Raw genomic sequence first — 115,343 nt, 5'->3', positions numbered from 1 at the left:
CAGCACAATGGTTGGCATAATGATCGACAGCCAGTTCTGCGGGTTGAAGGTGGCGGGAAGCCACTGTAATTTGATCGAAAAGTTCAGAATGAAAATAAGTCCTTGCCAGAAATTCGGGATCGATAATCCAATCAGAGCGATGAACATAAACGTATAATCGAACCATGAATTAGGCTTAATCGCTGAGATGATACCGATGGGCAATGCGATGACGAGTGCTAGCAGCAGGGAGATGACCGCCAGCGTCAATGTAATTGGAAACTTTCTTGCAATCGTTGCTGTTACGTCTTCATTTCCTGCAAAAGACTTGCCAAGATCGAAGAGAGCAACTCCCTTAATATTGTTCCAGAGCTGTGTAAGATAAGGCTGATCCAAGCCATACACCTGATTGAATGCTGCGATCTGTTCCTGCGTTGCTGTCTCTCCGAGAATGTTAGCTGCCGGGTTGAACGGAGACATATACAAAATCGTAAATACGAGTGTGGCTACGCCCAGAATGACAAATACCGTCATCAGTATTCTTTCAAATATGTACTTTAGATAAGGATTTCCATACAAAAAGAGGATGCCATACATCAGACAGCCAGGAATAATGGATATCGCGAAAAACCACGGTTTGTCGATAAGGGTGTGGAATGTATTGGCCATCGTAAGACGTTGACTTCCCTGTTCCTGAAGTATGCGAGAAGTCCGCTCCTTCAACTCTTTCTGAACCGTTTCTTCCAACCATTCCTCGGTCTGACGTCTGAATTCTTCCTCACTGACCTGCTGCTGGAAAAAACGATGTTTGCGTCGCAGCTGTTCTTCGACTTCCAACTTCAGCTTGTTCCGATAGGAAGAAGCGAGCAGTTCTTGCTCAGCCTTCTGCCTGGCAGCTACCCAGCCGTCATTTTTTCGATTCGAACGCCATATTAGAAACACGACCAGATTGATCGGTAATCCAAGAATGAACAGAACATATCGGTAGGAAGGATGAAGTAGCATTTTGCCATAAATAAAACTTAAATTGTGCACCAACCGCGTGAGTCTGCTGCCTTCTGCAAGATTCAAACCAAGCGTGCCTCCTTTCATTCAGGTTTAAATTGCATTATTCCGATTGATATAGTATATATTATTTAGGGTCTAAACAATTGTCAAGGAATTAAATGGTATACATATGAGATAAGTGAATGTGAAATACGGATGAGAGCTGGTGATAACATGGAACCTTTATTGAAAGTTAATGATCTATCGGTCTCTTTTCATTCTGGAGAGAGTGAGTTTCATGCAGTACGAGAGGTAAGTTTTGAAGTGCGCAAAGGAGAGACACTAGGCATTGTAGGCGAATCGGGTAGTGGCAAGAGTGTAACCGCACGTTCCATTATGAGGCTTCTTGCATCGCCGCCTTCACAGATGAAAAATGGAGAGATTCTGTTCAAAGGGGTCGATCTGGCGAATAAAACGCAGAAAGAGATGGAGAGCATTCGTGGGCGTGATATTGGCATGATCTTTCAGGACCCGATGAGTTCTCTTAATCCGACTATTAAAGTGGGTAAACAGATCTCCGAAAGTCTAATCAAACATCAGAAGGTGTCCAAAAGGGAAGCCAAGAAACAGGCGATTGCCATGATGGAGCGGGTGGGGATAACTCGTAGTGAAATACGCTACAACCAATATCCACACGAATTCTCCGGAGGCATGCGCCAGCGGGTCATGATCGGTATTGCACTTGCTTGTCGTCCTGAATTACTCATTGCCGATGAGCCGACAACCGCACTTGACGTTACGATTCAGGCACAAATTCTTAATTTGATGAAAGATATGCAGGACCAACTGGGCACATCGATTATCCTGATCACGCATGATTTGGGCGTAGTAGCAGGCATGTGTGATCGGGTTGTTGTTATGAAAGAAGGACAGATTGTGGAAACCGGGACAACAACAGAGATTTTTGCTAATCCCAAACACCCGTATACGATCAGACTTCTGAATGCATTACCACGTCTGGATCAGAAGAAAAAGCCCAAACCGGTATCGTTGGTCCAGAGAGATCTCGAGGATGATCAGCCGTTGCTTGAGGTGAAATCACTCAGACAACATTTTAATCTGGGGAAAGGCAATACCTTAAAGGCCGTGAATGATATTAGCTTCCATATTCGTCAAGGAGAGACACTCGGCGTTGTAGGGGAATCTGGCAGTGGTAAATCAACCACGGGGCGTGCCATTCTGCGATTGCATGAGCCAACAGGTGGAGATGTACTGTTTAAAGGAGTTCCGCTCAATCGCTTGTCAGCTTCGGAGATGAAAACGATGCGTAGACATATGCAGATTATTTTCCAGGACCCTTATGCATCTCTGAATCCCAAAATGAGGATTATGGATATCATTGGAGAAGCCCTTGATATTCATCAACTTGCAGGTACAGCATCTCAGCGGGAGAAGCGGGTAGAGGAACTACTGGAGATGGTGGGTCTTGATCCTACCCATGCGCAGCGTTATCCACATGAATTCTCTGGTGGACAGAGACAGCGGATCGGTATTGCACGAGCTCTGGCTGTGGAACCTGAATTCATCGTATGTGATGAGCCGTTGTCTGCACTGGATGTGTCGATACAGGCTCAGATCGTACAATTGCTTGAAGAGTTGCAGCAGCGACTCGGATTGACGTATCTCTTCATCGCGCATGACTTGTCCATGGTTAAACATATCAGTGACCGAGTGGCTGTGATGTATAATGGGAAAATTGTGGAGCTTGCAGAGAGTGAAGAACTCTATTCCAACCCGCAACATGCCTACACCAAGGCTTTGCTATCTGCTATTCCCGTGCCTGATCCGGCGGTAGAAGCGAAGAAAAAGAGACATGTTGTGAAAGAAACAACAAGAGAGAATGTTGAAGTAGAGGACCGTTATAATCTCGAACATTCCAAGTGGGTAGAAGTCACGGAAGGGCACTGGGTAGCCATATCTAGTTAGATAGTGCAATATATAGTCTTTTTAACTACAAAAGAACCCCGACGATGATCTTCACAGATCGTTATCGGGGTTAAGTTATATGTTCTTCGTATAATGGCAGTAATCAAAAGCGATTATTTGAATTGAACCGATTTCTTGATGGTATCAATCTCGGCTTTGGTCTTATCATCCACGTAAGTGAATATGAAGTTGAAAGCATATCCTTCAATAATTGTACTATAGTAATCTTGAGTAACGGTTGAACCGTCACCTGGATCCATCGTGATTTGCATCAGATCCATCTCTTTACCACCGATGGTTTCCGTTGTCATTTCCTTATAATCGTAAGGGAACTGGCTATCCACCATGAATTTTTTGGTTGCTTCCAGGTAGTCTTTACCTGTACGAATGCCTTGCAACAAGCTTACTTTCTCAGCAACCGCAATTGCGGAAGGACCAACTTGGCCTGCATCTAATGGATACTTTGAAGCCATAAGCAGATTCAATGTTTTGGTCTGAGACAGTTCAATTTGTTTTTTCTTTGTTTCATCATCACCAGCAATCGCTTCGGATGAAGCACTTGTCAGCTCATTCATGCCTGCAGCATCCTGGAACTCCCAAGCTTCCGGAAATTTCAGAGATACGCCAAAATAGTCATTGGTGTAAGAACCTTTTTCCGTAGTCCCCAGCTCAACGTCTTGGGAATTATCAGTTTCCTTGGACTCTTCGCTTGCTGGTTCTGTGTTCTCTGTTTCTTCTGTAGTCGCTGTATCAGAATCAGTACCTGTCGTTGTTTCTGTCGGGGTAGGCTCTTCTGTTGCGGCTGTGTTATCTGCTTTGTCACCGCAAGCGGCTGCAACCAGCATAATCATAATGAGCATGGCGAATAAAGAAGCTTTTTTTGGAATTGTCATATTACCCTCCTGAAATGTGTGTGTTTGTTTCTCTCTCTACATGTTGCCTGCTTCCTAAATTGTAGCACAAACGTTCTCATATACTACCTATAGGAATCTATAGGGGTCTTCTATACATAAGACATTCGGCTGGCAATTGAAACAGCTTCTGTGCTGGATTGCACACCTAATTTGTTAAAAATCACTTTTTTGTGATGATTCACGGTGCATTCCTTGATCTTTAATTTCAAAGCAATGGCTTTTACCGTGAGGCCTCCGGCTATCATCTCCAGAATGGTTAACTGACGCTCGGTGAACTCCACCGCCGGTTTGTCGCACACTTCAGCAGTCTGTTGACTCTGGCAACAGTTCTGCATGTACGCTGGAATTAACTTGGCAATGGCAATCAGTTCACCTTGCATATCTGCATTAATGGTGGACACATCCAGATAACCTACATGTTGCGATCCCATGAACAGAGGTGCGGCGTAACAATGCCAGCTTTGAAAATAAGGACTTTCATGCTGCTCGGGCAGCAGCACTACAGGCTCGTTGCTGTCCATCGTTACAGATATGGCGTTAACTCCACAGCTCTGTGCAGTGAAGAACATGCCCGGACGAATGGGGGAATCTTCTACTACAGCTTTAAGATCTGAACTGTAATTCATCGAGAGGAGCACACCGTTGCTATCTGTGAGTAAAAAAAGATAAGTGCCCGTTAAATTCTCTTGTATAACCGAGATACTGTTCTGGAATGCATGAATCAGGAAATGATTGATTTTACGAAGCCTGTCCAGACTGGGTTTTGGTAAATAGTCAAACGGTGCCGTTCCTGCTGAATGTGAGCAAGTCGGAGACTCTTCGTGGCGTGAGGTAAATGTAATGGCAGGCATGTTGTTTCCTCCTTGCTGCACAGTTCTCATCCAATCGTTTGAATGACGTGTCCTTCCTGGTTCTTAATCTCTGTTCTAACAATCTGAACGATAATATGATCCAATGAAGTTATCTCAAATGTTCCTTCAAACGGGCGAAGGTTCTCTGCCAGCTCATCAACAATTTGTTTGTTCACCGTCAGGGTAACTTGTCTGTCCGATTCCAATACAGCTGGATGTTCTCCTGCTTCGAACAGAATATTAGTATCCGGTCCGATCAAGGATAGAGAGGCACCTTTCGAAATTCGGCTACGAAGGATGGTGCCAACTAATACGGCTTGTTTGGCTCCAAGCTGGAGTTTGGCCGGAACCGATTTTTGCAGCAATTTTTTGCGAGGAGATTCCCAAGCCAGTTGTTGTATGAATAAAAATGCTGTGCTGGACCCGTCCTGTTCCATTCCATCCTCAACCGCTTGTATAACCGAAGGAATATCTGCGTACGAATTTCTCATCAGATCCGTCACATATTTGGGCATGAACATGGAGGAGGCAGACAGGAAGCCACGAGCATTCCAACTTTGAATCATTTCCAGTTCCCGGCCTGTAATGCCAACCATCTGAATAAATTGCACTGAACCATTAGGCGTTGAGACCGCGGGTAGGTCCGGATCTTCAATAAACGAGAGAGCAGTCAGCAAAGTATCGGATTCCAGACAGATGGGGCCATTGGCGTCCATGTAATCTCCTGGCTGAAAGATATTTCCGCTGTTGAACACGTAACGTCCTACATTCTGTAGCAGATTCAGCGCCCAGGCTGGCGGATCAGTCTCTACTTCACTGCGTGTAAGACGAAAGGTGATTTCAAATCCATACCCGCTTTTGGATGCATCATGCATCTCTTTTTCATATAATTCTGAGAAACCGTAGGTAACAAAATGCCAGTGAGGCATAGGGTCATCGACAGCATAAACGCTAATGCCATCGAGTGGATCGGGACCTCCAAGAATATACGGAAGGGCAGTGCCGTAGTGTTTTGGCTCTTGTTCCCCATACAATTCACGCATGGATTGATCAATCGCATCCCAACCGGATGTGTTTTCTTCCTGAGTCATTATTGAATCCTCCTTGACTGTTCTTTCCCCCGAAAAACATTTAAAATTAAGTCTACCTGTTACAGAAACGGATTCAAGCGGCTTAAGGATGAATTGTGTCAGATAGGACTTCGGTGTTATTAATTGCAATTCAGGGAGTGAAATTACATGAGTATGAAAGGTATCTATTTAAAGTGGGGGAGTACGCTTTTGAATGGATGGCGAAAGATATCCCGGCTTTAGGGGACCAAAGTCCCGCTGTTTACCTGGAAACGGAGAAAGGAGCGCAGGCATTAAGGGCAGCGATTATGCGTATGCCGCGTTAATTTTTTCGATGGTGAGAGTGTGCGAACGATCATATGATCCAGTGAAGTTGATTTTGCAAAATAGATATGTTACGCTTACATTACAAGAGCAAACACAACAGAATATGCAATAACATCTTTTGATGGATTGTAACTGTGAAGACAGGCAAAACCTAAACTGATGGTGAAATGAAAGCTCCTTTTTTTTGGTGCTATTTTACCTTGAGTTTAGGTTTTTCTTGTTTTCTGCTCTAAATCACACCATTTTTTACCTGGAAAAACCAAAATAAATTTCGAAAAGAGGTTGTTGTTCATGACCACGGCAAAAAAAGGATTCCCCGAAAACTTCCTATGGGGCGGCGCTACAGCTGCCAATCAATTGGAGGGTGCATTCGATAAGGACGGCAAAGGCCTCTCCACAGCGGACATGATCGCTCATGTTCCCAAAGAGAAGCGTACAGGCGGACATGCTATGGAAATTTCCTCTTCCCGAATCGAAGAGATCCTCTCCGGCAAATTTGAAGAACGTTTCCCGAAACGTTTTGGTATCGATTTCTACCATCACTTTAGAGAAGATATTGCATTGTTCGCTGAAATGGGCTTCAAAGTATTCCGTTTGTCCATTCACTGGGCACGTATTTTCCCGAACGGTTATGATCAAGAGCCAAATGAAGCAGGTTTGAAATTCTATGATGAAGTATTCGACGAATTGTTGAAATATGGCATCGAGCCGCTCGTTACATTGTCTCACTATGAGACACCGCTTGGCTTGACGCAAAAATATAACGGCTGGGCTGGCCGTGAAGTAATCCAGCACTATGTTCGGTATGCAGAAACGGTGTTCAACCGTTATAAAAATAAAGTGAAATACTGGCTGACGTTTAATGAAATTAACGTCATGCTGTTCAGCCCATACACTGGCGGCGGCATTCTGATCGATAAAGTGGACAACAAACTGCAAACCACTTATCAAGCGCTGCATCACCAATTTGTAGCAAGTGCATTGGTAACGAAGCTTGCTCACGAGATTATGCCTGGTTCCCAAGTGGGTTGTATGCTTGCTCGTATGGAAACTTATGCAGCAACATGTAATCCGGTAGATGTTCGTCTGGCTCAACACGAGAATCAGATTAACCTCTTCTTCACGGACATGCATGCTCGTGGTAAATACCCGAACTACATGGCTCGTTATTTTGAAGAAAACGACATCGTGATCCAAAAAGAAGCAGGCGATGACGAGATCTTGCTGAACAATACCGTTGATTTCATCTCCTTCAGCTACTACATGTCCGTAACCAAATCTGCATCTGCAGACAAGGAAGAAACATCGGGTAACCTGACTGGCGGCGTGAAAAACCCTTATCTGGAAGCATCCGACTGGGGCTGGGAGATCGATCCGATCGGTCTGCGCGTAACCTTGAACAACTTCTGGGATCGTTACCAGAAACCATTGTTCATCGTAGAAAATGGTCTGGGTGCATATGACCGTGTTGAAGAAGACGGTTCGATCCATGACTCCTATCGTGTGGATTACCTGAAAAAACACATCGAACAAATGAAAGAAGCCATCAAAGATGGCGTCGATCTGATTGGATTTACAGCATGGGGCCCGATTGACCTTGTGAGCATGTCCACTTCCGAAATGTCCAAACGTTATGGTTTCATCTACGTGGATCTGGATGACGAAGGTAACGGAACACTCAAACGTTCCAAAAAGGATTCATTCGACTGGTACAAAAACGTAATCTCCAGTAATGGTGAGCAACTGTAATTCTCACGTTTTCTGAGCGGGCAAACCTGATATAACAGTTAGTGTTTAATGGAATTTAATGTTCCTGAGGGCCTGCTGATTAGCGTTTGTCCGCTTTTTTATGTGCTGCAAACATTACATATGGAGGGATATCTTTTGAAAAGATGGAGTATGAACACAAAAAGTATGGGATGGATGCTTGCCCTGACACTAAGTCTGAGTGTGATCTGGCCAGCAACCGTTGGTGCGGAAAGCACCCAGGTTACTCGAATCCAGGCCAATACCTATGTTGGTGATCCTGGAGAGATGGTAGAGTCCTTTGACATTACTGTAGCGAATCCGGAGAAATATCAGAATCTGAAAGCTTCAGACTTCGAACTTACTGGCAATTATGATGGCTATCCTTTAAATGAAGCGGAAGAGATCATACAGAATGAGTATGAAGATGACGGAATAAAATTGACAATTACGGATCATACCATCCATATGGCGGTAAAGCCTTTTAAATATCCAGGTGGATTTAAGTCAGCATTTGCAGTCACAAGCAAGGCGTATCCTGAACTTTCTTTTGACGATAAAAATGTAAATGTAGTCAAAACGCGTACGGTCGATGAGTTTGAAAAAGGACAATTTACAGGCAGTAATGGTGCGAACTTGTTCTATCAACTGAAACGAAGCACGTCCGAAGAACCGAAGCCGCTCATGGTATGGCTCCATGGTGGTGGCGAAGTTGGTACGGACGGGCGCAGCCATCTTACTGCAAATCGTGGAGCTGTAGTCTGGACGGAATCGGGGTATGATACTTCCGTACTGGCCGTACAGTATCCTGAGAATTACAGCTTCAAAATCTATGATAACCCGGAGCAACTGGCCCAGATGCAGGCGTACTTCGTGGCGCAGTATGAGTTGATTCAGAAGCTGGTTGCTGAAGGTGAAGTTGATCCGAATCGGATCTATCTGTCTGGTGTTTCCAGTGGCGGTGGTGGTGCCTTCCGTTTCTTGACACAATATCCCGATCTGTTTGCTGGAGCGATTATTGTAGCGGCCAAGGATACGGTAGCGGATTACACCGGATCTGTAGAAGCATTCAAAAAAGAACTGAAAGATATTGTGGATGTCCCAGTATGGATTATGCATGCCAAAAATGATCCAACCACTGACAGCCGGACAAGCTCTTTGGCTTATCAGGCTTTGACTGAGCTTGGAGCCAAGCATGTCAATATGACGCTGTATGACGATGCATACATGGATAGCCAAAGACTGTACGGTGGCATGAAGCATTGGTCATGGGTACCGGCTTTTGACAACAAAGAAGTACTTGCCGACCTGTTCCAACTAAGCAAAGGGACTTCAGGGGAACAGGATGGAGGTAACATAGAGCATGGAACAAAACCAACTGAGCCTGTGACAAGAGCGCAGATCGCCCTCGTGCTTGCCGACAAGTTAAATCTTCCTGAAGTATCCGAATCTGCTTACCCGTACACAGATTCTGCTCCTGAATGGGCTCGTCAGGCCATCGCAACAGTGACCAAGGCAGGATTGATGAAAGGTGTCAGCAATCAGATATTTGCCTCGGGAGAGGAAGTAACACGTGCACAGATGGCAGTGATCGTAGACCATATTTTGACGAGTCGCGGCTGGAATGATGCAGACGAGTCAACTGTAGTATTGTTCAAGGATTTGAATGATAAGCATTGGGCTTATGAAGCCGTTCAAAATAGTGCCAAAGCCGGTATTATGTCCGGTATGTCCAAAGATCAATTTGATTCATCGAAGTCGGTTACAGGTGCTCAGCTGGAGCTGATTCTGCAACGATTGGAACAATTGCCAACAAACTAAGTTCAATAACCAACTTAATAATGATAAATAATGAGAGGAATGATTGATATGACTACACCATTTCCGAAAGACTTCCTATGGGGCGGCGCTGTAGCAGCCAACCAACTTGAAGGAGCTTATAATACAGATGGCAAAGGTCTGTCTGTTCAAGATGTAATGCCACACGGGATTACAACGCCTAGAACGGAAGCACCTACAGAAGATAACCTGAAACTGATCGGTATCGATTTCTACAACCGCTACAAAGAGGATGTTAAACTGTTTGCTGAAATGGGCTTCAAAGTGTTCCGTACATCAATCGCTTGGTCCCGTATCTTCCCTAAAGGTGATGAATTGGAGCCAAATGAGAAGGGTCTGCAATTCTACGATGACCTGTTCGATGAGTGTCACAAATACGGGATTGAACCACTCGTAACGATCTCTCACTATGAGACACCGCTGCATTTGTCCAAAACATATGATGGCTGGGTTAACCGTAAAATGATCGATTTCTACGAGCGTTATGTAACAGTTCTTTTCAACCGTTTCAAAGGCAAAGTTAAATACTGGCTGACATTCAATGAAATCAACTCCATTCTGGAAGAGCCATTCATGAGTGGCGGCATCTATACGCCAAAAGCAGAACTGTCCAAACAGGATCTGTACCAAGCGATCCATCATGAATTGGTAGCCAGTGCGTTAGCTGTAAAACTGGGACATGAAATTATGCCTGAAGCCAAAATCGGCTGTATGGTACTGAGTATGCCTACGTATCCGTTGACTCCGAATCCGGATGATGTGGTTGCAGCGATGCATGCGGAACAACGCAATGATATCTTTGCTGATATCCATGCACGTGGTTATTATCCGAAATACATTAATCGTTATTTCAAAGCGAATAATATCAATATTAAGTTTGAAGATGGCGATGCTGAAATTCTGAAGCATACCGTAGACTTTATCTCGTTCAGTTATTATGTAAGTATCTGTGAGACTGGTGATCCCGAGAAACGTATCGAAGGCAAAGGAAACCTGTTCGCAGGTGTGCAAAACCCTTATCTGAAAGCGAGTGAGTGGGGCTGGCAGATCGATCCGCAAGGACTGCGCGTAACCTTGAACAAATACTGGGACCGTTATCAAAAACCATTGTTTATTGTCGAAAATGGTCTGGGCGCAGTCGATGAGCTGATTACGGACGAAAATGGAAATAAAACGGTGAACGATGATTACCGTATTCAATACTTGAATGACCATCTGGTACAGGTTGGCGAAGCTCTTGAGGATGGCGTAGAAGTGATGGGTTATACGTCATGGGGCTGTATTGACCTGGTAAGTGCTTCAACAGCAGAGATGAAGAAACGTTATGGTTTCATCTATGTAGACCGCAACAATGACGGTTCAGGAACATTGGATCGTTACAAGAAAAAATCATTCCATTGGTACAAGGAAGTTATTAGTACAAATGGCACAAGTCTTAAGAACAACAACGAGTAAATACTAGTTCTATAAGCATAGTTGTGCAAGCACCTTTTGATGTCACATTAACGCACATTAACCGCTTTCACAAAAACATTGTCATATGGATAATTATATGGTAAGATTGGCCTAAGGCTAATGAATACTGGATTGTTACTGTTCAATCAGGCAAAACCAGAGGCGGGGCATATTTCGTGACCTGCTTTGGTTTTGCCTTTTACTACTTTGACGGTGCAAGGTGATGTGGAGAAATGAAAATTGAGAAGGTGCTGAACAACAACGTAGTTACCGTAATTGATCCGGGAGGAAACGAACTGGTCGTTATGGGACGTGGAATTGCCTTCAAAAAGCATACTGGTGAATCGATTGACGAGAGTCTCGTCGAAAAAATATTCTCGCTTGAAAGTAAGGAAGTATCACAGAAACTCAAAACGCTTCTGTCTGATATCCCGGTTGAATATGTCGAGTGCTCGGATGAGATTATCCGTTATGCCGAGACGGTGTTAGGTGAGAAGCTGCATGAGAGCATCTACATTTCACTGACGGATCATATTCATTTTGCCATTGATCGACATCGTCAAGGATTGCAGATCCGTAACGCATTGTTCTGGGAGATCAAGCGCATGTACCGGAAGGAATATGCCATTGGACTCAAGGCGCTACAGATTATTGAGGAAACGTTAGGTGTCCTGCTACCCGAAGACGAATGCGCATTCATTGCAATGCATCTGGTTAACGCCCAGATGAACGGTGAGATGAGGGAAACGATTAGTATTACGAACATCGTTAAGGACATACTTAACATCGTAAGACGTAGCTTTGTGATTGAACTTGATGAAGATTCATTGAGTTATTATCGATTTTTAACTCATCTGAAGTTCTTTGCTCAACGTGTGTTGCAAGGAACGGCGATTGAAGATAAAGAAGTAGATAATCCGCTTCATGACTTAGTGAGCAAGCAGTATCCGGAAGCACATGCATGTGCTGTAAGGATCAGTGACTATACGCGTAAGATCTATAATCGGGTATTGTCCAAGGAAGAAATACTGTATCTGACCATTCATATTGAACGGATTGTCAGAAATGAACAAACAATTGAATAAAGTTGGGATTGTTACTGCTAAAAAGGCAAAACCTAAACGTTGAATAATGATAAGCTTTTCTGCTTTGTCATTATTCAGTGTTTAGGTTTTTTTTTAACCTTCATTACACATAAAAGGAGCAAAACACAATGGATAAACAACAATTGTCCAAGGACATTTTGAAGCTTGTTGGTGGGGAAGAGAATATCGATCAAGTCACTCACTGTATGACAAGACTCAGATTTAACCTGAATGACAACCAAAAAGCGGACAAAGCGACGCTGAAAAATACACCAGGCGTTATGGGCGTGATGGAGAATGGTGGACAGTTCCAGGTTATCATCGGTAACGATGTGCCTATCGTGTATAACGCACTCGTTGGCAACATGTCCAAATCACCAAACGCAGATAATGCAACCTCAAGCGCTTCAACTGGGGAGAAGAAAAAGAGAAATCCAATAAGTGCGCTGTTCGACTTCATCTCAGGTATGTTTACACCAATCCTGCCTGCAATTACGGGTGCAGGTATGATCAAAGGGATCGTGGCTATCCTTGTCGCACTTGGATGGTTGTCCGATACTAGTTCAACCTATATCATTTTGTCGGCAATTGGTGACGGTGCCTTCTACTTCCTGCCAATCATTCTGGCGATCAGTGCTGCACGTAAGCTGGGTAGTAATATGTATATTGCCGCGGCGCTTGCTGCGGGCATTATGCACCCGACCATTACAGCATTGCTGGCCGATGGTCACAATTCATCCTTTATGGGGATTACAGTCATAGCGGCAACGTATTCTTCTACAGTTATTCCGATTGTTCTGGCCGTTTGGATTGCTTCATATGTAGAGAAAGCCGTTGATCGTGTTATACATGCTTCACTTAAGTTACTCATTGTTCCAACAGTTACCTTGTTAATTATGGTTCCACTGACGTTGATGACAGTAGGTCCATTGGGTACGGTTCTTGGTAATGGTTTGTCCGGTGGTATTTCATGGTTGTTCGACAACATGTCCATCTTCGCAAGTATCCTGATTGGTGGTACGATGTCACTGCTGATCATTACAGGTATGCACTATGCGTTGCTGCCAATCGTTGTTGGTTCAATGACAACACTGGGTTACGACTTTATTATTCCACTGATGTTTGCAGCTAACTTGGCACAAGGTGGTGCAGCATTTGGTGTAGGTCTCAGATCGAGAAATAGCAAAACCAAATCCCTGGCCTATTCCACAGGTCTTACGGCTATTATGGGGATCACGGAACCAGCGATGTATGGTATCAACATGAAGTTCAAAAAACCATTTATCGCAGCTCTCAGCGGGGGTGCTATTGCTGGTGCATTCATGGGAATCTTCAATGTTAAATCGTATGTTATTACAGGACTTGCAGGTCTGCCGAGTATTGCGGCATTTGTCAGTCCAGCAATTAGCACATTGATTTATGCTTTGGTTGGTGGTTTGATTGCCATCGTAGCGGCAGCAATCATTACGTATATCTTGGGCTTCCAAGAAGAAAATGCATCGGAGCCAGTAGCTGCACCAGCAGCAGAGCCGGCAACACCAGCAGCAACAACTTCTGCTGCTGTAACTGAAGAAGCAAAAGCACAAGATGAGCAAGTATTCAGCCCGATCACAGGTGAAGTTAAACCGCTGAGCGAAGTGCCAGACCCTGCGTTCTCTGAAGAGATTATGGGTAAAGGATTCGCGATTCAACCATCTGAAGGTCGCGTCGTATCTCCGATCAACGGAACCGTGTTCTCGTTATCGAAGAGTGGACATGCCATTGGTCTGGTAAGTGATACAGGCGCAGAGATGTTGATTCATATCGGGATTGATACCGTGAAGCTGAAAGGTCAATTCTTCTCTCCTAAAGTTCAAGCAGGTGCGAAGGTTGCTGTAGGTGATGTACTGATGGAGTTTGACCGGGAACAGATCGAAAAAGCCGGTTACACAACGATTACACCAGTCATTATTACAAATATGCATCAGTATGAGTCGATTGAGTCTGCTGGTCGCACTACGATCAAAGAAAAAGACTTGTTGTTCACAGCTAAAGCTTAACCATAAAAATGAAACAGCAGCTTCACTGGAATGTAATCCGGTAAAGCTGCTGTTTTTTTGCTTATAGCCTTTTACACGGGAAGCATCCCCTGAACCAATTGCACAAAATGTTGTGCAGGCTTGGACAGATAGCGGTTCTGCAGCCAGACCAGCGCCGAGCCAACCGTGGAATGCTGGTCCTGAATGCGATATACGTGAAATGGGTGCTCGTGATATAGCTGTAGTACCGTGTGAGGCACGATGGAACTGGCAAAGCCGAGTCGGACCAGCTCGAGCAACATATTAATGTCTGAGCACTCACCCATGATGGAGGGGGTAACCTGATGCTCCCGAAACTTGTCCAAAATTAGCTCGAACATACCGAGTCCTTCTGTGCTTGGAAGCAGTAGAGGGATACCTGTAAGCTGCTCAAAATAAGTCCCCATCTCCACTCCTGGTCCCATCTCTGTCGGACTATCAAGCGGTGTTGAAGAAATGTAGAAAAGGGGTTCCTGTGGCAGATGCAGAACCTCATAACGTTCAGTCTGGACAGGCATGCGTACACAGGCAAGTTCAACTTTGCCATCTTCCAGCAATCGGCATAATTGCGCAGATTCATTTTGTTGAATTTTATAGGTAACCTGTGGGTGGGTGGTGCGAAACTGTTGCAGTGCTTGCGGGATCAGGCGATCCGATATGGTATTGATGCCGATGGCGAGTTTGCCCCGTATGCCGTGACGGAAACTTTGCATCTCCATTACAGCTTCCTCCATATATTTGGTCAAGGTAACCGCATAATCATAGAAGCTGCGACCCGCCTGCGTTAGTTCCATCATACGTCCTTTGCGTTCAAACAAAATTACGCCAAGCTCTTCCTCCATTAACTTTAGTTGCTGACTTAAGGGTGGCTGAGCCATGTGCAGTCTTCGAGCTGCGGCTGTAATCTGTTTCTCCTCAGCAATGGCAATGAAATAGCGACATTGTTTGATATCCAAGTGGTTGTTCTCCTTCGCCTGCAATGTATATGTAATTCATATGGAAAGGCAACAAAACATGTATTTTTAATATACTACGATCTTATGTTACCATACATTAGATTTGCATACCTGACTAACAGGGTTTGGTTTCTATATGAATATTACTGCATGAGAAAGACCTTGAATTGGAGGATAAAACAACGTGGTTAGAACAATACATGATGCTGCTCAAGCGGGCCATACCGATGAGGTCATTCGATTTATCACACAACAGGGTAGCCGGTTGAATGAACGGGATGCATTGGGGCGAACATCTCTGCTGGCTGCGGTGCACGGTAACAAGATAGACACGGCAAGGATGTTAGTGGACGCCGGAGCCGACATTAATCTTCGGGATGCACGATTGGACAACCTGCTGTTATACGCGAGTGCTGAGGGTATGTATGACATGGTCGAATTGGCGATCACAGCAGGTGCAGATACGAGGTTAACGAATCGTTTTGGCGGCACAGCCCTTATCCCAGCAGCGGATCGGGGCCACGTGGACATTGTGGAGCTTCTGCTGACACGCAGTGATGTGGATGTGAACCATATCAACAACCTGGGGTGGACAGCCTTGCTGGAAGCGGTCATTTTGGGAGATGGTGGGCCGCGTCACCAGCAGATTGTTGCCTTGCTTTTACAATATGGTGCAGATCCAAAGATTGCGGATCGGGACGGGATTACACCGCTTGCACATGCGAACCGGCATCGGTATACCGAGATGGAACGACTATTAACCCAAGTCTGAAAAGGCTATACATTTATGATACAGAACAGTGAAAGGATATTCCAAACGAATGAACAGACATCAAGAGCATTTTTTACAAAAGAATATGAAGGACGTATCTTCACTGATTTTGGCAGGTATACAGTGGTTTTTCTTCCTGTTTACCAATACCGTTGTTGTTCCGCTATCCATTGGACATAATTTTCATCTGTCTCCGGATGCCATCGCTGCCTCCATGCAGCACGCATTTATCCTTACCGGAGCAGTGTGTATACTTCAAACCGTATTTGGTCATCGATATGCGATTATGGATGGTCCGTCAGGGTTATGGTGGGGATTGACGCTAAGTTTGACGGTATCTGCTTCATCGGCCGGTATGAGTCTGGAGCGTATCGGCGGTGGGCTGGCTGCAGGTTTTCTATTAGCGGGATTAACGATGGTGATTCTGGGCTGGCTGGGAGCGGCGCAAGTGCTGCAAAAGCTGTTTACACCCATGGTGAAGAGTGCCATGTTGTTTCTAATGACGATTCAATTAACCATGAATTTTTTCAAAGGTATGATTGGATATACGGAGTTTGGCCGCTTTAATCTGCCTGTTGCCGCATTGTCCGTTGTCATTGCATTTTTGGTGGCATGGATTCAATTAAAGGGTAGGGGGAAACTGGGGAACTACGCGATCCTGATTGGGATTGTGGCAGGCTGGATCGCTTATAGTCTATTGTTTCCTGGACAGCATAGCGGACAGCCTAATCAGGCCCCGGCTGGTCTCGAACTGTTTCCGTGGGGAACACCCAGATGGGAACCGGGTATTGTCATTACTGCATTTTTCGTGGGACTGGTAAATATGACGAATTCGATCACCACATTAAGCACAGTTGAGAAACTATACCGGACAGAAACAACAAGTCGTCAGTATAGGCATTCCTATGCACTAACGGGTCTGTTCACGATGGTGTCAGCCTGTGTAGGTGTGCTGCCCTTTGGTTTATTTGCATCATCGATCGGATTCCTGGAGAGTACTCGCATTCTGCGTCGTGCTGCCTTGATAATTGGAGCGGGCATGTTGTGTGTGATAGGTCTTACACCTTCAGTGACAGCATTTTTTGCACAAATACCACCAAGCGTCGGCAGTGCGGTTTTGTTCGTGGCTTATCTTCAGATGTTCGGCACGGCACTTAGAACGCTTGAAGGTACGACGTTTAATTCTAAAACGATCTATCGTGTAGCGTTGCCGGTCCTCACGGGAGTTGCGGTCATGAATATTCCTGCTGAGGCCTTTCAAACTTTGCCCATGTACCTCATTCCGATCATAAGTAATGGTCTCGTCATAGGGGTATTGGTTTCACTGGTTCTTGAAAAAACCGTGAACTGGTCCAAAATGGAACAACCAGCGACAGTTAGTAAAGCGGCATAAAGAGTTTCATCTTGCGACAGTCCAATTTGATTGGGCTGTTTTTTTGTTTTTTTTTGTTATCAGGCTATAAGGCTATTTAACTATTTCACGATAATTTTGCCTTGTCCTGCAAGCATTCGCATCTCTCTAGAGAGACGGTCCTGGTTCCCATCCTGCATTTCGAGTTGAACACCATAATGCCATGAGGTATTTTTTTCTTGACCCCAGCGGAGAGTGCCTTCCATATATAGAGGGTCTTCAAAGAGCAGCATATTCATTCCAATCCGAATATCGTTGTTCTCTACAGGAAGGGATAGCGGAAATGACAGCTGACAGCCGGATCGACTGATATCGCAGAGTTCGGCCTGAATGGGTTTGGCTGGTGCGTTAACCCCGTTGATGCTGAGAATATAGATCTCAAAGTGGATCGGTTCCTTCAATGTGTATCGAAAGGGTTCTTTTCTATTGTTAATTGACATGGCTTGGCTTCCTCCATCAGGTTCAAAAAAAGTCAGTTATGCTTATATCGACCATTTGGAGCGAGAAATGAAGAGTTGTGAAAGCAGAGATGGTCCATGGGTTCCTTTTACACGTGGATCAGGCTTGATATAATGATGGAATATATTTCTGAGGACAGACCTGAATCAGACAGAAGGGACGGAGGAATATGAGAGGAACATTTCAAATGGTTACAGATACGGCAACATTGTGCCTATATGATCTAGCAGCGTTAAAGCATCGTACCCAGGATACTTCGGATTGGTGGTCCATTCCAGAAGATGAGCTGACTGAGGTGAACGCAGGCCATTGTCTGTTCCTGAATCTGGGTGCGGATGGAGTGTATGAGGTGGAATGGAGCCTGGAAGATGCAGAGGTGAAATCAGATTCAGATCACGCAGCGGAACGGGAAAAGGTGTATCATTTGCAAGTTCCGTCTGGGCACGTCTATCTGGGAGCGGCGGATGATGTTACTGGCGGTGAACTGGAGCCGGATGAGACGTGTGAAGGGGTCCTGCTTCAGTTAAAGCCCGGAAACTATGCGTGTATCTTCTCCAGAGAAGCCAGTCGGATCACAATTGTCATGACACCAAGTATTCAGGGAACTAACACGCTGGATGAATTAATCCGGATTTAGTGCACATCTACGATATACGAACAGGAGGGATTCATATGCAGGTTTGGAATGACACAATCATGATGAATGCAGATGCCCTGCGTAAACGGTTGAGAATACTCGCCGCACTGGACATCATCTTTTCGGAGGAAGAATGGCTACGCGTTCATCATTATGAAAATGAACTTCAGCCAGGTGTGGCATGGGGAAGCATCAATAACGGTGCAGGTGATCATCTGCATGTCTTGTTTACGAACTCAGGCACGTTGATCAAGGGATTTGATCATGAGTCACCTTTAAGTCCACATGCTCGTGAGGATGGTGAGATCTACCCGGGTATGTACGATGAAGTGCCAGAGGCGTTAATGGCTGTTCTGCGAAGTCATGAGGAAACATTGGATATGGAGGATGTGACCTTTTGCCTGTGGCAGGAAGGGAACGACTTGCAGTGGAAGGTTGGTAACTGGATTCAGCTGGCGATGACCGAGGAAGACAAAGCGGACGCCAGAGGTGGTGCAGAATTTTTACTTGGATATATAGAGAAGAACTCGGAAGATTACGTTGATTGGGCAAAAGGGTACTACGACTTGCTGGATCTGTCGTTGAAAGCCGTAGCTGAGATATATGATGAAAAACCGGTGACAGCGAGCCTGATTAAGCAGTTGTGTCCTGAGCGAGATGTGGCGGCCGCATTGAATGAGTTGCAGCAGCGTGGGTACGCGGTGGAACAAACATAATAGAGTAGCAAAGGAGGAGCGGTAGATGACGTACACTGCACAACTGGAGCGAATACGTGAAAAGTTGATCACTCTTCGAAGCCTGGACCCGGATCTGGAGCTGTTTGGCGCAGAGAACCACGAATATGAAATGGCACCTGTATGGACGCAGGAGGATATTACGCAATTTGAACAGAAATGGCGAATTGAGTTGCCGGAGGACTATAAGGTATGGCTTCTTCATATGGGAACGGGTGGTGCAGGGCCTTATTATGGTCTGGAAAACCCGGATGACGGCGTATACGCTGTGCTTGGTTATGACGATGAGCTGAACGCGGTCTCGGACCCTTTCCAATTCACGGAAGCATGGAACTGGAACTATGACTGGTTCGATGACAGCAAGGAAGAAGAGGAATGGGAAGCGCTGGAACATAAATATTTTGATCCAAAATGGTCGGCAGGCATGCTGCGCATCAGTGATTTTGGCTGTGGCATATCCATGAATCTGGTTGTTAAGGGGGCCTCCTACGGAGAGATCTGGGTTGATGACCGGGCTAACCGCAATGGAATCTATCCTGATCAGTATTGGGGCAATACGAATCGATTACATTTTCTGGACTGGTACGAGTTGTGGTTGAATCGTTCGATCCATCAAATCCATGAACAAAAGCAACAATCTGGAGCGAACGAAGTCTGAAGGAGGTTGTACATATGGGCTGGGAATATGGAATTAGAACAACGGAGCCTGCGATTTTACCTGAAGTTGTGAAGCGTTTGGCAAGTGCATTAACGTTTACTGATATGTACATCCTGGAACGTTTTTCCAACGGCTTTGTATTGAATTGTGAAGATCCTTCCTGGCCTAGAGCCCTTGAAGTGTGGATGGAAGAGGCTTCCGGGTTAGAAGAGATTGTCGATGGGGATTCGTATATCTACTGTTTGTTTCATATCTGGGGTGAAGAGGCGCGGAGCTGGATGCATCAGATGGAGCAAGAAACCAGGCAGTTTGATGGTGGTTTAATCTGGTTTGAACTCTGATCGGTAAGAGATTTGCCTGAAACAGGGGGAGCATATGGCTAAAAAATCAAAGAGAACAATTCCTGCGCTCATGTATCAGTATCAAGGTCCACAGCGGAATGTGGGTTTTGTTTTATCCCCTTTATACATAGAAGAATCGGTTGAAGTAGAGATGGAAGACATGCTGTTCATATATAATGAAGACTTTGACTACATTCGTCCTGCATTGGATCGCGCATTTCCCTTAATTGACCCGCGAACTGGAGAAGAGATGAAGGTACTTGATCCCTGCTGGGAGAATCCGATTACGAAGGAAGTGTGGGTGGGGATTTTATCAGAGCTGGATCAACAGGTGGTTGCAGAGCCAGAATTACGGATTTTTTTGAATCGGTTCACCACTTGGGTGAGAAATCATCTGCAATTGGCCGACGGGATCGAAGTCACCGGCAATTTGTAAGTTAGTTGATCTTGAATTGTTCATGCGTGTACGTAATTCAGTATATCGGCAGACGAAGTCCTATGTAATCAAGCTCCTTCATGATGATGGCGGAGCTTTTTTTGATGAATAAAAACCGTTTGCTTCACTCACCCGTCTTATACCACAGAAAGAGAGAGAAGGAGGGATGCGGGGTGGAAACAAAAGCAGAGATGAACCAGAGGATCTATGTACAGACCGAAGACGAGACGGAATTTGTGCAATCTATTATGGAACATCAAGATACGCTCATTTCCATTGCCTACAGTTATCTGCGTAACCAGCAAGATGCGCTGGAAGCGGTACAGGAGATGACGTGCCGAGCTTGGATCAAACGTCGTACGCTGAACAATGAGAAGGCGTTCAAGTCTTGGATCATTCGGATTCTGATCTATGTCTGCATCGATGAACAGAGGCGCCGCAAGCGGGCAACACCTCTGGCGAAGGAGGATATGGAGGGCAGTATTCCGGCATCATGGATGATTAGCGTTGACGATAATCGAATCGCTATGAAATCTCTTTTGCAAAAGGTGAAACCGAAATATCGCCATGTATTATTGCTGAAATATTATAACGACATGACACTGACGGATATTGCCTCCATCCTCGGCAAACCGGAAGGGACGATCAAGACCTGGCAGCACAAGGGGCTCCAGCAGTTGCGCAAGTTGATGAGGAATAGGAGGGATTGGCATGACCACTAACCCGGAGGAGAAAGCACTTCTTGCAGATGCATATCAGGTGAAAAGAGAGAAACAGCAATGGAATCCGGCGGATACGACTGTTGCAATTCAACGTGGTCTCGCGATGGTTAGAACAAAAAGATCAGGTAGGACCTTTCGTGTCAAATGGATCACGGCAGTGCTGGTCACGGTTCTGGCTGCGGGTTGGTTTCTCTTAGGTCCGCTTGGGAGTTATGGTCAAGAGCAGGCAACATATACTGAGCCTGTGACCCATTGGGGAGTACTTGAACCCTTTCGTGAGTTGGCAACCGATGTGGAAAAAACCACGATAACATCAGCAATTAATAATGGGTATGTGCAACTTGTAGATCAGACGGTTACATCGGGCATATATGCGTTTACTGTGAATGCAGTTATGGCAGATGAGAATAGAATAACGGTATTGTATACTGCCAAAACGGATGCTTCGCAGGAGATGTATTCGACTGTCAATATGAAGATGACGGATGCATTGACAGGCGATTTGCTTGACAACGGAAGCTCAGGCGGTGTGTATTTTTCGAAGGATAAGCATATAGTGTATGGTCGAAGTACAATTGATCGAAATCGAAATAAACCATTGCCTGATCAAGTGAATCTACAATTCCAGCTGTCTTCAGTTGTGCCAGATGTGGGGGATTATACAGACAAGGGGGAGAAAGAACGAAAATATCAATTTTCCAAAAAAATGAATGTTTCTTTCCCTCTGGATCCCAAGTTTTCTATCCCCAAAACGGAAGTCATTAACGTTAATCGGACTTTTACTCTTGGAGGGTATGAGGTCTTTTTGTCGGAGGTGGAGGTGTCTCCGTTGGTAACTCGGGTCAAATTTGTCCATGCACCTGATCAAGAAATTGATTACAAAACGAAGTTGTCGCTCAACGAGATTGTTCGGCCTATCGAGATCATTTCGACCTCCCGTAATGGGAAGCAGACCAAGTTATCCATGGTAGGTGGAAGCGGATCGGAAGATGGAATGATGTATTCTTTCAGTAGCAATCTGTTGGACCATCCAGAGTCCATGGTATTAAAACTTAGTGGTAAACCAGATAAGGTCTATGATGATTTGCAGGAAGCCAAGAATGATGAACTGGAAATCAAAATCAAATAAGATGAACTAACTGGCAATACTCTTATTCAGATTAGGTGAATGTTAGTGAAAGCAGAGAAGGGATGTCCCTCAAGGTCGTAAGCCTTGTGAGACATCCCTTTTTAAATATGAAAACGGTTGATCTTATACAGTTAAAATATCTACTCCCAGAGTTGGAAGGGTCAACTTCTGATCGAACCTCTCGCTGGTCAACAAGCTGCGATAAGGAACGTCCAGCGTAATCTCTCGTTGCTCATTCGTCAAATTGATCAGAAACAGGAAGTTTTGCTCCCCCTTCGTTCGAATCGACAGCTCGACACCTTCCGGCAACTGGATTTTGGCCGCCAAATCCCTTTCCTTCAATATACCTTCAAACAACTGATAGAAATACGATGGCTCCGGCCAAGTGCCGACATAATACACTTCACCTTCACCAAACTTATTGATAGTAACCGCCGGTACACCCTCGTAAAAGTCGTTGTCATACCAGGCGATCGGCTCTGCACCTCGCAGTTCCAGTAGATCACACCATTGCTTCGCAGCGAAAGTCTTGCCCTCCGCGTTCCGTATCCGATGCTCACTGTTGCCGATGGCATCATATTCACTTACGACAACACCCGCCGCTTCACCCAGTAGCCCCGGCAGAGGCAGCATCTCACATACATTCCTCATGTTCTTCACGCCAGTCCGATTGGTAAGGACAACCGTACCACCCTTGGCTGCGAATCGCTCCAGCCGCTGTGCTACTTCTTCACTTAACAGGAAGAGGGAAGGGACAATGACCAGCTTGTACCCATCGAGCTCCTCAGTCCAGTTGATAACGTCTGTACCGACGCCCATTTTCAGAAATGCATTATGCATAGAGGACAAGTTGTCTAAGTAGTGCATTCCCCCTTCCGCCTGCGGCTGAAGGGAAAGCGCTGTGTGCTGATCATGCGAATGCAGAATCGCAACCTGGGTAACAATGGTTGAGTCGGCCAAAAGTTCTCCTAACTGGTTCACCTCGCGAGTAAGCTCCGCGAACTCCCTGAACCTGCGTCCAGGAACATTACTGTGGTCGATCAGCCCATGCCAGAACTGTTCCGCTCCGACGGTAGCACTCCGCCAGCGGAAATGGACAACCATATCCGCACCGCGAGCGATTGTCTGCCAGGAGCGAGCTCGGATCAGTCCAGGATAGGGCGTGCGCTGAATCGGCATCCAGGCGCCCTGTGCCCCGCTGAGTTGTTCCATTACCCAGAAATTCCGGCGTTTGATGCCGCGAACCAAGTCCAGCGTAAGCGCTCCGTTCCTCGGAAACCGATCGCCATAATCGCGATACAGCTCATTCGGATAATAATCAACAGAGACGAAGTCCAATTCGTTGTGCATATCATAATAGTCCAAGCTATTCGGATATTGCCACATGTTATGCGTCGCAAATTGGCCTGGACAGTTACGGCGTAAAATCTCAAGCTGCCATCCCAGCAGATAGCCTACGCTGTCAGAACAAAATCGCTTGTACTCCAGAAGATAGGAAGGATTCATCGGTTTGCTGGCACCGAGTGGCGTTGTTACCTCAGCCCAGCTGCTGTACTCACCACTCCAGACGACCGTACCCCACTCCCGGTTCAACTCCTCCAGATTGGAATAACGCTTTTGCAGCCAAGCGACAAACGAACGATTACATGTATCACAATGGCATTCCTGGTAGTGCATCTCGTTATCGATTTGCCAGCCAATAACGGCGGGATGCTTACCGTAGCGCTGTGATATCGCTTCCACAAATTTGGAGCCCAGCATTCTCAAGGAAGGGCTGTTGTTGCAACGATGTCCACGCACACCTGGCCGAATGATGTGGCGTTGTTCATCCATGGGCAGCACATCCGGATAACGGGTTGTCATCCAGTTTGGCGGGGTATTGGTGGGGGTGCATAACACAATTTCCATACCACGTGAAGCGAATACTTCTATGGCCGCATCCAGCCATTCAAACTGATAATTACCCTCAGTCGGTTCCATTCGGCTCCAGGCGAACTCCGCCATTCGCACAACTGCAACCCCTGTCTGTTGCATAAGTATGGCATCTTTCTCCCATAACTCCGGGGTCCATTGCTCTGGATAATAATCAATTCCGATCTTAATTGTCATCCTGTGATCTCCTTTATTTATCAATATATTGCGATTATATGTTATATTAATTCGAGTGAATATCTTAAATAATTAATATGATATAACAATATTAAGATCAGGAGAGTTAGTCGTATGCCTCATCCCAATCGTAATTTTCCGGTGTTATCTGCCCGAGACAAGTTGCTCCCTTTTTATTTACTTGGCATCGGCCTGCATCATGAACAGGAGCATATCCGCCGAGACCAAGGCATTGAGGATTATCAGTGGATACAATGCCGCAGCGGTGTGGGTAAGCTCAAGCTCAGTGAAACGGAACATATTGTCAAGCCAGGTATGGGCATGCTGTTATTCCCTGGACAGAAGCACGAATACTATGCGCTATCCGGCAGTTGGGAAGTCGACTGGATCATTTTCGATGGCAACGGGACAGCAAGCTTGTTTGAAACCGTTGGCATTGTCCACACATGCGTATACACGCTTGCACAGCCTGAATACCTTCTATCCCGAATGCGGGAGCTGCTACAAGCTGCCTTAACACCACAAGAGCAGACATTAAGCAATTACGCCTGCTCCGCTGTCCTCTATACCTTATTGACAGAGATTATTCAACGCGTATCTGTTGAGGGCAGCGATACCGTCGGACAGCAGTATGAGCGAATAAAGCCGGTTCTGGACTATATTGAACAACATTATGCTGAAGAGATTACTTTGCCAACGCTTGCCGGATTGATCTGTGTCACACCAGAATATTTCTGTCATTTGTTTAAGAAAACGACAGGTATTCGTCCCATCAGCTATGTTAATCAGGTAAGAGTCAACAAGAGCAAGGAACTGCTGCTCGATAATGTGCAACGCGGGATGGAGGATATCGCTCGTCAAGTCGGTTTCGAATCGACCAGCTATTATGGAGCCATCTTCAAGAAGCTGGAACGAATCACACCTGGCGCCTTCCGCCGCAGCTATCAGAAGTCGTGACATATTATTATCCGCAAGCAAATGGTTTTTCGTCAGAGGCTTTAGGAACTGATCCAAGGGTGGATCAGTTCCAAGTTGGATCACATAGTACTCGTTAATAGAGCCGCTAATTAGCGGCTCTATTTTGTGTGAACGAATGGCCTGGTTTTATGTTTTTTCACTATATCTGATCTGCTGTTGCATAAAAATGATAATTGTTGTCTTTTTGCAATTTTTGTATTGTCACAGCCAAAGTTACACGATATAATCGAGTTGTCTTTGAGGATAATATTATAAAGGATGGTGAAATTTTGAAGAAATTTTCGATGCTTTTACTCGCTGTAACTCTATTGTTGTTAACTGTCTCCACAGCCCCGTCTACATATGGTGCGGCCAGTTATCCGAACACAGGTACGAACGGGTTGACTGGTTTTGCAGGCAGTGCCAAGAATGAAAATGGTGTATCCAAGTCAGCTACGACAGGTGGCAAGAACGGTCAGGTGGTTTATGTTAGTAATCTCAATGACTTGAGAACACATATGGCGGGCTCTACAGCCAAGATTGTCGTTGTTGAACAGAATATTTCTTCCTCTACGCTGCAAAAGGTTGAATTTGGAGCGAACAAGACACTTGTAGGTTCCTTTGGCAAACATACATTAACGAATATTCATTTCAGATCCACAAGCAGTTCAAGCAATGTGATTTTTCAGAATCTGACTTTTGAACACGCTTCCAATATTAATGCCAATGATGATATCCAGATGTATATCACTTCAGGCTCCAATTACTGGATTGATCATGTGACGTTTGCTGGTCACAGCTACAGCTCTGGCGGTAATGATCTGGACAAACTTCTGTATATTGGCGATCGCGCCGACTATATTACGATTAGCAATTCCAAATTTGCGAACCATAAGTATGGCGTCATCCTCGGTCATCCGAATGATGGTAACAGCAGTTACAATGGAGTACCTCATGTGACGATGTCCAACAATTATTTTGAAAATTTATATGTACGTGGTCCTGGACTTTTAAGATATGGTTACTTCCATCTCAAAAACAACTATGCAAACAACTTTAATCAGGCCATCACAATTGGTGAAAAAGCACGAATTTATTCCGAAAACAACTACTTTGGTGCCGGCGCTGAAAAGGGAGGCATCCTGGATGACAAAGGAAAAGGTGAGTTTACGGATACGGGCAGTACACCAGCGCTTAATAGTCCGACTTCTCCTAAAACGAACTGGAGACCAAGCTCCAATTACAGTTATCAGGTAGAAAGTGCCAGCTACGCGCGTGAGTTCGTCACCAAGTATGCAGGCTCCTCCAATACAACACTTGTATTTGGAAAGTAAGAGCTGTTGCACATCCTTTCACGACCCAAAAGGCCTGTCTTGTGCGCCATAACGCATGAGACAGACCTTTTTTTGTTTGTAAAATGATATGCTTACATATCATTTTACATTTCATATTCATTTTAAATGTTGAATACCGATATACATAAAGTAGCGCTGGTTTCATACTTATGAAGTTAATATGTACTATGCTAAGGCGCTGCGTATTTGCGATTTGCACATAAGCAGGACCAAAGACTACTAGATGTAGTACAGAAAGGCCCTACAACTTACATTTAACCTACATAAAAGGACGGGGTATGCATGGATCGTATGGACGAAATTATTTGGAAAAGGAACAAATTAATCGGTATCATTTTGTGGATTATTATTGCCATTGGTATGGGGCTGGCCTTTACGATGCCGAAGTTACTTGTGTCCAATGGAGTAGCTCTGATCTTTGTAGTTTGGATTACATACGCTAATGCGAAAAAGAAACATATTCATCTCATTCCATGGCTGATTACTGTATTACTTACAATATGTGGAGTCTATGTCGGTTGGGGAACGGTCAATTTTGCGTTAAGTTTGGTCATAACCGCAGTTCTACTGTTATTTCCTAACAAGAAATTTTTTGTGGTTGGATTTTCGGTATTACTAGTCAACAGTGTTCTTCAATTATTTGTTATGAATACCGTTGACTCTGTTGAGCTAATAGGTAATATCGTAAATGTGGGACTATTCGCTCTCACGGGGGCCATTCTGATGCTGGTCTCCCAGCTGAATCAAAGGCTCTTCCATGAAAGTGAAGTACGCCAGAATGAGGTGGAGCATTCTAAGCAAAGAGTGGAAACCATGCTGGAGCGTGTGAAGGAATCGGTCGAAGGTCTATCACGTTATACAGATCAATTGAAGCAAAAAGTAAATGCGACTGGTTCTATCACCAATGAGGTGACGCTTGGGTTCAGTGAGGTTGCAAAAGGTGTTGAGTTCCAGGCGACCAGTGTGGCCGAGATCTCGGAATCCTTATCTGTATCGGATCAGCATATCAAGGACGTTGCTTCGTATTCGCAGCAGATGAAAGAGTTGTCCGCAAGTATGGCAACGAGCACGCAAACTGGAAGCACACAGATGGACCAGCTAAACATCCAGATGCAAGATCTATATGAAACGATCAATACAACTGCAAATGACATGCGAAAGTTCAACGAGGAAAGTGAATCCATGACGCTTATGCTGAACAGCATAGCGGATATTGCGAGTCAGACCAACCTGCTCGCGCTTAATGCAGCCATTGAAGCCGCTCGTGCGGGTGAGCATGGACGTGGGTTTGCTGTTGTATCAGAGGAAGTTCGCAAGTTGGCAGAGAACTCAGGTCAGTCCGCAAGTGATATCGGAACCATCCTGTCTCGATTAAAAGGACAGACGCAGGCACTGACAGATCGATTCGAACGTATTCGTCTATCTTTACAACAAGGAAGAGATAGCGTCCATACAGCAGAGGAAGTATTCCGTACGATCAACAGCAACTCTCAGCATGTGTTGAATCAAGCGACAGATATCGAGACTAGTTCGGCTACAATGAAGGAATCTTCCACCAGAGTTGTGAATGAAGTTTCCGAAATTTCGAGTGTAACGGAGCAATCCAGTGCAGCGACAGAAGAGATTCTGGCGAGCATGGAAGAACAACGTAACCTGACACAGAAGATGGTAGAGAGCTTTGGAGAATTGGAGCAACTGATTGTAGACCTGAATGAGTTAGTCTCGGATCATCAGGCTTCTTCCGTTGAGAATAAACTTTAATATTAATAGTTGAGGGCCTGTCGGTACGTATTTAGCGTACTATACGGGCTTTTTTCATCTGGAATACAGCTTGATGCCGACATTTTTTTCCTATACAGTGATGTGTAGAGTATGAAGAGCGTAGAACTGAAACTGTAAATGGTAGTTAAAAGAAGATGTAACCTCATGGGGGAGTAGAAGGTTGAAGGATAAAGGAATGAAAGATAGATTGGACTGTGATGACAGTACATATGAGGTTAGGAATGATAATAGGGCTGCACGCGTACGTTTTTATGATCAGCAATCGTTCAATGACATGGACTGGCCCGATACGGAGGATGGCAGATATGCCAGAGTCTATCTGGAACCTATGATGCTAGACGGGACCCAAAGCTTTATGTCCAACGTGGAAACGACATTGTTGCTCGCCCGAATTGATGATCTCGTTATTCCGCTGACGGTGAATGATACAGAGTATGATAATGCTTACGTTTGTTCGCCATATACGCATTATGTGAGTTACGCCAAGCAAGAATTGACCATGTTGCAGAAGCCTGTGTTGGAAAAAGGTCTTTCTGTGCTGCTCAGTCTAATAGGTTGGGGAATGAAGCAATCGCAAATCAACAAAGTTGTGCATGTGAACAACTGGTTGTTGTCCACCAATCTGTATCCAGCCATGTCCGGTGAACAAGCAGAATGTTTGCTTACAGCGGTACAAGAGCGATACCCTGAACATGTCATTGTGTTTCGCTCTTTGTGCCCTGGACTTCATCCCGATCTGACGGTGAGGCTAACGGAAGTGGGGTGTCGACTAATTCCGAGCCGACAAATCTACCTGTACCATGCGCATGATCCGAATTTTGGCAACTCGAAGTCACGTTGGCTGTTGAAGCGGGATTACGAATTATTGGGCAAGCATGGATACGAATTCGTTTCCGAATTAGATATGACGGATGCAGATATTCCGCGAATTGTGGAATTGTACAAGCTGTTATACCTTGAAAAGTACTCCTATCACAATCCGCAATTCACTGAGCGGTTCATTGCTGCTGCGTTGGCATCAGGAACACTCAGACTCTATGGACTGCGGAAGGAAGGGTGCCTGGACGCGGTGATGGGTTATTTCTGCCGAAATGGAATCATGACAACGCCGTTGTTTGGTTACGACACAGCGGTGCCCCAATCCGTCGGACTATACCGCATGTTATCAGCTTGTCTGATCGGACAGGCTCGCGAAAACGGGCATCTGTTACATGAGAGCGCCGGGGCTGCGCAGTTCAAACGCAATCGCGGTGCTGTGGCGGATTTTGAATATTCCGCTGTGTATGAGCGCCACCTTTCGTGGGGCAGACGCTGGTGTTGGCTGCTGCTTGATCGGTTGTTGAATCGCATAGGTGTGCCGCTGATGCGCCGCATGAAGCTGTAAACAGACACAAAAACGTGCTTACGCTGCCCGATGCAGGTATGAGCTTGCATCTGGTTTGACTGCAAACACGCACTAACAACTGGTTATTGTGATACGCACATTTGTGCGCAATCGCCTAATTAGACATGCTCTGCGAGTTGCACCTCAAAGCCATCTGGATCTGTAATGTAAATAAACCGCAGATGCGGATTGGGCTGGATGGGGCCACGCACAATCGGAATATTCAGTTCTGCCAGTCGTTCCATGGCTTCATCCAGCGAGTTCACCTCATAACCGATCGACACGCCAGCCTCTGGTTTAAGAATGGATTCACTGCCCTCAATCAGTTCCAGCTTGGCTTCATTCTCCATGCCGAGCATTGCAATCTGCCGTCCACGGCTTTCGAATCTGCGCTGAATTGGAAGTCCAAGCATGTCGTGGTAGAACCCGAGTGAAGCTTCCAAATTACTGACCCTCAGCGTGATCCAGTTTAATTTGATCAACATAGGTGAATCTCTCCTTTTGTTTTGCATGATATGTATTTTTGTTACGTTCATTATACGATAGGCTTAAAGTTGAATGAACATAGACCACGTTAATATGGAGAAGGGTTCGTTTGGACTATTTATTTCTAAATTTTTTTTCTCTTAATAGGAAAAAATAGGTATAATGAACTTGGTAATTATGATAATCTTGGTTTGCAAGAAAAATATTGAAGTATAACAAGCATACTTTGAGTTGGGTATTTAAATTTAGTATCAAGTGAAGACCGTAATTTAGTTAACTACTATATATCTTTAGGAGGAGCTATGGCAACATTTTTTACATCTACAGAATTCGCATGGGGTTACATAGGTTTAATGGTCTCGATTTTCGTACTATGTTTGTTTTTTGTCCTCATACCTTACTGGAACAGCAAAAAAGCTGAATCTGACATCAAGGCTAAGCTTGATGAATTATCTAATATTACTGAAATGACAGCAAAGTTTCATAGCTTCAATGATTGGATGGAAAATCAGGATAATAAGTACATCAAGGGACATTTACTCCCCGCATGGAAGAGTTTCTATGTTAAGTATATGAGTTATCAACAGAAAGGCATACTCTACACACCAGATGTATATGACTTCTTTTTTGAAGAGCCTCTAGTACATAAATTTGGAAAAAGAAAGTTTGCAGAAGTTGTTGCGGGTATTTTTCTCTCCATGGGAATTGTAGGAACTTTCGTTGGGATTGCATTTGGTGTATCTCAAGTGCATGTCAATGGCGACTCAAGCACGATGCAAGACGGAATTAGCTCATTGCTTACGGGGATGAAAGTTAAATTTGCATCATCGATTGCGGGAGTTCTGCTGTCTCTCATTTGGCAGTTAATCGACAAAGGAATTTTCTATCCAAGGCTCACTAATGCATTTGGCAGTATTCGTCAACAGCTTGACGAGTCATTTCCAACTCAAGATCAAAGCACGTTATTGTTCAGCATGGACCAACGGCAAGAGAAGCAGATGCAGGATTTTCAGTCTTTTTTGTCAGATGTACTTATCCCTAATATGGTTAACGGTGTGGCAGATTCCATTCAGAAATCACTCGCACCTCAGATGGAACGAACTGAGAAAATGATGACAGATTTAATGCAGACATCGACAGTGAACCAATCCGAGGGTATGCAACAGATGGTTAATCAATTCGTTACTCAATTGAATGAACTAACTGGAGATCATATGAAGAATCTCGGAGAAGCATTGAACAATACCGTGGAATGGCAGAAAAAAGTGCATGAGGAAATGGGTGCGCTTGTGCAATCCATGCAGGATTCGGCTGCGGGACAGTCAGCGATGGTGGACAAGACCACCGTTCTTACGGAACATATTCATAATTATACAGAACGGATTACGGATTATCAGACAGTGTTGGAGAAAACCGTATCGGAATTGAACGAAACAACGGAGAAAAACAGCGAGCTTCAGAAGGTTACAGCAGATCTATTGGACAAAATGACGGAAGAACGCAATACGTTTAATGGTTATTTTGAAAACCATATGAACACGCTTAGAGAAAATGTAGATTCGATTGTGACCCAAACAGGATTACAAGTTACTTTCCAGCAACGTTTAGAAGAGAATTTACAACGGATATCCAGCATTACACAGAGTCAACAATCATTGGCTGTCACATTATCTCAGCAAGCTGAACTTAGTCAAAGGTCGAATCAGGAACTGGAACTTATCTTTGATAAATTCACAAATAATAATACAGAGTTTGTTCATATCCAAGAAGATATGCAATCCTTGATGAGAGAAATCCAACATGAACGTGAAGCAGTGGGAAATATATCAACTAGGGTGCAAGACCAATTAGCTGAACAACTGGAAAGCATGGATCAGCGAGTGGAACATTTGCAGCAAGTGTGGACTTCAGCAAGCGAATCGATGTCCAAGACGAATAAGCATCTGGAAGTTTCCATGAATCAGTTTACAGATGATATGCATCGTGGTCTTCAAAACACGTTTAATCAATTTGACCAAGAACTAACCAAGTCAGTTCAGCATTTGGCGAGTGGCGTTGATGCGATTCAGGAAGGTTTGATCGATTTGCCTGATGCCATGCAGACATTGAAGCAAACGGTGTTGGAGATTAATCGTCAATCCAAACGGATCATGAATCCGGTAACTTCAGAGTAAGGTGATGATGCATTTTGGCTAGAGGATTTCGCAATGAGCGGCATATGTCACGAGCGCATGAAGGTGAAAAGGAGAGTTTTTGGGTATCTTATACCGATCTAATGTCGGCGTTGCTTGTCATTTTTGCCCTCGTACTCATGATTACCATATATAATACGCAATCGGCGTATGAAGAGAAAGAAGCAGCAATCAATGAAAAAAATCAGATGATTGAGGAAGTCATCGGTGTCAAATCGGAAATTATTCAGGAATTAATCAAAGCATTTAAAGATTCGGACCTAGCTCTGGAAGTCGATCCCCAGACAGGAGCAATCCGCTTCTCTGGCGGGGTGTTCTTCGATTCGAATAGCAGTCAAGTTTCGGCTAAAGGAAGAACGTATTTGGAACAGTTCATTCCGCAGTATATCAATATTCTATTGTCCGACCGTTTTCGCGATGAAATATCGCAAATTATCGTAGAAGGCCATACGGATACCGCAGGCGGATACCTATACAATCTAAAACTTTCCCAAGACCGCGCACTTTCTGTTGTTGAGCAAGTATTCCAGCCTAATTTCCCGGATTTTAAATATAAAGAAGAGCTAAAATCAGTCATTACGGCTAATGGTCGTTCCTTTAGTATACCGATCTTGAAGAAAGATGGGAAAATTGATGCAAATAAGTCCAGACGGGTGGAATTCAAATTCCGTTTGAAAGACGATCAACTATTGGATCAACTTCAAGGGTTGGGTGAGAAAGATGGAAATTAACCAATACTTTTATCAATTCTCGTTTAAACCACAACTGCTTACCGAAGAAAGAATTAAAATGGAACGGAAATACAAAAACAAACAGGCGGATATTATCCGGCAGCGCAGTAGAATGTTGCTTCCGAAATTGCTAGAGATCATTCGCGCTACCCCCATGGAAAATGTTGAGGAATTGGCGCACTCACTGAAGAAAATGGAAGTGCTGATGCTGATCTATAGCGAATATCCATTTCCTAATGAAAATAAGGATACGAGGCAGAAAATTAATCGTATTTTAACAGCGCGTTACTCTGTGGAAGTAGGAAAGACCGCATGGGTAATTTTCCAGCATCAATATGAAGAACCTTACTTGCTGGATCTTTTGCGCTCAATCTATCAAGTCGATCAATTTGGGTTCCTGTTGCTAGACGATAAGATACAGCACCATATGGAAAATGCGATGTACCACGAGTCCGGTATGGTGCAGGGAATTACTTCTGCTCTCCTACTAACGGGAATCAAAATGACAGATACATTTCATGCACTGAAAATCGAAGAAGAATCCAAGCTTGAATCGACTTTGATGCGAAAAATATTGGAGCAAGGACTCTCGCAAGATCATATGATTAATCGGGATGGAACCGATTTTATTGTTCGACTGCTAGAGAATTATTCAATGCACGAATACAAACAGCTCATTAAAAACTATTTAGAGCCACGTAAATACACTCAATTTCATGTCGCAATTGTTCAGCAGGCCGTAGCCAGGTTGAGAGATCCCAGGGAACGCGTCACGGATTGGCAATTTCTAAGTTCCGGTGCTCTTGAAGAAGTCAAACGCTGGCTTATCCAGAAGAAACTGCAGATTCTATTCGAAAACGACCAAGATAACCAACGATTGAACTATTGGAAAAGATTCATTGATTATATGCAGGACGTAGAGCTTGTCCAGGATCCCATGATCGCTTTTATACACTTCGATAACTTCGTTGTGGTTGAATACGGTAAGATGGGGGCGGCCTATTTCTATCATCGTGAAGGATTTGAGAAAATCATTCGTCCGATAAGCACATCACCGACTTTTAGAAACAGCAGGAGCCGCAGCAATAAAGAAAGCATGCTTAAAGTACCTGAATCCAGTCGAGCAGGTGTCCAGCTATTTATAGAGAAATTGGGTCATCATGGTCGAAGCTGGGACGATAAGTTCGATAGCTATATGAGACAGTATTTAAACGGAAGATTTTAGAGAATAGGAAGGCGAAGGCAGATGGCAGGTCTCTTTGGTTTCTTGAGCAAGCGTCGAAAGTCGACAGATTCTATAGTTTCGGACATACAGGTTGAGAAGGAAATGGTTCCGAACGGGCTATTGTATTCCATTGTCAGAGAAGAAAAGGCACTACAATTTCCACTTGGTCTAAGAATCTCCGAACTTCGACAGATCAGTAACGCTGAGCTGTTAGAGACTCTGGAAGACATGTGGTTCGAGGGATATTTGGATAAACAAGATAGCAATTATGTATTAAATACAGATAAATTTGACGATGTACCACCAGAACTGCGGGAGAGATTGGGCATTCCTGCATCGAAGAAGCTTGACCTGAAGTTAGGCCACGAGAGCGCAGTGGGAACGGCTCATTTTAAATTCGTGCTGGAAAAGGCTTGTGGTTCGTGGAGTCATTTGGAGCGAACTGCAAAAAGGATTGGGCCATGGCTGGTGTTACCCGATCAGCAGGTATTGCTTATGGATTCGGAGCAATATCAATTTCAACAGCTGATTGATAAGGCTCCTAATCCATTGGATCAGGAACGTATCTTCAGCTATATTGCGGAAGTTCGTCATTGGGCAATACATCATGAATATCCTATGGATGACTATTTGCTGCATCAGGAATATCTGTTTGTTGATAAAGTGGATCTTGGATTGGAATACAATTCGGAAGGTGTTTCGTTTCATCCGGAGTACCACTCATCAGATCCAATTAGCCCCGATTTGTTAAATGAAATGGGTTCTTCCGCTAGTCGTTATGCCGTGGATCGTCAGCGGAGAAAAGTATTTGTGAAGCCCTCAGTTGTAGATCATGCCGATCGTATTCGAGAATTACCAAAGATTCAAGGAGCGGATATCCCGAAATTTGCTGAAAATCCTGAAGCATATGTACCTGAAATGGAAGGTATTGATTTGTCCCTGTTTGGTGAACGGGTAAAGTCACTAGGTATTCGAGTCTATAAAGCCCAGCCATTTGTGCATGCTACTGAACAAGAGCGAGGATGGTTCGAACTGGATTTTGGCTTTTCCGCGCAAGACGAGACTGGGGAAGTACAGCAAACGTGGGAAGCTTCTGACATGTTGGATTTGATCTCAAAGGCCAAGGAGCAAGGCGAGGACTACATAGAATGGAATGGCAGCTGGCTTAAATTGCCGCAAGATGCTGAGGCCTTTGTAGAAACTACGGATACGGCAAAACGAGAAATGTTTAGTGAAGGTAACTTGGTAGATATAACGAAGCTGCCGTATGTGTTGGAGATTTACGAGAACATCAGTCAATTGGAGTTTAATCAGCCGATTCTGCAAGCGCAGCAAGAGATGCAGGATCTGGGAGTGTTCTCAAACCAGCCGCCTGAAGCATTTATTGCTTCCCTGAAACCATTCCAGGCAGATGGATTCGTATGGATGAAATCACTCCATTATCGCAAATTGGGAGGTCTATTGGCTGATGATATGGGGCTTGGGAAAACGATACAAGTGATTTCTTTCCTGTCTTATCTCCAGGAAATCGGAAGACTTACGCCAACATTAGTTGTGGTGCCCAAGACACTCATGGACAACTGGGAGAAGGAAGTGCGCAAATTTGCTCCTTACTTGCTGAAGTCGCTGTACCTTCATAGGGGAACGGAGCGGTTGAAGGATGCGGTGGAACTGAGGCACATTGGCATCACAGTAACAACGTATCATACCTTAGTGAAGGACCAACTGTCGTTTGGACAAGTGAACTGGCAGGTGGTGATCTGTGATGAAGCACAGGCCATCAAAAATCCCTCAACGGCTGCCTCCAAGGTGCTGAAAGCGATGAAGTCCAAATTCCGTCTCGCCATGACAGGAACCCCTGTGGAGAACGGATTGAGTGAGTTGTGGTCTATCATGGATTATGTGCAGCCAGGATTATTAGGCAGTCTCAGTCAGTTCAAGGAAGAATTTGTGAACAAGCTTACTACAGACTCAAGAGACACTGATGTCGAGCAGCAGCTTCTGGCTCGAATTGCGATGGTGTACAAGCGCCGCACGAAATCAGAAGAACTCGGGGATCAATTGCCGACCAAGCAGGCTGTCATTACCAATGTGCCTTTGGGAACGGAACAGGAACGTTTGTATAGCGAAGTAATCACCTTGGTCAAAAATAAAACGATGGACGGTTTGCAGGCTATTCAAAAACTAAAAGCGTTGAGCTCTCATCCGGGATTGATTGCTGACCAATACATGAATATACCGTACCAGCAAGTACCCAAGCTTAGAGAAACGGTGGAACTGATTCGTCAAGTCAAAGCAAAAGGGGAAAAAGTCCTTATCTTCACCGAATATATCAAGATGCAGGACATTTTACGAACAACGGTACGTGACTGCTTTGAGATCACGCCAATGATCATTAACGGCATGACCGATCGCAGACAAGAGCAAGTGGATCGCTTTAACAGTAACGTTGGATTCGATGTGATGATTTTGTCTCCGAAAGCTGCAGGAACAGGACTGACCATTACTTCAGCCAATCATGTGATCCATTACACGCGCTGGTGGAATCCGGCAGTTGAAAATCAGGCTACAGACCGCGTATACCGAATTGGGCAGGACAAGCCTGTAACGGTATATTACCCTATTGTTGCGGACACACAAGGCATGACCAAACAAGGTTCAGTTGAAGAGATCGTGCATCGGATTTTAAGTGAAAAACAGGAGATGGCTTCATCTGTCATCGTATCCAGTAAGAAATTAAGTGTTGAAGATGAAGTGTTGAAGGGGATATAAACTGAGTTATTCTATTTTTATGGGCTTATTTTAACTGCATATTGTAGGTGGAATTTTATTTGGAAAGGATGTATCAGAATATATGATTAATACTCTCAATTTAACGGGGGATTTCTTTACATATTTACAAAAAAAGAATAGTTATTCCTCTGAGTTAATCGAATGTATGGAGCGGACAGTCAAAAATTTACTCGATATAAAAACAACGGTAGACCGGCCAGGGATGCTCCTTGGGAAAATTCAATCAGGAAAAACCAGGACTTTCCTCGGAGTGATGTCACTAGCCTATGATAATGGGTATGATATTGTTATTGTACTGACAAAAGGTACAAAGGCTCTTACACAACAAACTTTGGAAAGGTTAAAGTCGGAGTTTAAGGATTTAAATGATCAAGATTATATGCAAATTTATGACATTATGGTAATGCCAACATTGACAAGATATGAGCGTAATCAGAAGCTTGTCTTTGTAGTGAAAAAGGAAACAAAGAATATGGATAGGTTACATCAAGCGTTCTTTGAAATTTATCCTGATCTTGTAAATAAAAAGATACTCATAATTGACGATGAAGCCGATTTTGCTAGTATTGGTTTTTCTAAAAAGAAAGATGAAGAGCCGGAGATTAAGAAAATAGCAGGGAAAATTAATGAATTCAGAAAATTAGTAAAGGATTGTAGCTTTCTACAAGTAACGGCTACTCCTTATTCGCTATATTTGCAACCTGAGGATATTGTTGTTGACTCGGAGGTTTTTAAACCGATTAAACCTGTTTTTACAGAACTTGTACCTATTCATGACAAATATATTGGTGGAGAATATTACTTTAAAGAAAGTGAAGAAGAGGGCACTATTGCTTATCATCTATTTGAGAAGGTTCCTCAGGAAGAATTATCTGTCTTGAAAAAAGAAGATAGGCGTGTTTTCAAAACTGAAGAATGTTTATACAGTAACAAAATTAAATCGCTTCGAGATGCTATTGTCAATTTTATAATAGGGGGCTGTATACGTCGCATACAAGATAGACAAAACCAAAAAGTTATAAAAAAATTTAGCTTTATAATACACACAGAGCTGGGGAAATCTGCACATGAATGGCAAGAGAGCATTGTAGATTCTATTGTTTCTAAACTAGCAGATGAATCTAAAGAAAGTTCGCCTCTTTTTGATCGACTTGTAAAAGAGGCATATGAAAATTTAAAAGACTCAATTAAACTTTCTAATTTACTAATGCCAGATATTTTGCAAGTTAATACTGAAGCAAAACAAGCTTTAGATGAAGGTCACATTATGATAACCAAAGTGAATTCCGAGAAGGATGTAAGTGAGTTGCTTGATGCATCTGGACAATTAAAGCTGAGAACACCTCTTAATATTTTTATTGGAGGACAAATACTAGATCGTGGAATTACTATAGGAAACTTGATTGGTTTCTATTACGGGAGACGACCAAAGACATTCCAGCAGGATACGGTCTTACAGCATTCACGTATGTATGGGGCAAGACCTATCGAGGACCTAACAGTGACACGGTTCTACACAACAGAAGGTATTTATTCCGTGATGCAACGTATTCATGAATTTGATTCAGCTCTTCGTGAAGCTTTTGAGAAGGGGAGCCATGAAAACGGTGTTGTATTTATACAAAAGGATTTATGGAGTCAAATTGTTCCTTGTTCACCTAATAAAATATTACTATCTAACACTACTACATTAAGACCAAAGGCCCGGCTCTTACCGGTTGGATTTAAGGTCAGAGCTAAAACACATGTTTTAAAACCAGTTGAGGCAATCAACACAATCATTGAGAGATACTGCAAAGATGTAAGTGATTCTCCAGAACCTTTTCTTATGGGGGTGGAGGATGTATTAAAAATAATAGATTATGTTGGACAAACATTTGAAGAGGGACATTCTTGGAATCAAAATGCGTTCATGGCAAGTATTCAATACTTAACTTCTATACCGAAAAATGAAGAGGATAAAGGGAAGGTCTGGATCATATTAAGAAAAGATAGAGATATATCGAGAGAGAAGAAAGATGGGCGATTAGAAAACTCTCCAGATTCTTATCAAGAGAAAGGTCTTGCAAAAGAAATAGCGGTAAATATTCCCGCAATTATACTTCTTAAACAGAATGGTACAGCCGAGGGATGGAGAGGTCATCCTTTTTATTGGCCAGTCCTTGTGGCCCCTCAAAAAATGAAAACAGTTGTATTTGCTAATCATTTGTACACAGATTGAGAAACGTATCACTTTAACTTTAAAAGATGGTCATTACAGTTTAAGATGGTTTGAGATAAAGCGGAACCTAAAATTCTTCATAAGAATCTAGTAATAAAACTAAAGCCTTAAACGTAAAAACTGCCGAGATTTTACCTCGGCAGTTTTTAAAGAGGATTCTTCATAGGTCAGGCATGCTCTTTTTTTTATTGAATCAGATCAACGGCCGTCTGTGGAACAAATGCCTCTACACCGTTATAAACAATGACACCCTCCAAAGTTGTCTTTTTGCCGTTTAACAGTGCAATATTTTTGTAAATTTGCAGTTCCAGTTTGGTGTTACCTTTTGAAACGAGGATCTTCGGATTTTTGGCGTCCGTCAGGTCCAGTTTGTATGTCGCGCCTTTGGCTGTAAATGCCTGTTTGGCAGGTACAAACAATTGTTTGCTCACGCTGTCGAGATCCAGATCCAGTACACGTGCCATATATTTGGCGACATCCGTGTTATCAATCACACCGAATGGACGGTCATTGTTCGGAGCATACGTGTACAGCACAACATCTCCACCTGTATGACCACCGGTTGTCCAGCCAATCCCTGCACGTTTGCTAATCATTGGACCGATTGCATAGTTAAGACTGCCCGGCTCGGCCGCTTTAATGGTGGCAATCTCCTCGGAAGTAAGATCAGTAATGCCATAATATTGTTTCATCACTGCTTTGATGTTTGTACGCTTGGCATTCAGCTTCGCTTCAACGCCCTCGCCTGTCAGCTTGGCCTTTTTCAAAGGTCCGATAAATGTGGACAACGGCTCTTTGTCATAAGTGCCGGAAGTAGCGTTGTTACCAATGGTGAGTCCACCATTACCATGGTCCGTAACAGCCACAACGGCAGTCTCTCCATCCGCTTTAGCAAAATCCATGGCTACTTTTACGGCATCGTCAAAAGCCAGTACGTCACTGATAATACCAACCGGATCATTGGCGTGAGCTGCCCAGTCCACTTTACTGCCTTCGACCATGAGGAAGAAGCCGTCTTTGTCTTTGGACAAAACTTCAATGGCTTTGGATGTCATCTCGGCAAGGCTTGGCTGCTTCGCAGGATCACGGTCCATATTATAAGCCATGCCTGCGGGTGCAAACATACCCCACAGCTTGTTCGAATCGGATGCTTTCATTGCAGCTGGTGTAGTGACGTAATCGTAACCCAGTGCCTTGATGGACGAAATCAGATTCTCGCCGTCTTTACGTCCGGCTGGCTCAAGATATTTGCTACCTCCGCCCAATACAACATCCATGCCATTGTAGACTTGTTGTTTACTGAGTGCATCATAGTTTTTACGGTCCGGATAGTGAGAGGAGAAGTCCGCTGGTGTGGCGTGCATAATCTCGGATGTAGCGATAATGCCAGTTGCTTTACCCGCCAGTTTGGAAGCTTCCAGTACGGAAGCAACAGGTTTTCTTTCGTCTCCAGGCGCAATCGCCTTTTGCCCTGGCATCGTAGCCTTGTCCGGCAGTACACCAACAAATCCGGTATGAGATTTATAACCTGTTGCAAAAGCAGTTCCGGCAGGGGCTGAGTCCGCAATCGGCGCATCGGCGGAGTGTGTCCGAACCATGCCGCTTGCCATGGAGTCCAGTGTTAAGGATGAGCCCTTATACCAACGAGCCAGAGCGGTAGCATCGTTAGCCATACCGTCAGGAATCAGAATAATCACATTTTTAATCGGTGATGCAGATGTCGTTGAGGTGGTGTCTTCCACAGCCCACGCTGCACTGCTTCCTCCGAGTGTAGCCGTAACAATTGTTGTCACCGCGAGCATCATTTTGGCTGCACGGACATTAAACCGGTTTGACATGAATGCATCCTCCTAGAATATATGTATAGTTTGGTATCCCAAACCAAGTGTATACAACAATTGCTAAACTAACGTATGAAATGGATTAACTATATGTAAAATTTACGATTAGTGAAGGGTGCTGGAATTCAGGTGAACTGGACAAAATGAGGACCACTCTTGTATGTTAAGGAGAAAATCGGGCTAGGGAATGCCCCTCGTCTAATGATCGGCTTTGAGGTGGTTTGTAATGAAAGAATGGTCAGAAGCCATTAAGTGGTGGAATAAAAATCAGGTGAAGCTCATGGACATTCGTCATCTGGTCTTGAAGCCGGGACAGGCAATTAAGCCGTATGTTTTGCCAGCCCATGCTTTTTTGCTGATGGTCAGAGGAGAAGCCATTGTTCATTTGGGTAAAGAAAAGCTCAGGTCCAACCAGACGCAGGTTCTGCATGTTGGCAAAGGCACAACTATACATATCCATTGTCTGGATCTCCCCTTGGAATATTATCTTATTTTATATAAACCCCAGCCAAGCTCCACTGGTACCGACCCGTCGAGAGTAGAAAACGTACAACAAGAGTATGAATTTTCCCCGCAGCAGTATTATTTTGCAGCAACATATCCGCTGTTGCTAATTCCCATAATGGAGAGAATGCATGAATGCTGGGCAAGCAGCGAAGAATTGGACAGGTTGCAGGTTATAGGACTGTTGTATCAGTTTGTATACGAACAGTTTCGTCAATGGAAGCAGGCGAGTGATCAGGTAGCTGATCCTCCAGAATTAGCCGAGCAGATTGCAGCATACATTCAGGAGCACTACGCACATCCCGTGTCCATGGAGGAGATGGCGGCCCAATTTCATTACAGCAGTCATTATCTGGCACGGGTATTCAAGCGAAAATTCGGTTGCAGTCCGATGGAATACGTCATCCAAACCCGGATGAACCAAGCCAAAGTATTGCTAACAGAGACAGAGGCTCAGATTCGTGATGTGGCTGAGAGCGTTGGATATAAAGATTTGTACTACTTTAGCCGAATCTTCAAACGAATGATGGGAGAAACTCCTGCTCAATATAAAATGCACAGTCATCTGTTTAAAGGTTCAAATCGTACTAATAAGAAGTCGGAATCGTTCATTGCTGTAGAACTCACACAACGCTATATTGATAATAACGATAATCATTATCAATACAACACTTGGAGCGTGAATGACTTGAATGTTCGTTTTAAGCCTACTTTGGCGGTCAGTTTATTATTTAGTTTATCCCTTCTATTAGCAGCTTGCGGGGGAGGAGCTGATCCACAGTCAACAGCAAATGAAGATGCTTCACTGCCTGCAACCAAAATGTATACCGACGCATCGGGGAGAACGGTTGAGATTCCAGCCCAATCTGCCAAACCGGTTGTGATCACATATGGGGGGTATTTGCTGCCACTCGGAATGAAGCCGGCGGGTGCCAACAAGGAAACACTGGATCTGTACCCGGAAGAGATGGCTAATGTACCGGATATCGGATCAGGAACGGGGAACGTAGAAGTGGTCTCGGATCTGGAGCCAGATCTGATCATCGTACCTGATTATACAAGCACGGAAGTGATTGGCACCTATGAGAAAATTGCGCCTACGATTACGGTAGCCTGGGGCGGTGACCCAGATGTCATCAACACCCTGAGAACGATGGGTGAGATTATGGATCGAAAAGAGGAAGCAGAGCGATGGATTGCTACTTTCGAAAGTAAATTGAATGGGATCCGGGATGAACTGAACATCAATATTGAACCGGGAACAACGGCCATGTCCTTCGTTATCTACAATAAGGAGGTATTACTTGGGGGAGAAGGCGGCACATTGGGCAAGTTGATATACCAGGATTTCGGATTTGTTATGCCTGAACAGTACAAAGCCTATGCAGATGGTGGAACCGTGCTCTCATTGGAGAAGCTGGCGGATAAACCTGCAGACTACTTCTTCACCCAGATGGACGATGAAGAGATGGAGCAGATGATGGAACTCTTCAATGAGCCGGTGTATCAGAGTATTCCTGCGATCAAAAATCATCGGATCATTAATGTTTCTCGCAACTATTGGAATTATGGACCTTATCTGGTCGACAAGGGGCTGGATAGCCTGATTGAGCAAGTGAGCAAGCTACAGGAATAAAAAAACATTTCATTCTACAAATTTGACGCAAATCACGTTATGTCAGAGCAGGTTCATAGGAGGATGCGCCTATGGCCTGTTTTGTTATGTCGGCGGTTCTGTATGATTAAAGCTTACAACCGCTGGGCGCAGCGACCGCCATGCTCAATATTTATGGGCTTCTGGCTAGGCAGATACCCGAAGCAATGTAGGTTCCGATTCGATATGATATGGAACTTGCAGAGCTTGTTTTTAATTTTACCCTTTCAGAGATCATATATTGACGATTAAAAAAAGATATTGCGAACGCTTACATTATGTGCTAACATCACCATAACAACAGGATTGTAACCGTGTTTAGGGCAATACCTGTGTCAGTTCATTCGTTGTTCTTTGTTCATCAAACGATTGATTGCGTTTACATTTTCATATGGAATGAACCTCATTCCTCAGGGTTGTTACTGATTGCAGGCAAAACCTGAATTGAGGGCAGTAGACCACGCTAAAGCGATGTCTGTTTGCCTTCGATTCAGGTTTTTTTATATAAAAAAATGCCTGATGGCATTACCGCAAGCGCCGTAGCAGATATTTCGAGCAGAAAGGAGCGCAGCAGATTTAATTTTTCATAAATAGAGATATAGACTCATCCAGACATTGGAATACTGATTCTTAGATACGCATTTCAACTGAACATTTCCAATGAAATTATCCCATCACACACTATTCGACAGCGAGGAGATTTATGACATGAAAACCATTAAACGTTCGATTGCCGTGGCAACAATTCTGGGGTTATGTGTATCCGCTCTACCAGCTTATGCAGCAGGGAACACAACAACTTCTTCTTCAGCAGCGATGGACAAGCTGATCCAATCCGAGCTTATTCGCGGTAGCGGTCATGGTGTTAATGCAGCTTATCTGAACAAAAAGGCTACACGCATTCAGGCCGCAGTACTTTACTTGCGTTTGTCCGGATTGGAGAAAGAAGCACTCGCTTATCAGGGATCGGAAACGTACGACGATGCGGCTCAGGCAGGCAAAGTGTTGCAACCGGTCGTTGGTTACTTGAAGCAGCATCCATATGTGTCTGAGATCGTAACAGGAACGGAGAAGTTTGAACCTAATGCACCCCTTACAGCGGAAGGTTATGCCGAAATGCTGCTGAAGGTGCTTGGATATGAAGCAGGTACGGATTATGAGCAGGGATCGGCTTCCACCTATGCGGCTGGGAAAGGAATCATGGCGCTTCAAGGGAAGGGCGCGAGTCAACTTACCAACCGCCTAATGGCAGAGGCAACCGCACAGGCTTTGCAGATACAGCTCAAGAATGGCAGTGGAACTTTGGAGCAGAGTTGGTTGAAACATAAAGAAGCTGGGTCGTTCAAACCTCAAACGGTGCAACAGACCAAGTATGGCGCGATTGATGGCAAGACCTATGAGCAATATGGCACGCTCGGTTGGCTCGGTGTTCCTTACGCGAAACCGCCAGTAGGTGAACTGCGCTGGAAAGCCCCGCAAGAACCGGAATCATGGACAGGAACGAGATCGGCTAAGGAATTTGCAACGAACAGCTTGCAGATCTCTGGCAAGACTACAGCGGGAAGCGAAGATTCGTTGTATCTTAATATCTGGCGTCCCGACACAACCAGTTCGAAACTTCCGGTTATGGTGTTCCTGCACGGCGGCGGGAATATGACCGGATCAGGTAAAGATTTTCAAGGTGAACAGCTTGCACGGAGCACCAACAGCATTATCATTTCAGTGAATTACCGTTTGGGAGCCCTTGGATTCTTCGAGAATGCAGCGCTGAAAACAGGGAATGCCCTGGATGACTCAGGTAACTATGGTCTGCTTGACGCATTCCGTGCATTGGAGTGGGTGCAGGATAATATCGAAGGATTTGGCGGAGATACAGGCAATGTTACATTAGCCGGACAATCTGCTGGTGCACGTGATGTTCTGGCAACGCTGATCTCGCCACTTAGCAAAGGACTGTATCAAAAAGCAGTTGCTTTCAGTGGAGGATTGACGACAGCATCACCGGAAGAAGGCGAGCAAAAATCCGAGGATGTGCTTGTGAAGCTACTCGTGCAAGAGGGGAAAGCGGCTAATGCAGAAGAAGCAAAAGCATGGATTGGCAAGCAATCTCAGGCACAGCTGGAGAGTTACCTGCGTGCACTGCCTGCGGACAAGTTGGTCACAGCGTTTGGTGCAACGGCAATCCGTATGGACCCATTCCCGCATCTGTTCCGTGATGGCACAGTGATTCCAAAAGAAGGATTTGACGCCATCAATAATGGAAATTACACGAAAGTCCCTGTATTGCTCGGCAGCCTGGAAACGGAGTTCTCCGGTTTTGCCTTCGGTGATCCAAACTTCTCTCCATCCATCACGGATGAGACTCTGTTTACCGATAAAACCAAGGCGGAACAATATGCTGCTGCGTTGAAATACGGTAGCGAAGCTTATGCAGGCTTTAATGCAGAGCGTGTAGCGGAGCAATTGACCAGTGAAGCAGGTCAGCCACCGGTATATGCGTATCGTTTTGCATGGGGTACACAACCTGGGGTCATCTCTGAGCGTTTGCTAACGTTACTGGGCGCACCACATGGTGCGGATATGGACTTCTATACAGGACACGCAGACGGAATTGCTGCCTATTTCCCTGATGGGTACTTTAGCGATACAAACAAACCAGGACGTGATCAGTTGTCCGCCGCGATGGCAGCATATCTGAAGCAGTTCCTGTACACAGGCAATCCAGGCACGGGTGGATCACCTGATCTAGCGGCATGGACACCTTGGACGAAAGATGCTCAAGCCCCAATCATGCGTCTGGATGCTAGCAATACAACGGCAGAGATTGGCATGTCCACACAATATAATCAAGGCAAAGACGCCGTTATGGCAAAGATGAAAAAAGAATTGCCTGAAGAAACGTATAAACTATTGACGGAAAAAGTGTTCGCAGGTCGTTTTTTCTGGGAATAAGGATCACCGGATAGGAAGGTATATATAGATAAATTGAAAGCCAAGGGAGCATGCTCTCTTGGCTTTTTATACTGTTCGTTATGCTTAATTATGGTATTGTTGTAAATATAAATTAATAGAATGTCGAAAGGGGAAACGTAAAGTTATGATTAGCTCTATAGGTATTGCTGGGATTATAACGCTATTAATTTTCTTTATTATGATTGGTCTTGTATTATATCTGGTTTTCTATCTTGTGATGAAGAGGTCTGGCGTCAAAGAGGAAGTATCCGCATTAAGGATGGAAGTACAAGTGTTACAAGAGGAAGTAGAGCGGAACAGGAGGGAATTGGAAAATATGAAGCGTCGATAACCTTTGCAGCATTATATGTGGGTACGTGGAATAGTGCGTACAATAGTATGAGAGGACAGGGGCTCTACGCCCCCACCAACTCATTATAACGTGAAACCGCTCATTTCAGCCTTTAGATACTAAGGACATTTGATCTATTTCTTGGCAAAAAAACTAAGTGTTCCTGTGCTTTCATCTGCACTCACAAACAGGCTGCGTCCGTTAACACGATGAATTCCCTCTGGTGATTCTCCAGCTGTAGGAATCAGACCCAGGTAGTCCGGATTGACCGGATCAGCAAGATCAAAGAACAAAATGGCATCTGCCCGTTCGGAAGCGACCGCGGCATATGTTGTGCCGTCTACAGTAGCAACGGTCAGATTCTCCACTTCACTTCCCTTGTTGGGACTGCGATCATCGGGATACAAGCCGACCATAGCTGTTGCCTCGTCAATGAGGTTCTGGCTATCGTACATCCGCTGGCCTTGCAGATCCCAGACAGCGATATTACGTCCGCCTGCTTTTACACCATCCTCAAATTCATTCTTGCCCAAATCCCCTTCGTTAGCTGTCAGCAGGTATTTACCATCTGCCGAGAAAGCAATTCCATCCGGTTCATAACGAGCGGTCAACGTCTCTTTAAACTGAACGATACCATCATCTTTCAGATCTGCTTGATGTGAAGTAGTACCCAAAGCGAAGATTGAGCTGATTTTTTTTGTCTCCAGATCTACGAGGGCAACGACATTGTTTTCCTGTAACGTGATGGCTGCTGTTTTGTTATCTGGACTAATGGCAACATACTCTGGTTGTGGATCATGCGGATAGATGGCACCTTCTACATTTTCGAGAGATACCGGTAAGTTGGTGATCTCGCCCTCTAATACATTCCCGCCAGCAAAAGATACAACCATAATGCTACCCGGACGTTTGGTGTTGGCATAGTCAATTTCATCGGCAGCTTTATTCAGCTCTTCATCCTCTATGGCGATCACCGCATGCAGACCGTCAGGTGACAGTGCAATCGAGTCAGGACCAATGCCCAGTTCATACGTTTTGACGGTTTTGTAGGTTGTCAGATCCACAATGGCAAGCAACCCTTTGTTTGCTTCACTGTCTGTATCCCCTGTACGAATAACAGCAAGACCGTATTTGCCATCTTTGGACACGGTTACGCTTGTGACTTCAGCTTTGGCGGAGAGGTCCTGGAAGCTGACTGTCTTTAATAGGTTGACGTTTTTCAAGTCAGCAATGTCCAGTACGGAAATGCTGCCATTGTCTGCTTCGGTTACGAGCAGGCGTTGTCCATCTGGCGTAGAGGCTGATATTTCTGCTTTGCCACCAGGCATCTGAAACGTTGCGGTCTGTTCAAAACCGGTTTTATTTTGTTTCAGGATCAGTTGATCCGTAATTAATTTTAGCGTTTGGGAAGATACATACGTTGTACCTTTGGTGATGTAGCTTTTACTGTCCAGAGGAGTTTTCACACCGTTGATGGTGACCGATGACGTTCCTATAGGAAGTTGTACTTTAGTATCTGCGATCTGGATATCAACACTGCGACTGCTTCCGTTCCATGTGACCGTACCCTGCATATTTTGGATGGCTGTGCGCAGTACGACATGATCATTGGTGGTTTTAGTTGCGTCAGCGGCATGAATCATTGATGTGTAGCTGGTTGCTCCTGCGGTAAGAATGGCAGTCATCGACAGAACGGCAAGCCATTGATTTCTCTTTTTCAATGTTCCAGATCCCCTTTATCGTTTCGTGTGTAATGAGTTATACAATTGTTTTAGTATAGGGAGCTAATGTTAAGGTGAGGTAAGAGAAGTCTGCGATTTGTGTAAAAGGTTAGATAAGAGATATTTTTCCAAATTGGATATGTAAGTTAGCATATAAAATGATGTTGCCACATGAAGAAAAAAGCAGACGTGAGCCTTCATATATATAGGACTGGTCGAACGGGAGAAAATACGCTAGAATCATAATTGAGAATCATTATCAATTAATTCGGGCTTTTTTACTGACAAGTCTGATCAAGATATAGGCGAGGTGAATACCCATGCGCACGCATGATGCATTAGGCGTAGTATATCAGCATTACCTGACCCAGGAACCTTACAGTCAGCAAGATGAACACACGTATCTGCTCTCTCCCAAGGCGGGCAGTGGCAATATTAAAAGAGTAACGACATACAGTGGCATTGAGATTTTATATTCCCAGGTTGAATATCATCAGCCTTATCCAACGTATTTTGCATCCGAAACGCCCATTGTGGAATTGCAATTTGCCTTGTCAGGAGAGCGAAATGTGGATATATCCGGTCAGGATTATTCATTATCGATAGGGCAAGGGGCCCTTATTTTTATGCATGATTTCGAAGCGTGGTTTCATCCTCCGGCAAGGGAACTGTATACGTCATTTTCGCTGGGGATTCCAGTTTCTCTGTTCAATTATGCTGCGGCGCAACTGGGCGGTTTCAAGTCGATTGCGTTTAATCAGGTGTTGGGACGAAAAGTGTTCAAGCCGATTGTCTTTCAACTGGATAACCGGATACGAACGATGATCGACAGTTTGATTGTGGAATTAAACAACAGCTATCGATCATCCTTAATGATGGAAGCGACAGCCTTGGAAATCTTGAATCGATTTATGATCCAATTGTTTGATCTGGCGCCAATTCCCGCGGGATTCTCCAGAGAGGACATCCGGAAGTTACATACGGCACGGGAGATTATGGAGGCTTGTATGGTAGATCCTCCATCTTTGCTAGCATTGTCCAGACAAGTAGGTCTTAACGATTTTAAATTAAAAAAAGGATTCAAGGCACTTTTCGGAAGCACCGTCTTCGAATATTTGCGTCAGGTTCGTCTCGACAACGCCATGAAGTTGTTGCGCAATCAGGATAACAACGTCACCGAGGCCGCGATTGCGGTCGGTTACAGTAATGTCAGTGCCTTTTCACAGCAATTTTATCGCAAATTCGGCGTGAAGCCCTCAGAGATGAAAAAAATTTATTAAATAAGATGAACAGAAACTTTACACGAGAACGAAGAGTGCAGAACCAGTCTGGAGAAGCGGAGCGTTCGCCTTTATCAACGGATTTCTCCCTTTAATAGAAGGGAATCACGGAAATCCGGTGATAACAGCGATCGGAAGATGGTACTGTAATCGTAGTGGTCTGGTGTAAAGTTTTAAGGGTTGATCTTATTTAAAAAATAAGATTAATAAATCCGTCTTGCCGTGAATTGTTCCGTATAGAGGCAGTGGGGATTCTCTCAGCCTTGTATACTCCAGGTACAGTGGGTACTGTACTGAAATATAGAGGAGTGTACAAACATGAATAGAATCAGAGGAAGTATTTTTTTTAGCGTATTTGCAGCCATGTTGGGTCTGATGCTGATTGCACCCATTATGCCACCACTTATTCGCGAGTTGGGCATGAAAGAAAGCCATTCCGGTCTTATTATCTCGCTTGGGTCCATTATGATGGCTGTCATGGCTCCGCTATGGGGCAGATGGAGTGATATAAGAGGAAGAAAACCAATTATATTCATTGGATTCATAGGTATGTCCGTGAGCTGTGCATTATTTGCACTGGCATTGTACGGGGGATTAAATGCATGGATCGGAGGGGGGCTCCTGTTAACCCTTCTGATTGTGACGCGCAGTCTGATCGGCATGTTCATTCCGGCAGTGCTGTCTTCTGCCCAAGCCTATATGGGTGATGTGACAGAAGGGGAAGAGCGGGGAAGTGGAATGGCGATTATCAGTGCTGCGAATGGACTGGGCCTTGTATTTGGACCTGCGATTGCAGGAGCTTTTACCCTTATCGGTCTGCTCTGGCCGCTTTATTTTGGCATTTTTATAGCGATAGCTGCGTTTATCATTGCCTTGTTGTTAATCCCGTCAGCCAAACCGGTCATTCAGGCAAAACCGCCTAAAGTCAACCCGTTCCAACGCGGTTTACGAATGTACCTTGCTGCCGGCTTGGTCACGATGATGGGTATCATGACACTACAGGTTGTCGGGGGATTTTATTTTCAGGATCAACTGGCTCTATCCTCAGCGGCGACGGCCCGAATGGTTTCGTTTGGACTCATGTTCTCTGGAGCAGCGATGTTGATCATGCAGGTCATTCAGATGAAATGGTTGAAATGGCAGCCACGCCCAATGATTTTGCTCGGGTCCCTTTTCCTGATCGCAAGTATGATCCTGTTTTTGGTCTTTAATGTGTTATCCATGTATTATTTCTCGTTTTTCCTGTTTGGCATGGGTTCGGGTCTGATGATGCCGGGGTTCATGGCAGGTGCTTCGCTGGCAGTTAGCAAAGAACAGCAGGGAGGGGCAGCGGGATTGGTAGCAGCGATTCAGGGGATATCCGCCGTCATTACGCCTTTACTTACAACGACACTTTATCAGGTGGACAAACATGTTCCATTTATGCTCGTAGCTGTTCTGGTTGTCTTGCTGGCAATCATGATGCTAGGAATGAGGAAGAATCAATCCAATACTGTAGCGGACCCCATTCATTCGTTATAGTCAGACAAAGTCAGAAGATCAAACAAGGTCAAAATAAAAGAAAAAAGGATCTATTTTAAAATAGTGAACCATGATGAAAGAAAATCGGTTTTTTTGGTCTTTTACAGACTTTGAGCCTTATTTGCAAGGGTATTATAATAATCAATGTAAGCAACACCAATAAACCAACCACATAAAAGGAGCTGATTTTCATGTTTGATCTGATTCCGTTTCGTAAAAGAAATGAAGACCCGTTCGGACACATGTTGAAATCCTTCAATGACATGGTTGAGAACTCATTCCTCTCCCCTTTTGGAACTGGCTCCCAGCCATTCCGGACCGACATTCGTGAGGAAGAAGACAAATATTCGGTAGAAGCCGAGCTTCCGGGCATCGCCAAAGAGGACATAGACATTCAGGTCCAAGGTAATGAATTGATTATTCGTGCCAAACGCAATGATATAGTGGAGCAGAAGGATGACTCCAATCGAATCATACGGCAGGAGCGCCGTTCCGGCGAGTTTATCCGGCGATTCTATGTTGATCATATTGATGAGGAGCACATTAAGGCCAAATTGGAAGAAGGTGTGCTGAAGCTCGAGATTCCAAAACGTCCTGGTGATGATCAATCTCGCAGACGCATTCAGATTGACTAAACCAGATGCAAAATGTGTAGCTGAAGAAGTTGAGCTATCCCTTTATGGTAATAGGCATGGAAGAACATCTGTAAAGATGTTTTGTCATGTTGTCCCATGAAGGGATTTTTTACATAACCGGGTTAATGGAATTGAATATGAATTGTGCTGCATAGGAATGTAGCGGAGAAGCCGGATACGGCATCCAAGTTAACACGAATCTGATCGGCTGCATTAGTGAAACTTAGCTGTAAACAAACGTTAGATGCCTCCACAGGGGAGAACATCTCTTGCTGAATATGTTCAAAATGGAAGTGCACCTGCTGTTCCCATTCCTGATCAGCATTATGCGTTAGCACAAGAGAGAGGGATTGTATATTTTGGACTGTTTCCAGCTGCACATCCGTAATTTCGTCATAATGGAAGGGAGGGAAATAGCCCAGAGTTTCGATTACATGTTGCGCTCCGAGAATGGAAGCCAAAGGAGAAAATTCACGTTCCAACCTCCGAATATCCATTAACTGTGCCTCGTACTGAGGACTTGTATAGAGCAGGAGAGAGTCTGGTTCGCATTCCACGACTGTTCCGATAAAAGCAGCCCAGTTCGCGGTACCTTCCTCACCAACGGTAACAAGCAGTTGATCTTGAGCAAGCAAGTCGATTGCCCTATTGGTATGGAATTTCACTCGAAAACCTTGTCCCTGTATCTGCCAGGGAGTCTGGGGTGCATACCAGAATGGTTCCCGCTCTACGGATCGGACGCTGACGTTTAATGTCCATGCTCTGTTCATTAGACTACCTCCAATTGCCACAAGCTGCGTGGCATCATCTCCACCTGTCTGTATTATTTCTCTGCTGCTGCTTGCATCAGGGCATAAATCTTACGTGTGGTATTCACATTTCTAACCGTCATATAAGCATAGACTTTGGAACCCACAAGCTTGTTCATGCCACTTTTGGACGCATCTTCTCTGCTGACTGAATATAAAATCGCTCCGGGAACATAGATCAGTGTACCAATTTCCGGTTTGATGGGCAGCTGGTCCAGCACGGAGGGCTCATTGATCTCATCCCAGAGGAACATCACATCACTTTTGGCTGTGTCATCATTAACCCATTCTTCTGGCAGCGCCTGAATAACGGATTGAATTTCATCCATATTCCGCACCATTACCCTGATCTGTAAGCCAAAATCGGCGGCGATGGCCTGCTCTAACACATGGGATATCTCCACATTCGCATTGGCATGTTCCTGATGATCGGCAAAAATAATATTGCCAGAATTGATGTAGGTAACGACATCCAGCATGCCTGCTTGTTCAAACGTTTCTTTCAGCTGTTTCATATTGATTTTATTGTTCCCGCCTACATTTATGCCCCGCAACAAGGCTACATAGATCATATGGACGCCCCTCCAATTCCTTCAATTCACCGTTTTAACAAAAGGACAGATACTCGAAAAGATGAGCGGTATACTCTTCTCCCAACAGATCTTGCAATAAAGGTTCCACTTGTTCCAGATACTCGGGCTTAGTTTCATAGGTTTCTTCATCTTTTACTTCTCCGGCATAGGTGCGCGCCGCCTCAATCAGGATGGCTAGTGCACTGAAAAAGTCTGACAACGAATCAGCAACACGGTTTGGTTCTCCACCTGTAAAAGCGGCATATACGGGAGAGTTTGGTGCTTCTACATCTACAATTAACGGATCATCGTTAAAGTTTGCGATGACAACGTGATTTTTTGGCCAGGTGGAGGACTCCTCATAAGGTTCATTCATGCCAATCCAGCGGAAGCCCAGTTGCTGACGAAGCAGATGTTCAGGTGCGACAAAGGAGATCAGTGCGGCATCACCGATTTCGACGGCGGCATTTTTCATTTTGAGTGTACCTTCCGCATCCGCATCCATCATCTCATAATGACTGTACAGATAATGAAGTTCTGGAGAAAGAGCTATTCGTGTATCCACTTCCGGCTGGTGATGTTGTTCGCGTGGACGCAGATCATGATTTTTGAAAAGTCCATAAGCTTCATTATATAAATCCTGCTGTTCCACCAAACGGCTCAAGGCCGCATCCAGTTGTTGCATGATGTTTGAGTCCTCCTAATAACATTGATATAATAACAGGCCGATTCGTTTGATTCTTGGCTATAAGCATTATACTATATCAAAGATAAATTCAAAAAAACATTTGAATACGTTTACATTCATGAGTGGACATGATATACTTTCACTCAAATAAGGATTGTTACTGCTTCGGGCAGGCAAAACCTGAACATCACTATGCGTGGACTTTGTTCCATTCATAATGTTGTTCGGGTTTTTTTGCATTCTACGGTCCATATTAAGGATAGAAAAACAGAGGACGTACTTATTTCCAACCCAACACTAACATCACGCTGTACAGAAGAAAGGGGAGCATTATGAACAAGAGAAAATGGTTAAACGGTTTTGCCGCAGGTTGTCTCAGTATCATCTTAGTGATTAGTGGATGCGCATCCAAAGCGCCACAAACCGCGAGTGACACACCAAATCAGGCGACAGAACAGACAGAGAATGAAACCCAGGAACCTGCAAACAACCAAGCTGCCAAAGGCAGAACAGTGATTACAACCGACGGTGAAGTGGATGATATGAATTCCGTCATTCGTTTCCTCTTATATTCGAATGAGATGGACCTTGCCGGAATTGTACTAACCAGCTCGGTGTATCATTATGCTGGAGACGAGGAAGCAGGGATCAAGCCGTTCCGCTGGACAGGCACACAGTGGGTGTACGATATGATCGATGCCTATGGCGAGATCTACCCGAACTTATCCAAACATGCGGATGGGTACCCGGAGCCGGAACAGCTTCGAGCGATGACCAAGATCGGTAATATTTCCGATAAAGGGGAGATGGAGAAGGAAACCGAAGGTTCCGAGTTCCTCGAAACTCTTTTCCTCGATGATGACTCCCGAGACCTGATTGTTCAGACATGGGGGGGCACCAATACCACAGCGAGAGCGCTAAAATCGATTGAGGAACAGTACAAAGATACGGCCGAGTGGGATACGATTCGCAAAAAAGTCAGTGACAAACTGGTCCTGTACATCATCCTCGATCAGGATGACAGCTACAACGAATACATTGCGAAGAATTGGCCGGATATCCGCATTCTCAACGACCAATCGAACTTCTGGCATTTTGCCTATGCATGGAAGATGCATGCCGAAGAAGTGAACAGTAAGCTTCATGGCGACTGGATGGTCAAGAATATTCTGAACGGACATGGCAAGCTGATGGATATGTATGCATCGATGGGTGATGGTAAAATGATCGAAGGCGAACTAGCCGAAGAACAACGGGGAAGTGCTGAGTATCTGAAGAACAATCCACAATATGACAAGTACGATTTTATATCTGAGGGTGACTCTCCTTCCTTCTTTTATCTGATTGATAATGGGCTGCGCAGTATGGAAGACCCTTCCTACGGCGGTTGGGGTGGACGCTTTGGAGTTGTGAACGACAAGCTGTTTAGAAACAATGTGCTTGATTACGATCCGTACACCAAACGCTATGAAGCCGAATACTCTCTGATGAGATGGTTTGACGATGTGCAGGATGATTTTGCAGCACGTGCAGACTGGGCAGTTGCAGACACTTACGAAGGTGCCAACCATAATCCGTCTTTAACGATTAAGGAAGGGGTGGATCTTAGTGTTAGTCCTGGGGAGGAAGTTACTCTTCACGCGGAGGGTAAAGACCCGGATGGAGATCAACTGACCTATACGTGGTGGAGATATTTCGAAGCGGACACTTATGAGGATTCCAAAGTAACACCGAACAAAGTTAAGCCTGAAATGGCGGGTGACCTGCAGCTTGGATTACATCGTGAACTTGCCAAGGATGAGCAGGTGGATACGATAAAATTGCAGGGCAGTGACACTGAAGCGGTGACATTTACCGTTCCTGACGATGCCAAATCGGGTGATACTCTTCATATCGTTGCCGAAGTACAGGATGATGGAGAGCATCAGTTGAAGCATTATCAACGTGTGATCCTAACTGTGAAATAAAGAAATAGAGGGGCTGTCCCAAAAGTCATCAACATGGCTGGTGGGACGCCCCTCTTATTTGTGTAGTCTGATCGTAATTGATCCGTTAACGCTGGATGCCTGACCAGAAGACATTCCAGGTGATTGCCAAAGCTTGTTCATAGGATTGCCGTGTCTCATACACGAGCTGTACATCCAATCCATCCATCACGGTGACAAAAGCTACGGTGGCTTCTTCCGGACTCAGGCGTATATCGGAATGTCTGGTAAATACGGCTGCCAGCTCTTCTTTCAATGTCCCGAGGTACGTTCGATACTGGGCCAGTACAAAATCATGCACCTCCAGCGGTGTGATAAAGGACAGGATATACATAAAAGCAACGTTTGGGTGAGTCAGAAAGCGATTTTTGTGTTCATGCAAAAAGGCATATAGCTGCTGATCCAGAGTTTGGGTAACAGACTCACTGAAGAATTGGCGTACAAACTGTTGTTCCTCCTCCACAACTTCCTCATATAACTCCAGCAATAACGCTTTTTTGGATGAATAATGATAAGCCAGGGATTGCTTGCGAATGCCTGCCTCTTCGGCAATCTGCGCCATCTTTGTCCCCTCGTAACCCAGACGATTAAAATGTTGAATGGCAATTTCTTTGATTCGTTTTTTACTCAATGTCTACCTCCAGTTGGCGAGCTGTATACCTCTGCTGTTTTTGGGAGTATACCAAATATAACAAGATATATACCACAAAAATGCCTATAGAGATAGCATACACCACCGTATAGGAAAATGCAGAAGCCACCACGCCCAGGATCAACGAACCACCGCCAATTCCGAGGTCAAAGAAGTTAAAGAAGGAAGCCATCGCACTTTCGTGCTCATGTTCTTCTACAAGATTCACACACCAGGTCTGAATCGCCGGGAATATAGCACCAAAACCAAAGCCGTATAACGCACCGGCGATCAGGAATTGCACATCACTCTGGGCGATAATCAGAACCAGTAGCCCCGCGATTGCAAACACGGCAGAAGGTAACAACACGGAATCTGGTCCCCATCGATCAAACATTTTCCCCGAAAACAGTCGAACGGCGAAGCTGGCGATGGCAACGATGAAGAAATACCAGGCTATATTCTCGAACCCTCTTTCGGCGGCAAATAAAGCCACAAAGGACATGATTGAACCCGCTGCAATGCCAACGAGCATAATGAGAAGGGAAGGGAAGAGTACCTTCTTTTCAATCAGTTTCACCGAAGGGACATGAGTTTGCATAGACTCGCTACTACCTTCTGTTTTCGGCTTTCTGGATACAAACACTGTCATTAGGAGAGCTAACAGCAAAATGCACATACCTCCCATAAACAGGCTCTGGTAGTCGTACCTGAACAACAGGCTTGTTCCAATCAATGGACCGATGGATATAGCGACCGTCTCCCCTACGCCGAAATACCCCATACCTTCTCCCCGGCGATCTCTTGGTATGTTTTCAGTGGCAATCGTTGCAAAATATGTCGTTGCCAAACCAAATCCGAATCCGTGGATCACTCGAAATACAAGAATCATCCAAATACCTGACGATAGGTAGTATGCGCCTGTCATTAATGCACAGATAGTGATGCCGATAATCAATAGATATTTTTTATCTATTCGAGCTGCTAAAACAGAAGTGAAGGGTCGAATCAAGATGGCAGAAAACATAAATACGCCGGTAACAAGCCCAATTTGGGAGGCTTCGCCACCAAGACTTGAGACAAACAAAGGCAAGGTGGGAAGCAACATTTCAAATGCCATAAACAATAATGCGTTGGCTAACATGATAAATAGGAATGATCTTCCCCAGAGTTGCTGAGGTGTAGAGCTATGTGTTGAAGTACTCATGGTTTTCCTCCGTAATATTGATCTCTGTCGCGCGACATGTTGAACTGATTTTACCTGACGATCGTCAGATTGTAAAGCGCGTATTCAGAGCAGGAGTTCATGATTTATTGGTGGATGAGAGAAGTTATTAATTATTTTTAATTCATATTCCAACATTTTCCGGTATACTAATCAGATAAAATGATTCAAGTGAATACTACCTCGGAGAGGTGATATGTAGTGACTGTTGATATACTTGTAAGAAATAATGTTAAGGTACTTGGCTCGGGTAGCCAAACGATTGTATTTGCTCATGGTTTTGGATGTGATCAGGATATGTGGCGTTACATTATTCCAGGTTTTATGGAGAACTACCGTGTGGTGTTGTTTGATTATGTTGGATCTGGCGAATCTCAAATTAACTATTATGATGCTATCAAATATAGCAACCTTCAAGGATACGCCCAGGATGTGCTGGAAGTTATGGAAGCGCTCGAACTAAAGGACACCATATTTGTCGGGCATTCCGTCAGTAGTATGATTGGTATGCTGGCATCAATTCAGAACCCCAAATATTTCAAAAAAATTATAATGTTAGGGCCCTCCCCACGTTACGTGAATGATCTGCCTAATTATTATGGAGGTTTCGATCGGAATGATATCGATGAATTACTTGAGATGATGCAGATGAATTTTATTGGGTGGGCGAGTTATCTGGCACCCATTGTGATGAACAATCCGGAACGGAAAGAGCTGACGGAAGAGTTGGAGAAAAGCTTCTGCTCCAGAGATCCGCATATTGCGAGACAATTTGCCGAAGTGACGTTTTTATCTGACTGTCGTATTGATCTGGAGCAGGCAACTGTGCCAACATTGATTCTTCAGTGCTCGGATGACAGCATTGCCCCGGTAGAAGTAGGGGATTATCTACACGCTCATCTGAAGAATAGCAGGTTGCAACAGATGACGGCCAAGGGACATTATCCGCATCTAAGTCAACCGGAAGAAACCATCCGAATGATTAAGGATTATTTAACGAGCGCATAAAACGCGGAAGAAAGGCAGTTATTCCATGGATATACAATTAGATCTGGCTCCCTGTGGATACTTCTCTATCTCTGATTCGGGCGTCGTACAGTCGATTAATCAAACTATGCTTACGATGCTTGGATATGAACGCGATGAGCTCATAGGGCAACATATTGAATCCACCATGTCGGTAAGCAACAAGGTGTTTTTCCATACGTATTTCTATCCCTACATCCAGTTATATGGACATGTGGACGAGATGTACTTCACGTTCCGTACCCGTGATCAGCAGGCTGTTCCTGTTCTGCTTAACGGTGTTCGTCAGACACGTAACGGGGAAAGCGTGGTAGATTGTGTCGTTGTAGTCATGCGTAAGCGAATCGAACATGAGAAGGATATTTTGCATACCAAAACGAAGCTACAGGAGCTGTATCAAGCGACGCAAGAAGCGAACAAAGAGCTTGAACGACTGCATGAGGAATATAAAATTAAAGAGCAGGCGTTAATCAAAGTGAATGATCAGTTGGAGACACTGGCCTCCACCGACTTGTTGACAGGATTGAAGAACCGCAGGTTTTTCCAGGAAAAAATGCTTGAAAGTTTAATGATGTTCCAGGAGAAACAACGTTATTTCTCCCTTCTCGTTGTGGACATTGATCATTTCAAAAGCATTAATGATACGTACGGACATCCGATCGGAGATCTGGTGCTCGGCAATCTGGCAGGGCTGCTGCAAACGGTATCGAGAAGTACGGATGTGGTTGCACGTTACGGTGGAGAGGAATTTGTTGTCATTCTTCCAGATTGTGAAGAGGAGCAGGCGATCGGTATTGCAGAACGATATCGTTCACAGGTTGCTTCAGCCGACTGGGGTGAATATAACATTACTGTGAGTATCGGTGCGGCCACTGTAGTAGAGGAAGATACGGAAAAGTCCTTGTTCCAAAGAGCGGACAACGCCCTGTATGCCTCCAAAACCGGAGGACGAAACCGGGTGACACATGCAGCTCAGATGGTAAAAAGTTAAGAATTGGATTGCAACAAATGAAAGCAAAAAGGAGCCTGTGCATGATGAGGGAGATGATCCCACATGCACAGGCTCCTTTTATTTGCGTGAAAAAGATTGACTAAGTTGAGATGGCAGACTCAGGGTTAATTTATCGCGGAGCAAGGTAACCATACGCCTTAGCCGGAGAGTTCGCCTGAGGACGAAAATCTTCGCTCGGTTCATCCATAAATGCTGGGTTCACATATATGGAATGTGCATCATTGCCAGATCCCTTGATGTAGGCGGCGATGCCGGAGTAGGCTTTATTTTTCCAAACCCACAGGGCGTCTTCCTGCTCACCTGGTGAGTAATAGACATTATGGTCAAACACATTGCCGGTATTGCTAGTATATTCGTTGTAGATCAGTACTTCCGAGCTGCCCGATACGAGAATGTTATGCATGAACGTATTGTTCTTTGTCCGTGACTGCATGAATAACTGTCCATTGCCAGCATTCAGGGTATCATTTCCCACTAGCGTATTGTACATAATCTTGCTATCCTCGGTAGCTCCTCGTTCCTCGTCATAACCTCCCATGGCAATACCCGTCAATCTGTTGGAATAAATCAGGTTATCACGCACGGTAATGTTGCTGGTCGAACGTCCGGCATGCTCTGAGGCAATCTCAATTCCGATGTCGCTCCGGTATACCCGGTTCTGGTCGATGATATGATCTTTCCCGCCATCTACATAGATGCCGCCCGCCGAGTTGGTATCATTGGGCAGGTCTGTACCGTAGGAGGGATTATTATTGGACGTAATATCGTATACTTCGTTGCCTCGTACAATGCCGTTCCGAGCCTGATCGTACGTGTCGTCCTCGGACGTACCCTCGTACCCGATCAGATCAATACCAATATTATCGGAATCATGGATGATATTGTCCTGGATGGCAAAGGTATCAACATTACCGTTAACTGCGAGTGACTCGCTTGAACCAAGTGTAAGATCATACAATTCATTATCCTTGATGATGATATGGCGTAAAGCTTGAGGGTGCTCTGTGCCATAAATGGCAATACCGTGGGCATCCCTGCCCCGCAAATCGGGACCTTCAGGAGTTGCGTAACTAGCAATCGCGTGTATGGTGTTGCCTAACAGCTGAATATGTTCACCTGCTCCGTGGACATAGATCCCGGATGGAACTTGGCCCCCAAGTGTGGTTGTAAAATTACGAATTTCGAGATTCTGAATCGTGATATAACTGGCATTTTCAATTTCAATCAACCCTTCAATGCCCCGGACAGATAAACCTTTACCATCAATGATAACCTGCTCCTGAGGATAACTTGAAAATAGGGTTGGATTAGCGGAAGAATTACCGCTCCGGGTGATTTTGACTTTCTGATGATAGACACCTTCACGCAAATAGATCGTGCTTCCTGGCGAAGCATGGTCTGCTGCGTGCTGCAACGTTTTCCAAGGAGATTGAATCGTTCCTTTATTCGAGTCGTTTCCTTGGGGTGATATGTAATGGATGACCTGGGGATCAGATTTTTGAACAGAAACGGGTTCCTTCATGGCAGATGTATGATTCTGACAACCGGATACGAGCAACATCAGAATCGGAATCATAAGTATAACTACGCGAATCAAATCGTTTCCCCCTTGAATTTAGCTTTGAAGATAGATTATAGCAGATTTGAACGGGTTAATAACCCATGATATGCTCTTATAAAATCAGCGAGGAGACTGCTCATGAATACATTAACGATAGCTGAATTAGTAGATCGGGAGAATCACGCATGGGAAGAACTCAAGGAATTCCTGAATAGCGGGCAAAATACATATGTGTATGTTCCAGCAAAACAAGAGGCTGGAGAGGATACCCTCTATCGTCTGCAAATAAGCACCAAATCCTATTTGGGGGCTGTTGCTTATGAGACAGAAGGTATTGTACTGGACCATGGCTGGATCACGTTGCTTGGTGCGGGTGGTGACAGTACATCGGGGAGTCTCACCAGTTGGAATGGTGTGAGTGAGCAACCTTGGGTAGATGTGCTGGAAGGTATGATGGTCGTTGCATATGATGCGGCAGGTGGTTTCTTTGGACTGGACACAGGTAAGTATGGCCGCACGGGACACATATATTATTTTGCACCGGATACACTTGAATGGGAATCGACAGAACTGGCATATTCAGGTTTCATCAACTGGCTGGCGAATGGTGATCTAGAGCAGTTCTATCAGACCTTTCGCTGGAAAGGTTGGCAAGAGGATATGTCTCAGCTCCAGCCAGGACAAGTATTTGCGTATTATCCACCACTTTGGACGCAGGAAGGTGACGGCGAGAGCAGCAGTAAAGCCCCAATTAGCATAATGGAGGCCTGGAAGTTTGCACTGGACGGGAAATAGTTGGCATGCTGCTGTAGGATGAATTCAGGAAAGTAACCGGTAAGTTCAAGTTCATTGAGTGATCTACTTAAAAAAAACGGCATTTCTATTCCAAACTAAAAAAGGCTCGCGCTTGGTGCGGGCCTTTTTGTTCTGAACTTTAAACATCAATTATCAATTGTCCAATGTAACAGGTTTAATGCCTGAGCGTGAAGCTCTGCTATGCCAGACGGTCAACCCGAGTGAAACAAAGCAGACGAGCAAGAGACAAGCATACACCACATGATAAGCTTGCTCGACCGAGACTCCCGGAATGCTGTGCAGCAGCAGCCCACACACGGCTACAGACACCGAACCACCGAAGAATTGGATCAGTTGTAACATCCCCATACCTGAACCTATCTGGGCTTTGGGCAGCACTCGTGACGCTTCATTATTCAGGGAAGCCATGGAGGCTGACAGTGCCGGTGAGAAAAAGAGATAACCACTGGTAATGATCAAGGCGGATTGATCAAGTCCGAGCATGAATAAGGCAAGTACCGCTGCGAGCAGGGTGTGTCCGATGATCATAAATCGCATATTGCCATAACGGTCGATCCAGCGTCCAACGAAACGGGTGCAGAATGCTGCAACAATAGCTCCAGGTGCAATCAGCAAACCAATGGCGAGCGAAGAGCGTCCATATAAATCAGCGAGCACAAGCGGCATCAAAAACAGATTTCCCAGATTCACCACCAGCACGCAGAATCCGATAAGGATTAACCGGGTGTATCCTGGCGTTCGGAATACTTGTGGATTCACAAACGGAAGACTCGCTTTCCGAATATACAGGAGGTGTGCAACAAGTGAAATAACGCCAATGGCAAACCACAACCAGGACTGCTGGGTGATCGCGACCAGAAGTGTAGTGGCGTTAATGACGGTTAATATGGCGCCAATCACATCGAACGGCTGATCTGTTTTGACGGATTCACGGGGGAGAAAATAGAGCAATACAGGCAGAGCGAGCAGGACAAGCACGGTTATGGCAAAAAGTCCGTTCCAGCCCCAGTACTCGCTAATGAGTCCGCCGACAATGGGGCCAAGTCCAAAAGCCATGGCGCTACCTGATGAGATCAGCGCGATGGCAGCTCCGCGTCGTTCCAACGGGATGTAACGACTTGCAATGACGAGACCCAGCCCGGCCATAACTCCTGCACCCGCAGATTGCAGAATACGTGTCAGTAACAGGATTGCAAAGTTATGCGCGAACAACCCCAGCAATGAAGATAACCCCAGGATCAGAAGCCCGACTGTTAACAGTTTGCGTACCGGGATACGGTCTGACAATCGGCTGTAAATCACCGTCGACAGGGCGTAACCAATCGAATAACTTGAGATGACCCAAGACCCCAGGTCCGAGGTAATCTGCAGATCATGAATAATGACTGGCAAAGAAACATTGAACATGGTGGTATTCATCACAACGATGAACAAGCAGCACGTCCAGAGTGGCATGACAATTTTATCTTTCACGGTACCATTCCTGTCTTGGGTATGAATATGAATTCGGATTGAGCTTGATGAAAATGTGATGAAAAGCAATATATAATTTTACACCCAAATTTATCATATGGCAATAATGTCATACTAATTCATTCGGATGTGATGAGCATAGAAAGATATTAATAATAAACAATAGACGGATTTCCTGAATTTAACTAAAATGATCATTGAACATACATAAGCAGATGGATCAGCGGTTAGGTAACTAGATATGTAAGTAATTAGCATGTTTAAAATGAAGGAGATTATACCCATGACTCATGCATTATTAATGTCTCATAGCGTATTTCCGACGCTTGATATGAATCGAACCGCGCAGTTTTATGAAGAAAAGATGGGCTTTCGGGTCGTCGAATATCTCGATGCCGCGGAACCTCATATCTGCCTGTATCGTGATCTTACCGAGATTATTTTAACCCAAAGCAATGGACAGAAAGTTATACCCAACAGAGAATTATATGGCTATGGATATGATGCATATTTTATTACCCAGAACCAGGAAGAGCTTCAACAGGAATTGATCAACGCAGATGTGAAAATCGTACGTGCCCTCAATCATACAGACTATAATAACAAGGAGTTTGTGATCGAGGATATCGATGGACGCTGGATCGCTTTTGGCATCAAACAAGGGTAATTAGACGCAGAAAACGGACTTATTAATCGCTAATGATGTTCAAATTGATAGCGGAGTATGTGAGGGAGTAATCTAAATGGTAGAAGGATTTTTATTGTTGTTTGCCCAGATCGGTTTAATTGTTGGAATAGCTTTAATAGCATCCGGATTAACAAATGGTTCAAAAGGGAAAGAAAAGTTTAACTGGTCGGCGACCATCCCCTCGGTATCCTGGGGATTATGTATCCTTATCCTGTCCATCTGTTGGTTGGTATATAGATATCAGCTTAATGCTTAAACATTTTGCGAGGATGTTTTAGAAACATCAGTATGTGTGTGGACTGTTCTCTTTGTGTAAAAAAAAAACTGTAAATAAACAGGCGCTCCGATAACGGGCGCCTGTTTGTGCATGTTATAACTGCAGATCTTACGCCGCAGTAACTTGTTTGCTGCGATTGCGAATCCACTTGATGACATCCATCAGAATGACGGCGACAAGAGCAAGTCCGCCTGCAATCAGGAACTCATTCCAGCCGAATGTATCCGGGATGGCGAAGACACCGCGAACACCAGGAATCAGTGTGATTGCATAGAGACAGAGACATACCAGAATGGAGCCAAGCACGAATTTATTGGTCGTAAAGCCCACCTGGAAGATGGTTTGTGTATTGGAACGTGCTGCAAATGTTTGCAGACTGCGTGCGAGAATCAAGGTTGTGAAGGCCATAGCCACACTGATTTCCTCCGAAATACCAAGTCCAATATATTGGGATACGATAACAGCTGCACCAATCAGGACACCACGTGTAATCACGGCCTGCAGGGTTCCACCTGCGAAGATGCCTTCGTTAATGTCACGGGGTTTACGCCGCATGACATCTGGCTCGGGTTTCTCTGTACCCAAAGCAATGGCAGGCAGGGAGTCGTTCACCAGATTGATGAACAGTAGCTGAAGGGCCGTAAATGGATTAACCCAGCCGACAATCAAGGCAAACAAAATGGCGATAATCGCGCCGAGGTTACCGGCAAACAGGTATGCGATGGCTTTTTTGATGTTATCAAATACCATCCGTCCAACACTGACCGCATTTACAATGGAGACAAAGTTATCATCCGTCAGAATCATGGCAGCCGCATCCTTGGCGACATCTGTTCCGCTACCCATCGCTACGCCGATGTCGGCTTGTTTCAGCGCGGGTGCGTCATTAACTCCATCTCCGGTCATGGCTGCCACTTTGCCTTTACGCTGCCAAGCACGCACAATCCGGATTTTGTTTTCAGGAGATACCCTTGCGTAAACCGAGATATGTTCGAGTTGTTGATCCAGCTCCTCATCAGACATTTTGTCCAGTTCGGCTCCGGTAATGGCGAGGTCATCCGGTTCGGCAAGGCCGATATCCACACCGATCGCCTGAGCCGTTGTTTTGTGATCTCCAGTGATCATGATGGTGCGAATGCCCGCTTTTTTGGACTCTTCAATAGAACCGTATACCGCTTCACGCGGTGGGTCAATCATCGCTGTCAAACCAACCAGTGTCAGATCATGCTCGTCATCAATGGTGACCTGGTTTTTATCATCGAATTTTTTGTACGCGTAGGCCAGCACACGGAAGGCACGTTTCGAGAAGGCCTCATTTTTTTCTTCAAATTGTGTGCGAATCTCGGGTGTGAGGGGCTGAACCTCACCGTTGATAAACACATGACTACAGCGACTGAACAGCACATCCGGTCCACCCTTGGTCAGCAAAGCCGTCTGTCCCTCGAAGGTATGCACCGTACTCATGAGCTTTCGATCCGAGTCAAAAGGAAGCTCAGCTTCACGCGGGAACTGGTCACGGATTTCATTGTAATCCTTGTTCACCCGGTTGCTGAAGGCAATGAGGGCCACTTCGGTTGGGTCACCCAGTTCCTTGCCTTCCTGGTTAATATTTGAATCATTGCAGAGCACTGCAATATGTAACAGACGTCGTTCCTCTTCCGACCACTGATCGGGATCATCCGGGAATTCGTCCTTGGTGCCATGGGGAATGTAATAATCCACGACAGTCATCTTATTCTGAGTTAGCGTTCCGGTTTTATCCGTACAGATGATACTGGCAGAGCCGAGCGCCTCAACGGCAGGCAGTCTGCGAATGATCGCATGTTGTTTGGCCATCTTATTTGTTCCGAGTGACAATACGATAGTCACAATGGAGGATAACGCCTCAGGAATGGCAGCAACTGCAACAGCTACGGCAAACATCAGTGCATTTACGATGGAAGGCCCGATATTCTCCGTACCTTCGGTCAACCATACACGACCGGCTTCAATGCCAAAGATGAGAATCGACAAACCCAGGATGAAAAAGCCCAGTTTTTTGCTGAATGATTCCAACTTGCGCTGTAATGGTGTGTTCTTGGCTTCGGCATTTTCAATCAGTTCGGCAATTTTGCCGATTTCGGTTTTGAGAGCCGTACCTGTAATGACAAGCATGCCCCGTCCATATACGACGAGTGAGCCACTGAAGGCCATATTGCGACGATCTCCAATAGGCGCTTCATCCGGAATGGCATCGGCGTGTTTCTCCGCAGCTTCGGATTCTCCGGTCAGCATGCCTTCGTTGATTTTTAGACTTCCTGATTCCAGGATACGCCCGTCTGCCGGGACATAATCACCTGCATCCAGCATAACAATATCACCGGGAACGAGTTCCCTCGCTGGAATAGTCTTTTTCTGCCCGTCACGAATGACCTTGGCTTCGGGTGCAGACATTTGTTTCAGTGCGTCAAGCGAACTCTCGGCTTTTTTGGTCTGCACTACACTGATCACCGCGTTGAGCAAAATAACCAGGAATATGATCAATGATTCAATCAGATGTCCAAGTACAACCTGTACCGCGGCTGCAATCAGCAGCACGATGACCATCGGATCTTTGAAATTTTCGAGGAACAATTTCCAGACTGGTGTTGCATCTTTACCTTTTAACTCGTTATATCCTTCCGTTTCAATTCTCTTGGCAGCTTCGGAGGTCGTGAGTCCCTTGGAGGAACTTTGTACATCCTGAAGGGTTTCCTCCGCACTGTGTCTGTAATGTTGCAATTGACCAGCTCCTTGAATATTAGATTTCTCTGTGTATTACCCTTACGGGCAAAATCTAGAATCGTTTCATTTTCGTATTTTTTTAAGATTATGGATTTATACGTTTTTAGCTGTACACAGTATTTTTCATAATGATCCGAGATATGCCTTTTTTTGAATGTTATTATTTCCAGTTTGGATGATAGTCTGGAGAACCATATATAGATGTTGGATCAGAAACTGTGTGCACCATCACACTAGCTCATATCAGGGTCTGTTACGCTATTACATAACGAACTGCGTTTAATCTAAGTTTGGAGGGGAAACCATATGTTTTGTTATCAGTGCGAACAGACGCCGAGTGGCGGGTGTACCGTGGTAGGGGTATGCGGCAAAAACGAAACAATCGCAAGTTTGCAGGATACGATGATTTTTGCGTTAAAAGGCATCGCTGCTTATGCGACACATGCACGCCAGTTGGGATATTCTGATCCTGAGGTGGATCGGATTACACATGAGGCATTATATATGACATTAACGAACTCGAATTTTAATGTACAGGAACATCTGGAGATGGCGATGAAGGTAGGTAATGCAGCAATCCGCATTATGGATGTGTTGGATCGTGCGCACACGGACCGCTTTGGTGTACCGCAACCGATTACGGTTAGCCAGAACCAGATTGAAGGACAGTGCATCGTGGTAACAGGGCATAATCTGTATGCATTGGAGGAGTTGCTTCGTCAAACCGAAGGGAAAGGAATCAACATCTATACCCACTCGGAAATGTTGCCTGCACACGGTTATCCGGCGCTGAAGAAATATGCCCATCTCAAGGGTAATATCGGTAAAGCATGGTACGATCAGCGCAGACTGTTCGAACAATTCCCGGGTGCTATTCTCGCAACGACGAACTGTGTTATGCCGATCAAAGGCACATATGCAGACCGCTTTTTCTCATACGAAGTGGCGGGTCTGGAGGGCGTTGCCAAAATTACAGAGGATGACTTCTCACCCCTGATTGAACGCGCATTGTCACTGCCTGCGGCTAATGTACAGTCCGAGCAAGTTTTAACGACAGGATACCATCATGAGACCGTGATTGGACTTGCGCCCGAAATTATTCAGGCGGTGAAAGACGGTCATATCCGTCGATTCTTCGTTATTGCTGGTTGTGATGCGCCAGGCAAAGGTGGCAACTACTATCGTGAACTTGCGACATCCTTGCCGAATGATACCGTAATTCTGACGACTTCCTGTGGTAAGTTCCGCTTCAACGATGTGGATTATGGTACGGTTGGAGACACGGGTATACCGCGTTATATCGATCTGGGTCAATGCAACAATTCCGGTTCTACGGTGAAAATTGCAATGGCTTTGGCGGATGCTTTTGGCTGTACCGTGAACGAGTTACCTGTCAGCATTGTGCTGTCCTGGTTTGAGCAAAAAGCAGTTGCGATCCTCCTTGGCCTGTTCAGCCTCGGCATTCAGGACATTCGTATTGGACCAAAACCGCCTGAGTTTATATCGGAAGGTGTCTTGGATGTACTCGTAGATATGTTTGGTCTGAAGTTAATTACAACGGCAGAAGAAGATATGAACGCGATGTTGGCACTGTCATAGGATGAGGATGTATATTTACGTGCATCGCCATCTGATGACTGCGAATGTCGGTTGTGAGTATGAAGAGTATGACTCATAAGTACAGATGGATAAGAGCCTACATAAAAGTAGGCTTTTTTGCTTTTTCGACTTTCATAGGTCCATATACCTTGTATAAATGAACATGAAATGTCAGGGAAATTAGTTTTTTTATCCTATTGAAGTTTTTTCATGGAAATGTGTATATAGATAGAGGCATATTAGATCATAACACATCACAAAACACGGGTTTACCGTAATATGAGGAGATCGTACATAATGCATAACACACAGATTGAAAATTGGTTGAAACTCGCAGGTGGCAAGGAGAACATCAAGCTCGTAGAACACGATAAGGGTACAACGACGTTGGCGCTGAAGGAAAGTACAAAATTGAACATGTCGGCTCTTACCTCCGCAGATGTTGTAGCAAATGTTCGGGTAACAGGTGAGCAGTGCCATCTGGTAATAAGAGATGAATCTTCACTTATCTACAATGCGCTTCAGGGCGTGGGGGAAGAGGAAGGAACAGCGTTGCAGAACAGTTTCTCGATCTTACATTTTGTATCCGATGTGTTCAGGCCCTTGATGCCTGCAATTCTCGGAGCCGCTGTTATTAAAATTATAGTCGCCATTATTGCGTTAATGGATACGTACAGTTCTGCGGACTCTTCTGCGTTGATGGACAGCCAGACCTTTACGATCTTCAGGATCATTGGAGACGGTGTATTTTATGTACTGCCTATATTGGTAGCAATCAGCACAGCTTATCGGTTGAAGAGCAATATCTATGTTGCAGCATCTATTGGCGGACTCATGTTTTATCCGGAGATGACCATGCTGATGTCAGGGGAAAAAGAGGTGCATTTCCTGGGTTTGCCACTTGTGTCTCAGCCTGCTTTTTACTCTACGCCCATCTGGGTCATTCTAACGATCTGTGCAGCCGCCTTCTTGGAAAGAGTCGTTGAACGATGGAGTCCAAAATTCTCCAAAGGGATGGTTGCTCCATTCCTGACGTTACTGATTCTTGTTCCGTTAGTATTGATGATACTTGGTCCAGTCGGAACCTGGATTGATGAGTATCTGCTGGAGGCATTGGATTCACTAGTAGCTAATGCTCCAGTGTTGTCGGTGATGTTACTGGGAGCTGTCTTCTCACTGATGTTAATTATAGGATTACACTACTGGCTGATTGCCATCATCATTAATGAAATGGTTATGAATGGTGGTTCTATGGTGATCGCTGCCATGTTAGTGGCGATTGTTGGACAAGCGGGGGCCGCGTTCGCAAACGGAATCCGCTCGAAAGAGCCAACATCCAGAAGACTTGCTTTCTGGGCAACGGGAACTGCCCTCCTTGGAGTTGTAGAGCCTGCATTGTATGCGGTCAACATGAGAAAAAGATCCTCTTTCTATGCGGCATTGCTGGGTGGAGTAGCCGGTGGGCTGTATTTTGGATTGTTATCTGTCAAGGCATTTGCTATGGTGGGGAATCCGAGCTTGGTCAGCCTCCCGCTCTTCATCGAAGAGGGTGGCTTGAATCTGTTACACACTTGCATTGGTGTGGTTATTGCGTTTGGTGTCTCAGGTGGACTAACGTATTGGATGGCAGGAAAAGGACAGGAACGGGGACAGGGGTCACCGAAAGCTAGTATTGATTAATATGTAAAACGTAGCATTGAAAAGTAGCATTAAAGTTGTAAGAAAGAGCTTGTACCTTATGGTGCGGGCTTTTTTGTTGTGTTTTTCTGATTAATGTAAGTATGGAATGTACAATCGCTGTCCACCATTTTATTCAAGCCATAGCTTGTTGGTTATGGAGTTGTCATGTATTTTGATATAGTGAAACCTATAAATCTGGATTACTAATCCCTTTGAAAGGATAACCTATGTCTGACAACATGGAATGGATTGCTCAATGGAAGTCAACGAATGCACTAAGCAACACATGGATAACGAAAGGCGAGCTGCATTACTTTCCCAGTCACACCTTGATATTTATCATTGATGGAAAAGCGATCTGGAATATAAATGGACACCGAGTTCACGTCTCCTATGGAGAATTAATTGCGGTTGAAGAGAACTCCGTAATGGAGGTCATTGAAGGTGGCAACCTGGATCTGGCAGGCTGGCATGTTCAGTTCGATACATATTCGGTGCTGCATGATAGACGGGAAGCTGAGAAGTTCGAATGGCGGTTACCGTCAGGAGAGGCGTATCAGAAAGTGCAGCTGTCCGGTGGAGGTCTGGCAAGTATCATTCAGCATTGGAGTGAAGTGCATACACCGGATCAGAGTACAGAAAGAGTTGGCAATCAGCATTTGTTATATGAGTTGTTAAGTAATCTATATCGGAAACAGCCGGATAACGAGTTGAAGCCAGAACACGGTATACTTCGCTCCATTGACTACATGCAGCAGCATTATGATCAGGTCATTACACGTACACAGTTAGCTCAGATTGCCGGTATTAGTCCATGGCATTATTCCCGCAAATTTAGTGAGCGATATGGTAAGCCACCTCTGGATTATCTGGCCCACTACCGGATCTATCGCGCGCAGGAAGAACTGATATTAACCGCTGCAACCTCACAGGATATTGCCAAAAAGTCTGGATTTGAAGATGCTCATTATTTTAGCCGACGCTTCAAACAACTGACTGGCGTATCACCTAAGATATATAGGCAGACGATGACGCAGCGCAAGATGGTGTCACTTTCTCCAATCTGTGCAGAAATTATGATTCATCTGGGTGTCATCCCCCATGCCGTAGTGGTCACCCCAATCCTGCTGTCCCCACATCACCATGAACAATTTATAGCGCATGGAGTGCAGATGCTGGAGGTAACACAGTATGAGGTGGAGATAGAACTTGTTCGACAAGTTCAACCGGAGATGTTGATAGGAAACGTATTGACGGAAGAGGTTAAAAGGGAACTGCGCACAATTGCACCGATTCTAACCGGACTTCATCAAGATGTAGAACCAATGCTCGATCAATTGGCAGCCTGGTTTCTTAAAGAAGAAGATGCTCATAGACTGCATCAGCAGATGAAACACGAAGTCAGCGTAGCTAAGCGACAGTTGCAACCCTTCATCCAATCCGCGTCCACTGTCATGCTGCTGAGGGTAGAAGCGTTTGGTTATCGATATCTGGGTGGGCATTCACACGGGGTATCACACTTGTTATATGAACAGCTTGGATTAACACTGCCGCAAGCACTGGATTCAGGTACAGCATGGTTTAACCCTTGTTCGCTTGAACTGCTCACACAAGCCAATCCCGATTACCTCTTTGTGGAGAAGCGGATCATGCAGCACTTCAGTGCTGAAGAGAATATGAGGAAACTATGGGAGAGTCCGCAATGGAACGAGCTGAAGGCTGTGAAAAATAATCGGGTATTTTACGTAGATACTCACCTGTGGGTAGACGGTCACGGAATAACGGGACACACTCTGATTCTCAATCAGATCATTCGCCATTTTACGGAATCTTTTCATGAGAGAGCACAATAATCCAACTGAATACACACGATATGCTATGGAAGCAACACTTCTTATTTGATACTATTTGATAATAATTATCATTATCAATATACATAAGGGGCGAAGTATATCATGTCACGAAGATTTAAAGGGTTGGGTATCATGCTGTTGGTGATTAGTGTAATGCTGGCGGCATGTTCCGGTGGAACCAAGGAAGAGAACGCTACAGCTGGAACAGCAGGCGCTCCAACTGAAGGAGTAGCGAGTACTGCAGAACAAACAGCGACTGAAAGTGGGACTAAGGTGGTGAAGGATCAGTTTGGAGAAGTAATGATTCCAACTCATCCTCAAAATCTGGTTGTGTTTGATTCGATTTATGCCGAGTATCTGATTGAAATGGGTGTTACACCCCAAATCGTTTTGTTAACTCCAGAAGTTGAAGCGGAATACCGCCCTGAGTATTTGAAAGAACACGGGGTCCAAATCATTGAAGTCGAGCAATATCAATATAATTATGAGCAGTTGCTTGCGTTGTCACCGGATATGATCCTTGCAGCTGGCGAAGGAATGGAACAGGGCGTATATGATGAATTGTCCAAAATCGCTCCTACAGTGGCACTTGATGCCAACAGTGAAATGAAACGTGCTATGCCAAAGCTGGCTGCCATATTTGACAAGAACGAAGAATCTGCCAAAGTACTGGCTGAATTCGATGAGAAAGCCTCACAAGCGAAAGAGAAAATCGCGGCAGCCTTGGGAGAAAAGACCGTATTGGTTCTCCGGGTTGAGCACAATCGTTACCGTTTCATGGGTCCCAAAGGAGGAAGTAGCAGTGTTTTCTTCTATGATATTCTTGGTCTGAATAGTCCTGATGCTATTAAAGATTCTACAGATTGGTTTAGCCAGTTCTCTCTGGAATTCTTGCCTGAGATGAATCCGGATTATATTTTCCTGGAAGACAGAACCCTCGTAGGTTATGACACGAAGAAATCTATGGAAGATCTCAAAGCAAGCCAGGTGTGGTCGAATCTGGAGGCTGTGAAGAATGATCATGTCTTCCCGTTGAAGACAAGCCAATTCGTATCGGGTGTGGGTCCAATTGGCTCTGTAAAATTGATGGACTATGTTGTTGAAAAGTTGGTGCCATAGATGACGATGGAGACACAATTGGATATCTACGATATTACCATCGTTGGTGGGGGACCTGCTGGAATGTACGCCTCCTTTTATAGTGGCATGAGAGCCATGCGTACCAAGATCATTGAAGCCAAACAAGAACTGGGCGGATTCATGCGTACGTACCCGGAGAAGCTGATCTGGGATGTGGGCGGGGTTGATCCGATTCGCTGTGAGAAGCTGATTGAATCGCTGGAGAGACAAGCGAGAACGTTCGATCCAACGATTGTGTTTGGGCAGGAAATAGCCGAGCTTGAACGACGTGAAGATGGTGTATTTGTACTCATGTCTAAAACAGGGGAGCGCCATTACACACGTACCATCCTATTATGTGCGGGTAGAGGCATGACTCAGGTGCAAAAGCTGGATGTCGAGGGTGCCAATCGGTATGAGCTGACAAATCTGCACTATACGATAACCGACCTGTCCCGATTTGCCGGGAAGCGTGTTCTGATCTCGGGTGGTGGCGATTCCGCAGTCGACTGGGCGAATGAAATGGGCAAAATAGCAAGTGAAGTTACGGTGGCACACAGACGTCATGAATTTACCGGACACGAGTCGCCAGTTGCTCAGATGAAAGCTCAGGCCAACGTCATGACGCCATTTAGCATCTCACGCTTATACGGTACAGGTGACAAAATAGATCGTGTCGAGCTGGCCCATGTAGAAACTGGTGAGATCACACATGTTGAAGTGGATGAAGTTGTCGTAAGCCACGGATATGATCGTGATTTCGGTAACCTTGTGCAATGGGGACTGGCGCGTGAAGATTACGGCGTATCCGTTGATCAGCGCATGCGTACCAACATTCCAGGCATATTTGGAGCAGGTGACTTTATCACTTATGGAAGCAAAGTTCGACTGATCGCAGGTGCTTTTAACGATGCGGTGCTCGCAGTCAACAGTGCCAAGACGTATCTGGAACCTGCTGCTTCCGATATGGCGGGTGTCTCTTCCCATAATGCCCGTTTTTATGAGAAAAACAAAGCTCTCTCTAATACGTAGATAGGTTTGCACGGAGGGAAGGAAATCTGAAGAGCCCGACACAATTTCGAGATCTCCTCGAAATTGTTCGGGCTTTTTTCAATAGAATGATGAAGTAAGGAAATGAAATACAAGTTGAAGAAATGATATAATCATAACAAAGAAATATGAAAGATCACTATGGGAGGTAGCAGATGAAAAAGATAAACAAATTTATATCTTCTCCTCTTGAATTTGAGGTCTTGGAGCATGACCAGGTGATTGCCAAAGTGAAGTTGGATTATAGCAATCAAACGGTTGAAGTATGGCAAGATAAAAGTGTATCGCCTGTTTTTCTCCCTTTTCCAAGCAAGTCTAAGGTAACCGTTGGGGATGTACTGGATTACTTTGAATCCAGATGTTTCCCTCGCACCAGACATCATGCCGATAAAATTCTGCAATCATTAGGTCTGAATGATTATGTAGCTTCGGAGATCGTAAAACAAACACATGGTGTGTTATATGATGATTATGTCTGGATTAGATTTTCTAATGAGGAGTTGTCTTGTGCTGATGTCCATCCCCGTTTTGCAGGTGAGCAAGGATTCTCGTAAGACTTTTGTCAGTAGTAGCAAGATTTTGAGATAGTTGCTCAGATTCGAAAGTATGAACACTTATTTTTGTAACTAGATATTTATAGTCTTTCGGCTTATGATCATTGACGACAGCGAGATATTCATACCAAATAAAACAGCGCCACCTGAATCGTTCTGGTGGGCGCTGTTTGTGTAATCTTTTTTGAGCTGGATAAAGAGTCTTAAATCCCCAGACTGCCGATCTTGGCGAATGGATAGATGATTTTCTAAGGAACTCAGGACATCTTATTTGGCCTTCCGCTCCTCTTCTTAAATTCTAAGGAACCTCAGACACGTTATCTACCAAAATGCCCTTATAAAAACACTGAAAACGGCTTGTTAATCGGATATAGAGTGTCTCAAGTTCCTTAGATTTCTGCACGCGCTTCAAATCGTTGAATAAGACGCCTCAGATTCGTTAGCGCTCGCTCCATATTTTGATCTAACCGGCGGCGAGCCGAGAGAACGACCCTGAATCCCGCCCAAAGCGAAGCTTTTCATTGTAAGGAAGACAATCTGCTTTCACGACGTCTTGATCGCCTGCTCTCACTTGAAGGGTACGTTCTCATACATTCAGGATTCAGTGCGCTTGCCTACGCTGAACACGTTCAGGTTCGGTTTCGGGTCTCACTAGAATTGAAAACTTGCGCTAATTCAGCTCAGTCTGTCCACTTGCGAATCGATCTGCGATCTCTTCGGCTTGTAGAATGGAGGTATAGGGATCAGCAGTGAAATATTTATGAATATCCAGTTTGTAGATATGGTCGTTCTGCACCGCAGGCAGATTGTCCCAGACGGTAGGCAACAGGGAGTGATCTTTCGTGCCTTCTGTAACCATCATCAGCAGGTAATCACCTACATACTCTCCAAAGACCTCCGCGCTAGCTTCCAGATTTTCTTTGCCTTGGTCCAGAAGATCTGATTTTACCTTGGGTGCCGGAGTTAGTCCAAGCAATTCATAGGCTGCTCTTCCACCACGATTGGCGCTGTTGCCGATAATGGCCGGGTTCTTCAAAAAGTTAAAATCGGCAACGGTGAAGGTGGCACCATCCGGAATGACACCTTTAATTTTGGCCTGAGCTGCTGCGATCCGTTGTTTAAATGATTCGTTCCAAGTTATAGCTTCTGCTTCGCGGTTCAGAATCTCGCCCATGGCTGTCACTTCTGCTTCCATGGAATCATACTGATCGGGTACGAATACGACAGTCGGAGCGATTTTGGAATAGGTCTGAAATTTCTCCTGGTCCCATGTGATAATCAGGTCCGGTTCCAACTCTACCATTTTCTCAAGTGAAACCTCACTATGGTTACCCAAATCGGCGCTATCCACAAGTTTGTCACGCAGGAATACTCCATAATCCAGCAGGCTACTCGGCACACCAACTGGTGTTACGCCGACAGCCAGAACATGTCCTATATTCCAATCAACGACAACCCGCTCCGGGTTGAGGGGGACTGTAACGTCTCCCATCATCGTGGAGAGTGTTCTTGTTTGCGGTGCGGTGTTTCCTGTTTCTGTCGCCCCAGGTTTCACGGTCTCTTTCTGGGTACAACCACTAATGAATACGGCCATGATCAGCAAAACAGGCAGGGTGATACGATACCAAGCTTTCTTAAACAACATGACGAACCCTCTTTCTAATTGATAATGATTTTCATTTAATATAACTCTAGAGACAATCTAACGATTGCACAATAACCAATTCGGAAGCGGAAGCATAACCATTTCAGAACAGATCGACAGGTTGAATTGAGAATGGTTATCATATATGATGAGGCGAAGCTTTGGATGTAGTAACGAGGAAACACAAAGAAAGGTCCATGACGATGAACATAGAAGAATACGGGGCATTATGGGAGCATATAACAATCCGATTACTGGATATTCGAATCATGACCGTTAACATCAGTGAAGATCCTAATACGTGGACGCTTCCCTCGAATGCTTTTTTATTAATAACGGATGGCAAGGGGAAGATCTGGCTCGGTCAGGCAATGCATCACATCAAAGGGACATATATTCTGCACGCCTCCAAAGGAACGAGCCTGGATTGTCTGGCTAAGAAGCCGATGGAAATACATATGTTGTCTTATTCGTCACCAGAGTCAGAGAAGCCAAATACTGAAAGATCCCAAACATATACTGGGTCGGAGTCTTTGCAAGTAAGTTTTGGTTTTGAACCAGCGTGTCCATTGCCATTAATTGAAATCATGCAGTTGATATACAGACAATGGAATGAACTACAGTCAGCAGGCCGGATTCAAACCAAGGCGCTGTTCTACCAATGGCTCGCCGAGATGCTGAAACAAATGCAGGAGCAGAGGTTTAACGATGCTAAGCTGAATCGGGTAGATCAGGCGGTGCATTATATGAAACGTCACTACGGGGAACCACTCAAGATAGAACAGGTAGCTGAAATGCTGAATTGTAGTCCAAGGTATCTGAACCAATTGTTTCAGCTTCAATTAAATACGAGTCCTAGCCGTGTGCTGTCACGAATTCGGATGGAACAGGCATTAAAACTATTGGTGAGCACGAATGGGACCTTACAAGAAATCGCGGAGAGAGTAGGCTATGAGAACGGCTACACGCTAAGTCGTTATTTCAAGAAACATTATGGTGTATCTCCTGAGTTTTACAGAAAGCGTCGAGAGTGCGGTGCTCCAGATGTAGCCCTGCAAACATCCCAACCACTTGCCGTTCTGGAAAGTCATTATTCGGGATGGAGCGAACGAACGGTACCCATACTTGAAGCCGACCAGACCTGGCCAGAACAGGAGATTGTAGATTTGAAAGGAGTCCAAGTGAGGAAACCCCCAGCGCCCGCGGTACCAAGAGCCAGAACTCGGATGCTTGCCACAAGCATGGGCGAGATTACGATACCTAACAAGCCTAGCCGTGTTGTCGTCGACTGGAATTTGGGAGAAGTACTGGCATTGGGAGTGACGCCTCTCGGAGCGCCGCATTCACTCATTGAAAGTAACCAAATGCTGGAGCCTTATATCTATGATCAAGTACAGGATATCGGCAATCATAATTTTATCTCGCTCGAAAAAGTGCTTGAACTGGAGCCCGATTTGATTATCACCTGGAATCGTGCTGCTTACGCTTCCTATGCCAGAATTGCACCAACGGTGGTCTATGGAGGGACTGGTTACGGCTCTGTCGCGGAGGAGATTCGAGAGATGGGACGTATTCTGAATCGCCAGACAGAAGCCGAAACATGGATTAACGAATACGGGCGGAGAGTACATACTTTGCAGCAAACGATCCCGGGCAAGGTCTCCGCAGAGAAGACATTTACCGTCATTGATCCGAACTGGGGAGAACATATTACCCTTGTGGGAAATACGGGAACTCGTGGAGGTAAGGCAGCCTACGGGTTACTGAACTTGAAGCCAGCAGGCAAGGTTCGCCAGGAACTATTGGAGCCGGGCCTGGAATACCTGGATATTGCGCGGAGTGCGGTAGGTGGGTACCTGGAGGACTACCTGTTGGTGTTGGATAATGGTCCAAGACACGAACTTGATCAAGCTTCAGGCAAACCATGGCAGAAGTCTATCGAGACAGATCACTGCCAGATTATTAGCCTTGACTGGAATAGATATTTCCTCTCCGACCCGTTGTCTGCGGTGCTGCAAGCCGAGGAAATGGCAGACCGGATTATGGCACGTTGAGATGGAATACAGTATGAGAGTGAAAACAACAGATTGGTTTAGATTTGTGGATTAACTTTGACATAACAGACAAAAGGAAGCACACATTATCGGTTATCCCACAAAAGCCTGTCTATTTGCTGATTGAAAGAGCTTTCATTTCATCCGTATACTAAAGGTGTTAATAGATTGGGTGTCGTAATGAGGCACTCATCGTAATAGGAAAGGATGATATGAATGGGCAGATTAACTGGAAAAGTTGCAATTATAACCGGTTCCGCAAGTGGAATGGGATTGGCAGGTATTCAATTATTTGCAAAAGAAGGAGCCAAGGTAGTGGCTACCGATGTGGCAGTCGAAGCTTTGGAGGAACAGGTTAAACAGATCGTAGCTGGTGGCGGTGAAGCCATTGCGTTGAAGCTGGATGTGTCCAGCCCAGAGTCCTGGAAAGCTGTTGTGGAAGAAACCGTATCGAAATACGGCAAAATAGATATTCTGGTCAACAATGCGGGAATTCATATGGCCAAAGGCATTTTGGAAGCTGAGTTAGAGGATTGGGACAAGGTTATGTCCATTAATGGTACAGGTGTATGGCTCGGCATGAAGGCAGTCATTCCTTATATGCAGAAGAATGGACAAGGTTCGATCGTTAATACCTCTTCCATTGCAGCAATCATTGGTGGAATAGCGGATGCCCAGGGCGCGGCTTATAGTGCTTCCAAGGGATCTGTACGTTCATTGACCAAACACGGGGCACAGTGGTTTGCCAAAGACAATATTCGTGTGAACTCCGTACATCCGGGTGCTGTGTTTACGGGTATGGTGGAGAAAGCAGGCATCAAATCACAGGTGGAGATGGGGGAGAATTACAAAAATCTTGCTCCATTGCCTCCACATGCTGGTGAATCTATGGATATTGCTTACGCCTACCTGTTTTTGGCATCTGATGAATCCAAATTCATTACAGGTGTTGAGTTGCCTGTAGATGGTGGATGGATCAGCAACTAATTAAAATAAACGTTTCGACATATTAAAGAGGTACTGTATCTCAAGCTTCAAGGGAGACAGTACCTCTTTTTAACAACAGATCCCACTACAGAGTTATGGCGTAACGTTATCTTGATGGACTCGTTGCAGAATGGAGATTAGACCGATAAATCTCTTGGGATCGGTTCATGCGTGTGAATTCCAACAGTTGTTCAGCCATATAGGAGGCGCTGTATTTGAAATTGTTTTGCACCCAACCCGTAACTAAACCAAGAACGGCATTAGCCTGATAACAGGCGAGAAGTTCCTTATCCAACCGTGGATCAGGCGACAGATCGGTTACATCCTCCAGATACAAGTTCTTAAGTGTTATATAGAGTGTATCCCTGAAATCCAGTAGCACGTTAGAATTAACCAGCAATGTATAGAAGGAGGCATGAGCCAGCACATGGTCAAAAATTTGAATTGCTGAGGCGTTAAGGTCCTTAATATCGAAATCTCGGAAATGCTGATAGGGTGCTCGATAGGCTAATTTTAGATCGTCAATCACGTCATTTAACAATTCATCAAACAGGTCTTCTTTGTATACATAATGCTTGTAAAATGTGCTGCGGTTCAAATCGGCGGATTTGACAATATCGGTGATGGTTATACTGGCCAAGGGCTTACGGGACATCCATTCCAGAAGGGCTGTTTTCAGAGCCAGTTTGGATTTGTGTACTCTTCGATCGGTGTCAGATACAGATGGAGACTTAAACATATACACAACCTCCCTTACTTATCAATGATACAGTGCACAGGCAGCAAATTACTCTTGCTACAATACAAAAATGTGAATATATGGTGACTTTGGTGTCATAAACTGTCCGTATCACTGTGTTCTCCCTTATAATAAACCAAAACGGACGAGGAGATGGACTCCAAATGAAGAAACAAATGTGGATCATTGCAAGTGTTGCAGTTGTGATTGTAATCGGAACCTATCTGTTTGCAAGCAATACGGGCAAGGATGAGGCGGGTACAGCCAATGCGCCCAACATCCGAAAATTGGTGGAAGATATCAGCACAGGAAAAGAGACACCGGAATCTGCCTCCATCAATGCTAAACAGTTAATCGTCACCGATCAAGATGAAAAAACCATTACATATGATTTGCCTGAGAACGAATTTTTCCTTTCCATTGCACCCTATGTGGACCAGACCCATCCCTGTGCAATTCATAGCTTGACCGGTTGTCAGGGGGAAATGAGCAATAAGGAATTTAGCGTTACCATTCACGATTCTCAAGGCAACACTTTTATGAAAGATGCAGTGATGAAGTCTGGTGCAAACGGATTTATGGATTTTTGGGTGCCTAGAGACAGAACCTATCTGATTCGTATTGTTGGAGATGGAAAGGTTGCAGAAACGCAATTGTCTACATACGAAAATGATAATACATGCATCACTACGATGCAGTTGAGTTAACAGCAATCAATAGAAGGGAAGGATGGCTTTTGAGCTATCTTTCCTTTTTTATTTGATAAAAGAATGGGAATAAGGTACTTTCCATTGACAAAAATCCATTCCTACGGCATAATCCAATAGTGATAATGATAATTGTTATCATATAAATACATATTAACAGGGGAGAAAAGAGATATGAAAAAAGGGTTGAATGGACTGTTGATTATGCTGGCCTTTGTGCTGGTTTTGGCGGGTTGTGGTAAAAGCACGACTACAACAGATACAAGTCAAGGTAGTGACTCGGGTAGTGCTCCGGCTGAAGAGACAGCAGGTCCTGTTACCGTGAAGCATAAACGTGGAGAGCTTAAGCTGGACAAGCCAGCAGAACGTGTCGTTACGCTTGAATGGACATATACGGAAGATGTTGTTGCCCTGGGTGTTCAACCAGTAGGTAACGCAGATAACGCTAACTATAAAGTGTGGGTAACATCCGAAGCAGCACTGGATGACAGTGTAACGGATATCGGAACACGCAGTGAACCAAATCTGGAAGCTATTGCTGCATTGAAGCCAGATCTCATCATTGCTAATGCAGATAATAACACAGCGGTCTACGATCAGCTTAACGCGATTGCTCCAACGATTGAATATGATCCGTATGATGGTGACGGCTATGATTATGACAAGATGACAGAGATCTTTAATAACATTGCAACAGCTCTCGGTAAAGAAGACAAAGCAAAAGAAGTTCTGAGTGATCTCGATCAACACTATGTAGAAGCCAAAGAAAAACTGGCTGCTGCGGGGAAAGAAAACTTCAACTTTGCACTGACACAAGCGTTCACATATCAAAATGCAGTCAGCCTGCGTATGTTTACCGATAACTCGGTTGTGATTGGTACTTTGGACAAAATCGGACTGGTTAACGAATGGAAGCCGGATAAAGTTGAGAACTATGGCTTCTCTACAGTAGGTATTGAATCCTTAACCGATGTAAAGGACAGTAACTTCATTTATATTACACAACCAGACGATGACGTCTTTGGCACAGCCATGAAAGATAACTCGGTATGGAACGGACTGAACTTTGTGAAGGAAAAACGCACATATCAACTCGATAGTACAACATGGACATTTGGTGGACCGATCTCCTCCAAAGTATTGGTTGATGGGGTAGTCGAGGCGATTACCAAATGAGTTCGGTTCAAGGATCTAAGCCAGCTATGAATTGGCGCACAATAAGCATATATGGGGGCGGTCTAACCGCTCTCATCGTGCTTTTTTTTGTAAGTCTGTGTTATGGAGAAGCTTCCATTCCTTTGCATGTCGTTTGGGACGCTCTTACAGGCAGACAGGATTCATTAGAGCACAATATGGTCTGGGACTTGCGCATGCCGCGTACAGTAATCGGTATTCTTGCGGGTGGCGCACTGGCTGTTGCGGGCGCTTTGCTGCAAACGATTACTCGTAATCCATTGGCTGCTTCAGATACATTGGGCATTAATGCAGGAGCATATTTTGTGGTGGTACTGGGAGCTATCGCTTTTCCAGGTCTATTAAGTCAGTCGCCTTTTCTTTTCGCAGCCCTAGGTGGTTTGCTGGCAGCATTTGCGGCTTATTTCATGGGCGGCGGACGAACATCAAGCCCGGTTCGACTTGCGTTGTCCGGTATGATTGTATCGATGGTGCTTGGTTCATTTACGAGTGCATTACATATTTTTTTCTCCATGGAGACACAAGGGTTGTTCCTTTGGGGTTCCGGAACACTTGTCCAGAATGACTGGAGTGGAGTGTTTTATGCTTTGCCTTGGGTGGTTGGTATTACCCTTCTCGCGTTAATCCTGTCCAGACAGTGGGATATGCTGGAGTTGGATGAATCAACGGCTTCTTCCTTGGGACAAAAGGTTACATTGGCTCGTGCAGTAGGGTTAATTCTTGCTGTATTGCTGGCCGCTGTGATTGTCAGTGTAATCGGACCGATTGGCTTCGTGGGACTGGTTGCACCTCATCTGGTTCGATTGAGTGGTGTACGTTCTAACCGATTACTTTTACCTGGTGTGTTCATATGGGGCGCAGCGCTCCTGGTTGGAGCAGATGTCCTCGCCAAGATGGTGCGTAACTCCAGCATGGAACTGCCAACGGGTGCTGTTATGGCAATCATTGGTGCACCGTGGCTCATCTGGCTTGTTCTTACACGCATGAAGGCTGCGAACGGATCAGGCATGTCTACTTCAATGAGCACAGGAGGAGCTGCGCGTCGCTTTGCATTTGGCCCAATGGCTGTATTATTCTCAGTCATAACGGTCGTGCTTATCTTGCTCAGTACAATGTTTGGCGGTATGCGAATTCCTCTGGCCGATTGGTTACCAAGTCTGTTCCAATCCGATGGACTGTTCTCCGCGCTGATTCAGCTTCGGATTCCGCGTACTCTTGTTGCCGCAGGTGCAGGAGCTGCACTGGCAATTAGCGGTGTGCTCATTCAGATGGCGGTACGTAACCCGCTGGCAGATGCTTCAATTGTTGGAGTGTCCTCAGGTGCAGGGCTTGGAGCGATGATGGTCATTATCTTATGGCCGGGTCTTCCGATATACTTGCTGCCAATTGCGGCAATCATCGGTGCAGCCATTGCTGCAGTGGTGGTGTTCTCCCTCGCTTGGAAGAAAGGACTGAATCCTTCGGCGGTTGTGTTGCTGGGGATCGCGATGTCTGCCATTGCTGGAGCAGGTATTCAGATTCTGATTGTCCGTGGTGCGGTTTACGGTAGCAGCGGATATATCTGGCTGACAGGAAGCACCTATGCTCGTACCTGGGAACAGGTGAGGGTTATCGGATTATTTTTAGTTATTCTGGTACCGGTGGCTTGGTGGCTGGCACGCAGATTCGAACTGCTGGTATTTGACGACAATAGTGCATCCGGGCTTGGTCTCGGAGTACGTCGTACACGATTATTGGCCATGACAGTTGGTGTATTACTTGCAGCAGGTGCGGTTGCTTGTGTAGGAACCGTTGGTTTTATCGGGCTGATTGCACCACATATGGTACGGTTACTGACGGGGAACAAGTTAAGACGTTCGATGTTCCTATCCGCATTAGCGGGTGCAGTCATGCTGGTGCTCGCCGATACAATTGGCAGAACCGTCATGGCACCGACAGAGATTCCATCAGGCATACTCATTGCGATCATCGGAACGCCGTACTTCCTGTATCTGATGTATCGTTCCAACTGGCGCAAGTCTGTATAAAAAGTTCAAACCTGAAGCCTGCTCCCCGAGCAGGCTTTTTGCTGTCACGGTATGCCCTCCAGCCATGATCTTATGTTCCTGTTTAACCCGGTTGCATAGATATTGGATCATTGGACCTGACGTGTGGTACCCACAGATAACCTCACCCGATGAATGTCTACTCCCGCACCAAATGACAAAATCCCCTCACGTCTACAAGAAGTAGAGACCACGTTTATCAAACGTGAAACTCTTACTCCCTGTGGATCTTGAGGGGATTTTGGCTTGAACACATTCGAATTGTGCTCCCGTTAGCTGGATTTCAGAATCCCGCTGTCATCAACGGATTGTACCGCTTGTTGCAATATTTCATTATCCTGAACGAGGGCGAAGCGAACGTAACCTTCGCCTGAAGGACCAAAGGCACTGCCTGGCGTTGCAATGACTCCTGCATGTGTAACCAGATCCATGGCAAATTGCTCCGAGCTGTCGTAGTGCGCCGGAATCCGGCTCCAGACGAACATCGTTGCTTCAGGTTTAGCGATGGGCCAACCGAGATTGCTGAACCCATCACAGAGGATGTCTCTTCGCTGTTCATAGATTGCTCTGACCCGTTCAACCTCGGATTGATCACCGGTAATGGCGGCAATTGCTGCTTTTTGGACCGGTAGGAACATCCCGTAATCCATATTGGATTTCAGCTTTTTCAGCATGGAGACCATGGTTGCATTGCCCACACAGAAGCCGATTCGAGCTCCGGCCAGTCCGTACGTTTTTGACAGGGAATTGAATTCCACACCGACGTCCATGGCGCCAGGGAATGCGAGGAAGCTTCCACATGACTTTCCGTCAAACACGAGCTCGCTGTACGCATTATCGTGAAGCACGATAATATCATACTTCTTGGCAAAGGCAATCAGGTCAAGATAGAACTGATCCGGTGCCATTGCAGTTGTTGGATTGTTAGGATAGGAGACCAGCATGAATTTTGCTCGATGAGCGATATCTTCCGGTATATCCTGAAGCTGAATAACATACCCGTTTTCTTCTTTTTGCGGCATATAATAGAGTTCTGCACCTGCCAGTAACGGCCCATCCGCGAAGACGGGATAGCAGGGGTCAGGGACGAGCACCAGATCACCTTCATCGACAATGGAGAGGGATATATGTGCCAGCCCTTCCTGTGAACCGAGCAAGGAACAGATCTGTGTTGCCGGGTCTAACTCGACCTGATAGCGTTGCTTGTACCAATCGCTTGTAGCTTGCAGCAACTCACTCTGATCATTCACAGCATATATATAATTAGCCGGATCAGCAGCGGCCTCGCATAGTGCAGTTATAATATGCTGCGCAGGTGGGATATTCGGCGTACCCACACTGAGATCAATAACGGGCTGACCGTTCTCCAGTCTGCGGCGTTTGATCTCCAGCAACCTGGTGAAAATTCCTTCGTTGAAATGATCCATTCGTTTGGCAAAGTTCATGATGATGATTCAGCCTCCAATCCTCTTCGTACGCATATTCATTAATAATAAATGGACAGCGACTAAAAGAGAAGAGCAGGGGAAAGCTTGTGGATCATGACTTTACTTTAAACTGGCTTAGTTCGTCTTGCAGTTTGCCAGATAGCTGGTTCAACTGTTTCGACAGATCTGCTACTTGTTCGATACTATCCAGCTGATCCTGCGTGCTGGCGCTTACTTCTTCCGTCGATGCCGAGTTCTCCTCTGTGGTGGATGAGATAATCTCCAGTGCCTGGAATATCTCATCTTTGTGTTTGTGTACATTGGCGGTATTAGTGGTAATCTGCATCATACGTTGCTGTAGATCTTTCAGGTCTTTGTTAATACTGAAGAATACATGTTTGGTATCTTCTACGGATTTGGCATTCTCCTCCGCAATCTTCATACCGCGCATGGTATGTTCAACCGACAGGGTTGTTTTCTCTTCAATAACATTCACCTTTTTGTTGATTTCCTCTGTTGCCTGAGCCGTCTGTTCTGCAAGTTTGCGGACCTCTTCGGCAACGACGGCAAATCCTCTTCCATGTTCGCCAGCACGTGCAGCCTCGATGGAGGCATTCAGGGCGAGCAGGTTCGTTTGAGAGGCAATCTGTTTGACTGTATCCACAAAACTGGATATTTCATTCCGACTCAGGTCAATCTCCTGGATAATAGAGGACATTGCTTGGGTGGACAGGTGGTTTTCCTCGGACCATTTCGATAATTGTTCCACGACCGCAAGTCCTTGGCTGCTTTGATCAGCAGATGTCTGCACGACCGTTCCCATAGCCTGCGCATCGGTAGCAATTTCATCAATTTGGCTGGATAATGAGCCTGTTTTGCGTAAGATATTTTCCGTTTCGATGGACTGATAATTCGTTGCATTGGCAATCTCGTTGATGGCTGTTGATGTGTCATTCATGGTCACAGCCGTTCGTGAGGAGATGGCTTGCAGATCATTCGACGACTGGTTCAGGATTTGCGCCGAGCTGCCGACCATTTGCAGCATGCCCTGAATTTTCTGCACCATGGAATTCAAGCCTGTGGCGATCTGGCCAATTTCATTATTAGATTTGATATCCAGTTGGACAGTCAGGTCACCTTGTTCAATCTGTTTAATCTTGGCCAGCAGCTGTGGTATGGAACGTAACAGACGGCGAAGGGTAATGTAACAGATAATCACAAGCAGAAGGGTGGCTGCAGCAAAACCGCCAAGCGTAATCCACGTGAATGTTTTTAATTCCGCAAGAACTTCTTCTTCGGATATGGTCAGACCAACGGACCATCCCGTATCTTTGCTGGTAGCGTAGCCGATATATCGACGTTCCCCATTGTCGTTCATAAGTTGTACGCCGTTTTCACCGGCAAGCATTTTCTTGCCGATGTCTCCCATGTCCCCCGTACTGTTCAGGATGTTCTCCTTCAATACCTTCTCTTGATCCGGATGGTACAGAATTTCCCCGCTCTTGGATAGCAACATAGAATAACCTGTGCTTCCAAGGGAATAACTCTCCATAATCGCCGGGATATCCTTGAATGCAATATCCGCTGCGGCAAAGCCGATCGTGTTGTTGTTTTCGTCTTTGATCGGATAGAAGATACCCATGAGTACATCGCCTGCTGCAATATCAATGTACGGATCGGAGAAATAAAGTCCGTCTGCGTCGGTAACCGGCTTGTAGTATGGACGTGACTGGATATCAAAGTCCGGCGCAGATACGACACCATCATTTTGAATCCAAAAGCCTTTTCCATCCAGGCCCGCGACCCATGCATCGGCAAACGAAGGCTCTGCCTTAACGATAGCGGCGAGTGTCGCCTGTGTTTCCGCAGCGTAGGTTGAACTTTTCGCATCCGCAGCAGATGCTGTTGTTTCTATGTATTGCTGAAATAATGTGTTGGTGGACATTTGCTTGACCAGTGCACCTTTTTCCTTGAATAGTGCATCAAATTCACTAACAATGGCTTGTGTCTTGGTCTGGAGCATGGATTCCTGCTGTTTCACCAGAATGTTTCGTGTGCTTGCAAACATAAATGTTCCCAGCACGGCAAAGACAACTACGATAATGATGAGCAGCACAATGGACAACGTATTTGCCATACTGGATGTCCGTGCTCCCGTTTTCCCCCACTTGTTCAACATGTTCGACATATTCCATCTCCCCAGATGATTAATAAAAAGCTCAAAACGCCTAAGTTATATGTCGGCTTAATCTATAGTTTTATGTAGATTTCTGTCGAATAATCCTGAAAGCGACGGAAAGGAAAGGCATGAGTATGAGAAGGATGAAAGGGGAGGGATGAAAAAAGAGGAAAGGAATGAAAAAACGGGATCGGTAGTGGTTCATCCAGGCGATCTTGTTTATAATGGAATGAATTGGAACTATGGATGGAAAAGGGGGATTATTTGTGAGTGAGTTATGGCATGCTTCAATACAGGGGGTTCCATGGAATGCCGAAAAGATGCACCAGGCGGTGCATCTGTTGCGTCGCAGAGCAACGGTTCATTTTCGCGTTGACGCGGATACATACGAGGACCTTGCCGAGCTCGATGCCAAAGTATTCTTTGCCCGGCCGGATCTGATTCTACACATATCACATATGGACCCTAAAGGGGTATATTCATCCGGATTTTTGGGGCGACTGGCACAGTTGAAACATGTGTCTGCCTTGCAGCTTGATCTTTCGCAGGCTCAGGATTTGACGATACTGGGTGCGATGGAGCAACTGCAGTTTCTAAGATTGAATTCACCTGCAAAGGCAACCGTGCTCGATTTTATTAAACACTACAAACGATTGACCTTTCTTGAACTGCGTGGCAAATTCAACGGATTTGCTTCCATTGCGGCATGTCTCCAACTGCATACGCTCATTCTGAACTGCACGATCGAAAGTGCTGATGTGTTAGCGGAACTGCCTATGCTTCAGTATCTATCCCTGGATCACTGTGAGTTAAAAGGGGGACTAGATGTATTGACACAGTCGACCATCTCGATGTTGAAGCTCAGCTCTGTTCGCAAACTGACGAGTATTCAGGGACTCGAACAGATGCGCGGGCTGGAATATCTGCATCTGTCCTTGCCCAAGCTGGAGCAGTTATGCGACTTTTCCCTTCTGACCTCTCTCAGACAGCTCGAACTGGACTATATGAAATCGTTGCGGGATACCACACATCTATGGACAGCCCGTGCTTTGGAGTCTATTGAACTGAAAGAGATGAATACGGCGCTCAAGGCGGATTCGTTTGCTGGACTGACCGGGCTGGAGCATTTGCGCCAAATCGATTTTCGTTTCATTGATGTTAACAAAGGACGAATTGCAGCTATGCGTGATCACCTGGACAAGGCCGGAAAATCCCATTTGTTATATGAAAATATCCCTGAGCATGAACGCCTGAATTCCGCAGGTATTGCGCACTTATCGCATGTATTAATGTAAACGGGCTTCTGTCCAGCGTGTGTATACAGAGCGCACTCCGGTGAACGGACCGATTGAGGCGTGTAGATGTCATTGCTATCTAGGTGTTCGTATCCGTTAATGCGGGCATGTTGATCTCTTTCACGCAGGCCGCTTTGGACAAGCTGATGATACATCGAACGATGGAGACCATATCCTGCAGGGGAATGCGGGTCCCATCATACTCGGCCAGTGCACGTTCCATCCCGTCTTCATACGGAATTTCTGCCGCCAGTTCTCCCGGGTTGATGCATGTCACCGCGATGCGGTCATTCCTCGTATGTTCTCTTAGAGCTTCCGTAATACCCCGTATGGCAAATTTGGAGGCGACAAAAGAAACCTGGTTGCTGCCTGCATTGCTCAAACCGGCTGTTGAACCAATCAGGATGATCTTGCCTGCTTCAGACTGGCGGAGCTGAGGCAGTAAAGCCTGTATACATACAATTGTAGAAGTCACATTCACATGGATCAGCTGACTGATATCTGCGGGTTCATCCTTATCAAACGTGTAGTGCTCTTCAAATCCTTCCTTTTCCCAGATCCCCACGTTATAAATAAGCACATCCAACGTCTCGCCTTGAAGCTGGCTGGCAACTTGCTCTGCGGCCTGAAGCTCGGAAAGATCAGCCTGAATCCATATTCGCTCGACGCCATCCTCCACGGACAGACTTTCCGGCTTGCTGCGGGAGACCACCCAGACCTTATCACCGGATTGTGGCACACCTCTGACAAATGCATCGCCCAATCCCTTGCTTGCACCAAAGACAATTATATTTTTCAATTAAAGCCCTCCTTATCGATTAGAAATTAATAATATTTACATTAATCTATATCTTACTATAAAGGTGATATATGGAACATGAAGTTTACATGAGGTATGCTTCATCCTTATCAAGAAAAACCACCTCTGCCCCGCAAGGACGGGAGAGAGATGGTTGGAGAGATCATGATGACATTAATGGTAAAGTTTTAACTCGGCGATGGACCACCACCACTCGGGAGTGTCCGCGGTCAAGGCAATTTTGATGTATCGCGCCGTTTGTCTGGAGAACGTATGTGAGATGACAGGTCCTGTTCCCAGTGCTTCCGTAACCCCTTCCCAACGTTCGCCATCCTCAGAAGTGAAAAACTGGAAGTTGCGAGCATAATCGTTGCTGCTGCTGCCTGAGTCCATTGTCAAGCGGCTGAAGCTCTGCTTGCTTCCCAGATCAATCTGGACCCATTGATTGGCATATTGACCAGATGAAGAGGTCCAGCGTGAATTCAGATCGTCATCGAGCATCGCCGCAACATCTTCAGAGGTGGAGGCAGTCGCTGTCCATGATGTTCGATCCAGTTCAGCAGGTAACAGATGATCCTGTTCCCCGGATATCCAAGGTGTCTGATCAGCGGTATAGACCTCTAATTCAGCCACGGACCACCAATGAGAATCGGTGCCTGTCTGTACGACCTTAATATAACGTGCCTCATGCGGTGTAAAAGCGATAGAAAGTAGCGCATCTGATCCTTCACCCGAAGCCAAGGCTTTTCCCCAATGCTCTCCATCCAGAGAAGTATATATTTCATAGCCGCGAGCAAAGTCTTCCCGGCTGTGCGCGCTGTCCAGCACAATCCGATTCACTGGCTGCGAGGCTCCCAGATCAAGCTGAATCCATTCGCCGCCTGTTTGAGTCTGACCGGAGGTCCAGCGTGTTTGGTCCGAGCCGTCGAGTATAGCCACTGCATCGTCTCCGGAGGAAGCTGTCACGGACCAGCCATCTGGCAGCAGCCTCTTTTGTTTGCCCGTTCCATTATGATGAACAAACAACTCGGAGATCGTCCACCATTGATCGGAATCCCCGATCTGCACCATTTTCACATAACGTGCTTGCTGTTCAGGGAAAGTGATGGACATGCGTCCAGGCGTGCCTTCGCCGCCCGCAATGGATGTGCCCCAGTGTTCACCGTCATCCGAGACATAAATCCGATACTGTCTCGGATAGTCTTCTTTCGCATGGCCCGGGTCCAATTCTATGGCATCGAAAAAACTCTTTTGGCCGAGGTCAATGGTAATCCATTGTCCTTTGGTTTGCTTCCTACCGTTTGTCCATAGTGTATCTGAACTTCCGTCCAGCATGTTGGCTGTAACATCTGCTCCTTGAGTAGAGGAGGCGGTTACGATCCATGAAGAGCGATCTGGAGGCGCTACGGGCTGTGGGAGCTCTGGTGTTGCTTCAAGTTTGCCAAATCGGGCAAGCTTGAGTTCAGAGATCGACCACCAGCTGTCTGCAGAGGAAGTCAATACAATTTTGACATAACGGGCGGTTTGCATGCCCAAATCAACGGACAGACTTGGAGATGTTCCTGCTCCCTCTGCGATAGGCTCGCTCCAGTTCTCGTTATCTTTGGATACGTAGATTTCGTACCCGTGAGCATAATCACCGCCGTTGTTGCCGGAGTTCATGAATACCGTATCCATAAACTGTTCGCCACCCAGATCGATATGCAGCCAATCGCCAGGCTTCTGAATCTGTCCGGATGACCAGCGTGTAGTCAGATCACCGTCCACCATGCGCTCTACCGGCTCCGAACTGGAGGATGCCGTAATGGTCCATTGGCTCCGATCGAGATAGACTACACCCTGAGAGGCATCCGGCTGTTTAACGACGGAATGTTCCAGCGGGTTAACCTTTACTTGCGCTTTGGCATACACGGTAGCCGAACCCAAAGCGCCATGGGCATTGTAGAAATGAACTGTTTTGACAGTGTCGGACGGATTCCAGATTTGCGCTGTATAGACGCCGTCCTTTTCATACACGGTTGCTGCCGGATCATCTGCCCATATATCCATCGTGCGTGTTCCCGTAGAAGCCATGCTGTGCATGAACCAGTACGCGTTAAAGACTTCATTTTGCTGCATCTCACTCGTATTCCATTTGGCTAGAGCACCTTGCGGGTCTCCAATGGACTGGAATGGCCAGATAATATGCTGCCATGTGCGCTCCTGCTGACCACCCAGGTCCTTAATGAGACCATTGTAGAGAGCCTTAGTATTCTGCGGATCACGTCCATAATAGGTCATCCATTCCGCTGGCGGCAGCCAGTGAATACCGTAAATATGCTCCGCCTCATTAGAGAAGTACGTTCCATACAGGTAGGCGCTGCCGTACACATGACCTACCGTAGCGTGTTGGTAATCCTCCAGCCAGTTATCCCCGTCATAGTTAAACCAGTATTGCTCGGCAGCTTTCTCTTCGGTCATGAAGCCCCAGATCCCGGTGTCGCGATAGGCTTTGTTGCCTGTCACCTCACCCCACATATATTGGCCGACCCAACTAAAGAGCGCTTCTCCTGCGGCCTCCTGGTTATTCCCACTGCGATTATCGGCGTAACCACCTGCCCAGGAGTGACCAGCGTACGGGTCAAAATTGCGAAGCCATGGAAACTGATCATCTGTCCGTGAAGGATTGGCATAGTCCCGAATCAGAAGCTCAACCATGTCGCCGTAATCTTGCAAGAATGTTTTGTCATATGTGGCCAGTACAGCCGATGCAAAAACGTAATAACCGTAGGTGAAATGATGATCTGTCAATCCGGTATTAACACCAAATCCGCTACCGTAAGGGAAGATGGTTCCCCATTCATCCGAATAATAAAAATAATACGAGTGCAAAGGTTCGTCCGGCGAATAGGTATACCAATCTGTCAAAATGGTTCGAAGCAGGGACAGATAGTTGTCTCGTCGTACCGTATCTCCTATCTGGTCGCTGATGAGCACACCCAGCGCAAGCGGATGAAGCTTTTTCCCTTGCCAGTAAGGATCCTCGCTCATCAGATTGCCTGCCGTATCCGCGTCAAGCTGATCCAGATAGCTGATTAATTGTGCACGCGAGTAGGTTGGATTATCTGGCTCCACAAATTGCGGAATAATGCCATAGAATCGATCCTGTGTCGTAAACGTATTGCCTTCACTTACTTTCATCATGCCGCGAATGGAAGGGTAAGCAAGCTCCGTTACCGGAGTAGTCGCTAGTTTCCATTGGTGCGGCAACAAGGCCATCACTGTCTCGGATGAAAAGCCTGCCCGCTTCGTCCGGGTTACCGAGTTGAAGGTAGTCGTTACCAGTGAAGTGCTCTCATTATAATTGTAGTCCACTGTTGTATCGGTTACAAAGGCGTAGGCATGCCGGTAATAATAAGACAGTTCTGCCGCGGACGGCAGGGTAGCCAGTGACAGATAGTCTTCGCTCTGGCCCAGCTTGATTTTGAGCGTATTGCCAAGTTTCATAAATACGGTTCCTTCAGGTGCAAAGATCCCGTAGTTTCTTGTAAAGGTCTGAGGCGTGGGCGCTCTGTCCTGATTGGTTACTTCAACACCGATATGATCGGCCGTCAGCGATTCTCCATCATTCAGAACAATTTCACGGTTCTGATCATCGAAGAGACGTGTGATGTTGGGAGAACGAACAATAATGGTATCCGGGTTATCGAAGGTGTTGTACAGGAAAGGGGAACCTTTCACAAACGTGGTATTCATTTTGGCTGTGTCATCATCGCTCATGATGATCGTTGCGGAATAATCCCCATATCCCGCCACCTTGGTATTTACCTCCGCCGGGTTCATATTGCTGGTGCTCATGATCAGATCCGGTTCACCGTCAGCGTCCATAGAACCGCCATCAGCCGAAACGTAACCAGCTCCGGGATTCAGAAGTTGAAGTCCTTGTTTGGTATATCTACTTTTAAGCGGAAGTGTGACCAGACTGTTGCCATCCCCCAGATCGGATACAAGAATAGACTGCCACCAGTCATTGGAAGGGAGGGGCGCTGTGATGTCAGCCGTGCGATTTTTCGGGTTTTTCGGCTGCAGCATGGTGATGTCATTTACAGCGTAACTCCCGGAACCCACCTTTACCGAGGACGGTTCAGGGATATTCGGAATTGTATGCACAGGTTTGGCATCGCCTTCGATATACTCGTAGACGTCGAATGCGTACAGGGAGTATCCGTTGGTTGTTCCTCTGCCAAGTCCGGCTAATTTCACATACCGTGCTTCGGCGTATACCGGAATCTCATCCCGTCCACCGTCGCTGTGCAGTTCCCGGTATAATGTAGTCCACTGGTCTGCATCATTTGATACTTGAATATCGTATGCACGTCCAAAAGCGTTTTCCCATTGTAGGGATACGTTCCCGATTTCCCGGACTAGTCCAAGGTCTACAACATTCCATTCCTGATCCTTGTAGATGGAAGACCAGCGTGTATCCGGACGGCCATCCGTTACATTCCGTGCTTCGTAATTCCCTTTTTCCATTTTGGCTTTATCCTCGGCTGAACGGCTGGGCTCATCAATTTCTTCCGAAGACGCTGTAACCGGTTGTCCTAGTGCAAGGTTCATTGCTAATGGTTTGGGAGGTGGATTTGCTCCGCCCGTCCCATATACATTGAATTCGTATACAGAGACGCCATAGGCTGGCTGTGCTCTTTGATGACTGAACAAGCGCACATATCGTGCCTCCGCTGTGACCTCAATTTCTGTCAGGCCGCCTTGCCCCTTCGTTGTCGAGTAAACAGACTGCCAGTTGACCTCGTCGTTGGATACTTCTAGATCAAAGGCGGAAGCATACGCATTTTCCCACTGGATGGAGATGCCCGAGATGGAGGCCACCGTGCCTAAGTCAACATAGATCCACTGCGGATCTTGCTGCCATATGCTTTCCCAGCGGCTGTTTTTGTTGCCGTCAACCACAAGATCTGCCGTATTGCCGCCCAGAGATGAGGAACTGTACACAGGCCGGTTCAGGGATAACAGATGATGTTCCTCATCTGCGGCGTTCACTTTTGAGACCGGCCACAGCGGGATGCTGCTAATCAACAACAGAACAGATAACAGCAAGTTCATGTAGATGTTGCGTGTTTTTCCTCTTTGACTCGTTCGTACCTTCATGTGACTACTCCTTTGTTAGCCCTTGCCATCTCACCAGACAGAGCTTCTCTTCTTCTCTTACTCGCTACCGTATGTATCATTTTGTTTCTCGTGTTGCTTTTGTGAGATGTGAATCCAATGCTCAACACGGGATATTCAGGTGCCCCATTTTGTATATCGATCATTTTGTCTGGAATATAAAGGTTTTTTAATCGTTTTCGTGGAAAAAGAGACATATGTCCTACATAATGTATGAGGAATGTGCAACTGTGAAATCAAGATTCGGAATCGTTGTTCTCCAACAAAACGATATCTTCGCCCCGTTGTTGCCTGAAAGCAATATTGTCCCTCCCCCAAGCACACATGACATCCACGATGGTGTTGGCGGTAACGCCATATTCTGTAAGTCCATATTCAATTAAAGAAACCAACACCCTGGATGGGAAGAAAGGAACTTATGATGAAAACACTTGTTATTCTGGCACATCCCGATATCGAAAGTTCAAGAGTCAATCGTCGCTGGAAGGAGGAGTTGTTGCAGCATACAGATGATATTGTTCTTCACGAATTATATTCGGCCAACCCCGAATGGAAGTTTGATGTTTGCCGAGAACAAGAGTTGCTGGAGACGCATGATCATATGATGTTGCAGTTCCCGTTATATTGGTACAGTTACCCACCGCTGCTAAAGAAATGGTTTGATGACGTGTTTACCCATGGATGGGCGTACGGATCGAAAGGTAATCGATTGAAGGGAAAGCGGATGGGTCTGGCCATGTCCATAGGGGATAAGCAGGAGAATTATGCGAAAGATGGTTCCATCGGTTACAGCGTAGAGGAACTTGTTGCACCCTTCGTAGCAAGCATGAATCATGTAGGGGTTCAGGCGCTGCCGCATTATGCAGTCTATGGTGCCTCGTTCCAGGCTACGGATGAAGAGATTAACCGAAGTGCTGAAGAATACATGCGTTATATAAAGCAGTTCCGGGATTTTTGAAGTTAAAAGGTGAAGCTCTTCATAGAAAATGTACTGAAAAGGACCTGACTCCACACATGGTGAAGTCCAGGTCCTGATCAATAAACGAAACATTAATAACCGAATAAAACTACATTTATTCTACGCGGAAATAATCGAAATCTGCATATCCTCCGGTAGACTTCGTTGCATAATTGAATAGTGCAAACCGATATCCCATAAAGTGTGGCAGGGTGTAAGACATTTGAAGTGTATTGCCAATGGTTGTCCAGTTGCTGCCATTCAGGCTATAAGCAAAGTAGGCTTTGTCGGTTTGGTTCGTAAAATCACAGATGACGCGGAGATAGATTCTGTTCTGGTTGAATGGCACAGTTGCTACTTCAGTCATGGTGCCAGAACTGGCATTAGCCATAACGATGGATTTGGTGCTGCCCGTCATTTTTACGCCGACAAAACCATATTTCGCTTGAAAAGCAGCAAGTCCAGCATAATCACCATCCTTCATGCCGGCTGTATCCAAAGCGGTCATCCCCGTGCTTTTTGGACCAAAGGTTCGTTGTGTCAGGGTGTTGCGGGCTTCTAACAGGTTTTTGCTGATTTTGCCTGCGGTTAACCGCATGAAACCGGGCCGCTGGAGCAGGGACCAGTTGGCAGCATCAGGGTTATGATTCCACTGCCAGAAAGTACCGAGACTGGATGTACCAGAAGATGAATTGCTCGTCAGGGAGACGTCATCTACATAAAACGCCATCAAATCATTGGTCGGGTCCGGATTCGAGTTATACGGTGTTTCCACAAAAATAAAGCTTTGGGACAGGTCTGCATTCGACGGAACGGTATACGTACCTTGAATGGTACCCCACTGTCCACGGGTTAACGTCGCACTGCCCATAATGGTAATTCCGGTATAACTTGCACCGTTCTGGATGCTAAGATTGAACGTTTTGGTTGCAGGACCAGTAGTGTATTTGATCTTTGCCGAAAAAGAGTATGTTCCTCCCGGTACTAACTTCCCTGTAACCATCTGTTTGGCTCCGCCTGCTGTCTGCTGTCTGCCGCTGACGAGCAGGCTTTTTGTACCGCTGAATGCTTCGGCATTTGTTACGGTGATGTTCGCAGTATTGTTGCTGGTCCACGGCTGAATGCTGCTTTCCTCAAAGCCGCCGTTCACTAACAGTTGCGTTACTGAGGGTGTGCCTGATGTGGTTGCGTTGAACTCATCGGACCCGTAGATTTTGGCAGCAGGCTGACCTTCAACGGGCATATTCATGTTAAGGGGAACCTTGCCGTTCACCCCAAACACAGGCCAGTTATCAGACCACGTCACAGGAACGAGATAGGGGATGCGTCCAATGGCCCCGCTATCACGAAACAGCAAGCCGTACCAAGCGCCGGATGCGGTATCCACGATGCCTCCTTGGGCGATTCCCGAGTCTCTGAGTACAACTTTACCTGTGTATGGACCTGTCAATGTGTTTGCACGATAGGCAAGCTGAATGCGACCATCACCCGAAGGCCAGGCAATCAGGAATACATAGTACATACCATTGATCTTCTGAATGTGTGCTCCTTCTGCCTTTACAATCATGTTGGAGCCGGCAACACTGCTTGCGTTTGGAATCAGGACCTGATTGAGCCCGCCGGATTTAACGGCTTTGGCATCAGGTGTCAGCTCAACGATACTGATGTTATCACTGCCATGAACAAGAAAGGTTCGATTCCCGTCAAACAAAAGGGAGGGGTCATGGTAATAACTGTTCAATGTGTAAGGTGTCCATGGTCCTGTTTCAATATTGCTGGTTTGGTAAATATACGTCTTGCCCGTGGAAAGCGATCCAAAGGCCACATAATATATACCGTTGTTGTACCGCAAACTGCTCGCCCAGGAACCACGCCCATACTCGTTTTGTCCATTGTTCAGATTCTGTATATCCCCGTTTCCAAGCGTATCGTATACATAGTTTACGATGCTCCAGTTGACCAGATCATAAGACTTCATGACCGGGACTCCCGGATTCATATGCATCGTTGTGCTTGTCATATAAAATGCATTGCCTACCCGAATGACGTCACTGTCAGGAACATCCGCGTAAATAACCGGATTGCTGAACGTTGCGGCCGAAGATGCCGGACTTGTCAAAGGGAATGATGTTATAAGCAAAGGAAGAGCGAGTAGAAGAGCACTGATTTTTTTCCACATATTCTATCCTCCCAATTGATCATGTCCTAGGAATTAAAGCGAGTACTCCAGATAATCAATGTAAGCATCCCAAGTGCCATTATCCGTTGTTACGACCAGCTTGATTTCCTGATTGCCTGTACCGTGAGTGATGCCGGTGAGGGTTTGAACGGTCGGCTCCGTTCCCGTGAAGTAGAAAGAACCAGCGGTTACACCCCCGATGACCAGATCAACACGGGCTGTATTATTATTGTTGGAAGCGCCGCGGACAGAGAATTGATGGGTTGGGAATGCAAAATATTGATTGTATGCTGCATAATCATTGTTCCCGTAAAGAGCGACTCCATTAAAAGGGGAACTGACTACGCCAGCGTATTGACCGCCAAGCGTCATATTCTCGGCTTCGTAACGGGTAACGTTTGGATTGGGATTAGGATTTGGGTTAGGGTTGCCGCCCGAACCGGATGTGAACTGCCAGTAGTCCAGTTTGAACAGATTTCCATTGCCCGAGCCTGTAAACACCAGATACAAACGATGTACCCCTGTAGCATTGGTAACATTGGTCTCCATCTCGCGCCAAGTTTGCGAACCGCCAGTTGAACTTACGTTAAGTGTTCCAACTAGTGGGCCTGTCGGACTGTCCAGTCGAACCTCGATGTTGCCATTTCCGGTAGAAGCGACATTGGCCTTGAACTTGGAGGCTCCAGCTGAGCCAAAATCAACATTGCCGACCGCGATCCAATCCCCGTTATGAATATTAGTGACATTCTGATTGGCTACAGGTCCACCGCTCGCTTGACTCGGTTCAGTGTTAATTCCTGCTTGCCAGCCAATGGTTTCGGCTTCCACGCGGACATACGGGTTGAGGTTAGTGGTCTGAGGTACACCTGTCATATTCCCCTGAACTTCCTGGATTGTTCCATCCGCATTATGTGTCAGTTTGTTGATATGTGTGGAACGGTACCCTTTACCATCACCGAGGAATGCCTTGCTTACCGTTTGCGCATGGTACGCCACATACCATTCGTTGTTGAATTGGAACACGGCATGGTGGTTATTGCCGCCTACACCGAAGAACGTGCCGGGATTTTTCAGAAAGTGTCCTTTATACGTGAAAGGCCCCATCGGGCTGTCGCTGACCATGTATCCGATCTCACCTTTTGGATATGCAGTGGGGTGTGTTCCCGCGAAGTTGATGCAGTAGGAGTAATAATATTTGCCGTTATACTTGTGGATGCCAGAATCTTCGAACATATAAGGAGAATCAATAGTCACAGCACTGCCCACCACACTGGTCATGTCGGCACCGAGACGAATGACCCGAGCTGTTTTGGGATTGGCAATGGAAGCAGCATTGGTATCGTTCGGGATGCCGCCTCCAGCATACAAGTAAGCAGAGCCATCATCATCGACAAGTACAGCCGGATCAAAGAGCCATGTTACGCCGGACATACCCGGTGTACCGTGAGTCAGGAGGGCACGACCAATTGGATCGGACCACGGTCCAATGGGGGAATCAGCCGTGAGTACGCCAATACCTCCACCCGAGTTGGCAAAGTACAGGAAAAACTTTTCTTTGCCAGCAATGGTTTTCTTCGCCATGGCAGGAGCCCAGGACTGAGTAGCCCATTTGGCAATTCCTTGTCCATTATTGGCATTATTCGCACCTGCTACCGGGATGGAACCATGGTCTGTCCAGTTCACCATGTCAGCTGAGGAGATGACGTTAATTTTCCCGATCGTGCTGTACTGGTTCTCTCGGACAGAGCCGTCACTGTTGTACAGATATGCATCACCTGTCATGTAGACATAGACCCGATTGTTATGGACGAGCACATAAGGATCGGCTCCCAGTTTATGATCGATGAGGGGATTAGAGTTTCCAGGAAGTTTGGCAACGGCTGCATTGGCTGCATGGCTCGATTCAACGGGCAGGGTGACAAAGATTAGCAGACACGACAACAACAAAACTAGCGGTTTACGAATCATACGTTTCGCCTCCATGAGATTGGATTAGTTGGTGAGCTGAAATTCAGGATAGCTGAGATGATGAAATGCCGAAAAAACGAAAAGATTTTCCTCATGTCACCCCCTTCTTGAAATAATGGTTAGGTTGGCTGTTAGGATAAGTCTTCATGTTGTCATGTATGGTTTAAGCCAGACAACCTGTGCACCGGGTACGTGGTCACGGCAGCAAGGGGAGTGGCTATAACCCGAAGTAAGCCTGCATCTGTGGGTGCGATTAGAAAAACTATAATCTGTCAGGTTTCTTTTTGTAATCGCTTTCAATAAAATGGGCTAGAACACTGAAATTTGGCGAAGAAAGAGGTTTGGCCACATTTAAATGTAATTATCTTTCATATTTTCATTTAAATGTTTATTAACTTGACGATATCATATCACAATTTTAAGATAATACAATCTTTTTCTATTTTTTAGTAGAGGATGAAGAAAATGATTATTCTATGTGTTTAACATTGGGCTTGATGGTAAAATACGATCTCATATTCTATAAAACTACACTTTCAAGCATAGCTTTACCCGGCCAACAATTAGATACGAGAAAAAGACGTCTTAAGCTGTGACCGTTTCCCTGGAATCTACCAGAGGAACGGTTATTTTCGTTTTTTTCTGGAATCGATCCTGGTTATATAACAAAATCTACTCTTACTTGCTGACCAACTTTTACATTGCATAATTTCTTCTCTTTGTTGTACATATTCCAGTTTTTGTATAGCTAAAGCCCTGAGCGTAGAAGGTTGTTAAGTGATAATGGTGGGGTGCCCCCTGTGTTTTGTCCACACCGTTGATTGAGTGTTTGAATATTACTATCTAGTGAGCTTATGCCAAATACTGCTAGAGTCAGAGGTTCATAAAGGTGGGATGGGAAAAATGGCTATTTTGTCGACTGGGCCGATTGAAAACAATCCGGTTTCCGGGGTTAGACCGACCCAACAGGTAACGATTAGATTGGTAAGTCGGGCTGAGGTGGACTCTGTAACAGTATCCATTCAGGGGTATGTGCTAAGCACAACAAGAACGCTGTATGTGAGTGAAGTAATCAGTATTGCTCCTAATGAAGCAGTGACCAGAACTTATTTTGCAGATTTAGCTGCTTTTGAGTTTGTTTTTGGAACAGACGTGGAAGGTGTGGAGGAAGTAGGGATTTCATTGTGGGGCAAACAAGCCTCTGGGCAATTGGTAGATGCACACCGGGTGGTGGAGCACGAAAATACAGTTAATGACATCTAGGAGATCAGAAATCCCCAAAAGAGGAGATGTAGCGATGAGCTTTTTATCAACAGGGCCAATAGAAAATAATGCTGTTAGCGGTGTAAGGCCGACTCAGACAGTTACAGTTAAAATTGATAACCGTAGTGATGTGAGTACCTCAACCATACAAATACAAGGGTATTACATGAGTGGTGGAATGAGGGTTCTGTATGTCAGTGAGTCTTTTGACATCGCACCTAATCAAATAGTAACCAACAACTATTTTGCCAATCTGGATGCCTTCGAGTTTACTTTTACAACAACAGCGACGGTTAATGATCCTGTTCAAGTATCCGTATGGGGGAAGAGCAACACAGGCGCATTGGTAACAGCCCATCGTTTGGTTTCTTCCGAATTGCTGGGTGAAACCCCAAGCATCAACGGAGCTACAGGCGCAACTGGGGCTACGGGGGCGACAGGCACACCAGGGACAGCTGGAGTGACAGGTGCAACAGGAGCACAAGGCACAGCAGGTACAACGGGAGTAACCGGAGCAACAGGCACAGCAGGTACAACGGGAGTAACCGGAGCAACAGGCACAGCAGGTACAACGGGAGTAACCGGAGCAACAGGCACAGCAGGTACAACGGGAGTAACCGGAGCAACAGGCACAGCAGGTACAACCGGAGTAACGGGAGCGACAGGCACAGCAGGTACAACCGGAGTAACAGGAGCGACAGGCGCATCAGGTACAACCGGAGTAACCGGAGCGACAGGCACAGCAGGTACAACGGGAGTAACGGGAGCGACAGGCACAGCAGGTACAACGGGAGTAACGGGAGCGACAGGCACAGCAGGTACAACCGGAGTAACGGGAGCGACAGGCACAGCAGGTACAACGGGTGTAACCGGAGCGACAGGCACAGCAGGTACAACAGGAGCAACAGGAGAAACAGGCGCACCAGGTACAACGGGAGTAACCGGAGCAACAGGCACAGCAGGTACAACCGGAGTAACGGGAGCAACAGGCACAGCAGGTACGACCGGAGTAACGGGAGCAACAGGCGCATCAGGTACAACGGGAGTAACCGGAGCAACAGGAACAACAGGTACAACAGGTGTAACCGGAGCAACAGGTACAACCGGGGCTACGGGTGCGAGTGGTTCTGGAACAATTATTCCTTATGCATCAGGACTTCCTGTTGTGTTGACTACAGTTTTGGGTGGACTTTTGAATACTTCCAGTTTAGTTGGTTTTGGTAACAGTTCTACCGGAGTAAGTGTTAACGGAGGAATTATTGATCTCACAGGCGCTGCAGGCACGTTGCTTAACTTTGCTTTCTCAGCATCGCGTGCAGGAACGATTACTTCACTGGCCGCTTATTTCAGCACAACAGCCGGACTAAGTTTGGTTGGATCTACAGTAACCTTAACTGCACAATTATTCCGATCCACTACACCTAATAACTCCTTTACAGCTGTACCAGGTGCATTGGTAACCTTAGCTCCTCCACTGACCGGCATTTTGGCACTGGGCACAATATCCAGCGGGGTGACTACAGGACTGAGTATTCCGGTATCTGCCGGTGACCGCCTGCTTATGGTGTTCTCAGCATCAGTAACAGCCGGAATTGATGTGGCTACAACGGTAGCGGGATATGCAAGTGGCGGCCTTACCATCACTTAACGGAAAATGGGCTATATAACAAGTTTAAAGACAGGGACTCTTTCCAACATGGTGAGAGGTCCCTGTTTATGTGTGTGCTTTTGTTTTCAAACTCTCTTCAAATGAAAGATAAGGACTATACAAAAACATAAAAAGACGAGGATTGCTCCTCGCCTCGTACATACCGTGGCCTACTCAATTTCACTCTGTTTTGGTTAGGCTGTCTACGACAAATTTAAGTTGGGCTTCCAACGAAATTGGGTCACTAAACACGAAGCCACGGCTTTCCTCGCGATAAACGTGATTATTCTGGACAGCAGGGAGGTTATCCCAGATAGGACCTTCAAAAACGGAATCTCCACTCTCATCACCTGTCCATCCACTTACAAAGATATAATCTCCTGCATATTGTGGTAACAATTCAAGTGATAACTTGGCCCAACCTTTGCCGCTATCGATGGCTTCCTTCTGAATGATCGGCGGTGCCTTCAGGCCAAACTTTCCATAAATAATATCTCCACCTCTACCAAAGCTCCCGTAGGCATAAAATTCTTTGGCACTTCCCGTATCAAAAATCGAAACCGTGCGATCACCTACCGCTTGCTCCACGAGTGGTTTATATTCAGCGATCTTAGCATCCCACTCTGCGATCCAGGCCTTCGCTTGCTCTTCTCTACCAGTCATCTTGCCAAAATCCATCAATTGCTCCCGTAGAGGTATTCCATATTCAACAGCGACGGTCGGCGCAATTTTGGACAGCTCTTCGATCGTTTCAGGGTCATTCCAAACGACAATTAAATCCGGTTGCAACTCCATGATTTTCTCGTAGGGTACATCGTTACCGATGTTGACAACGTCATCGAGCTTTCCTTCTGTATAACTGTTAAAGGACTCATCACCAGTTCCAACAGGCTTAAGGCCAAGAGCTAGCAAATGACCGGTAAAGGCTCCTGCAACCATTACTACCCTTTGAGGTTTTTTGGGGATTTGTACTTCACCGTTAACCGCAGAATAGGTTACCATCTCCGAGCTTCCGTTTGTGGTGTTACTGATATTACTCTCTGCACCTACAGTTGGACTTTGCGTACTGCCAGTGCTTCCATTCGTGTTTGCTGGCCTGGAACATGCGCTAACCAATAGAGTTAGGCACAACAGTAGGGTAATTCCTACAGGTAGTTTGCTTCTATACATCCGTAAATCTCCTTTTTCGCTATGTTGATAATGATTATCATCTCTGATATCAATATAACGACGGAGTTTACGCGGAGCAATGGATGATCGAAGCCTAAGGATAGGACGATAAGAACCTTTTGTCACTTGTCCGGACTTATCCTTGAATTGCTTTGGTGTGACTCCCGTATGTTTTTTGAACATTCTTATAAAATAGGATACATCAGCATATCCGACGCTTGCAGCGACTTCTTGCAGAGATAACTCGGTCTTTTGCAACAGCGTTACTGCTTTGTTCATCCTAATACCGATTAAGTAATCGATTAGACTTGCGCCAGTTTCACGTCGGAAGTACTTGGACAGATAAGGGACGCTGTAATGGAATGTATGAGCGAGGGTTTCCCGCGTCAGCGGCTTGGCGTAGTGCTCCTGCATATAGCGTATAAGCTGAGAAGCAAGGTTAGGCCTAACAATGCTTACCTGCTGTTGATCCATTTGTCTGAGCAATTCATATACAAATTGATAGAATAGTGTTTTGGTATAGAGTCGCTCCAAGCGTCCCGGTTTATTCCACTCGCCCAGCATTCGCTCAGTGATTTCGTAGAGGATGGCAGGATGATATGGAATAAAACCGTACTGGAGGTGGAATGGCAATGGTTGATCCGGTTGTTGAAGTGTATGCTGCTTGCCAGATAGCGGTAAGGAGGCTTTGTAGAAAATTAGGTAATAATGAAAGGATTCGTCCGTTGGGATGATGTCCAGACGGGTGTTTTTGCCCCCATGAAGCATATAAAATGGTTTGGTAGCATGCTCATTTCCGTCTAAGATCACGGTTGCATTGCCATTCGTTACGTACAGAAAGGCGCTGGCAGGGAACAGGTAAGGACGTACGCACTCTTCGGCTTGTATGACAATATGTCGTACATCCATGATTTTGAGCGATGCACAATTCCAGATGAGTATGTGTTCTTGTACATTCAAGGTTGCTTTCAATAGAGAGTTGTCTTCCTTCCATGAGCTGTTGAAGCCAGCCTTTTATGTGGTGAGGTTATTATATAATAATATTAGTGGCTTTTTGTCACTTTCCAAAACGTTCCCCGTTTCCTTTACAGTCTTCCAAAGGCTACGATCAACGCAAGAACTATAAAAAAGATATTTACGCCGAGCTCCCGGTACTCTTTACGCCGAATATGAAACAGCATTCCAAGCAGTGTAACAACAGCCAAAGCGATTGCGGCGATCGGCGTAAGCACCGGAGTGATGTTCAGCGCCCAAGGCAAAACAAGGCCCAGCGCTCCGAGTAGCTCCGCGATACCGATCAAAATAACTAGACTTTTTGGCACATCATTGACCCAGGCCCAGGTCTTTTTTGACGACTCGATACGAATGGTTTTCATCCATCCTGAATATACGAAACCTAGCGCCAATATAAGTTGTACGATCCATAACGTTACATTCATCTTTTCTTATCCCCTCACTTGCTCGATTTAAATATCTGCCTCTATACTAAAGTGAGAAGGCCCAATCTGGAAGTAGGCACTTAAACCTAACCAGGTAACCAAAAGTATACCCGGGTATGGTCAGAAAGTGAGGAATAAGAATGACGGTATATTGTAAATTCGGAACGGCCTTGGATATCCTTACGGGTAAATGGAAATCTTTGATTCTTCTACGACTGCTGAGCAACGGTACAATGCGGTTCAGCGAATTACAAAAAGCCATTCCAGATATTTCAAAAAAAATGCTGACCCAGCAGTTAAAAGAACTGGAGTATCACGATATTGTGCATCGCGAAGTATATGCCCAAATTCCGCCTAAGGTCGAATACTCGATTACGGAGTACGGACAGCTCATGAAACCTGTGCTCCAGACAATGAGCGACTGGGGAGCCGGCCATATGCAGCATATGGAGAAGCTGTACAGCGAAGAAGACGAAAAAGGAGCACACCAATCCGAACCACGGAGAATCGATTCCTTGGGGGGATAGGGTGACAAGGGAGAGTTAGTTTTGAATAAACAAAAAATTGTGATCATTGGTGCAGGGATTGTTGGGGCGTGTATGGCCTATCATCTAGCCAAACGAAATCAAGATGTAACTGTTATTGAACGCCACTCAGCCGCGGCGCGTGAAGTCACGGAAAAATCATTTGCCTGGATACATACGACGCATAGAGTGGCTCCTGAATACTGGCATTTGTACGATGCAGCTGTGGAAGAGTATCACACACTTCAGCAAGAGTTGTCCGAACTGAAAATTCATTGGCATGGCGCGCTAACTTGGGACACTCCGCCTCTAAGGGAGCAACACTTTCAAAAATTAAACCGGGAGCAGCTTGAGGCATTGGAGCCCAATCTGAAGGAATATCCGGATGAAGCCATGTTTGTCAGCGAAGAAGGTGCGGTGGACCCTATAGCGGTAACGGAGCTGTTGTTGAGCAAAGCGCAAGAGTACGGAGCAAAGATTCAGTTCGACACCAACGTTACACAGCTGAAGCAAGAGGGTTCCCGTCTGGTTGGTGTTCATACGTCCAAGGGTTTTGTGGAGTCGGATGTTGTGGTATTGGCCGCAGGAACAGGTACACCCGAACTTTGTAACCCGTTAGGTTGTCACGTGCCGGTAACTTCGTCACCTTCAATTCTGATTCGGATGAAAACTGCTAATAAACGGATACACACATTAATCTCCAATGCGCAATTTGAAGCGCGTCAACTGACAGATTATACGCTGCTGGCTGCGGAAGATTATATCGACGAGTCGGAGGAAAACGGACCACAGGCGGTCGGTAAGCGAGCATACGACACATTGCGTCGCAGTCTCAAGCACGGAAAACAACTGGAACTGGAAAGCATAAAGGTTGGATGGAGACCCATGCCTGAAGACGGTTATCCGATTGTGGGCTTCCATGATCACATGAATGGACTTTATCTGACGGTAATGCATTCTGCAATTACGCTGGCGCCGCTGATTGCGAATCTGGCTGCAAGTGAAATTATCGATGGCAAATCAAGAAATGAATTAGACCCTTGTCGCCTCTCCCGGTTTTAGGATCACTACACAACGAAAAGTACATCGCTCAAGTGGCGATGTCCTTTTCGTTGTGGATATTTGTTGGAGTCTTCTATACTTCCCCAGTGGCCACCGGATTCTCCTCATAACTGTATTCGCAGCCGCTGGCGATTGGCAATTGCATGCTAGTTATTCATCTACCTGTGTGAATCTCGCTAGCGGATTTGGCACCTTGACTTTCAAGCCACGGGATCAGTTCGGATGAAAAATTACGTTTTGCTGTATCCAGTGGAGTCATTCCATCCCAGCTGGCTATCCAGTTCAGTTCGGCGCCGTGGTCAAGCAGGTATTCGGCTGTTTCTCTTTGACCTCCATGGCAAGCACACCAGAAGGCAACGGTTACTGCATCGGGAGGAGAAGGGGAGGTGCTTGTTCCCCAAGGATAACGTTCCGGGAGTTGGGCTCCTTTAAAATGTTCTTGTATGGCGTGAATATCTCCAAGGGCGGCCGCATGCCAAAGGGCAAAGATCGCGCCGCGCTCAACCAATCGCCGTGCTGTATCCCATTGTGCAAAAGCAATAGCATCATCCAGCGGCGTGCCACCGGCGATCACCGCGCCAGGCGCTTCAATGTCTGCTCCAGCATCAAGAAGGGCATCGAGCACTTGTACATCATTGGAGCTTGCAGCCCAATGCAAAGGTGTCTCGATGTTTGGACCGACAAAGGGAGCATTCACTTCCGCACCGAACTTGGTCAACACTCGCACGGTATCCGCTCCATTAGGGAAGTGCCCCGGCCAATCCGTCACCACGTGCAGCAGCGTTCGAGAGATACTAGAATCTGAATCTACGTCTTCAGGCTTTCTTTCCAATATTCTTATCTTTGCCAATCCCGGATTCTCTGCCAGCAGTTGCTCTAACGTTGGAATATTTCCAGTGTGAATGGCTTGAATAACGCTCACTGCAAGTTTTTCATCTTCGTAAATAAATTCCATGCGCCAATCTCCTTCCAGGCTTATATCCATATTCATGAAAGCATTTGAACTGCACATCTGGCATGATACTCTGCAAGCCCCCTAGCGAATTGCTGATCGGGGAATTGTCTGTGAAGCAGTTTCAGTCCTCCTGATATCAAGGACAAGTGATGGCAAAATCGATAAAATGTCATCCGCTCCGGGTCGAGATCGTTATTTTTTAAGTAATGATAGAAGTCTCCAAATCGAAACTCCAGAAAGCTATGCTCATGTTCGAGATCGAAGAATCCTGCACCCTCAATATCAATAAGGCATGGTTGCATAGCATGATCTATCCATATATGATCCGGACCTAACTCTCCATGAATGAAACTATAGAGATCTCTAGGTTGAATTGCTGCTTCCAATTCGTAAAGTTTCTCAAGCAACCTTTCGTCATTTTTCCTTATATCTGTCATGTGTTTGGATGCATAAGATAAGGCTGTTTCGGCATCTAACCGCTGAACTTGGTAGCAAGGCCCAGCCTTTTTGCTGTTATCGTTGGCGTTTCCATAAACGTTTCTTTGGATTCCATGCATATTAGACAACATATCCCTGATCCGTTGAAACAACTCATCCCGATCTTTGTGATTTTTATGCTGGAAATACGCTTCGGCTTTCTGTCCATCCACATACTCAACAAGAGCAAAATCATAAGAGTGCCGGTCTCTATCGTTATTTAGATCATACAAGATTGGTGTTCGAATTCCATGTTGAGCGAGAAAGCGAGTATTCAAAGAGAAAAGTTCGCTGCCATAGGAACTGTGGAAAGTGGGTTCATTCAAGATCTCTTCCTGAAAATAGTTGCTGGAAATATCCCAAACGTACAGCATACAAGTGAAACCATTCGTGCAGTCAATTTTGTAAATGACTTTTTGTGCGCCTCCATGTATTCTTGCGCTCTGCGTTATGAGGTAACTGGCACCAAATACATGTTGCACATAATCCTGTAATTCTTCACGAGTAAGATGGTTGTTGGACATCATCGACTTAAGCTCCGTTTCAACTGTATTTTGCCGGCCAGCAACCTAAATATATAGAATATTTTCCCGAAAATATAGACTGTTTCTTTTTGATCTGTTAAAGTGTTGATTAAGGTCTGTATATTCATATGTATATTAAAGAAAGGGGTCGGGTACTCACGTTAGTGGGTGATCCGGCCCCTATTTTGCATGCAAGTTGACTCTCTATTGACTAATATATGACCAATGATTTTAAGGAGCTGGAAAGCCATCTTACATTTCAATGAACATCTTTTATTATGGAACAAGGCATCTATTAAAATAATGGATATTCGCCATATAACTATGCAAATGAAGGAGGGACTTCACTCCTATCGATTCCCTGCGAGCTGTTTCTTATACACTGTGCGTGGCAATGCTGTTATGCAGTTGGATGGAAAAGATCATCAGGTCTCACGATTCCATGTTTTGCATGGTGGGAAGGGCTGTTGCCTGAACATTTTGCCTGTTGAAGAGTTCCTTGAATATTATATGATTTATTACAAAGCCATCATTCCGCTACCTGAGCGTCAGGATATTTTGGCTTTGATGGAGCACCGTAATCCCTTCAAGCTTCAATACGGCTTTGCACCTGATCAGCCTGTTTCCTTGTTAAGCAAAGTACAATACATGATGACAGCTTGGGAAGAGCAAGAGGCACTGGAACAGTTCCATGTAAAGTCATTATTTTATCAATTTGTATACGAGTTGTTATGGCAGATCCACAATGGGCGCGTGCCAACAATAAAGCCAGACCTGGTTGCCCAAATGAAATATTATATGCAGGAACACTATGCTGAACCCATTACAATGGACTTGTTAGCAGAGCTTATGGACAGCAGTCCACGTCATTTATCAAGGCTATTCAAAAGCCAGACTGGTTATAGTCCGATTGATTTTGTCATTCAAATCCGGATGAACAAAGCGAAGGAACTGCTGCTTGCTACAGATGCTACTTTACAGGAAATTGCCAAGGCTGTTGGTTATCCGTATGGTTATTATCTTGCTAAAATATTTAAAAAATATATGGGGATTGCACCTATTCGTTATCGTAAGCAGCATGAAAGTCCTAATGTACCATCGACTGTGGCACGATTAGGCATTGTACAGGATCTAACTTCCTTATATATTGATAATGATTATCATAATCAGCATATATTTGAGGAGGAATTATTGATGTACAGAAGTAGAAAGACACCCTTGGCTATCACATTATTACTTTGTTTAAGCCTATTGCTTAGTGCTTGTTCAACTGGTGGGGCAGGAAGTCCTGCAGCCAATGAAGGTTCTCAGAAGCCAACGAATCAGGTATCGGCCAACAACGCTAACCATACAGATACACAATCTCAAATGAAGACCGTAACCACCTTAAAAGGGGATATTGAAGTACCGGTTAATCCACAACGAGTAGTTGTCCTGTATTTAATGGGTGATTTGCTTGCTTTAGGCGTAAATCCTGTGGGGATCTCTTCTGTAGAAGAAGGAGCGGCTTTTGCGAGTGAACTGGAAGGTGCCACCTCATTAGGAGCATTTAATCCGGACGCGGAAGCAGTAACTGCGCTTAATCCCGATCTCATTATTGTTACCAATGAAGAAATATATGAAGGACTTAAAATAATTGCCCCTACAGTATATATTCCTTATGACCTGCCAGTAGAAGAACGTATGAATTTGCTTGGAGAAATTCTGGGTAAAGAGGGACAAGCTCAGGAGATGTTAGATAACCTTCATAAAAAGGTTGAGCAAAGCAAGGAAAAACTTGAGCAAGCAGGTATTTTGGATAAAACCGTCACAATTATGGAAAGTAACAAAGGTTCCATGGCTGTAATGACAGGCTTGGGTTATGGCCGGGGGTCGCAGATTATTTATCAATATTTAGGGATGAAAGCACCTGAAGTCTTGCAACGTGAAATTGAAAACGCAAGAAACGATGCGACAAGCAAGGATGTTTCTTATGAAGTATTACCTGAATACGTGGGTGATTATATATTCCGTTCTTCCTTTGAAGGAATGGTTGATCTGTCAGACAATTCAATTTGGAATAACATCGCCGCAGTCAAAGAAGGACGTCTGATTGATATGAGCTTTGGTTTATTTTTCTACAATGATATTTATTCGTTAGACAAACAGCTTGATTTTATTGTGGATAACTTGCTTAAAACCGCGGAGTAATTGGAGGGGCCGCTTAACCTGTATAATTGATTGAAAGGCACTTTATTTGGAAAGGAGACATCATTCTTTTGAACTATTATTTTCTGGAATCTCAATATCCACGTAGAGGGTTTATTAGTGGCGGAACAACTTTCACTCCCCAATTAGATATGAATTATTTGGCGATAGAGAATCCGTTGCCTGAGGGGACAACGGCAGAGGTTGAGTTAGTGCCTACGGTGCGTAACCTGAACGTAGATTATTTTGAGACGATCACAGGAACGAGACACGTATCAGATCGTTTTAAAACGCTGTTGGAGGAAACGAAAACAAACACACAGTTTATTCCGACAACGGTCTGTTACCACGATGGTCGTGCGGTTGAAAAAACCTATTGGACTGCACATCAGCTTGATCGTTTGGATATTTTTGATTATGAATGTTCGGAATATGGGCGCAAAGCGGTCATTGCTGCATCTGTACAACAACCTCCACGTAAGATCGTCAAAGTTGTATCTCAAATCTGCCTTCATGAAGAGCGAATTGGCGAGCATGAATTTTTTATGCTGGATTATATAAATATCTTCAAACCCATTGTTTCAAAAGATTTTTACGAAGTATGCCGAAAACATAGGCTGAATCTGAACGTTACAGAGGTCGGAAATGTAAGCATCTAAAATGCTACATGGATATAATGGAAGCACAAAGAAGCCCACGCAAAACGTGGGCTCTTTAGTCTTTATTTTTCCCCGGTAGCCACCGGACTTTCTTGTGTATTTTGCTAGGCGCGGGTCAGCTGGCTTAGCTCCCTGATCTATGCATCAAGTTTTCCTTTAACGTATAATCCAATTGATATAGTCTTGTATCATTTCTTTGCTTCGTGTTCTATTTATCTTATCCGGCTCTAGATACAAATTGAGAGCCATCCCATTCATAAAGGCATACAGTTTTTCTTGTTCCTTCTCTTCATCGGTTGTACGCAGAAGACCTTCATTTTTCAAGTACATGATGCAGTTCTTGATTGCGTTTTGCAGGTCCTCATAATTGGCGTCGAACCCTTTTTGCGTTTTTCCATAGCTTACAAATGCAAACCAAACCTCCATTTCCAATAATGTTTGTTCATCCGTCGGGACTAGTTCGAGCAAGTATTCAACAATTCTTTCTTGAGGCGCCAGTTCTCTTGCATTCAGATTTTTTATTCGAGTAAGTACCTTTTCCTTAACTAACTCAATTGCAAACGCTAATAGACTCTCTTGTTTTGAAAAGTAATGTCTTAAAGCGCCTTGTGATAATCCGGCCTCCTTCGCAATCGTTCTTGACGTTGCATGATGAATGCCTTTCTCACTAATGATTTTCCAAGTAGCTTCAGCGATAATATTCTTCATCTTCTCATGGTCCACGATTTTTGGCATACACACAGAATATCATATTATTTAACTCAACTGAAATAAATAGACGATGAAGAAGGGATGTGCTAGAATTTATTTAACTCAACTGAATTAAAAAAAGAATGGGGCAAACGCAACATGCCACTCAAAGGAGTGCAATTGGAATGAATCAGCAATTCAAAGTAATGCTTCCAGCATGGGGAAAGGCAATCGGCTTATTATGTATGATCATTATATTTGCTGCTGTATTGTGGTTAGTGTGGACCGGAAATTTGAATATAAGGTACACGGCTGATCATGAGGAAGTGATTCCAATATGGCATAGTATGTTACCGGCATTCCTTGGTATTTTTCTAATCGATATGATTCCTTATCAAAGTCATGATTCCTCAATTTTCCAACAAATGGAGAAACAGCACTTGGTCGTTCAATCGATTGTATTATTGCTGTCAGGCGTTTTATTTACGGTTTCTCTGATAACGATAGACCAGCAAGGATTACATTTCCAGCTATATTATTTGGCGTTCAAGTTAACGACATTATTGTTCATCCCGTTGATTTTATTGCTGATTTATCGCAAAATGACTGCCGGGCAACAAGACATTATATCGGCAAAGCCTCGCTCTCGCGGACACGTCATTGCACCACTGATCGTTATTGTGGTCTGGGGTTATCTAAAGTTTTATTCCCCAATTGCACAACCAGAAGGAGCAATCGTAGCAACCGATATGACAGAATTACTACTCTTGGTGTTGATTGGTTTTATGATCAATAGCGTATTGGAGGAAGTTTTTTATCGGGTATGGCTACAAACCCGATTGGAGGCGTTGCTTGGAAGATGGCCCGCCATACTACTAGTTTCAATACTATGGTCCATTTGGCATGTTGCCATTCAAGGAAATGGTCATTGGGATATTGATGTGGCAACAGTAATTGCAAATCATGGGGTTACAGGTCTGTTTCTTGGTTATTTATGGGCCCGCTATCGTAAAATATGGGTGATTATCTTGATACATGGACTCATGAATGCTTCTCCTCATTTTCTTTTGCAGATCCTGTTTCATTGAGCGAGAAAGGATTTGGTTGGATGAGTCTTCCCATGAAACATGCCTCTATCTCTCCCATATTCCCGAGTGACGCTCAGGCACTAGAAAATACACCGCCCCAGGCATCAGCCTGCATGGCGGTGTATTTGTTTTTGAGATCCTGCAGACTTGTGATCCGTACCTACTCTTCCCCGATAGCCACCGGATTTTCCTCATAACTAACAGTCAATACAGCTTCTGGAATACAACTTCACGTTTGAGCATCCCGCTTTTTCCAGTGCAATCACGTGCAGACAGGTATTAAGCCTGAACCGGAGTGTAGTAGTATTCCTGTAGCCCTTCATAAACATCAAAGACATACATAGTTTTCCTGTAACTTAATTTCGTTTGTTCAAATCTCTGAAGGAGAATCCTCAAGTTACTAGAAGTATTTTAGTTTTACATGTCTTTCATATGATAAGTATATTGACACGTTTTTTCTGTTTATAAGTTCATTCTTGATATTTAGCCCTATGATGTTATGTTTGTTAACAAAAAAATATTGTTGTAAATGTATTTATATGTTAGTGTTTATTTGTGTTAGAAAATATTACATAGTATAGAGGGGGAGCATAATGTTTATTAACCGAACGATTAGGAAATTTGGAGTTTCAGTAGGGATTATAAGTATGTTTACATTTGCTCTACCTTCAGTGGGTTTTAGTATGCCACT

General features: G+C 45.3%; 87 protein-coding genes (2 of these 87 cut by a window edge). 56 read left to right on the top strand and 31 right to left on the bottom strand.

What is annotated here, in order from left to right:
- A protein-coding gene (locus tag MHI48_RS22695) for an ABC transporter permease subunit (RefSeq protein ID WP_245838168.1) crosses the window boundary here: on the bottom strand, nucleotides 1-1,050 show its 5' portion. It extends 393 nt beyond the left edge of the window; the window shows 1,050 of its 1,443 coding nt (coding positions 1-1,050); its start codon is at nucleotides 1,048-1,050; the stop codon falls past the left edge of the window.
- 150 nt (nucleotides 1,051-1,200) lie between these two features.
- Between MHI48_RS22695 and MHI48_RS22690 the strand changes: the two genes are divergently transcribed.
- Nucleotides 1,201-2,952 carry an ABC transporter ATP-binding protein gene (locus MHI48_RS22690; RefSeq protein ID WP_245838166.1) on the top strand — a complete coding sequence of 584 codons (1,752 nt, stop codon included), beginning with the start codon at nucleotides 1,201-1,203 and terminating at the stop codon, nucleotides 2,950-2,952.
- Between the two features lie 113 nt (nucleotides 2,953-3,065).
- Here the strand turns inward: MHI48_RS22690 and MHI48_RS22685 are convergent, their stop codons facing one another.
- The 3 genes from MHI48_RS22685 to MHI48_RS22675 all read right to left on the bottom strand — a co-directional run bounded on the left by MHI48_RS22685 (nucleotide 3,066) and on the right by MHI48_RS22675 (nucleotide 5,808).
- Nucleotides 3,066-3,845, bottom strand: coding sequence for a hypothetical protein (locus MHI48_RS22685; RefSeq protein WP_076328212.1), 780 nt, complete (start codon nucleotides 3,843-3,845; stop codon nucleotides 3,066-3,068).
- Nucleotides 3,846-3,955: 110 nt separating this feature from the next.
- Nucleotides 3,956-4,717 carry a LuxR C-terminal-related transcriptional regulator gene (locus tag MHI48_RS22680; RefSeq protein WP_076328211.1) on the bottom strand — a complete coding sequence of 254 codons (762 nt, stop codon included), beginning with the start codon at nucleotides 4,715-4,717 and terminating at the stop codon, nucleotides 3,956-3,958.
- A gap of 26 nt (nucleotides 4,718-4,743) precedes the next feature.
- A complete protein-coding gene (locus MHI48_RS22675) occupies nucleotides 4,744-5,808 on the bottom strand; it encodes a suppressor of fused domain protein (protein ID WP_076328210.1) in 1,065 nt (354 codons plus the stop codon).
- Nucleotides 5,809-5,921: 113 nt separating this feature from the next.
- Here MHI48_RS22675 and MHI48_RS22670 point away from each other — a divergent pair, with 113 nt between their 5' ends.
- The 6 genes from MHI48_RS22670 (at nucleotide 5,922) to MHI48_RS22645 (ending at nucleotide 14,278) form a co-directional block, all read left to right on the top strand.
- The gene (locus MHI48_RS22670) at nucleotides 5,922-6,113 is read left to right on the top strand and encodes an antitoxin Xre/MbcA/ParS toxin-binding domain-containing protein (RefSeq protein ID WP_405141846.1); all 192 of its coding nucleotides are present in this window, start codon (nucleotides 5,922-5,924) and stop codon (nucleotides 6,111-6,113) included.
- A 292-nt stretch (nucleotides 6,114-6,405) separates the two neighbouring features.
- The gene (locus MHI48_RS22665; protein WP_036668687.1) at nucleotides 6,406-7,863 is read left to right on the top strand and encodes a glycoside hydrolase family 1 protein; all 1,458 of its coding nucleotides are present in this window, start codon (nucleotides 6,406-6,408) and stop codon (nucleotides 7,861-7,863) included.
- A gap of 150 nt (nucleotides 7,864-8,013) precedes the next feature.
- Nucleotides 8,014-9,681, top strand: a complete 1,668-nt coding sequence (locus MHI48_RS22660; RefSeq protein WP_405141843.1) for an S-layer homology domain-containing protein — start codon at nucleotides 8,014-8,016, stop codon at nucleotides 9,679-9,681.
- 48 nt (nucleotides 9,682-9,729) lie between these two features.
- Nucleotides 9,730-11,154, top strand: coding sequence for a glycoside hydrolase family 1 protein (locus tag MHI48_RS22655; RefSeq protein ID WP_076252802.1), 1,425 nt, complete (start codon nucleotides 9,730-9,732; stop codon nucleotides 11,152-11,154).
- Between the two features lie 233 nt (nucleotides 11,155-11,387).
- The gene (gene licT, locus MHI48_RS22650; RefSeq protein ID WP_036617363.1) at nucleotides 11,388-12,239 is read left to right on the top strand and encodes a BglG family transcription antiterminator LicT; all 852 of its coding nucleotides are present in this window, start codon (nucleotides 11,388-11,390) and stop codon (nucleotides 12,237-12,239) included.
- 128 nt (nucleotides 12,240-12,367) lie between these two features.
- Nucleotides 12,368-14,278: a beta-glucoside-specific PTS transporter subunit IIABC gene (locus MHI48_RS22645; RefSeq protein ID WP_076252801.1), complete on the top strand. Its 1,911-nt coding sequence runs from the start codon at nucleotides 12,368-12,370 to the stop codon at nucleotides 14,276-14,278.
- Nucleotides 14,279-14,349: 71 nt separating this feature from the next.
- On the opposite strand, the gene MHI48_RS22640 is transcribed toward MHI48_RS22645, so the two are convergent.
- Entirely contained in the window at nucleotides 14,350-15,252 is a 903-nt protein-coding gene (locus MHI48_RS22640) for a LysR family transcriptional regulator (RefSeq protein WP_076252800.1), read from the bottom strand.
- A 184-nt stretch (nucleotides 15,253-15,436) separates the two neighbouring features.
- On the opposite strand from MHI48_RS22640, the gene MHI48_RS22635 reads away from it, so the two are divergent.
- Both MHI48_RS22635 and MHI48_RS22630 read left to right on the top strand, forming a co-directional pair.
- Nucleotides 15,437-16,024, top strand: a complete 588-nt coding sequence (locus MHI48_RS22635; RefSeq protein ID WP_076252799.1) for an ankyrin repeat domain-containing protein — start codon at nucleotides 15,437-15,439, stop codon at nucleotides 16,022-16,024.
- Between the two features lie 49 nt (nucleotides 16,025-16,073).
- The gene (locus MHI48_RS22630; protein WP_405141839.1) at nucleotides 16,074-17,417 is read left to right on the top strand and encodes a uracil/xanthine transporter; all 1,344 of its coding nucleotides are present in this window, start codon (nucleotides 16,074-16,076) and stop codon (nucleotides 17,415-17,417) included.
- An 80-nt stretch (nucleotides 17,418-17,497) separates the two neighbouring features.
- On the opposite strand, the gene MHI48_RS22625 is transcribed toward MHI48_RS22630, so the two are convergent.
- Nucleotides 17,498-17,875, bottom strand: a complete 378-nt coding sequence (locus MHI48_RS22625; protein ID WP_036617371.1) for a PilZ domain-containing protein — start codon at nucleotides 17,873-17,875, stop codon at nucleotides 17,498-17,500.
- Nucleotides 17,876-18,063: 188 nt separating this feature from the next.
- On the opposite strand from MHI48_RS22625, the gene MHI48_RS22620 reads away from it, so the two are divergent.
- The 7 genes from MHI48_RS22620 (at nucleotide 18,064) to MHI48_RS22590 (ending at nucleotide 22,551) form a co-directional block, all read left to right on the top strand.
- Nucleotides 18,064-18,531 (top strand): DUF6386 family protein, encoded by a 468-nt coding sequence (locus MHI48_RS22620; protein WP_076328205.1) that lies wholly within the window; start codon nucleotides 18,064-18,066, stop codon nucleotides 18,529-18,531.
- A gap of 35 nt (nucleotides 18,532-18,566) precedes the next feature.
- Complete coding sequence (locus tag MHI48_RS22615) at nucleotides 18,567-19,247, top strand: hypothetical protein (protein ID WP_076328204.1); 681 nt, start codon at nucleotides 18,567-18,569, stop codon at nucleotides 19,245-19,247.
- Nucleotides 19,248-19,272: 25 nt separating this feature from the next.
- Nucleotides 19,273-19,923, top strand: a complete 651-nt coding sequence (locus MHI48_RS22610) for an SMI1/KNR4 family protein (protein WP_076328203.1) — start codon at nucleotides 19,273-19,275, stop codon at nucleotides 19,921-19,923.
- Between the two features lie 14 nt (nucleotides 19,924-19,937).
- A complete protein-coding gene (locus tag MHI48_RS22605) occupies nucleotides 19,938-20,264 on the top strand; it encodes a hypothetical protein (RefSeq protein ID WP_076328202.1) in 327 nt (108 codons plus the stop codon).
- Between the two features lie 34 nt (nucleotides 20,265-20,298).
- The gene (locus MHI48_RS22600; RefSeq protein WP_076328201.1) at nucleotides 20,299-20,700 is read left to right on the top strand and encodes a hypothetical protein; all 402 of its coding nucleotides are present in this window, start codon (nucleotides 20,299-20,301) and stop codon (nucleotides 20,698-20,700) included.
- Between the two features lie 173 nt (nucleotides 20,701-20,873).
- Nucleotides 20,874-21,422, top strand: a complete 549-nt coding sequence (locus MHI48_RS22595) for a sigma-70 family RNA polymerase sigma factor (RefSeq protein ID WP_245838161.1) — start codon at nucleotides 20,874-20,876, stop codon at nucleotides 21,420-21,422.
- Nucleotides 21,412-22,551, top strand: coding sequence for a DUF4179 domain-containing protein (locus tag MHI48_RS22590; RefSeq protein ID WP_076328200.1), 1,140 nt, complete (start codon nucleotides 21,412-21,414; stop codon nucleotides 22,549-22,551). Before MHI48_RS22595 ends, MHI48_RS22590 begins: the two co-directional genes overlap by 11 nt.
- A 123-nt stretch (nucleotides 22,552-22,674) precedes the next feature.
- Here the strand turns inward: MHI48_RS22590 and MHI48_RS22585 are convergent, their stop codons facing one another.
- Entirely contained in the window at nucleotides 22,675-24,660 is a 1,986-nt protein-coding gene (locus MHI48_RS22585) for a beta-galactosidase (RefSeq protein WP_083677418.1), read from the bottom strand.
- A 114-nt stretch (nucleotides 24,661-24,774) separates the two neighbouring features.
- Here MHI48_RS22585 and MHI48_RS22580 point away from each other — a divergent pair, with 114 nt between their 5' ends.
- From MHI48_RS22580 to MHI48_RS22565, 4 genes are all read left to right on the top strand, one after another.
- Nucleotides 24,775-25,617 carry an AraC family transcriptional regulator gene (locus tag MHI48_RS22580; RefSeq protein WP_076328199.1) on the top strand — a complete coding sequence of 281 codons (843 nt, stop codon included), beginning with the start codon at nucleotides 24,775-24,777 and terminating at the stop codon, nucleotides 25,615-25,617.
- Nucleotides 25,618-25,907: 290 nt separating this feature from the next.
- Nucleotides 25,908-26,951, top strand: a complete 1,044-nt coding sequence (locus MHI48_RS22575; protein ID WP_076252791.1) for a pectate lyase — start codon at nucleotides 25,908-25,910, stop codon at nucleotides 26,949-26,951.
- 303 nt (nucleotides 26,952-27,254) lie between these two features.
- Nucleotides 27,255-28,733, top strand: a complete 1,479-nt coding sequence (locus MHI48_RS22570) for a methyl-accepting chemotaxis protein (protein WP_076328198.1) — start codon at nucleotides 27,255-27,257, stop codon at nucleotides 28,731-28,733.
- A gap of 196 nt (nucleotides 28,734-28,929) precedes the next feature.
- Nucleotides 28,930-30,138 (top strand): GNAT family N-acetyltransferase, encoded by a 1,209-nt coding sequence (locus MHI48_RS22565; RefSeq protein WP_245838159.1) that lies wholly within the window; start codon nucleotides 28,930-28,932, stop codon nucleotides 30,136-30,138.
- Nucleotides 30,139-30,257: 119 nt separating this feature from the next.
- On the opposite strand, the gene MHI48_RS22560 is transcribed toward MHI48_RS22565, so the two are convergent.
- A complete protein-coding gene (locus tag MHI48_RS22560; RefSeq protein ID WP_076328197.1) occupies nucleotides 30,258-30,623 on the bottom strand; it encodes a VOC family protein in 366 nt (121 codons plus the stop codon).
- A gap of 573 nt (nucleotides 30,624-31,196) precedes the next feature.
- On the opposite strand from MHI48_RS22560, the gene MHI48_RS22555 reads away from it, so the two are divergent.
- From MHI48_RS22555 to MHI48_RS22535, 5 genes are all read left to right on the top strand, one after another.
- Nucleotides 31,197-32,798: a hypothetical protein gene (locus MHI48_RS22555; RefSeq protein WP_179086493.1), complete on the top strand. Its 1,602-nt coding sequence runs from the start codon at nucleotides 31,197-31,199 to the stop codon at nucleotides 32,796-32,798.
- Nucleotides 32,799-32,812: 14 nt separating this feature from the next.
- The gene (locus MHI48_RS22550) at nucleotides 32,813-33,547 is read left to right on the top strand and encodes a flagellar motor protein MotB (RefSeq protein WP_245838147.1); all 735 of its coding nucleotides are present in this window, start codon (nucleotides 32,813-32,815) and stop codon (nucleotides 33,545-33,547) included.
- Nucleotides 33,537-34,772, top strand: a complete 1,236-nt coding sequence (locus MHI48_RS22545) for a hypothetical protein (protein ID WP_076328195.1) — start codon at nucleotides 33,537-33,539, stop codon at nucleotides 34,770-34,772. Before MHI48_RS22550 ends, MHI48_RS22545 begins: the two co-directional genes overlap by 11 nt.
- Nucleotides 34,773-34,814: 42 nt before the next feature.
- Nucleotides 34,815-37,544 carry a DEAD/DEAH box helicase gene (locus tag MHI48_RS22540; protein ID WP_179086492.1) on the top strand — a complete coding sequence of 910 codons (2,730 nt, stop codon included), beginning with the start codon at nucleotides 34,815-34,817 and terminating at the stop codon, nucleotides 37,542-37,544.
- Nucleotides 37,545-37,626: 82 nt separating this feature from the next.
- On the top strand, nucleotides 37,627-39,786 hold the full coding sequence (locus MHI48_RS22535) for a Z1 domain-containing protein (RefSeq protein ID WP_405141831.1): 2,160 nt from the start codon (nucleotides 37,627-37,629) through the stop codon (nucleotides 39,784-39,786).
- 185 nt (nucleotides 39,787-39,971) lie between these two features.
- On the opposite strand, the gene MHI48_RS22530 is transcribed toward MHI48_RS22535, so the two are convergent.
- Nucleotides 39,972-41,624 (bottom strand): alkaline phosphatase, encoded by a 1,653-nt coding sequence (locus MHI48_RS22530; protein WP_405141829.1) that lies wholly within the window; start codon nucleotides 41,622-41,624, stop codon nucleotides 39,972-39,974.
- Nucleotides 41,625-41,853: 229 nt separating this feature from the next.
- On the opposite strand from MHI48_RS22530, the gene MHI48_RS22525 reads away from it, so the two are divergent.
- Together MHI48_RS22525 and MHI48_RS22520 are read left to right on the top strand one after the other, a co-directional pair.
- On the top strand, nucleotides 41,854-43,767 hold the full coding sequence (locus MHI48_RS22525) for an AraC family transcriptional regulator (protein WP_405141827.1): 1,914 nt from the start codon (nucleotides 41,854-41,856) through the stop codon (nucleotides 43,765-43,767).
- A 726-nt stretch (nucleotides 43,768-44,493) separates the two neighbouring features.
- The gene (locus MHI48_RS22520) at nucleotides 44,494-46,737 is read left to right on the top strand and encodes a carboxylesterase/lipase family protein (RefSeq protein WP_405141825.1); all 2,244 of its coding nucleotides are present in this window, start codon (nucleotides 44,494-44,496) and stop codon (nucleotides 46,735-46,737) included.
- 486 nt (nucleotides 46,738-47,223) lie between these two features.
- On the opposite strand, the gene MHI48_RS22515 is transcribed toward MHI48_RS22520, so the two are convergent.
- Complete coding sequence (locus MHI48_RS22515) at nucleotides 47,224-48,810, bottom strand: choice-of-anchor I domain-containing protein (protein WP_405141823.1); 1,587 nt, start codon at nucleotides 48,808-48,810, stop codon at nucleotides 47,224-47,226.
- A gap of 320 nt (nucleotides 48,811-49,130) precedes the next feature.
- Here MHI48_RS22515 and MHI48_RS22510 point away from each other — a divergent pair, with 320 nt between their 5' ends.
- From MHI48_RS22510 to MHI48_RS22500, 3 genes are all read left to right on the top strand, one after another.
- Entirely contained in the window at nucleotides 49,131-50,090 is a 960-nt protein-coding gene (locus tag MHI48_RS22510) for a helix-turn-helix transcriptional regulator (protein WP_405141821.1), read from the top strand.
- Nucleotides 50,091-50,408: 318 nt separating this feature from the next.
- Nucleotides 50,409-51,611: an MFS transporter gene (locus MHI48_RS22505; protein ID WP_405141819.1), complete on the top strand. Its 1,203-nt coding sequence runs from the start codon at nucleotides 50,409-50,411 to the stop codon at nucleotides 51,609-51,611.
- Between the two features lie 191 nt (nucleotides 51,612-51,802).
- Nucleotides 51,803-52,246 (top strand): Hsp20/alpha crystallin family protein, encoded by a 444-nt coding sequence (locus MHI48_RS22500; protein ID WP_036617413.1) that lies wholly within the window; start codon nucleotides 51,803-51,805, stop codon nucleotides 52,244-52,246.
- Between the two features lie 122 nt (nucleotides 52,247-52,368).
- On the opposite strand, the gene MHI48_RS22495 is transcribed toward MHI48_RS22500, so the two are convergent.
- From MHI48_RS22495 to MHI48_RS22485, 3 genes are read right to left on the bottom strand one after another with little or no spacing between them, the layout of a single operon-like run.
- The gene (locus MHI48_RS22495; RefSeq protein WP_036617416.1) at nucleotides 52,369-53,016 is read right to left on the bottom strand and encodes an Imm50 family immunity protein; all 648 of its coding nucleotides are present in this window, start codon (nucleotides 53,014-53,016) and stop codon (nucleotides 52,369-52,371) included.
- A 53-nt stretch (nucleotides 53,017-53,069) separates the two neighbouring features.
- Nucleotides 53,070-53,627, bottom strand: a complete 558-nt coding sequence (locus tag MHI48_RS22490) for a DUF1697 domain-containing protein (RefSeq protein ID WP_101315000.1) — start codon at nucleotides 53,625-53,627, stop codon at nucleotides 53,070-53,072.
- A 34-nt stretch (nucleotides 53,628-53,661) separates the two neighbouring features.
- Nucleotides 53,662-54,312 (bottom strand): hypothetical protein, encoded by a 651-nt coding sequence (locus tag MHI48_RS22485; protein WP_405141816.1) that lies wholly within the window; start codon nucleotides 54,310-54,312, stop codon nucleotides 53,662-53,664.
- A gap of 335 nt (nucleotides 54,313-54,647) precedes the next feature.
- On the opposite strand from MHI48_RS22485, the gene MHI48_RS22480 reads away from it, so the two are divergent.
- Nucleotides 54,648-56,282, top strand: a complete 1,635-nt coding sequence (locus tag MHI48_RS22480) for a nucleoside hydrolase-like domain-containing protein (protein WP_405141814.1) — start codon at nucleotides 54,648-54,650, stop codon at nucleotides 56,280-56,282.
- Between the two features lie 85 nt (nucleotides 56,283-56,367).
- Here MHI48_RS22480 and MHI48_RS22475 read toward each other — a convergent pair whose 3' ends face one another.
- Nucleotides 56,368-56,931 carry a TetR/AcrR family transcriptional regulator gene (locus MHI48_RS22475; protein WP_340906292.1) on the bottom strand — a complete coding sequence of 188 codons (564 nt, stop codon included), beginning with the start codon at nucleotides 56,929-56,931 and terminating at the stop codon, nucleotides 56,368-56,370.
- Nucleotides 56,924-58,138: an MFS transporter gene (locus MHI48_RS22470; RefSeq protein WP_405141812.1), complete on the bottom strand. Its 1,215-nt coding sequence runs from the start codon at nucleotides 58,136-58,138 to the stop codon at nucleotides 56,924-56,926. The genes MHI48_RS22475 and MHI48_RS22470 overlap by 8 nt, the downstream gene beginning before the upstream one ends.
- A gap of 219 nt (nucleotides 58,139-58,357) precedes the next feature.
- Between MHI48_RS22470 and MHI48_RS22465 the strand changes: the two genes are divergently transcribed.
- Nucleotides 58,358-59,164 carry an alpha/beta fold hydrolase gene (locus MHI48_RS22465; RefSeq protein ID WP_036617433.1) on the top strand — a complete coding sequence of 269 codons (807 nt, stop codon included), beginning with the start codon at nucleotides 58,358-58,360 and terminating at the stop codon, nucleotides 59,162-59,164.
- A 25-nt stretch (nucleotides 59,165-59,189) separates the two neighbouring features.
- Nucleotides 59,190-60,173 carry a sensor domain-containing diguanylate cyclase gene (locus tag MHI48_RS22460; protein ID WP_340387061.1) on the top strand — a complete coding sequence of 328 codons (984 nt, stop codon included), beginning with the start codon at nucleotides 59,190-59,192 and terminating at the stop codon, nucleotides 60,171-60,173.
- 130 nt (nucleotides 60,174-60,303) lie between these two features.
- Here MHI48_RS22460 and MHI48_RS22455 read toward each other — a convergent pair whose 3' ends face one another.
- Nucleotides 60,304-61,791, bottom strand: coding sequence for a DUF5123 domain-containing protein (locus MHI48_RS22455; protein WP_405141809.1), 1,488 nt, complete (start codon nucleotides 61,789-61,791; stop codon nucleotides 60,304-60,306).
- A gap of 102 nt (nucleotides 61,792-61,893) precedes the next feature.
- Between MHI48_RS22455 and MHI48_RS22450 the strand changes: the two genes are divergently transcribed.
- The gene (locus MHI48_RS22450) at nucleotides 61,894-62,550 is read left to right on the top strand and encodes a DUF2625 domain-containing protein (RefSeq protein ID WP_405141807.1); all 657 of its coding nucleotides are present in this window, start codon (nucleotides 61,894-61,896) and stop codon (nucleotides 62,548-62,550) included.
- A 153-nt stretch (nucleotides 62,551-62,703) separates the two neighbouring features.
- On the opposite strand, the gene MHI48_RS22445 is transcribed toward MHI48_RS22450, so the two are convergent.
- Nucleotides 62,704-64,044, bottom strand: coding sequence for an MFS transporter (locus MHI48_RS22445; protein ID WP_405141805.1), 1,341 nt, complete (start codon nucleotides 64,042-64,044; stop codon nucleotides 62,704-62,706).
- Nucleotides 64,045-64,327: 283 nt separating this feature from the next.
- Here MHI48_RS22445 and MHI48_RS22440 point away from each other — a divergent pair, with 283 nt between their 5' ends.
- Entirely contained in the window at nucleotides 64,328-64,711 is a 384-nt protein-coding gene (locus MHI48_RS22440) for a VOC family protein (protein WP_192133516.1), read from the top strand.
- Between the two features lie 406 nt (nucleotides 64,712-65,117).
- On the opposite strand, the gene MHI48_RS22435 is transcribed toward MHI48_RS22440, so the two are convergent.
- Nucleotides 65,118-67,769: a cation-translocating P-type ATPase gene (locus MHI48_RS22435; RefSeq protein ID WP_405141802.1), complete on the bottom strand. Its 2,652-nt coding sequence runs from the start codon at nucleotides 67,767-67,769 to the stop codon at nucleotides 65,118-65,120.
- Nucleotides 67,770-68,078: 309 nt separating this feature from the next.
- On the opposite strand from MHI48_RS22435, the gene hcp reads away from it, so the two are divergent.
- From hcp to MHI48_RS22405, 6 genes are all read left to right on the top strand, one after another.
- Nucleotides 68,079-69,371: a hydroxylamine reductase gene (hcp, locus tag MHI48_RS22430; protein WP_062835656.1), complete on the top strand. Its 1,293-nt coding sequence runs from the start codon at nucleotides 68,079-68,081 to the stop codon at nucleotides 69,369-69,371.
- Between the two features lie 297 nt (nucleotides 69,372-69,668).
- On the top strand, nucleotides 69,669-71,051 hold the full coding sequence (locus MHI48_RS22425; RefSeq protein ID WP_405141800.1) for a PTS transporter subunit EIIC: 1,383 nt from the start codon (nucleotides 69,669-69,671) through the stop codon (nucleotides 71,049-71,051).
- Nucleotides 71,052-71,278: 227 nt separating this feature from the next.
- On the top strand, nucleotides 71,279-72,904 hold the full coding sequence (locus MHI48_RS22420) for a helix-turn-helix domain-containing protein (RefSeq protein WP_405141798.1): 1,626 nt from the start codon (nucleotides 71,279-71,281) through the stop codon (nucleotides 72,902-72,904).
- Between the two features lie 102 nt (nucleotides 72,905-73,006).
- Nucleotides 73,007-74,023, top strand: a complete 1,017-nt coding sequence (locus MHI48_RS22415) for an ABC transporter substrate-binding protein (RefSeq protein ID WP_036617457.1) — start codon at nucleotides 73,007-73,009, stop codon at nucleotides 74,021-74,023.
- A gap of 6 nt (nucleotides 74,024-74,029) precedes the next feature.
- Nucleotides 74,030-75,055 (top strand): NAD(P)/FAD-dependent oxidoreductase, encoded by a 1,026-nt coding sequence (locus tag MHI48_RS22410; RefSeq protein WP_127550125.1) that lies wholly within the window; start codon nucleotides 74,030-74,032, stop codon nucleotides 75,053-75,055.
- A gap of 173 nt (nucleotides 75,056-75,228) precedes the next feature.
- Nucleotides 75,229-75,627: a hypothetical protein gene (locus tag MHI48_RS22405; protein ID WP_036617460.1), complete on the top strand. Its 399-nt coding sequence runs from the start codon at nucleotides 75,229-75,231 to the stop codon at nucleotides 75,625-75,627.
- A gap of 670 nt (nucleotides 75,628-76,297) precedes the next feature.
- Here MHI48_RS22405 and MHI48_RS22400 read toward each other — a convergent pair.
- Nucleotides 76,298-77,272, bottom strand: coding sequence for an ABC transporter substrate-binding protein (locus MHI48_RS22400; protein ID WP_405141795.1), 975 nt, complete (start codon nucleotides 77,270-77,272; stop codon nucleotides 76,298-76,300).
- A gap of 197 nt (nucleotides 77,273-77,469) precedes the next feature.
- Between MHI48_RS22400 and MHI48_RS22395 the strand changes: the two genes are divergently transcribed.
- Together MHI48_RS22395 and MHI48_RS22390 are read left to right on the top strand one after the other, a co-directional pair.
- Nucleotides 77,470-79,326, top strand: coding sequence for a helix-turn-helix domain-containing protein (locus MHI48_RS22395; RefSeq protein ID WP_405141793.1), 1,857 nt, complete (start codon nucleotides 77,470-77,472; stop codon nucleotides 79,324-79,326).
- 216 nt (nucleotides 79,327-79,542) lie between these two features.
- Nucleotides 79,543-80,313 (top strand): SDR family NAD(P)-dependent oxidoreductase, encoded by a 771-nt coding sequence (locus MHI48_RS22390; RefSeq protein ID WP_036668630.1) that lies wholly within the window; start codon nucleotides 79,543-79,545, stop codon nucleotides 80,311-80,313.
- A 106-nt stretch (nucleotides 80,314-80,419) separates the two neighbouring features.
- Here MHI48_RS22390 and MHI48_RS22385 read toward each other — a convergent pair whose 3' ends face one another.
- The gene (locus MHI48_RS22385) at nucleotides 80,420-81,052 is read right to left on the bottom strand and encodes a TetR/AcrR family transcriptional regulator C-terminal domain-containing protein (protein ID WP_405141790.1); all 633 of its coding nucleotides are present in this window, start codon (nucleotides 81,050-81,052) and stop codon (nucleotides 80,420-80,422) included.
- A 164-nt stretch (nucleotides 81,053-81,216) separates the two neighbouring features.
- Here MHI48_RS22385 and MHI48_RS22380 point away from each other — a divergent pair, with 164 nt between their 5' ends.
- From MHI48_RS22380 to MHI48_RS22370, 3 genes are all read left to right on the top strand, one after another.
- Nucleotides 81,217-81,759, top strand: a complete 543-nt coding sequence (locus MHI48_RS22380; protein ID WP_405141788.1) for a CueP family metal-binding protein — start codon at nucleotides 81,217-81,219, stop codon at nucleotides 81,757-81,759.
- A gap of 174 nt (nucleotides 81,760-81,933) precedes the next feature.
- Complete coding sequence (locus MHI48_RS22375) at nucleotides 81,934-82,935, top strand: iron-siderophore ABC transporter substrate-binding protein (protein ID WP_339186323.1); 1,002 nt, start codon at nucleotides 81,934-81,936, stop codon at nucleotides 82,933-82,935.
- On the top strand, nucleotides 82,932-84,980 hold the full coding sequence (locus tag MHI48_RS22370; RefSeq protein ID WP_405141786.1) for an iron ABC transporter permease: 2,049 nt from the start codon (nucleotides 82,932-82,934) through the stop codon (nucleotides 84,978-84,980). The genes MHI48_RS22375 and MHI48_RS22370 overlap by 4 nt, the downstream gene beginning before the upstream one ends.
- 290 nt (nucleotides 84,981-85,270) lie before the next feature.
- Here the strand turns inward: MHI48_RS22370 and MHI48_RS22365 are convergent, their stop codons facing one another.
- Entirely contained in the window at nucleotides 85,271-86,443 is a 1,173-nt protein-coding gene (locus MHI48_RS22365; RefSeq protein ID WP_036617475.1) for an aminotransferase class I/II-fold pyridoxal phosphate-dependent enzyme, read from the bottom strand.
- Nucleotides 86,444-86,537: 94 nt separating this feature from the next.
- On the bottom strand, nucleotides 86,538-88,613 hold the full coding sequence (locus MHI48_RS22360) for a methyl-accepting chemotaxis protein (RefSeq protein ID WP_179086489.1): 2,076 nt from the start codon (nucleotides 88,611-88,613) through the stop codon (nucleotides 86,538-86,540).
- Nucleotides 88,614-88,870: 257 nt separating this feature from the next.
- On the opposite strand from MHI48_RS22360, the gene MHI48_RS22355 reads away from it, so the two are divergent.
- Nucleotides 88,871-89,899: a hypothetical protein gene (locus tag MHI48_RS22355; RefSeq protein WP_036617478.1), complete on the top strand. Its 1,029-nt coding sequence runs from the start codon at nucleotides 88,871-88,873 to the stop codon at nucleotides 89,897-89,899.
- 79 nt (nucleotides 89,900-89,978) lie between these two features.
- Here MHI48_RS22355 and MHI48_RS22350 read toward each other — a convergent pair whose 3' ends face one another.
- Both MHI48_RS22350 and MHI48_RS22345 read right to left on the bottom strand, forming a co-directional pair.
- On the bottom strand, nucleotides 89,979-90,698 hold the full coding sequence (locus tag MHI48_RS22350; protein ID WP_076328170.1) for an SDR family oxidoreductase: 720 nt from the start codon (nucleotides 90,696-90,698) through the stop codon (nucleotides 89,979-89,981).
- A gap of 174 nt (nucleotides 90,699-90,872) precedes the next feature.
- On the bottom strand, nucleotides 90,873-95,843 hold the full coding sequence (locus MHI48_RS22345; RefSeq protein WP_405141782.1) for a discoidin domain-containing protein: 4,971 nt from the start codon (nucleotides 95,841-95,843) through the stop codon (nucleotides 90,873-90,875).
- A 439-nt stretch (nucleotides 95,844-96,282) separates the two neighbouring features.
- On the opposite strand from MHI48_RS22345, the gene MHI48_RS22340 reads away from it, so the two are divergent.
- Nucleotides 96,283-96,819 (top strand): NAD(P)H-dependent oxidoreductase, encoded by a 537-nt coding sequence (locus MHI48_RS22340; protein ID WP_076328248.1) that lies wholly within the window; start codon nucleotides 96,283-96,285, stop codon nucleotides 96,817-96,819.
- A gap of 115 nt (nucleotides 96,820-96,934) precedes the next feature.
- On the opposite strand, the gene MHI48_RS22335 is transcribed toward MHI48_RS22340, so the two are convergent.
- Together MHI48_RS22335 and MHI48_RS22330 are read right to left on the bottom strand one after the other, a co-directional pair.
- Nucleotides 96,935-98,998 (bottom strand): family 43 glycosylhydrolase, encoded by a 2,064-nt coding sequence (locus MHI48_RS22335; protein ID WP_076328168.1) that lies wholly within the window; start codon nucleotides 98,996-98,998, stop codon nucleotides 96,935-96,937.
- A 33-nt stretch (nucleotides 98,999-99,031) separates the two neighbouring features.
- A complete protein-coding gene (locus tag MHI48_RS22330) occupies nucleotides 99,032-100,966 on the bottom strand; it encodes a carbohydrate-binding protein (RefSeq protein ID WP_076328167.1) in 1,935 nt (644 codons plus the stop codon).
- 903 nt (nucleotides 100,967-101,869) lie between these two features.
- Between MHI48_RS22330 and MHI48_RS22325 the strand changes: the two genes are divergently transcribed.
- Complete coding sequence (locus MHI48_RS22325) at nucleotides 101,870-102,229, top strand: hypothetical protein (RefSeq protein ID WP_076328166.1); 360 nt, start codon at nucleotides 101,870-101,872, stop codon at nucleotides 102,227-102,229.
- Between the two features lie 34 nt (nucleotides 102,230-102,263).
- Nucleotides 102,264-103,877, top strand: coding sequence for an exosporium glycoprotein BclB-related protein (locus MHI48_RS22320; protein ID WP_405141779.1), 1,614 nt, complete (start codon nucleotides 102,264-102,266; stop codon nucleotides 103,875-103,877).
- A 180-nt stretch (nucleotides 103,878-104,057) separates the two neighbouring features.
- Here MHI48_RS22320 and MHI48_RS22315 read toward each other — a convergent pair whose 3' ends face one another.
- Together MHI48_RS22315 and MHI48_RS22310 are read right to left on the bottom strand one after the other, a co-directional pair.
- A complete protein-coding gene (locus MHI48_RS22315) occupies nucleotides 104,058-105,956 on the bottom strand; it encodes an AraC family transcriptional regulator (RefSeq protein ID WP_405141777.1) in 1,899 nt (632 codons plus the stop codon).
- Between the two features lie 176 nt (nucleotides 105,957-106,132).
- Nucleotides 106,133-106,486 (bottom strand): DoxX family protein, encoded by a 354-nt coding sequence (locus MHI48_RS22310; RefSeq protein ID WP_036615282.1) that lies wholly within the window; start codon nucleotides 106,484-106,486, stop codon nucleotides 106,133-106,135.
- Between the two features lie 140 nt (nucleotides 106,487-106,626).
- Here MHI48_RS22310 and MHI48_RS22305 point away from each other — a divergent pair, with 140 nt between their 5' ends.
- On the top strand, nucleotides 106,627-107,013 hold the full coding sequence (locus MHI48_RS22305; RefSeq protein WP_036615280.1) for a helix-turn-helix domain-containing protein: 387 nt from the start codon (nucleotides 106,627-106,629) through the stop codon (nucleotides 107,011-107,013).
- A 21-nt stretch (nucleotides 107,014-107,034) separates the two neighbouring features.
- Nucleotides 107,035-108,072, top strand: coding sequence for an FAD-binding oxidoreductase (locus MHI48_RS22300; RefSeq protein WP_036615277.1), 1,038 nt, complete (start codon nucleotides 107,035-107,037; stop codon nucleotides 108,070-108,072).
- Nucleotides 108,073-108,226: 154 nt separating this feature from the next.
- Here the strand turns inward: MHI48_RS22300 and MHI48_RS22295 are convergent, their stop codons facing one another.
- Both MHI48_RS22295 and MHI48_RS22290 read right to left on the bottom strand, forming a co-directional pair.
- Nucleotides 108,227-108,994, bottom strand: coding sequence for an ankyrin repeat domain-containing protein (locus MHI48_RS22295; protein ID WP_235200830.1), 768 nt, complete (start codon nucleotides 108,992-108,994; stop codon nucleotides 108,227-108,229).
- Nucleotides 108,995-109,059: 65 nt separating this feature from the next.
- Nucleotides 109,060-110,031 (bottom strand): phosphotransferase, encoded by a 972-nt coding sequence (locus MHI48_RS22290; protein WP_081746042.1) that lies wholly within the window; start codon nucleotides 110,029-110,031, stop codon nucleotides 109,060-109,062.
- 300 nt (nucleotides 110,032-110,331) lie between these two features.
- On the opposite strand from MHI48_RS22290, the gene MHI48_RS22285 reads away from it, so the two are divergent.
- On the top strand, nucleotides 110,332-112,218 hold the full coding sequence (locus MHI48_RS22285; RefSeq protein WP_256721298.1) for an AraC family transcriptional regulator: 1,887 nt from the start codon (nucleotides 110,332-110,334) through the stop codon (nucleotides 112,216-112,218).
- 68 nt (nucleotides 112,219-112,286) lie between these two features.
- Entirely contained in the window at nucleotides 112,287-112,874 is a 588-nt protein-coding gene (locus tag MHI48_RS22280; protein ID WP_076318810.1) for an imm11 family protein, read from the top strand.
- A 156-nt stretch (nucleotides 112,875-113,030) separates the two neighbouring features.
- Here MHI48_RS22280 and MHI48_RS22275 read toward each other — a convergent pair whose 3' ends face one another.
- Complete coding sequence (locus tag MHI48_RS22275; protein ID WP_305955673.1) at nucleotides 113,031-113,582, bottom strand: TetR/AcrR family transcriptional regulator; 552 nt, start codon at nucleotides 113,580-113,582, stop codon at nucleotides 113,031-113,033.
- Nucleotides 113,583-113,749: 167 nt separating this feature from the next.
- Between MHI48_RS22275 and MHI48_RS22270 the strand changes: the two genes are divergently transcribed.
- Nucleotides 113,750-114,652 carry a CPBP family intramembrane glutamic endopeptidase gene (locus MHI48_RS22270; protein ID WP_076318811.1) on the top strand — a complete coding sequence of 301 codons (903 nt, stop codon included), beginning with the start codon at nucleotides 113,750-113,752 and terminating at the stop codon, nucleotides 114,650-114,652.
- Between the two features lie 593 nt (nucleotides 114,653-115,245).
- Nucleotides 115,246-115,343: the start of an acetamidase/formamidase family protein gene (locus MHI48_RS22265; protein ID WP_083669808.1), read on the top strand. It continues 1,462 nt past the right edge of the window; the window shows 98 of its 1,560 coding nt (coding positions 1-98); its start codon is at nucleotides 115,246-115,248; its stop codon lies beyond the right edge, outside the window.

It is taken from the genome of Paenibacillus sp. FSL H7-0942, from assembly GCF_045040715.1.
Classification (GTDB): domain Bacteria; phylum Bacillota; class Bacilli; order Paenibacillales; family Paenibacillaceae; genus Paenibacillus; species Paenibacillus amylolyticus.
Note: the sequence above shows the minus strand (reverse complement) of the source record. Positions and strands in the feature narration are given on the sequence as shown.

Coding starts and splice junctions, on each gene's coding strand:
- MHI48_RS22690 (WP_245838166.1), top strand. CDS start 1,201: ATGGAACCTTTATTGAAAGTTAATGATCTATCGGTCTCTTTTCATTCT.
- MHI48_RS22685 (WP_076328212.1), bottom strand. CDS start 3,845: ATGACAATTCCAAAAAAAGCTTCTTTATTCGCCATGCTCATTATGATT.
- MHI48_RS22680 (WP_076328211.1), bottom strand. CDS start 4,717: ATGCCTGCCATTACATTTACCTCACGCCACGAAGAGTCTCCGACTTGC.
- MHI48_RS22675 (WP_076328210.1), bottom strand. CDS start 5,808: ATGACTCAGGAAGAAAACACATCCGGTTGGGATGCGATTGATCAATCC.
- MHI48_RS22665 (WP_036668687.1), top strand. CDS start 6,406: ATGACCACGGCAAAAAAAGGATTCCCCGAAAACTTCCTATGGGGCGGC.
- MHI48_RS22660 (WP_405141843.1), top strand. CDS start 8,014: ATGAACACAAAAAGTATGGGATGGATGCTTGCCCTGACACTAAGTCTG.
- MHI48_RS22655 (WP_076252802.1), top strand. CDS start 9,730: ATGACTACACCATTTCCGAAAGACTTCCTATGGGGCGGCGCTGTAGCA.
- licT (WP_036617363.1), top strand. CDS start 11,388: ATGAAAATTGAGAAGGTGCTGAACAACAACGTAGTTACCGTAATTGAT.
- MHI48_RS22645 (WP_076252801.1), top strand. CDS start 12,368: ATGGATAAACAACAATTGTCCAAGGACATTTTGAAGCTTGTTGGTGGG.
- MHI48_RS22630 (WP_405141839.1), top strand. CDS start 16,074: ATGAACAGACATCAAGAGCATTTTTTACAAAAGAATATGAAGGACGTA.
- MHI48_RS22625 (WP_036617371.1), bottom strand. CDS start 17,875: ATGTCAATTAACAATAGAAAAGAACCCTTTCGATACACATTGAAGGAA.
- MHI48_RS22620 (WP_076328205.1), top strand. CDS start 18,064: ATGAGAGGAACATTTCAAATGGTTACAGATACGGCAACATTGTGCCTA.
- MHI48_RS22615 (WP_076328204.1), top strand. CDS start 18,567: ATGCAGGTTTGGAATGACACAATCATGATGAATGCAGATGCCCTGCGT.
- MHI48_RS22610 (WP_076328203.1), top strand. CDS start 19,273: ATGACGTACACTGCACAACTGGAGCGAATACGTGAAAAGTTGATCACT.
- MHI48_RS22605 (WP_076328202.1), top strand. CDS start 19,938: ATGGGCTGGGAATATGGAATTAGAACAACGGAGCCTGCGATTTTACCT.
- MHI48_RS22600 (WP_076328201.1), top strand. CDS start 20,299: ATGGCTAAAAAATCAAAGAGAACAATTCCTGCGCTCATGTATCAGTAT.
- MHI48_RS22590 (WP_076328200.1), top strand. CDS start 21,412: ATGACCACTAACCCGGAGGAGAAAGCACTTCTTGCAGATGCATATCAG.
- MHI48_RS22585 (WP_083677418.1), bottom strand. CDS start 24,660: ATGACAATTAAGATCGGAATTGATTATTATCCAGAGCAATGGACCCCG.
- MHI48_RS22580 (WP_076328199.1), top strand. CDS start 24,775: ATGCCTCATCCCAATCGTAATTTTCCGGTGTTATCTGCCCGAGACAAG.
- MHI48_RS22570 (WP_076328198.1), top strand. CDS start 27,255: ATGGATCGTATGGACGAAATTATTTGGAAAAGGAACAAATTAATCGGT.
- MHI48_RS22565 (WP_245838159.1), top strand. CDS start 28,930: ATGAAAGATAGATTGGACTGTGATGACAGTACATATGAGGTTAGGAAT.
- MHI48_RS22560 (WP_076328197.1), bottom strand. CDS start 30,623: ATGTTGATCAAATTAAACTGGATCACGCTGAGGGTCAGTAATTTGGAA.
- MHI48_RS22555 (WP_179086493.1), top strand. CDS start 31,197: ATGAGTTATCAACAGAAAGGCATACTCTACACACCAGATGTATATGAC.
- MHI48_RS22545 (WP_076328195.1), top strand. CDS start 33,537: ATGGAAATTAACCAATACTTTTATCAATTCTCGTTTAAACCACAACTG.
- MHI48_RS22535 (WP_405141831.1), top strand. CDS start 37,627: ATGATTAATACTCTCAATTTAACGGGGGATTTCTTTACATATTTACAA.
- MHI48_RS22530 (WP_405141829.1), bottom strand. CDS start 41,624: ATGTCAAACCGGTTTAATGTCCGTGCAGCCAAAATGATGCTCGCGGTG.
- MHI48_RS22525 (WP_405141827.1), top strand. CDS start 41,854: ATGAAAGAATGGTCAGAAGCCATTAAGTGGTGGAATAAAAATCAGGTG.
- MHI48_RS22520 (WP_405141825.1), top strand. CDS start 44,494: ATGAAAACCATTAAACGTTCGATTGCCGTGGCAACAATTCTGGGGTTA.
- MHI48_RS22510 (WP_405141821.1), top strand. CDS start 49,131: ATGCGCACGCATGATGCATTAGGCGTAGTATATCAGCATTACCTGACC.
- MHI48_RS22505 (WP_405141819.1), top strand. CDS start 50,409: ATGAATAGAATCAGAGGAAGTATTTTTTTTAGCGTATTTGCAGCCATG.
- MHI48_RS22500 (WP_036617413.1), top strand. CDS start 51,803: ATGTTTGATCTGATTCCGTTTCGTAAAAGAAATGAAGACCCGTTCGGA.
- MHI48_RS22495 (WP_036617416.1), bottom strand. CDS start 53,016: ATGAACAGAGCATGGACATTAAACGTCAGCGTCCGATCCGTAGAGCGG.
- MHI48_RS22490 (WP_101315000.1), bottom strand. CDS start 53,627: ATGATCTATGTAGCCTTGTTGCGGGGCATAAATGTAGGCGGGAACAAT.
- MHI48_RS22485 (WP_405141816.1), bottom strand. CDS start 54,312: ATGCAACAACTGGATGCGGCCTTGAGCCGTTTGGTGGAACAGCAGGAT.
- MHI48_RS22480 (WP_405141814.1), top strand. CDS start 54,648: ATGAACAAGAGAAAATGGTTAAACGGTTTTGCCGCAGGTTGTCTCAGT.
- MHI48_RS22470 (WP_405141812.1), bottom strand. CDS start 58,138: ATGAGTACTTCAACACATAGCTCTACACCTCAGCAACTCTGGGGAAGA.
- MHI48_RS22460 (WP_340387061.1), top strand. CDS start 59,190: ATGGATATACAATTAGATCTGGCTCCCTGTGGATACTTCTCTATCTCT.
- MHI48_RS22450 (WP_405141807.1), top strand. CDS start 61,894: ATGAATACATTAACGATAGCTGAATTAGTAGATCGGGAGAATCACGCA.
- MHI48_RS22440 (WP_192133516.1), top strand. CDS start 64,328: ATGACTCATGCATTATTAATGTCTCATAGCGTATTTCCGACGCTTGAT.
- hcp (WP_062835656.1), top strand. CDS start 68,079: ATGTTTTGTTATCAGTGCGAACAGACGCCGAGTGGCGGGTGTACCGTG.
- MHI48_RS22425 (WP_405141800.1), top strand. CDS start 69,669: ATGCATAACACACAGATTGAAAATTGGTTGAAACTCGCAGGTGGCAAG.
- MHI48_RS22420 (WP_405141798.1), top strand. CDS start 71,279: ATGTCTGACAACATGGAATGGATTGCTCAATGGAAGTCAACGAATGCA.
- MHI48_RS22415 (WP_036617457.1), top strand. CDS start 73,007: ATGTCACGAAGATTTAAAGGGTTGGGTATCATGCTGTTGGTGATTAGT.
- MHI48_RS22410 (WP_127550125.1), top strand. CDS start 74,030: ATGGAGACACAATTGGATATCTACGATATTACCATCGTTGGTGGGGGA.
- MHI48_RS22405 (WP_036617460.1), top strand. CDS start 75,229: ATGAAAAAGATAAACAAATTTATATCTTCTCCTCTTGAATTTGAGGTC.
- MHI48_RS22400 (WP_405141795.1), bottom strand. CDS start 77,272: ATGTTGTTTAAGAAAGCTTGGTATCGTATCACCCTGCCTGTTTTGCTG.
- MHI48_RS22395 (WP_405141793.1), top strand. CDS start 77,470: ATGACGATGAACATAGAAGAATACGGGGCATTATGGGAGCATATAACA.
- MHI48_RS22390 (WP_036668630.1), top strand. CDS start 79,543: ATGGGCAGATTAACTGGAAAAGTTGCAATTATAACCGGTTCCGCAAGT.
- MHI48_RS22385 (WP_405141790.1), bottom strand. CDS start 81,052: ATGTTTAAGTCTCCATCTGTATCTGACACCGATCGAAGAGTACACAAA.
- MHI48_RS22380 (WP_405141788.1), top strand. CDS start 81,217: ATGAAGAAACAAATGTGGATCATTGCAAGTGTTGCAGTTGTGATTGTA.
- MHI48_RS22375 (WP_339186323.1), top strand. CDS start 81,934: ATGAAAAAAGGGTTGAATGGACTGTTGATTATGCTGGCCTTTGTGCTG.
- MHI48_RS22370 (WP_405141786.1), top strand. CDS start 82,932: ATGAGTTCGGTTCAAGGATCTAAGCCAGCTATGAATTGGCGCACAATA.
- MHI48_RS22365 (WP_036617475.1), bottom strand. CDS start 86,443: ATGAACTTTGCCAAACGAATGGATCATTTCAACGAAGGAATTTTCACC.
- MHI48_RS22360 (WP_179086489.1), bottom strand. CDS start 88,613: ATGTCGAACATGTTGAACAAGTGGGGGAAAACGGGAGCACGGACATCC.
- MHI48_RS22345 (WP_405141782.1), bottom strand. CDS start 95,843: ATGAAGGTACGAACGAGTCAAAGAGGAAAAACACGCAACATCTACATG.
- MHI48_RS22340 (WP_076328248.1), top strand. CDS start 96,283: ATGAAAACACTTGTTATTCTGGCACATCCCGATATCGAAAGTTCAAGA.
- MHI48_RS22335 (WP_076328168.1), bottom strand. CDS start 98,998: ATGTGGAAAAAAATCAGTGCTCTTCTACTCGCTCTTCCTTTGCTTATA.
- MHI48_RS22330 (WP_076328167.1), bottom strand. CDS start 100,966: ATGATTCGTAAACCGCTAGTTTTGTTGTTGTCGTGTCTGCTAATCTTT.
- MHI48_RS22325 (WP_076328166.1), top strand. CDS start 101,870: ATGGCTATTTTGTCGACTGGGCCGATTGAAAACAATCCGGTTTCCGGG.
- MHI48_RS22320 (WP_405141779.1), top strand. CDS start 102,264: ATGAGCTTTTTATCAACAGGGCCAATAGAAAATAATGCTGTTAGCGGT.
- MHI48_RS22315 (WP_405141777.1), bottom strand. CDS start 105,956: ATGGATGTACGACATATTGTCATACAAGCCGAAGAGTGCGTACGTCCT.
- MHI48_RS22310 (WP_036615282.1), bottom strand. CDS start 106,486: ATGAATGTAACGTTATGGATCGTACAACTTATATTGGCGCTAGGTTTC.
- MHI48_RS22305 (WP_036615280.1), top strand. CDS start 106,627: ATGACGGTATATTGTAAATTCGGAACGGCCTTGGATATCCTTACGGGT.
- MHI48_RS22290 (WP_081746042.1), bottom strand. CDS start 110,031: ATGATGTCCAACAACCATCTTACTCGTGAAGAATTACAGGATTATGTG.
- MHI48_RS22285 (WP_256721298.1), top strand. CDS start 110,332: ATGGATATTCGCCATATAACTATGCAAATGAAGGAGGGACTTCACTCC.
- MHI48_RS22275 (WP_305955673.1), bottom strand. CDS start 113,582: ATGAAGAATATTATCGCTGAAGCTACTTGGAAAATCATTAGTGAGAAA.
- MHI48_RS22270 (WP_076318811.1), top strand. CDS start 113,750: ATGAATCAGCAATTCAAAGTAATGCTTCCAGCATGGGGAAAGGCAATC.